The sequence below is a fragment of the Lapidilactobacillus concavus DSM 17758 genome (assembly GCF_001435835.1).
Classification (GTDB): domain Bacteria; phylum Bacillota; class Bacilli; order Lactobacillales; family Lactobacillaceae; genus Lapidilactobacillus; species Lapidilactobacillus concavus.
This window is the reverse complement of sequence record NZ_AZFX01000038.1, coordinates 37,372-131,199: the sequence shown is the minus strand read 5'-3', so window position 1 is coordinate 131,199 and position 93,828 is coordinate 37,372. Positions and strand designations below refer to the sequence as shown.

Below are 93,828 nucleotides of genomic sequence, written 5' to 3'. Positions count from 1 at the left end.
CTATTGGCCCGATCCATATTCGCCTGAACAGCGTGGAACAAATGAGAATACAAATGGATTAATCCGGGAATATTTTCCCAAGCGAACAGATATTGATAATTATACAGAACAGGACGTTGAACACTGCCAAAAGCAGTTAAATCAACGTCCTCGCAAAGTGTTAAACTATGAAACCCCATATGAAGTATTTTTTGACAAACCGTTGCACTTAGTTTGACAATTCGCCTGACATAAAAACCTAATGTAATTTTCGAAATTGCTTAGGTGTTATTTTCTTGGCAGCTTTGAATTGGGCAATGAAGTAACTTGAAGAATTATAGCCGACGCGTTCTGCAATCTCGTCAATGTTTAATTGCGGTTGGCTGATTAGCAGGGCCTGTGCGTTTCTTAAGCGTAGATCGTTTAAATATTGCATGGGTGTTACTTGAAAGATTGTTTTAAATTGGCGAATGAGATGCTGAACTGAGAATCCAGCAATGGATGCTAATGCTTCGTTGGTTATTGTCTGGCTGTAGTGCGCTTCTAAATATTGACGAACTGTAACCAAGGTCGCGTTGTTCTGATTATTGAGGTGAACTGTCGTTGTACTGTGGTCGTTGAGCAGTAGAAGAAATCGGTAAATGAGAACGGAAAGTTCAATTGGCTCAGTGACTGAGGTAATCGTGCGACTTTGGCCAAGAATAAAATCTGAAGGTAGTTGGTTAAAAATCTGATAGTTGAGGGGTTTATTATTTAATATATTGAGTACAGCGGCGCCGCCAAAAGTTAGGTACTGAGTTTTCCATGTTGGCGTATCAAGTCGATGATATTGATGTGCAATATGAGGAGATAACAAAATACCGGTGTGAGTTGGCAATAATAGATTCTGTCCAGCAACACTGATCATTCCTTGCCCTTCAGTTGTTTGAAGCCAATGATAGTAAGGATAGCCCTGAGGACGTTGAACAGCTTCTTGGTCCCAATCATCACCGAGGCTTTCTAGATAAAGTGGCAGGTGCTTGTTCATTCGAGTAAAGACAACGCGCATTTTAGGGCCTCATGTTCAAATTGTATTATTTATTCTTCAAATGATACCACATTTCGCTTGATTTGTCAGTTAGACTTGTAGTGTGATCAAGATGAAATGGAGGTTGATTTTTTGGAAACAACTCAATTCAAACGTATTCTTTTCGGTGGCGATTATAATCCCGATCAGTGGCCAAAAGAGGTCTGGTATAAGGATATGCAATTATTGACCAAAGCCGATATCAATGAGGCGACAATCAATGTTTTTTCGTGGGCTTTGTTGCAGCCAGCGGAGGATAAATATGATTTTTCGATGCTAGATGATATTATTCAATTACTGACAGAAAATCATTTTGAAATCGTTCTGGCAACTTCGACAGCCGCTTTGCCTGCTTGGATGGTTAAAAATTACCCGGATGTGGCACGAACGGATTTTGAAGGTCGCCATCATCGCTTTGGCGGTCGTCATAATGCTTGCCCAAATAGTCCAACATTTCAGAAATATAGTCGCCGTTTGGCAGCTAAATTAGCAGAAAGATATGGTCAGCTGACGAATGTCGTTTGTTGGCATGTATCAAACGAGTATGGCGGGCAGTGTTATTGCGATAATTGCGCGAGTGCATTTAGAGTTTGGCTACGCGATCGCTATAATGACGACATTAAACAACTCAATGAAGCTTGGAATGCCAATTTTTGGAGTCATACTTTTTATAACTGGGATGAGATTTTTCCTCCTAATGACCTGAGCGATGCGATTGGACCTGATAATGCAACGCTCGCAGGTTTGGCAATTGATTATCGACGATTTATGTCTGACAGTATTTTGCATAACTTTACAGATGAGCGAGATGCTATTCGTGATTATGACGCTACAACGCCAATTACGACCAATTTGATGGGAACATTCAAAGACTTAGATTACTTTAAGTGGGCGAAGGAAATGGATCTCGTTTCCTGGGATAATTATCCGGCATACAACACACCAGCGAGTTATACCGCGATGTGCCATGACCTGATGCGTGGGTTGAAAAACGGTGCGCCTTTCATGTTGATGGAACAAACACCATCGCAACAGAATTGGCAACCTTATAATTCACTCAAACGGCCGGGGCAGATGCGGTCAATGAGCTATCAAGCAATGGCACATGGCGCAGATACGATTCAATATTTTCAGTTGCGTCAATCACGTGGTGCAACCGAAAAGTTTCATGGGGCGGTAATTGGGCACGCCGATACAGATCAAACGCGCGTTTTTCGCGAAACGGCAACATTAGGCAAAGAACTAGCTAAACTTGGGACACAGACACTGGGTGCGCGAACACCAGCTAAAGTCGCCATTATTTTTGATTGGGAAAATTATTGGGCGCTCGAATACTCAAGTGGTCCCAATGTTTTGCTGAAGTATGTGGACCAGATTCATCGTTATTACGCTGCTTTTTATCGTCAGAATGTGTCCGTTGATTTTATTCCAACTGATTTAACGGCTGATGAGATGGCAACGTACGATTTGATTGTTGCGCCGGTTTTATACATGGTTAAACCAGGTGTTGCGGACGCTTTGAAGACTTATGTAAAAAATGGTGGTCATTTTGTGACGACGTTTATGAGCGGTATTGTGGATGAACATGATAACGTATATATCGGTGGTTATCCGGGGCCTCTTCGTGATTTATTGGGTGTCTGGGTGGAGGAATTTGATGCGCTGCCACCTGAACAAAGTAATCAGGTCATTTTTAATGATGGTGAAACAAGTCAATGCAATCTCCTATGCGATGTGATTCATTTAGAAGGTGCTGAGGAACTTGCTAAGTATGGTTCAGGTGAGTTTTACGCTAATTCACCGGTTGTCACGACCCATCAATTCGGTCAAGGTACTGCGGTGTATGTAGGTACGCAATTGGTCGATGCCGGATTAGATCATGTTGTTGAGAAATTAATTGATCAACTCCAATTGACACATTATCAGACGCCAAATGATGTGGAGCTTACACGGCGTCAGGTGGCTGGAAGCACATTTTATTTCTTGGTGAACAATACTGGGCATTCAACGACGGTTGATTTACCAATTGAAGGCGTTGATTTACTTTCCCAGAAGTTGATTCCATCTGGCAACCTGGCAGTTGAGCCATTTGACGTTAAGATTATTAAGGCATCAACGGCTGTTTAACATGAATTTAAGAAGATTGAATTAAAACACCCCACAATCGTGTAGTAACCCATACGTTAGATTTTTGGTCTAACATTTTGCGGTCGGCTCACGTTTGTGGGGTGTTTTGGTTATTAAATTATTTTTTTACTAGTAGGTATTAGTCGCCAGGATGATAATCCTCATCGATAATCAAAATAGGCTTGATTGCTTTACCAGGACGAGAATCGGCATTGGCTTCGTTAATTTGTTTGAACTTATAAAACTTTTCGGTCTTGTCGAAGTCAAATAATCCCTGACGATAGAATTTGATTAAACGAGGAATATCGATTTGTGGAATTGAATCACCCATATTAACACCTGTAACAGTGCGATCATCGACGCACAGATCATTCCAAGTGTCTAGGTCGATATGATTCGGTGTAACGGCGATACATGCGGAGATACCACCCTGTGCAAGTGCCTTGATAGAATCCTCCATTACTTTAGTTACACCTGTTGTGTCAACAGCAAAGTCAACACCGTAACCATCAGTTAGACGTTTAATGGCTTCAACCGCATCTTCATTGCGACTATTAATAACGTCAGTTGCACCAAGCTCTTTTGCTAATTGCAATCGTGAATCTACAATATCGACTGCAATGACCGTGGTACAACCAGAAATACGTCCTGCCATCATGGCTGCGAGGCCAACAGCACCTGTCCCAAATACGGCAATAGTTTGGCCTGGACGAGGTTTTAGCGTGTTGAGTACAGTTCCCACTACCGGTGACGTAACCATAGCCCAGAGGACCTAATTTACGTAAATCAAGGTCTTTTGGTACTTTCACACAATTGCGTTCGCGAACGACAGTTGTTGTTGTAAAAGAGGATTGGTCGAACATATCGGCGATATGCTTTCCGTCTCGCATAAAATGATCGGTACCATCAGGACGAACACCAGATAGGTTATTCGCACCATAATTACGGCATCGCGTTGGCATTCCTTTCAAGCAATTATCACAGTTGCCACAGGCATAAAACGAGAGAACCACGTGATCGCCAGGTTTGAAGTTTTGAACGTGTGAACCAACCTTTTCAACTATTCCAGAGCCTTCGTGACCAAGAACGATTGGATAGTCAATCACTGCGTCACCAATTCTTAAGGCTTCATCAGAATGACAAATCCCACTTGCAACCATGTGGACCTGAACGTCATCAGGCTACATTTCGGCGAGCTCAATATCATCGCGGATTGTAAATGGATCGCCTTGTTTTTCAACGACTGCTGCTTTAATCTTCATTAGTTAAACGCCTCTTTCATCATTTTTAGAAAACGATTTCACAGCTATATTATTTCACTTTTATGTCCAATTATCAATCACTTCACAAAAGAAACAATCGTTTTTTTAATTGATAACTTATCAACTGTTAAAGTTTTCAACAAAACATTGTCAAGTTATTCGTTGACATCCTTACTATTACCAAGTATGATAAACGTGAATTGAAAATTGGAGGCGGACAAAATGGCAATTCAAAAACAAAACATGTGCATGTGTATGATGCCTAGCTGTTGTGTAATGACAAACAGTTTGTTTTTGTGTGCTATGGGTCCCACTTCTAATTTTCCGAAGCGATGTTGAAGTGACATTAATCGCAGAGAATTGAACATAGGCTAGAGGACCATGCATACAGATGATGTGCATGGTCTTTTTTTACACCGGGAAAGAGGAAGTTAGAGATGAAGAAGCGACATATTGTTACAACATTACTTGGCGTCGTCACGGTTCTTGGAATCACGGCGGTGTTATCGGGTTGCAATTCAAAATCCGCGAATCAAAATAGTGGTGAAACCAAGCAAGTCTTGAAATTACCCACAGCCTCACAACTGAATACGATTGATATTTCTGCTTCATCAGGTTATGGCCAAACCGGCAATGTTTTTGAGAGCTTTTACCGTTTGGGTAAGAATGGTCAAGTTTCTCCCGGGCTAGCAAAGTCATTAAATGTTAGCGACGATGGGTTAACTTACACCTTTAAGTTACGTCATGCAAAATGGAGCAACGGTGATAAAATTACGGCTCAAGATTTTGTATACTCTTGGCGTCGGACAATTACGCCAGCAACGAAATCGGAATATGCTTATCTGTTTGATGGCATCAAGAATGCGAATGCGATTAATGCGGGTAAAATGGATCCTAAAACTTTAGGGATCAGTGCACCTGATAGCCAAACGGTGGTCATCACACTTGAAAAGCCAATTCCATACTTTAAAGTTTTAATGGCTTATCCATTATTTGGACCCCAGAGTGAAAAAATCGTGAATAAGTACGGTAAGAAATATGGGACGTCTTCGCAATATATGGTTTATAGCGGTCCATTCAAGATGACGGGATGGAAGGGAACTAATAATTCTTGGAAGTACGTCAAGAATAATCAGTACTGGGATGCTAAAGTCGTTAAGCTAGATGAAATTGATTATACGGTTGTGAGTGATGCGCAGACGAGTTTGGATCTCTATCAGAACAATCAATTGGATTTGAGCCAATTGTCCCAAACACAAGTGCCTAACTATCAGAATGATAAAGAATATATTCAATATCCGTATTCTTATGTTAGTTATTTGAGCTACAATTTTGCCAATAGCAATGCAACAAAGAAGAAGTTACTATCAAATCAAAACGCACGCCTCGCAATTTCGTTGTCTTTGAATCGTTCACAATTGACGAAAAAGGTCCTAGGAAATGGTTCGCTTGTGCCAACAGGGTTTGTTTCGACTGATCTTGCCAAGAACCCTTCGACACATGAGGACTTCTCTAAAGATCAGAAGACTTCGAATACGATGGATTATAATATTAAATTAGCTAAAGAAAAATGGGCAGCAGCACAGCAAGAGACTGGTATTCATAAAATCACATTGACTCTGTTGGCAGGGAATGACAACGGTGATGATCCGTCAACAAACATTGTCATTCAATATTTGAAGGGTCAATTAGAAAAAGTATTGCCGGGATTGACCATTAAGATTCGCGCAGTACCTACACAAGTTGCTTCTTCTGAACGTCGCGAAGGCAACTTTGACATTGCCTTGGCAGGTTGGGGAGCGGATTTCAATGATCCGATTTCTTTCTTACAGATTCCACAATCAAATACTGCATATAATTATGGAAAGTACCACAATCCACAATATGATGCATTGGTTGAAAAGGCTAGCAATGCGGATGCTGCAAATCCGGACAAGCGCTGGGAAGATATGGTTGCCGCGAGCCAGTTACTCAGTAAAGATCAAGGAATAACGCCGTTATATCAGAGCGTGTATTCATTCATGCAAAAATCTGGTGTCAAAGGAATTATTCATAACACCGCGGGTACGCAGTGGAACTATAAGTATGCTTACATCAAGTAGTCTATTGTCGAGCTTCTAAATCAACAAAATTAAGTTCGAAAAAAACTTCTTTTGGCTGCATCAATGGCCAAAAGAAGTTTTTTGTTGTTTATAGGTAATGAATCGGCTAAAAGGCTAATTTTCGAAACGTTGAACCAAGTCCGCGAAGGTTGTCATGCCACTCTTCAAGAATTTGAGTGTTCCTTCGTTGGTGATCTTAAGCTGGTCATCCAAAAGATTTGTCACATTACCGATATAGAGTTCAGGTTGTTGAACAACTGGCATATTCAAGAAAGTTAATGATTGACGTAAATGATGATTTGCGCCAAAACCACTAATTGCACCGGTTGAAACACTTAAGATAACTGCTGGTTTGCCATCCCAAACACTTTGACCATAAGGACGTGAACCAACATCAATTGCATTTTTCAAAACGGCCGGTACAGAGCGATTATATTCGGGTGTTGCAAAAATGATACCATCGAGTGGCTTGATCTCATCTCGGAATTTTTGCCAAATTTCGGGCACCTGATTCTTGTCATCGAAGTCCTGATTGTAGAATGGTAAATTCCCGATTTCAATTTGTTTGACTTCATAACCTTCTGGAAGTTGGGCAGCCATTTGTTCAGCGACTGCACGGGTATAAGAACCCTCACGTAAACTTCCGATGAGTAATCCAATTTTCTTTGTCATTATAATGTCCCTCGCTTCTTACTATTTATAAGTAAAGCTTACCCAAATTAGGTTCGAAAAGCAATGAATAAGACTTATTCACGATAAAAAAATTATTTATATTTGTGATATAGTTTTAAAGACTAGATTATAATTATTTTACTATCTTTTTTAATCTTTTTGAATTATGATATAGATAGTTAAATATTAGGAGAAAAAATATGACAATCAAACAATTATTTGTTCCATCTGCGCATCCCACAAAACATTACCGTATTTTAAATGAAGTTTATTCGGCGATTACGCATGGGATTGGTTTTTTCTTAGCTGTTGCCGGGTTAGTTCTACTAGTCATTAAGGCAAGTGCAACTCATGAACCCATTCGGATTGTTACCTTTGCAATATATGGCTCATGCTTAGTCCTGCTTTATTTGTTTTCAACACTTTACCACAGTTTAATTTTTACAAAAGCACGTGGTGTTTTTCAAATTTTTGATCATAGTTCAATTTTTATATTGATCGCAGGTAGCTATACGCCCTATACCTTAGTCGCTATTGGTGGCTGGCGTGGCTGGACGATGTTTGGAATCATCTGGGCGCTAGCAATTGCCGGAATTCTATACAAGATTCTTGCAAAAAACCAGCGCCAAGTTTTTGAAACCTTGCTCTATATTTTCATGGGGTGGATGGTGATTACGGCTTCCCAGCCTTTAGCTGCGACGATGGGACCCGTTGGTTTATGGTTACTGATTTCTGGAGGCATCGCGTATACATTTGGCGCATTATTATATAGCATGCGTGGTATTAAGTATATTCATGTTATCTGGCACGTTTTCGTCATGATAGGTTCGATATTGATGTTTTTCTCAGTTTATCTATATGTCTAAATGATTGCGTTTTTTTAGCGTTATTTTTGGTAGAATAGGGGTTGAAAGTTCCTAATTTATCAAAATTCGGAGGCAATGATGGTTAAACGATTAATCAGTGCGAATACGAGTGAAGTTTTAAAGATGAAAGCTGCTGAACTCAAGCAGAGTATTAAGGCGAGCGAAGGCCGTGTCGTCTTAAGTGAAGAGGTCGTCACTGCAGAACCAGTTGGCGAAGACATTACCAATGCAGAGGTTGCTGCAGCATTTGGTGCCGATTTGATCTTATTGAATGGGATGGATGTTCTCAATCCAATGATTATGGGATTATATCCTGGTGAAGAGACTTTAGCTTCGGCCAAGCCACGTCATGATGGTAAAATTATTACAGATTTACAGCATTTAGTCGGCAGACCCGTTGGCGTGAACCTTGAACCTATCGATACAGACGCAGATATGTTAGAAGATCGTTTGCAGATTCCAGAAGGCCGCACAGCGTCTCGTAAAACGTTAGCTGAGTTAGAGCGGTTAGGATTTAATTTTGTCGTGTTAACAGGTAATCCTGGTACGGGAGTGACTAATGACCAAATCGTTAAAAATATTATCCTTGCTAAAGAAGTTTTTTCTGGTTTAGTCATCGCTGGCAAGATGCATGCTGCAGGTGTGAACGAGCCGCTAGTTTCGCCGGAGATCGTTAAAGAATTTATTCATGCAGGTGCAGATGTGATTTTGGTACCGGCTGTTGGGACAGTTCCTGAATTTACGGATGCGGAATTGACCGAAATTGTCAAAATTGCTCATCAGGCTGGTGCATTAGTCATGTCGACAATCGGAACAAGTCAAGAGAGTGGTTCAACGTCTTATATCGAAAATGTTGCCATTCGTAATAAGGTTTGTGGTGTCGATATCCAGCATATTGGGGACGCAGGTTATGGTGGGTTGGCACCTGTCGAAAATATCTTTACAATAAGCAAGACGATTCGTGGCCAACGTCACGCAATTAGTCGCATGGCACGCTCAATTAATCGATAAGAGGTTTGCTGAGAGTCACATTATTTTAGTCGTTTTAAAAGTTGTTGCTAGAAAATAGCGACAGCTTTTTTTGTTAGTTTAAATGTTGATGTTCCATTATTGACGAACCCAAAAAAACGAGGCCAGCTTTGCTGGTCTCGTGAGAGTTTGTGGTTGTATTGAATTACTTCTTCAAATTCTTTTCAACATAATCTCGAACCTGATCGTCGGTCATGTCTAGGAAGGGTTTCATGGCTTCTTCGGTCTTGATTGTGTCACGATTATTTGCTTCCATAATGTGATTCCAAATCGCATCACGAACGATATCTTTATCGTCGCTCCAATCGAACTCTTCACTCATCCGTAAATTCAACAGTTCAGGTTCTGTTTGAATATTTACAGCCATATCAATTACCTCCATCATTAGATTCAACTTTATTATAGGTCTACTCAATAAAAGTGGCGTCGAAAAAGACTTGGAGATTATTTTCGAAACTTGACGAGGGTCAATTTATTAAATGCGTAAACTGGATAAACTAGAATCATCAAGTCGAAGAGGAGTGCACACGATGAAATTTCAAATATATATTCAAAAGCACACGACACAAATTACTTGGACCACTGCAGCATTGATCGTTGCAGGATTTCTCAGCAAATATTTGATTAACAGTACCGTGTTCTATCAGATCTTTTTGGCAGTTGCTTCCATTATCGCGGTGATCCCAATTGCGATTCATGCCTACCAGGCGATTCGCGCAAAAGTCATTAGCATTGAATTCTTAGTGACAGTTGCCGTTGTCGGCGCATTTATTATCGGTGAGTACAATGAATCGGCGATTGTGACTTTCTTATTCTTGTTCGGGAATTTTCTTGAACAGAAAACTTTGTCTAAAACACGCGAATCAATCAAGTCACTGACTGAAATGGCGCCGACGACTGCAGAGATTGTTCAATCAGATGGTTCAATTGAAGAAGTTGATATTGACGATGTAGATGAAGGTGACATTGTCCTCGTTAAAACTGGTGCAGCGATTCCTGTTGATGGTGTCGTTGTTGAAGGTAATGGTTATGCGGATGAGGCGGCTGTTACCGGTGAATCACGAGAAGTTAACAAGTCGTTAGACGACGAAGTTTTCTCAGGTACTATGTTGAGCGATGGCTTCCTAAAAATTAAAGCGACTAAAGTTGGTGACGATACGACTTTTGCGAAAATCGTTGAACTTGTTGAGGATGCACAGGATACAAAGTCACACGCAGAAAAATTCATTGATCGTTTTTCACAGTTTTACACACCTGCCGTATTGTTAATTGCCTTGGCTGTCTTTATTTTCTCTCGTGATTTCAAACTTGCGATTACGGTTCTAGTACTTGGATGCCCGGGTGCCTTAGTCATCGGTGCTCCGGTTTCCAACGTTGCTGGTATTGGTAATGGTGCTAAGCGAGGTATTTTGATTAAGGGTGGCGAAGTGATGGACACCTTCGCAAAAATTGATACGTTTGTTTTTGATAAGACGGGTACTTTAACTAAGGGATCAACTTCTGTTTCAGCAACCAAGCGTTATAACGACGATTTTAAACAAACGCTGGCATTAACAGCTAAAGTTGAGACGCTATCTGATCACCCACTTGGACGTGCTATCATGCAGTATGCAGATGATCAAAAAATTGACTATCGAAATTTAGCAATTCGTGATAATCAAACGGTCAAGGGGCAAGGAATCATTGCTAAAATTGAAGATCATCAAGTTTTAGTTGGAAATATGAAACTGATGACGGCTCATCAAGTGATGATCTCAGAACAACAACGTGCTGACTTGACGGAGCTTCAGGGTACGGGAAGTTCAGTTGTGATTGTTGCTATCGATGACCAAATTGCCGCAACGTTTGGTGTTTCAGATGTGATTCGCCCAGAAGTTGCCGAAGAATTAGCTGCATTAAAGGCAGGCGGCGCGAAACACCTTGTGATGCTAACTGGTGACAATCAGGTAACTGCTAATTATGTCGCGCAGCAATTAGGGATCGATGAAGTTCACGCTGAACTATTACCTGATCAAAAAGTTGAGTATGTTAAACAATTCCAAGATCAAGGACGCCATGTCGCATTTGTTGGTGATGGCATCAATGATAGTCCCTCACTGGCAACGGCAGATATTGGAATCGCAATGGGAAGTGGAACGGATGTTGCGATTGAAACGTCAGATGTCGTATTGATGCAGTCTAGTTTTGCTGCATTAGTTCATGCCTACAAACTCGCGAAGAAGACTGTGCTTAATACTCGCGAAAACGTCACAATTGCGATTGCGGTTGTTGCCTTCTTACTCATTGGACTTATTGCCGGATTCATCTATATGGCAAGCGGTATGTTTGTTCATGAGGCAAGTATTCTCGTGGTCATTTTTAACGCCATGCGCTTGATTAACTTTGGCAAAAAGAATGACGCTAAGCTGGCGCCAGAAGTCGTTCACGGTTAAGCCACGCAATAAAACTCAAAATAATTTTACAAACTTGACACACGTCAATTTTTTAAACAGATCGATTCACTATACTAGAATTATCAATCAAAGAGAGGTCATTAAAATGAATAAAAAAGTAATTTTACAACTCGATGCGTTAACTTGCCCGTCTTGCTTGACTAAAATTGAAACGGCCGTTAAAGCAGAACCTGGCGTTGGTGAAGTCAAAGTTTTATTCAATGCCGGAAAGGTGAAGGCTGATATTGATGATCAAGTGACAAGTGCTGAGAAATTAAGCGATGTCGTCACGAAATTAGGTTATGAAGTTGAAAAAGTTAAAGTTAAAGATTTATAAGTCGTTTTGGCTGGATTGAGTATCGCAAATGACTGACTTGATGTCGTTGTAGATAACATTTAATCACATAGGAGGAAATTTCATGTCAAATCAAGAACAGATTGAAGCTAAATATCAGGCCGAACTTAAACAGGCTGATATCGATCACCACAAACCAACAGCGGGTGCCATGAGCGGGCATATTGTTGCTAACCTCTGGTATTTCGATGTAAAGCTGCACCAAGCGCTCTGGTATCTTAAGGGTGAACAAACATTGCAGTTGCAAGAATTCTACACGAAGTTAATTGAGCAGAATCGCCGTCAACTCGATGAATTAGCAGCAGTACTTTTGGATGAAAATGAATTGCCACCTTCAACCGTCGCTGAATACACGAAATACACGAAGTTATCTGAGGATGCACGTTTTAAATATATGGCTGCTTCAGAAATCGTTGCGACAACCGCACAAGACTTTGTGACCGCAGATATGTTTATCGATCGTGCGATTATTCTGGCACAACGCGAACATCGTCCTGCTTTAGCTGCTTATCTCACTGAGATGCGTGGTTATAACAATCGTCAAACACGCCAACTTCAAGCATTATTAGGTAAAACCGCTTGGGAAGGTCTAGTTGAAGTTGACGATGATGACGATGACGACTAGATAAATTCTTTTTAAATTGCCCCCCAATGAAATACGTTGAACAGTTCGTTTATTCAACGTATTTTTTATGTGCAGTTCTCATTATTTGCAACAAATTATACAACGATCAATTGTTTTTAACGAAATGAGTTGCTTTTTGGGGTCATCTCGCGATAGTCTAGGTAGAGAAGCAAATTGAGGGGTGTATGAAAAGTTGCGGCAAGATCCGATTAAGTTAAGGTGGCTTTTTATTGGTTCATTAATTATTAACACGGGGATCAGCTTTATTTGGCCACTGACGACAATTTATATGCATGAGTATTTACACGAAACATTGACGGTTGCGGGAATTGTTTTATTGTTCAACTCCGGTTTTACAATGATCGGCAACTATTTAGGCGGCTGGTTATTTGACCATTGGTGGCCGTATTTGACGATTCTAGGTGGAATTGCGATTGCGACGATTTCCACGGGACTCTTGATTTTTTGGCATGGTTGGCCGACATATGCCATTTTGTTAGTGACGCTTGGCTTGGGGAATGGCATTGTTGCAACTGGGATTAATTCAATTGCCACGTTAGTAAAAAGTCGCCAGCCCAGTTACGTTTTTAATGTCCTTTATTTTACGAGTAACCTCGGATTAGTATTCGGATCGTTGATTGTTGGATATATTTTACCCCTGGGAATCCAGTATATTTTCACGATTGCGTTTGTCTTATTCGTGCTCTTTTTTGTGATGGCACTGATTACTTTTCGTCAACTCGATCAGAGTAAGCAAGCTGCTAAACAACATGCCGCAGTGGTTTCTGATCGACTAGAACGCACCCGCGAAAAGTTACCGATTATTCTGTTGCTCTTGACGTTATTCGTTTCATGGGTAGCTTACGAACAGTGGCAGAGCAATATTTCTGCTTATATGATTCACTTGGGAATGGACGTGAAATTATATAGTCACCTTTGGACGGTCAATGCTGTTTTGATTGTCGTGCTGCAGCCACTGTTAACCCACTTTGATGATTTTCTGCTTAAACATTTGCGTGGACGCTTGTATACCGGCTTTTTCTTGTTTTGCACGTCATTTTTGATTTTACTTTTTGCAAAACAATTTGCTTGGTTTGTGCTGGCGATGTCTGTGCTAACGATTGGTGAAATTATCGCGTTCCCAGCTGTTTCAACTTTTGTCAACGAACGCGCTTCGTTTGCAGAAAAGGGGCGTTATCAAGGCTTAGTGGCACTATCTGCGTCAGCAGGACGTGCGGTGGGACCGTTGATCGGTGCGTTGATTATCGAATCCTTTACGTATCCAATTTTATTTATTTTCTCAGCTGTGTTGATAGCCGTCTTCACGGTTGTATTCATGACTTCTGGTATTAAACGACAGACAAATCGTCGTCAATCGTAGTCGAATCAATCAAAAGCCAAGTGATTTGGCTGTGTTATATGTGAAGCGCCCCGTAACCGTGAGACTAATATCTCATGATTACGGGGCGCTTTTTATGGTCCTCACTTAGTTTCTAGTGACTGTTTCAATTTGCATGTAACAGGCGGTCGATATAAGTCAGAACGCCTTGTTCATTATTCGTTCCTGTAAGGTCATTAGCGGCTTTTTGAATATTAAGTGGAGCATTAGCCATAGCCACGCCCAAACCGACTTCCTGGAGCATTTCAAGATCATTACCGCCATCACCAAAAGCGACCATCTCGGATAAATCGAGCGTCAGTAATTCACCAACATGTTTCAGGCCGTTGGCTTTATGAATACCAGGCTGAATGATGTCGATATCGCCATGACCACTAGAAGTTGGAGTGCCAAGGCTGCCTAAGGCATCGTGGAATCTTTGCACGAATTCTTCAGTTCGGTCAAGCGGACAACTAATTCCGAATTTAAAAACATCATCGTTGATTTCATCATACTGGTCGATCACGGTGAGTTGGTGATAATAGAGCTGTGAAATGTCGATGAAACTAGGTGTAGCGCTTTTTAGAACATAGGCGCTCTTCTTGCCAGCCACGAGTAAATCAATTTCGGAAATTCGAGTTAAGATAGCGAGAATCGCCTTAACTCGCGATGGCGTGAAACTTGAATAGTTAAAAACTTGCTGCGTGGTTCGTAGATAGGCACCATTCTCTGCAACATAAATAATATCTGGATAGTCGCCGAAGAAAGAAGCGAGTTGCTCATACTGGTTACCACTTGCGACAACGAATTGAATGTGTTGTCGTAGCATCTCTGTGTATAATCGATCGAAGTAATCGTGATCGTATTGTTTTTGATCATCTAAGAACGTGCCATCCATGTCTGTAGCAATTAGTTTGACTGTCATTGGTATTTACCCTATCAACTGATGATATTCTTGTGCTTGCCGTTCCCAGATTTCGCGATCCTGATCGGAAATTTCTCTTAAAATATGGCAAGGATTTCCAACAGCAATTGTATTTGCTGGAATATCTTTCGTAATGACCGATCCAGAACCAATAACGCTGTTATCGCCGATGGTGACGCCGGGGTTGACGACGACATTGCCGCCAATCCAGACGTTGTTACCAATCGTGATTGGATGACCATATTCAATTCCAGAATTACGGATGTCGACGGGTGTTGGGTGCCCCGCTGTGAGCAGACTAACACGAGGGCCAATCATGACATTGTCACCAATGGTAACGGCGGCAGTATCAAGGATAATCAGTTCATAATTTCCATAGAAGTTTTTACCAAGATGAACATTGAAGCCGTAGTCAAGGTGAAGTGGTGTCTCAATGTAGGCATCATTAGAGGGAACATCAAGGTATTCAGCTAGTAATTTTTTACGTTCGACGGTATTCAATTCTGTCGTGGCGTTATAACGACGGGTGAATCCTTGGGCACGTTGTCTTAACTGTGCAATTTCTGCGTCACCCGATCGATATAATTTACCTGCAAGCATTAAATCTTGTTCAGTTGTCATGAGTTAAACTCCTTTGTCATCTATCATTAAAGCGTTTGATTTACTACCAGGTCATTATAACAAAGTTACACGTTGTTCACGAGGATGTTTTGAGGTAACTTGGAAAGGGATACAGGCATAATTAGGTGGTCGGTTCGGAGTATGTTACAATAACCCCTGTATGGTCATCATTCACAAAAAACGTGAGTCAGATTTAGCGTTAAAAATGTGAACATTGAGGAGAGATATTTTGGAAGCAATTAATTTAAAAGCTGGTATGACGTTTATCAAAGATGGTAAGTTGATTAAAGTTTTGGAAAGCAATCATCATAAACCCGGCAAGGGCAATACTGTGATGCAGATGAAACTCTATGATGTTCGAGCTGGGTCAACAGTCCAAACAACGATGCGTCCAAGTGAGAAGATCGAACCTGCAACTTTGGACATGAAAGAAGTGCAATACTTGTATACTCAAGACGAAATTGCCTATTTCATGGATACCACGACTTACGAGCAGTATGAAGTTGGCGTTGATAGTATCGAAAACGAACTTAAATACTTATTGGAAAATACCATCGTGCAGATTCAATTCTATGGTACAGAAGTTATTGGGATCACTTTGCCAAGTACGGTTGATTTAACCGTGACTGAAACGCAACCCTCAATTAAAGGTGGTAGTGTCACAGGTGGTGGTAAGCCTGCAACGCTTGAGACAGGTTTGATTGTTAACGTGCCAGATTTCATCAAGAGCGGTGAAAAAATTACTATTAATACCACGAGCGGTGAATACAAAGGCCGCGCAGCAAACTAGATTAATGATTGTTAAATTTTTTTTGAATTAAAAGGGCTTTGAAACGTATCACGCGTTTCAAAGCCCTTTTTCTGATCGGATTTGTTATCAGTTGGATTAGTTGGTGAATATTTGAATCTTATTGAGTGGCCAATAACGGAATCGAACCACGCCTTTGATGGCTGATTTTTTGATGAAGCCAATTTTTCGACTATCCTTAGAAATGGGACGATTATCTCCAAGAACGAAATAACTATCTTCAGGCACTGTTGATTGATTGAATAGTGATTGTAGCGAAAAATCTGCCGTAAAATTACCGCTTACGGCGTATTTCGTCAGGTATGACTCCTTCAAGGCTTTGCCATTGATGTAGACTTGATCGTTCTTGGCCTCCACCTTGTCACCAGGTAAACCAATGACACGTTTAATATAGAGTGTTCCAGGATTATTCGGTGCATCCAAAATAACGACAGAACCACGTTTGATTTTGCCGAGGCGATAAGTAATCAGACGATCGCCATCGTTGAAGTTTGTTTCCATGGATGGTCCAGAAACGACATCTTTTGCCAAGACATAGTGAAAGATGAGCTGAACACCTGCAAATAGAACAACCGCGAGTGCGATCATTTCAATTAACCACCGGCCAAAACTGGTTTCTTCTTGTTTTGTTTGCTGTTTATTCATCTGTTTTCAACCTCAAGAATCATACTTAGTTTCATTTTCTATTTTTCTGCGCGAAAAAGCAATGTTAATGAATTATTTTAGTTAAATACTAAGAATTGGTCGAAAATCGTTGAAAAATAGAGGAGAATAACTTTTTTGTGGTCAGTTCGATGATTTTCAACTATAATAAGCACTAATAAGGGTTTGTCCTTTGCAGGAATTAAATAGACGAAACTTTTGGAGGAACGCATGGCAACGAGATGTAATAATAGTCATCCAATGAAATTAATCGCATTAAATGGGAACTTCGATTTGGCCGAGGCTGTGGCAAAACACGTGGAAATGCCATTATTATCGACTTCTGTAAAGCATTTTGCTGACGGAGAAATTCAGATTAACATTGATGAAACGGTTCGCGGTGACGATGTATTCGTCATTCAATCAATCAATGATCCGGTCAACGAGAACTTTATGGAATTGATGATCATGTTAGACGCTTTGCGACGCGCTAGCGCACACACGATTAACGTGGTTTTACCATACTTTGCCTATTCACGTGCCGATCGTAAAACACGCTCACGTGAACCAATCACAGCAAAACTCGTTTCGAACTTAATTGAGATTGGTGGCGCTGATCGTGTGGTTGCTTTAGATTTGCATGCTGACCAAATTCAAGGGTTCTTCGATATTCCTGTCGATCATTTACAGGCGCTTCCGATTCTAGCGGATTATTTTGTGAAGAAGAACTTGGGTACCTCAGACGAAATCGTCGTTGTAGCACCTGATCACAGTTCAACTAAACGCGCTCGTGCTATGGCTGAATATTTTGATTGTCCAATTGCAATCGTTGACAAGCGTGACAACAATCCAAGTGTTGATCCATTAGATATCATTGGCGATGTTGATGGTAAGATTTGTTTAATTGCGGATGACTTGATCGATACAGCAAGCCGAATGGTTTGGTCCGCTAACTCATTACATGCAGCAGGTGCAAAAGCCGTTTATGGTTGTGCAACGCACGCGATTTTTTCAAGCGGCGCAACTGAGAAATTACAGAAGTCATACTTACAGGAAGTTGTTGTGACAAATTCGATTCGCATCCCTGAAGAGAAACGATTTGATAAGCTCGTGACCCTGTCTGTAAGTGACTTATTAGCAAATGCGATTCAGAAGATCTACAATAATCAGTCCATTCACGCACTATTTGATTCGAAAAATTAGACTTCAATTTTTTTGATTCCGAGATCAGTTAGTGTCATCTTAGAACTATTTCGTCAAAAAAGAGACTGCACTCATTATGAGTGCAGTCTCTTTTAGTCTGATTAAAAGCACTTTTCGTATGGAAAGAGATGTTCGAGACAAGCGTGTTGATCAGCTGAGTGTCGTAATTACGGCGCCTCCAACAATCACTGCGAGTCCGAGTAAAGTTAGCGCTAGTTCTCGCGTCGTCTTGTGTTCCTTCAAGATGAATAAGCTACCAACAGTTGAAAGAACAACGGATAATTGACCGACAACAAAGGCAGTATTAACACCGTTATAACGCACCGAATTAATATAAGCAATTGCGGCAATTGAGAAGATTAATCCAGCCAGGATATGTTGCCAACTCTTAATTTCCTTGACAGCACTTAAGTTTCTTGTCACAGCAAGATAGAGCAATACAGCGATGACCATTCCGACAGATTCTGGGAAGAAGATGGCCAAACCAGAAGCTGACATCGCCTTAGGTAGGGTGTTGTAGATTAAATAGCCAACAGTCGTTAAAACTAAAACGGTGTAAGTTTGTTTGGTGTGATGGCCGATATTTTCTGATTTATTTTCAGTGTATGACGTCAGAAAAACACCCAGAACGAGCATAGCAATGCCAATAAATCCAAGGATTCTTGCGGTTGTTGAAGACCACTCACCAAAGATGATCACCCCAATTAATGAGGTTCCGATAAGTTGCAGGCCAGTTGAAACGGGCATCGTTCGAGAAACACCAATGTTTTTGTAAGCGGTGTATTGACCGAGCTGACCAGATATCCAGAAGGCACCAGCTAAGGCGGCGAGAATGAAGTTACGTGGTGAAATATCAATACCACGGAATGCGATTACAAAAAAACCAGCAATTAATGTACCAACGGCAGTTCCAAAGATTTGATTCTTGGTTGTGCCACCAACGAACTCGATTGCAAATGGTAAAAGTCCCCACATGAGTGCTGGTAGCAGAAGCCAAATGATCGTCATAAAAAAATACCCCCAAAAAAATAAGTTATAAATAACAGGATAACTTATTTTGCGAGAAAAAAGGGGAATTTTGCTCAAAAAAGACGAAAAAAATTGAAAAATTATGTTTTTTATCCTGAAAACATAACACATTTATACATCAATTATTAGTAAATCCTTGATATTTCGTGAGATAGCGCTTACTAGAAAACTGAAAACAAACCACCCAAAAATGAAAAATTAGGTGGTCTGTTCGATGATGATTTTTAGTCAGTTTTTAATACCAACCATTGGTATTCCAGAATGCGAGTGCTTTGGTCCATGACCCATATCGTGAGGCGACATATTGATTAGCGACGCGTTCTTGATTTACCGGTGAATAATCACCATTCAGATAACTAGCCGTTAATTGATATTTACCGATATAACGACCATTACGGGCAGTGTAGCTGCCACCAGATTCACGTTGCGCAATAATAGCTTTCGCAGCCGCTTCGGATCCGCCAACAACGGCTGTCGAATTAGTTGACGATTTTGATACACTTTGTGTCGTTGTAGCGGTGTTTTGCTCTACTGCCACGCTTGTTGTCGAGGTAACTTTTTTTGTTGCGGCCGGTGTTGCTGCCGGAGTAGACGTTGTCGCCACTACTGATGGATTGGTTGTTGTTGGAATCGCGATAACTTGGCCGACTAGAATTAAATGACCCACGATGTGATTGGCCGATTCGATTGCACGGATGCTTGAATGATATTTATCAGCTAGTCCGCTGACCGTGTCACCTGCTTGAACTGTCACCCGTTGTGAGGTAGTAGTCGAAGGTCCAATCGTCAACTGTTGGCCGACTAGAATAAGATGGTTAGCGCCAATCCCGTTTTCTTTTTCAATCGTGGCAATGGTTGAGTGGTACGTCTTCGCCAATTCAGAGACTGTGTCACCAGATTTGACGGTCACTGTTGCAGCGTTGATCTGGCTTGTTCCTAATAAGGCAAGGCTTGTCGCCATTACCGTTGCACCAAATCCGAGTGTCAATTTCTTCTTGAGTGTCTGTGTTAATTGCATAAAAAAATAACCTACCTTTTTAGATTTTTTGGAAGTGTGAAGCCATCCTCCAATTTCTCGATGACTATAGCTTATCATCTGAGTATTCCTATCTAATTTCAGTAGAATTACATTTTTAGTGTTAACTGTAAGGAATGACATCCTCCTGTCATTCAAATTCATTTTTAAGAGCTAAATCACGGTTAACCATGCATAAAAACTAAAATTATGCACGATACTTTATTCTTTGACTGTCTTAACTCGATCCTGGTAATTTTCGATGATCATTTTGGCAATGGCATCCGCAATATTTTCGTTTCTAAGAATCGGGCCATGAGAATAACTACCTATTGTCTGTTTGTAGTGCAGACCTTCTTGCTTGTCCTCAGGATTGTTACCGTAACCTTCAAGCACTTCACCTAGCGGTTTAAGATTTGAATCTTTATCAAAGTAGGTGCGACCACTATGGTTCTCAAAGGATCTAATTTCGCCCCAAGGCGTTTTAACGTGCGTGTTACCAACCATTCGGCTGTCAGCTTTAAAGACCGTGTGCAGCGGTAAAATGCCCAATCCGTTGATTGTTGTGCCATCACTGGTCATGTAATAGTCACCAAGCAATTGGTAGCCACCACAAATCGCCAACATCGGTTTACCAGCTTCGATATAATCACGCAAGGTCTCATGATGACGTTGTAAGTCTTTCGCGACAATCGTCTGCTCGAAATCTTGACCACCACCGAAGAAAATAAAGTCGTAATCTTTGGCATTGAAATCATCATTCAAGCTGACATTGTCAACGTGTACGTCATAACCTTGATTTTGTAACAAGTAGCGGAGAATTTTAACATCGCCACTATCGCCATATGTATTCATCAGATCTTCATATAGATAAGCCATTTTGATTGGTTCTGTCATGATTGTATCCTCCTATTTACGTTCAAGCTAACCTATTAATACTACTCTGGTTGAAACTATTCAACGATATTTGCTTAAGCTCAAGATCAAGATCATCTGCTGGGAACTCCTGCATAAAATCGAGTAAGTTGTAGAGCCCAAAGTTATAAAACTGACGGCCATGACGTGTGATGATCGGGCCGATGAAATCACGTCGCAAGGTCCGACTTGTTGCCAAATAATGCTGGCCCTTAAAATAGAATGGGAAAACAGTATAGGCGTTGTGATCTGCAATCGTCGAAAGATCACGATTGATAAAAATAACATCTTTTGAATGACGATGTTTCTGAGCAAATTCGTGATTGAAACTAATATAAAATTCATGCGGCTTCAGTGTGCCACGAAAAATAGCGTCTTCGCCGATGATAGCGATACTGCGATAGGTGGAAAGATCGATCTCACCTTGAAAAAGCGAGTTTTGAAACTGACTTGGTGTGATTTGATGAACCCAACGAGGTAAGCGGGGGTGGCTTTTCGCAAACTTATAAATGCGTTTAACGATTTCTGGATCGATCCAACGATAATCAATTCTAGACACATTGCGCTTCAACAATTCGTTTAAATTAACTTCCTGTGTAAAATCAATGCAGATGACTTCGTAGTGAAAAGTTTTGGCATATTCTTGGTAAGGTGCAAACGCATTGGGATAAAGGTGTGTCCCGTCCACGATAATGGTTTCGCCACGCGCCATTTTATTGCGAATGAGTTGATCCAGCAGGTTGAATGTCTGCTTGTTGTATTCTTGAGGAATCACTTGTCGCAAACGGTCCTGCTTCTCGTCATAGATCGTTTTGAGGTTACTATAGAGCAAGCGTAAGTTGTCGGTGGAAATCGTGTAAGGTTCGAGGTGAAAATGACGGATGAACGTCGATTTGCCACAACCTGGAACGCCGCGTAAGACATAAATTTTTTTCAAAGTAAAAACTCCTAATGTGTAGTTGCAGGAAGTTAACAACCTCGCTACAAATAAGTGACAATAATTCTCATTTATATTTTACACAAGTTGACGTCGAGAATATAGGGTTAATCCTCGATGAATACAATTAAGGGGTTACATAGTGGACGATTGGAAAAAACAGCCTGAGGGAACTGGCTGCTGGGGAAAAAGCTTATCAAAAATTATTTTATTTCCGTAGACTCAATTCTGTGAAGCTGCGTTTATCATACCGATTGCGGCTGTGTGAGTATTCAAAAGGTTGACCGTTTTTCAAATAGACCATCTGTGCAACTTCGAGTACTGGATCATCGGGTTTACAGTTCAGATATTGCAGGTCTAAGGCATCGGGTTTCACGGCTTGAATGTTTCGATACGCGCCAGCAATCTGAAGTCCGAGCTCATCTTGAAGATAGGCATAAATTGAATGATGCAAGATTTCATCAGTCAAGTTGGGAATCAAGTCTACCGGCATGATCGTGTGCTCCAGGATGTAGGGCTCTTTATTGACGAGACGCAAGCGAATGATTCTGTAGATTGGTTGTTGCGCAGTTAGGCTGAGGTGAGCCTGCTCGTCACTGTCAGGGAATGCCACATCAAAGTTGATAATTTTACTCTCAACATCACGGTGATATCGTGCCATTTCGGAGGTTAAGCCATTATATTGGTCGACGGGTGAAACGTCGTTGTTCCAGAACGGTCGATTCAAAATTTTTGTTCCAAAGCCGCGTTGTGGCGAGACGAAACCTTCCATCGTTAAAATGTTGATGGCTTTATTGATCGTCATACGGCTGACATCGAACTCTGAAGCCAACTCAGACTGGCTGGGAAGGAAAGAGCCGACCGGATAAAGATTTTGGCGAATGCGCTGTTTAAGTAAGTCTGCGATAGTTTCGTACTTGTTCATGAGCTAAGATTCCACGTCCATCAATTTTTTATGACGACAATGATCGAAATGAGTTGTTGTCTGTAAGTTAATGTTACTGGTTCTTCAAATAAAAGTCTAGGCTTTTAAATTTAAAACATTGATTTTATTTGTGAAGCCTGATAGGCTATATCTTGTAAGACTTAACAGTCGGGAAAACTTGATTCAATTGGAGGCTAGTATGACAAAAACAGCTTTAAAGAAAGGCTTTTTGTGGGGTAATTCTGTTTCTAGTATGCAAACTGAAGGCGCCTACAATGAGGGCGGCAGGGGGCCGTCTGTTTACGATATTCGCGAAGCCGGCGAATATGTTTCAGATTGGAAAGTCGCAACGGATGATTACCATCGTTATCCAGAAGACTTCGATTTAATGCAGGACTTAGGCATGAATTGTTATCGGTTCCAAATCTCATGGAGCCGAGTACAACCTGACGGTGAAGGCGACTTTAATGAAGAAGGCATTCAATTCTATAGCGATTTCATTGATGCGCTGATTGCACGTGGAATCGAGCCCATGATTTGCCTGTATCATTTCGATATGCCATTGAATCTCGCGAAGAAGTATCAGGGATTCATGAGTCGCGAAGTAGTCGATAATTTCGTCCGTTATGGTAAAAAAATGGTTGATGTTTTCGGTGATCGCGTCAAATACTGGCTCACTTTTAACGAACAGAATCTGTATTCAATGCCTGGTTGTGCCAAAATTGCCGGAGCACTCGAAACGCCTGAAACGTTGGAAAATATTTTAAAAATTACGCACCACGTGATGCTGGCACATGCACAAGTTGCGAAGTACTTGCATGAAACGACCGACGATCAAATCGGAGGGATGTTAGCCTACACTGAGCTTTATCCTGCAACATCAAAACCTAAGGATAATTTTTACACGGAACAGATTAATCAGTTCTACAACTATAATCTGTTGGATGCATTCAACGGCAAAGGATATATTCCTGCTTATCTCAATCTAGTGGCGCAGAACGATTTTGACTTTATTCAACCCGGTGATTTGACGATTGTTCAAGATCAGTACAGCGATTTTCTACCGTTCAGTTATTACCGTTCAACGACACTCAGTGCAGATGAAATTTCCGACTTAAGCGATCTTTTGCAACATTCTAGTAACTTCTATCAGGATAATCCCAATCTGAAAACAACCGAGTGGAATTGGCAGATTGATCCACTTGGCTTCCGAAATATTATCGTCAAGATGTGGAATCATTATCGGAAACCAATTTTTCCAATTGAAAACGGCATTGGCGTGATCGAAGAGTGGGATGGTCAAAATGAAATTCAGGATGATTACCGAATTGCTTACCATCGTGATCATTTACAAGCGATGAAAGATGCCATTGAAATTGATGGTGTTGATGTTGTTGGTTATCTCGGCTGGGGTTTGATCGACATTTTAAGTTCACAGGGCGATATGCGCAAGCGTTATGGTGTTGTTTACGTGAACCGTACCAATCATGACCTGCGTGATCTCAAACGTTTTCCCAAGAAGAGTTATCATTGGTTGAAACGTGTGATTCAAAGTAATGGGGCAGATTTATCTGAATGACACGCGTTGCCACTTTAAATAAAAAACTGTCGAAGTGAAAGGGAGTTACAATTTTGGAACCATTATTTCTCAATCCATATTTTCAAGAAAAAATCTGGGGCGGCCGTAAACTAGCAACGGACTGGGGCTATCAATTGCCGGAAGGTAAAATCGGCGAATTCTGGGCAATTTCAGCGCACCCACATGGTCCTAGCACGGTAAAAAATGGCCCTTACAAAGGCTTGAATGTTGCTGAACTCTGGGATCAACATCGCGAGCTTTTCGGGAACGTCAAGGGCGATGTTTTTCCACTTTTGACTAAGATTCTCGATGCTGAAGCTAGTCTTTCTGTTCAGGTTCATCCAGATGACGCTTATGCTGAAGAACATGAACATGAGTTAGGAAAGACAGAATGCTGGTATGTCTTAAGTGCAGAGCCCGATTCTTATTTGATCTATGGTCATCATGCTCAAACCCGTGATGAGTTGAAAGAAATGATCGACAATGGCGATTGGAAGCACTTATTGCGCCACTATCCTGTTAAAAAAGGTGATTTCGTCTACGTGCCAAGTGGAACGATCCATGCCTTGAACAAAGGAATCGTTGTCTTGGAAACACAGCAAAGTAGCGACACGACTTATCGTCTGTACGATTACGATCGCGTTGATGAGAAAACAGGCAAAAAGCGCGACTTACATCTTAAACAGTCGATTGATGTCACCACCGTTCCTCATGTCGATCCCCAATTAGATATCAAAGAGAAAAAATATGGCGACTCTTACGTGAAGACTTTCGTGACTGCACCTCTGTCACCCTTCTTCAGTGTTTACGAATGGTCGGTCAATGGCGAGTTAGCTCTCGAACGTGGAACAGCGCCTTACACGTTGGTTTCTGTCGTTGATGGCAAAGGTTCAATCACTTGTGATGGCCAGACCTATGAAATCAGCAAGGGTGATCATTTCATCTTGCCATTCGCAATTAAGTCATGGCAGTTAAACGGTAAGTTACAAATTATTGCTAGCGAAGCTGGCGCAATTGCTTAACGTGTTGTGGCAAGTTGCTTGATTTAAAAGTATGACAAAAGCGCACCTCATTGAACTCGTGTAATCAGGAGATAATGAGATGCGCTTTTCTTGTAGTGTTGTAACGGTAAGCTTTGATTACCAGTTTAAATGAGCTTTAATTTGAGCAAGTGTGACGTCTTTCGTGCTAGGGAAATTAATTTTAGCGGCATGCAATTGTAATGCATCACCGATACCGACAGAAATTTCGCCGGCATCATTGATACTGGTGATTCCGGCTTCAGAGTCTTCCAAACCAACGACTTGTTCTGGCGGCAAGTTAAGAATCTTTGCGGCCTCAGCAAAAATATCTGGTGCAGGTTTACCTTGTTTAACTTTACTTGGATCAACAACACCAACAAAGTAATCCGAAATTTGTAATTTATCAAGAATGAACGGCGCATTCTTCGAAGCAGAAGCAATGCTCATCTTGAGGTCGTTAGCTTTTAAGTCGGCTAAGAATTCGTGCATCCCAGGTAAAACATCATCGGGTGTCAAGGTACTGATTAATTCCTTGTAGTGGTCATTCTTACGCTTAGCCAAAGCTTCCTTCTCTTCATCGCTGTAATTATCTGCGACACCTTTGGAATTAAGGATCAGCATCAAACTACTCATGCGATCGATACCTTTGATGCCAGACTCAAGTGCTTCGGTCCAGGGAATATCTAATTCATCGGCGATTTGACGCCAAGCTTGAGAATGAAATCTCGCAGTGTCAGCAAGAACGCCGTCAAGGTCGAATGCGAAGCCTTTAATTGTATCGAAATTTGCCATTAAAATAATTCCTCCTAGTATGATTTAATTTTTAGTAAAACTTGGTTGGTTAAAATTACCAAGCTCACTCAAATAATTACTCAGCTTAGGTGACTAAATTGAGATCGATTTTGAGATGCCTGCCTGTAAATTAACCTCGTGTCCTAAAACGAGCACGCTGGTATCATGGTCTGCTTCAATCATAACGTTTTGCTGAGTGAATTCAAAGTTTAAAAGGACATTTCTGAAACGTTGACTGAATTTAAGATGCTCCCAATTTGCAGGTAATTTTGGATCAACTGTCACTTGTTCGCCTTGTAGGTTTACACCGGCAAAATCGTTTTGAATGACTGCAAGTGTTTCACCCATAACGCCGATATGAATACCTTCAGCAGTGGTTCCGCCTTGAATATCATCATAGTCGGATTTGATTGCTGTTTCTAAGAATTCAGCTGCGCGTTTCGTCTCATTCAAGGCAACATCGATGCCTGCAAAAACAGGACGAGAAGTCGTGGAACCGTGAACTGTCCGAGCTAGATAATAGTCGCGGTTAATCGATAGCCAATTTTTAGGCAATGCATAACCTAATTGCTTCGTAATCAAATCATGGGTCAACTTAGCATCAAAGTTGTACATCAGCATTAAGAAATCAGCTTGTTTGTTTGCCTGATAGTCATTTGAATCTTTGCTTTCAGCCTTCAGCAAACGGTCAACACGATGAATATCGCCATACTTCTCAGCATAGGCTGCAAAGTCTAATTCTTTGAGTTGGAAATAACCGTCATATTGTTCCACGATCCCATCATCGTTGATGGAAAGTGCCAGATGGTGTGCGACTTGCTTTGCTTTTTCGAGTAACGAAGCATCAAAATCATTAGAGGACGCTGCTTTATCGAAATCAACTTGTTGACTGTGCTCCAAGTCCAATAACCAATTTAATGCCCAAGCTAACATAATATTCGTGTAGGCATTATCTTTAATTCCGGCTTCATTGCTGTTTGGATAAGCTTCATGGAATTCATCTGGGCCCATCACGCCAGCCAAATGATATTGACCGTCTTGTTCAGTGACCTTGTTCAACCAAAACTTGCTGGTTTGTAGAAGCACGTCCAAGCCACCATTATTCAATAAACGATAGTCATTGGTAAGATGTGTGTAGATCCACATATCATAGGCAACTGCCAATGAAACGTGGCGCTGCAATCTGGAATTATCGGGAATCCAGGAATTATCGACTGGATTAAGATGAATAATTTGTGCCTGTTCATCGCCGTACATCCCAGATTGCCATGGATACATCGCACCGGCTTCATTTTCGGAAGCAGCGTTTTTCTCTGCAGCTTTAAGACGCTTCAAACGATATTGCAGGATGTCGTACGCTGTTTCAGGCTCGTTGGCTGCATAGTAAGGAACAACGAATAGTTCATCCCAGAAGATGTGTCCGCGATAACCTTCTCCAGTAAGCGCGCGTGACCCGACTGAGGCGTCTAAATCCTTATTTGCAAGATGTTGTGCGGCTTGGTGTAGATGGAAAATATTCATCCGGACTAGCATTTGTAAGTCTTTAGTCGAACTCTTCAGCACAATATCATTGGTTGCCCAAACTTGTTTCCAGTATAAACGACTCGCGTTTAACACTTTCGTAAATGTCGTCGTTGACAAAGCATTCTCGACAATTTCTAAAGGTGTTTTGCTCTCATAACTGGTTGCAACTGCCATGACACGTTCAAACTGTTGTGGTTCATTGGCCTTTAAGTTCACGTCGAGGTGATCGGTCACTTGTTGAGCCTGATAATTCGTGGCTGCGACTGAATCTTGGTGAGTCAGATTTGCACCGACAATCAAATCAATTTTAGAGGCTAAGGTTTTTGCATGCAGATAATGATCTTGCGTTTTGAGAACTTCAAATTCTTGCGAGTTAAAATCGCGATAACGTTTGACGTTTTGGTTCGTAACTGTGCCATCAATCAATCCAGAAACAGTTAGTTTTGCATCGAAGTCTGCAGTAATTGTTAGTTGCTCTGCGAATTGATGATAATTGACTGGGTCTAAGACTTTTACACTCTCTAAGGTAAATGAGCCTTGAGCAAGCTTGAACTCAAGCTGTTCCGTCAGTTTACCTGTTTGCATGTCTAGAATAGCTCGACGTGCACTTGGGTTGAAATCGATCGGCTGACCATCAACAGCCAAACGGATTAATTGCGGATTAGGCAAGTTAACCATATCTTCGTTGATGACATCTTTGCCGGCAACGGGAGTAGAGGTTTGGTTGAAGACGCCCGCAACGTATAAGCCGGGATAGTTGTCATCTGTGAATGTTGCCATCACGGGTGCACCACGCCACCCAAGATAACCATTGCTTAAAGTCAGTAGCGATTCTTGCCCGTAAGATTCCACACCTTTCGGCAGGTTCGTGTAAACAATCTGCCAATCATTCGTTGTCATGAAATTCCTCCTTAGCTGTTCAAGCGTTTTATTTTGGCTTGACGTGAGAAAATCTGAATGATCAAGGTGCGATCATTCAGATTTTCGAGTTTTTTTTGATCCTTTTTATTAAAGCAGATTAGCTATTAACGGCATCTTTGAAGACGTTCTTCTTCTGAGCATCTTTAGCGCGATCGATATCGCTGTCTTTGAATCCCCAGAGGTAAACACAGACAAAGGAAACAACAATCGTGATCACACTAGCAATGACAAATGCCCAAATATTGTTAGGGTTTGTCTTCGAGAAGAATGATGGAAATCCGATCAGTGAACCTGTGAATCCAAACATATCGATATTCATTAAACCGGCGACTAAACCACCAATGGCACCACCGATATTGGACATCCAGAAGACTTTACCGTATTTCAAGTTAATCCCATACATTGCAGGTTCTGTAACACCGGCGAATGCAGAAAGTGCACCAGCAAATGCCAAGCCTTTGATGTTTGCACGTTTTGATTTTACCCAAACAGCAAGTGCACCGGCACCTTGAGCAATCATCGTAAAGTTAACTAAGGCGTTCAAGACGGAGTGACCAGTTGAAGCAATATCGTTTGAAATCAGAGGGACAACCATCCAGTGTAAGCCAAAGATAACTAAGCACTGATAGAAACCACCGATAATGAAACCGGCAATTGCTTCATTAGTTGTGACTAAGAAGTTGATGACTGCAGCAAGACCTGCGGAAACCAAAGAAATCAGTGGCCCGAAGATAACTAAAACGGCTGCAGAAACGATGAACACTGTGAATAGCGGTTGGAAGATTGAGCGCAAACTAATTGGCAAGACTTTCTTGAACCAATTACCAACAGGACGTGCCAACCAAGCTGCAAAGATAATTGGGAAAATTGAATAAGTGTACTGTGGGATGTGAATTGGGAGACCAAAGAAATTAGCATTCATTGGAATTCCGAATAGCGTTGACATTCCTTTGGTTGGTGCTGCCCACAAAGCGGCAACTGTCGGGTGAATTAACACACCGGCAATTGCAGCAACGATGATTGGGTCAGACTTCAATTGCTTAGCAGCAGTATATCCAACTAAGATTGGCAAGAAGTAGAATGCTGAATCACCCATGGCATTGATAATAATATATGTGGTCGATTTTGCATCGATCCAGTTTAAGTTAAATGTGAATAAGGTCAAGAATCCTTTTAAAATACCTGATGCGGCAAGTAAACCAATGATTGGAATCATTGATCCAGTAATCGTTCCAATCAATAGCTGAAAACCACGAGTGATCCAACCCCAGAGTGTTTTGGGACGTTCTTGCTTAGCATTTGCAGCTTCAGTTGCAGCAATTGCTTCTGAAGTTGCTTTTTCGTCGACAACACTGTTACCTAATTGTGCAACAACAGCATCGTAAACGTCAGGAACTGCAGGCCCAATAACGACTTGATATTGGCCAAGACCAGCGTTGTATAATGCGCCCGCAACGCCGTCAAGTTGTGAAATCTCATCTGTCTTAGCTTTCTTCTCGTCCTTCAAATAAAAGCGTAAACGTGAAATACAGTGAATGACTTTATCCACGTTGTCTGCACCACCAACATCTTTAATGATGTCAGCTGCGAGCTCTTTGTAATCTTTGTTCGCCATAGTTATTTCCTCCTAAATGTTCGTGAAACTATTTCGCAGTGGCTTTACCAATAACTGCGCCACTTTGATTAGCACCATAATTGACATCCAAATTTGCGAGGGCATCGTTCGTGTTGGTGATTAAGACCAGAACAACATCGTCGAGCCCGGCTGCTTTGATCTGTGCCCAATCGACGTTAACGAGTGGATCACCACCTTTAACGACCTTGCCAACCTTCGTTAACATTTCAAACGGTGCGCCCTTGAGTGAGACTGTATCGATACCTAAGTGAATTAGAACTTCTAGACCATCGGCACGCTTCAAACCAACGGCGTGTCCTTGGACCAGAGTAACTTCGCCAGCCACCGGTGAGACGATGGTACCAACAGAAACATCTGGGTTAACACCGAAGCCTTCCCCCATCATTTTTTGTGCAAAGACAGGATCAGAAACTGTTTCGAGCTTAACAACTTCTCCTGTAATTGGTGCATACAACTGATCATCATCAGCTGGTTTTTTACCAAAATGGAACATAGCAATTATCATTCCCTTCATTCGTGACGGCGAGCAAATTCAACGCTACTGAATTTATCCGCACGGTGACGCGATTCTGTATAAGATAAAATACGGTTATCTGAGAGGCGTGTTTCGCTGCGGACGACCAAGATCGGCACGTACTTTTCGATACCGAGGTATTTCAAATCGTCGTAATCGGCCGATTCGACTGTGATGTGCTTAATGGCGTAATTGATCTTCAATCCCAAATCATGTTCGAAATAATGAAATAAAGAATTAAGGGCGGCTTGCTTGGGAATATCGGCTGCAACCTGCTCATTAATGTAATCATAGTCGACGATGGTAGGCACTTGGTCGACTATTCGACGACGCACGATCAATTGAGATTTAAGTGATGGCGCTCCGAACAATAAATTTTTCGGAACATCCACGTGATCGGTCATCTGCAAAATGTCGTTTTCTGAATGCAGATGGTTATTGGCAACAAGCTCCTTGTAACTTTCAATCCTTGAAAAGGGGAACGTCACACGATTGGAATTTAGCACGATGCTGCCTTTACCACGGATTGTCTGGATATAACCTTCATCGAAAAGTAATTTGACGGCACGACGCACGGTCTCACGAGATACTTGGTATTGCATAACTAGTTTAGTATCGCTAGGTAATAAGGCCCCCTCTTGATATTTTTTCGATCGAATATCACTTAGTAGATCACGATAGATTTTTAGATATTTTTTCATCGATACGCTCCCCAACATTCATATTAGCACAATGTGATAAGGCTTACATATGATAACGTCTCGTATCCTTGGAAAAAAATAGACAAGTTGGACGCCACCATAATAGTCAAGGCAATCAAAACTAGACAAGTTTTTTTTAAAAAGAAAGTAAAAAATCGCGTCGATTATAGACGTCTCAAAATTAAAGCGCTAGCTAAATTTGAGACGTCTATATCGACGCGATTTAAAATTTTTCATTGCAATGAAAATACAGTGGCTCTAACTGAACAGCCGTTGATAAAGTTCAGTGATAGGACTCTGATTGTTCGTTGCATCTAGAACTAAATTGGCGGCCTGTTTAATTTCATTGACGCTATTTTGGACACAGACGCCCATTCCTGCAGCATTGATCATGGAGAGGTCATTACTATTGTCACCGAGCGAAATGATCTCAGAAGGGGCAATACCGAGCTTTTTACCTAACTCTAGTGAGGCAATCCCCTTATCAATTGCGGGCGGATTGAATTCAACATAACGAGAAGATGAATAGGCAATGGTCATTGGTGCAGAAATTTGTTCGGTGGCAAGTTGACGGAAATCAGCTAATCTTTGCTGATCGAGATTTTTCATGATGACTTTAACAATCGGTGTATTCACGAATTGGTCCAGATTAGGATCATCAAGTTCACGAGGAATAACTTTGCGTGAACGGATGTATTCACGTTCTTCTTCATCAATGTTGCTGACGTAAACATCATTCAGCGTGTAGACGTGGATACCTAGATTAGGTTGTTTCCGCGCCAGTTGGTAAAGTCGATCGGCAATCTGATGATCTAGGTAATGACTCGCTAACACATTGTTGTGCTCATTGTCGACAATGACGCCACCGTTGTAAGAAATCACATATTGGTTGGGCTGACCATAAGTTCCAATTTGCTTGAGTAGACCAGTCATGGACGTGAAACCACGACCACTATTAGGCACGAACTTAATTCCAGCAGCAGTTAATTGTTGAATTGTTTCAACGTCTTGCGGTGAAATTTCACCTTGATCATTTAACAGACTTTCATCTAAGTCACTGACGATTAATTTATACATGATGACCTCACAGAAAATTTATAGTTGTGCTGTAAAACTTTGTGTTTTGGTTTGGAAGAGCCAATCGATGAGTTGTTGGCTGACAATCGGTGTTTTATCCACGATAAATTGTGCAACAGAGGAGCTAATATATTGTGAGGTAAACCAAGTGGGTTCAATCACGTTCAGAATTGATAAGGCAAGAAAGATTCCTAAATACATCATCAGCGCAGCTAGAATTGCACCAGCCAAACCGTTTGCTTGTTTAATAACAGGTAGCCAAGTGACGGCGTGTGATAGACGGCCAAGCCAACGAATGGTGAGATGGCCGACAAACATGATTAACCAAAAGGCAATTGTTTGTGCGATAAAATGGGCGAGAGGGTCAGACGGATCACCCTGCTTCGTGAGTCGCAATAAGACATCGCCTAATTTTGCATCGTAGAATAATCCAAGTAGGAAGACGAATATGGTACCAATTGTATAAAGCAGCTCTTTGACCAGACCACGCTGATAACCACGGTGAAGCGCAATAATCAGCAAAATAACAATGATAATCGATAAAATCATGGCATGTCCACTTTCTATAGTTAATAAGCCTAGTTTAACAAGTTCAATTGAATTTGCAATCAAGCTTGAGACTTATTTTTCAGGAAAAATGGGAAAAAAACGAAAAGTGACTTTAAAGTCATTGACTTTTAGGTCACACGCATCTATAATCACTCTGTTATTAAATTTAATGGCTTTAAATCTGGTTAATTAAGGAAAGCGGCTAGTATGGCTGATCAAGTAATTTTAAATGTTAAACATTTGCAAAAGAAATTCGGGAAGTTTCAAGCTTTAAGTGACATTAATTTACAAGTTCATCAAGGTGAGGTCGTTGGTTTTATTGGACCAAATGGTGCGGGGAAATCGACGACGATCAGAACAATTTTGGGCATGTTGAAGGCTGATCGAGGCGTCGTTGAAGTTTTTGGTGAGGATGCTTGGTCAAAGGCCGTTCAAATTCATCAACGGTTGGCCTATGTTCCCGGGGATGTTTACTTATGGCCTAATTTTACGGGCGGTCAAACGATTGATCTCTTACTCAGAATGAATCGCCAGCGCCATAACGCTAAAACGGATGAATTGATTAAGAAATTTGAATTGGATCCAACTAAGAAAAATCAATCTTATTCAAAGGGGAACCGTCAGAAAATTGCGTTAATTGCAGCACTTTCTGCGGATGTTGATTTTTATATCTTTGATGAACCAACGTCTGGGCTGGATCCTTTAAACGAAGTAATCTTTCAAGAAGAAATTGAACGTCTTAAAAATGAGGGCAAGGCAATTCTGCTGTCGAGTCACATTCTCTCCGAAGTTGAAAAAATGGGAGATACAATTGCCATCATTCGTCAGGGGAAAATAATTGAATCTGGTTCTTTGACGGAGATGCGCCACTTGACGCGTACAAATGTTAGCGTAGTAGCTAAAAAAGAGTTATTGATCTTGAAACAGCTGTCTAGCGTGCATCAATTGACTTTGGCAGGCGACTTACAAAACCAAGCTGAATTTTCAGTCGATACGGATGATTTGCAGTCCGTGATGCAAACATTGATGTCTGCAGAGATTGTTAATTTACAGATTGCACCACCAACGTTAGAAGATTTGTTCATGCGTTATTACGGCGATACGGATGCTAACAAGGGAGTGAAGACGCATGCTTGATAATTTGTTTGCCCAATCTGGCCGTTTATTGTTGATTAACTTGAAGCGGGATCGCTACAAGATTTTAATTTGGTTGTTAGTTCTTGTTGGCCTAATGGTAGGCTATGCTTCAAAAATTAGTGTGATTTATGCGAGTCAGAATTCGGTAAACGCATTGATGGAGACATTGCGTTCACCAGCGATGATTGCCGTTTTAGGTGTGACACCTGCGCATGTAAAAGTGACTGAGGCGATTTTATTTGCAAGCGAGATGCTTGTTTTCATAGGCCTGTTTTATGGCTTGGCAAGTTTGTTGTTAGCCGTTAATTTGACACATGGTGATGAGGAACAGGGTCTCACAGAATTAATTCGTGCGAAGCATGTTGGACGTCAATCGACGTTGGTCGCAGCATTTTTGGAATCGGTCGTCTTTAATTTCTTATTGTTTATCCTTGTTGGTGCTGGCTTGCAGGTTGCAAATATGGCTGGGAGTCAAACAAACGGGAACTGGCTGGCTGCCGCACTCCTATCGGGGTTTGGACTCTTGTTTGGTGTCGTAGGTATTTTGATGGCACAGATTGCTAGTGAAACGAGAACAGCACTCACATACTCGGTTAGTTTATTAGGATTAACTTATTTAGTTCGAATGGTGATCGATGTTAAAAATCCTGATAACAATTGGTGGTCACCACTAGGCTGGCTTGAGCATGGATCGGTTTACCATGAAAATAATTGGTGGCCAGTTGTACTGCTTGTTTTGGCCACGGCAGTTGTGTTATTCATTTCGTTAGTGGCAAGTGCACATCGCGATATTGGTGCCGGCTTAATTGCCGGGCGAGCCGGGAAAGCAACGAGTCGTTTCTTGCGCGGTCCTTTGACAACACTTATTAAAGTTGATGGGAAGAGCTTTTGGTCTTGGTTGTTCGGCGCATTTATTATGGGATTGATGTACGGCTCTATTTTTAACAGTATTACCGATGTTCTGAAATCTAACCAGTTCATGTCTAAGATGTTTAGCGATGCGATGAAAAGTAGAGCCAGTGATGCGTTGCTCTTGCAATTTTTAGCAACGTTAGCGGTGGTGTTTGTCGTCGTTGGATCGATTCGCGGTGTGATGCTAGTTAATAAACTAGATAGTGACGCTAAGAGTGGCTATCTCGAACCGCTTTTGGCCCGTTCAATCAGTCGGCTACGTTTATTTAGTATTTATGTAGGTTATGCGTTGATCAACGGCTTGGTCACATTTATTGCCGGGGTTGGCGGTCTCTATGCCGGTAATTTAGCGGTGATGAGTAAACATCCACTTGCCTTTAAATATTTCTTGCGATTAGTTGATGGTTATAGCGTTACAATCGTCGTTATGATTGCACTTTCAGCAGTAGTCATTGCTTTCCAACCACGGTTAAAAGGCCTACCACTTGTTTATGCAGGCATTGGGTTTGTCATGATGTATTTCCGAAGTATCTTCAAGCTGAAGGATTGGGTGATTCAACTTGTTCCTTTCGGTTGGATGCGTAAAATTCCGGTGAAGCCAGTTGACCAAGCAACTTTTCTGGGTTTATTGATTGTGGCCGTTGTATTATTATTAATTGCAGGCATTAGATTTAGACAACGCGATCAAATCATGAATTAGGATGAGCAAATGAAAAAAGTCGGAAGATTGGCACGAGACCCCGAAAAAGAAAAACGTATTATTGATGAATCAATGGCAGAATTCGCGGCTCATGGTTATCATCAAACACGAATTGAAGACATCGCGGAGAAAGCGGCCGTGTCGAAAGGTCTGGTGTTTAAATATTACCAGAGTAAGGCACACCTTTATTTCGTTGTGCTAAAAGAAGCTGCGGCGCGTGTGATGGCGGTGGCAGATCTCCATGTCTGGCAAGACTCAGAAGATTTAGTGGCGATGGTCGTTAACGCAACGCAGTACAAAATTAAACTCCAACTAACTTATCAAGTGGAGTTCAAAGTGCTTCTAGATGCCTATGTTCGTATCAAGCAACTGCCTGAAGAAGCCCGCGAATTTATGCAAAAGGGACTGATGAATAATTTAGATTTGCGCAATCAGTTGTCAATGCCTGTTTTAGATCGACTAAAATTAAAACCGGGTGTCCGCAAAGAAGATGTCTACGAAATGTTGACGATGCTCGAAGATAGTTATGCGACGAAGATTCAACAATATTTGCTGGCGCATCCAAAGATGGATCGTGTTGAAGAGATGGATGAACTAATTGAAACACTTGCTCGTTATCTAAGAATTTTCGAACATGGATTTATGGCAGAGTAACCAATCAAAAGAAGTCATTGCAAAAATTCTTTGCGATGACTTCTTTTTGGATTTTTGAGGTGGAATAAATCAGCATTCAAGGGATTTGCTATTGTTTTGCGTATCTTTTAATCGTGGAAAGACTGATAGTTTGTTGGTATTCTGTAGTTAGTTTTGCTTGGATTTCGCGATTTGTAAGATGGTAACTCGTGGCCAACAAGTGAATGTAGATTCTTGCTTCGGTTGTTAACGGGCTCTTAGTTGCCGTTGATTTGCGGAACATTGATTCAAAATCTGGTATCCCCTGCGCGGGAGTTGACCAATAATCTGATGGTTTGTGAGTTGAACGCATGCCCATAATAATGGCCTCCGAAGTTTTTCAATGAGTCATTCAATGACATAAGTAAACGATCATCGAATCATGTAGATGCCTTTTTATCATAACATTAATTGCCTATCTTCAGAATATTTTATGTATCGGGTAAACCTTAGATTAAGGGCTGTCATGGATGAGTACTTGTCAGAAACACAAGTTCATGGTATCTTAAAGTAACTTGGCACCAAACAAAATGTAGAAAGAAGGGAAATTTATGACGAAGCGAACATTTTTAGCACAACAATTCACTTTTTCACATCGCATTTTTAAGGCATGGATTTCCCCTCTTACCACGAATTAACCTTGACAATAATTGTCGGGCTAACGGATTAAATGATGAGAGAAGACTAGCCTTAATTCTGGCTAGTCTTTTTTTGTGGCGTGTGTGCAGAAATAAGTCACAAAAAGAGAACTGGTCAATCATAGATCATAGATTGGAAGATAAAATGGAAGATATAAAAAAATACCAAAATTGGCAACACTGGATTACTTTGTTATTAACGAGTCAGACGATTTCAATGTTTGGATCAATGGTCAGTGGCTTTGCGGTGGTTTGGTACATCACACTTCGAACGGGGTCGGGAATTTGGGTCACTTATGCAACGTTAGCGAATACGATTCCATCGGTCATCATTTCTTTGTGGGCTGGCGTTTGGGCAGATCGTTATAGTCGTAAATATTTGGCAATGGCGGCAGACTTCGGTATTGCGCTGGTTACCTTACTGATGGCGGTTTTGTTTGCAATGGGAATTCGCAACCTCTGGCTCTTGCTCATTCTGTTGGCTGTCCGATCTGCCGGTAATGGGATTCAGTCGCCTTCAGTGAACGCGATGGTCGCGGATATTGTTCCGCAAAATAATCTGAGTCGCATCAACGGTATCTACAATACCTTGGGTTCGTTCTCACAACTGATGGCGCCCGCAATGGGAGGTGTGATTTTAGCAAATTTTGATTTGCGGTTTGCCTTTGGACTAGATGTCGTCACCGCAATCATTGGTATTTCAATGACCGGATTGATCAAACTCGCACCACGTCAACGGCGCGTCGCACAAACGGGTGTGCTGCAAGAGATGGCAGCAGGCTTGAAATACGTTCGTGCTCGTCCGCTGATTCTTGGGCTGATGATTGCCTATGGCGCGTTCTTTATCCTCCTCGCACCGGCGAGCGTCTTGTCACCCGTATTTGTTGAACGTGCTTATGGCAACAACGTGGCATTTTTGACCTGGTCTGAGGTTGCCTGGTCACTTGGTTCAGTTGTTGGTGGCATGCTCGTTGCCATGCGCAAGGTGATCAAGGATAAAGTGGGCGCAATTTCGTTAGTCATGGTGGCCTGTGGCTTGATTTTTGGGATCATCGGATTTGCACCAACGATTTGGTGGTACTGTATTATCATGGCGCTTGGTGGCCTGATTTTTCCCTTGTTACCAACTGCAGATACCACGTTGATCCAAGAAAATGTGGAGAATGATTACATGGGCCGTGTTTTTTCCGTGTTTGGCATTTTTGTTGGCGCGACTACCCCAATTGGTACTTTAATGTTTGGGCCATTAGCAGATGTTATTAATATTAAATGGATTTTTTTAGGCACAGGTCTATTAAATATCGTAGTGGGATTTGCGTTTGTGTTGTCGATGGCGAAATATCGACGAGCAGAATTGCAGAAGTATCAAAAATAAGCATGACACATTTTCAACGCAACGTTGAAGTTAAAAGACAGCCGAATTTTGGTTGTCTTTTTATCATTCAAGAATAAAAAATCCACTGAAATTTTTGTCGGAAATAACGGGTTATGAGGTTGCAAAACGACTAAAATTTCGTTAAAGTAAAAGCAGTGCGTGAAACAAATGGTTGTTTCACGAAGAACGTGAGGTTTGAAATGTCACCAGATCAATTTTATCAACAGTTAGCAAGTCAAGGAATCTCGCTGACTGAAATGCAAAAAAAGCAGTTTATGACTTATTATGAATTGCTCGTTGAAACGAATAAAGTTGTTAATTTAACCGCCATTACAGCCAAAGATGACGTTTATTTGAAACACTTTTATGATTCATTGACTTTAGCATTCGCATTGCCTGAGCTGCAAACGGAAGCTTGGTCACTTTTAGATGTTGGCGCAGGGGCCGGATTTCCTTCGATTCCGAATAAAATCGTCTTTCCGCAACTGCAGGTCAGTATCGTTGACTCATTAAATAAGCGCATCAAATTTTTGCAAGAATTAGCAACGCAGCTCGATTTAGAAGGTGTTGCGTTTTATCATGCTCGTGCAGAAGACTTTGGGAATAAGCGCTCCGAACATCGCCAGAGCTATAACGTCGTTACAGCACGGGCAGTGGCTAGTTTACCAGTCCTAGCGGAACTTTGTTTACCTCTCGTTGAAAAGGGCGGCTATTTTGTTGCAATGAAGGGTAGCAAAGGCAGCGAGGAGCTGGCACAGTCTGCGCATGCGCTCAATATTTTGGGCGGGAAGCTTGTTCGTACTGTGGAACTAACGCTCCCACAGACGAATGATCAGCGTGTGATTATTATCGTCAAAAAAACTAAAGAAACACCTAAAACATATCCACGCAAACCAGGAACAATCACCAAGTCACCATTACTTGGTGAGCTATTGAAGTAAGGGAGGATTCAAAATGGCTTTCTTCAATCAAAATGAGATAACTGATGGCGAAATGCAGCCTGAAAAAAAAAGTCTGCAGCTGAATCTGTGCAAAAGGATATTCGACAGATTCCTATTCTACAAATTGTGCCAAATCGTTTCCAGCCACGTCGTCAGTTCGCAGAATCATCAATCAACGAACTTGCGCAGACAATTGCCGCTCACGGATTATTACAGCCAATCGTATTACGCGAGTATGAGCCCAATCATTATGAGATTATTGCGGGTGAACGGCGGTATCGAGCAGTTCAATCGCTAGGTTGGGCGGAAATCTCCGCAATTGTTGAGCAGATGACGAATCGTGAGTCTGCCGAAATGGCAGTGATTGAAAACTTACAACGAGAGGATTTAAATCCGATTGATGAAGCGACGGCTTACCAAAATTTATTACGGTCAACACCAGTTACCCAGGCGCAGTTAGCACAGCGATTAGGTAAGAGTCAATCCTATTTGGCGAATCAATTACGTTTACTGAAGCTGCCTCAAGAAGCACAGGAAGCAATCGTTGATGGGAAAATAACGGCTAGACATGGTCGAGCTCTTTTAGCACTCGACGAAATTACGCAGGCAATCGTCTTCAAACGAATTTTGTCAGATCACTTAACGGTCAGTCAGACAGATCATCTGATTGCCCAACTCAGTGAATCGGATGGCGATACGCCGGCTCCGGCAGAAGAAACGCCAGCAGCAACACCTCAAAAAAAGAAGAATGCCGCCAAGAAGCGTCGGAAAAATTCAGAGCGAACGGTTTCGTTGGCTCTGGCAGCGAACCAAATTAAACAATCACTTAAAAAAATCGAATCCGCAGGTCATCAGGTTCATTACACCGAACAAAAAACAGCAGATCATTATACGATTATGATCGATGTTGCGATTGGTGACGCGACATCAGAAAGCAAAGAGGAGAACTAATGGTCAAGGTAATATCGATTGCGAATCAAAAAGGTGGCGTTGGTAAAACAACGACAACAATCAATCTTGCAGCTTGCTTGAACGAAGCTGGTAAACGCGTTTTGATTGTTGATAGCGACCCACAGGGCAACGCAACCAGTGGCTTTGGAATTAAAAAGTCAGATGTTTCTAAAGATATTTATGACGTATTGATCAATGAACTGCCAATGAAGGCAGCAATCTATCACACTAAGCGCGTTCATCTCGACATCGTTCCAGCGACGATTCAATTAGCGGGTGCTGAAATTGAGCTGACCACCCAGACTGCTCGCGAGCAACGTTTGTTAAATGGGCTTGCAGGCGTCAAGGCACAATATGATTATGTTTTAATCGATTGCCCGCCATCATTGGGTCAATTATCAATCAATGCATTTACTGCAAGTGATTCGATAATCATTCCTGTTCAGAGTGAGTACTATGCACTTGAGGGGCTCAGCCAATTGTTGAACACTGTTCGTTTAGTGCAGAAACATTTTAACGCTGAACTAAGTATTGAAGGTGTGCTTTTGACGATGTATGATGCTCGAACTAATCTCGGTGCTGAAGTCATTGAAGAAGTACGCAAAACTTTCCGTGATCGTGTTTATGAGACGGTCATTCCACGAATTACAAGATTGGCAGAGGCACCAAGTTATGGCTTGCCAATCATCGACTATGATCGTAAGTCACGTGGTGCTGAAGTGTATGAGTCTTTGGCAAAGGAGGTTATGAAGGCTAATGGCGATAAATAAAAATTCAAAAGGACTTGGTCGTGGCATTGACGCTATCTTTTCCGATTTTGAATCCGCAAATAATGATCAAGAAGTCGTTGAAGAGCTAGCACTCACCGATATTCGTCCTAATCCTTATCAACCACGCAAGACATTCGATGAAACCGCACTGCAAGAATTGGCGGATTCTATTCGTCAGAGTGGTGTTTTTCAACCAATTATTGTTCGTAAGAGCTTGAATGGCTACGAAATCATTGCTGGTGAACGTCGCTTCCGCGCAAGTAAAATTGCGGGTAAGGAGACCATCCCCGCAATCGTCAGAGAAATCGACGAACAAAGAATGATGGAAATTGCTGTTCTTGAAAATTTACAGCGTGAAGATTTGACACCACTTGAGGAAGCTGAAGCTTATCAGACACTAATTCAAAAATTGAGTTTGACTCAGGCAGAAGTTTCTGAACGAATCGGCAAGAGTCGACCTTATATTGCCAATTATCTCAGATTGTTGACCTTGCCGGATGTCACGAAGAAATATTTGCAAACGGGTAAACTTTCGATGGCACAAGCGAGAACTTTGTTGAGCCTGAAAAACAAAGAAGAAATCGATACCGTGGCCGAAAAGGCAATTAGTGATGGCATGACGGTTCGTCAATTGGAACAATATGTGTTGCAATTGAACGCTGATAAACCAAAGACAAAGACTAAGCAGCCTGTTAAATCAGCTTATCTAACTGCGACAGAAAATGCGTTGATTGACAAGTTAGCGACCAAGGTAAAGGTTAGTGCGAATAAGCGTGGCGCAGGTAAAATTGAAATCAAATACACTTCAGTTCGGGACTTGAATCGTTTACTCGACGTTCTAAATATTGAAATTGATTAATTGAAGTTGACGAGTCAAGGCAACGAGATTAATTAGCTCGTTGCGCTTAGAGGTAGAGGAGGTAGCCATGTTTGAGCTTGGTGATTTAGTGCAAATGAAAAAGCCGCATGCATGCGGCGAGAATCGCTGGGAAGTGGTTCGTCTGGGTGCTGATATTAAAATTAGATGCATGGGTTGTGGGCACTTGGTCATGCTGACACGACGTGATTTTACTAAGAAAATGAAGAAGCTACTGAAGTCTGCTGCTGAAGTTGATCCGGCTGAAGAAAAAGAATATTTGACCGTCGATGAAATTAAACGACCGAGATAATCACGGTTGAGAATGACTAACCGGAATTAATCAGGATGATTGAGCATAAAATAAATAAAAAGGAAGTTTATCATGTCATTAACAGCTGGTATTGTTGGTTTACCAAACGTTGGTAAGTCCACTTTATTTAACGCAATCACTAAAGCAGGTGCCGAAATGGCGAATTATCCTTTCGCAACGATCGACCCTAATGTGGGAATGGTCGAGGTACCTGATTCACGATTAGCAAGAATTGATGAAATCATTCCCGCTAAAAAAATCGTTCATACGACTTTTGAATTTACGGATATCGCTGGCATCGTTAAGGGCGCAAGTAAAGGCGAAGGCCTTGGTAACAAGTTTCTAGAGAATATTCGTCAAGTTGATGCAATCGTTCATGTTGTTCGCGCTTTTGACGACGATAACATCACAACAGTTACGGGCAAGGTTGATCCACTTGATGACATTGAAACAATCAATCTGGAATTAGTATTGGCCGATTTAGATAGTGTGAATAAACGTTATGAGCGTGTTGAAAAAATTGCTCGTACTAAAGATAAAGAGGCGCTTGCTGAATTTGAAGTCTTGAAGAAAATCAAACCAGTACTGGAAAATGGTGATCCGGTTCGCTCGATTGAATTTGACGAGGACGAGCAAAAAATTGTGAAGGGTCTGTTCTTGCTAACGGCTAAACCAGTCTTATACGTTGCTAATATCGCTGAAGACGCCATGGCAGATCCAGATTCAGATCCATATTATCAAGTTGTTCGAGACTACGCTGCAAAGGAAAACGCAGAAGCTATTGGAATTTCTGCTAAGACCGAAGAAGAAATTGCTGAGCTAGATGATGATGATAAAGCAGACTTTTTAGCTGCTGAGGGTGTCGCTGAGTCAGGCCTGGATCGTTTAATTAAGGCTTCATATTCACTCTTAGGGCTTGCAACGTTCTTCACTTCAGGCGGTCCCGAAACGCGTGCATGGACGTTTAAGAAGGGCATGAAAGCACCACAGGTTGCAGGTGTTATTCATTCTGATTTTGAACGTGGTTTTATCCGTGCAGAAACAGTGTCATTCTCAGATCTCGATCAATATGGCAGTATGCAAGCTGTTCGTGAGGCTGGGCGCTTACGTTCAGAGGGTAAAGAGTATCAAGTGCAAGATGGCGATATTATCGAGTTTAGATTCAACGTGTAAGTTTAATCGAAAGGGAGCGAAGGACTATTGGCATCAACTGAAGAAAGAAATCAAGAAGCAAGTGAACAACAAGCTCAGAAGATTGCTGAGCAAGAACAGAATCAAGCAGAAATTGCGACGATGTCTGCAGCTGAATTGCGAACAGAATTAAGTCATAAAAATAACGACTACATCTTCAAACTCCACAAATTATTAGTTGAAGGTGGTTATGCAGACGCCGATGCAAATACAAAAATCGATGCGTTATTGCCTGAGATTATTCAAAACCAGCGCATTGGTAAACCTGCAACACAACTCTATGGATCGGCTAGTTTCAAATATGACCAAATGATTCATGCAAAGGCCAAGCCTAAAAAGGTGAAGTACTGGATGCGTTCACTGGACATGAGTTTCTTATACCTCGTTATTTTATCCGTCCTGTTTGGTGTGATGGGATTAATTCCAGGTAAGAAAAACACGACCTCACAATCATCTGGTATTGTCACATTGATCATCATGGCGATTGCCTTTGGATTCTTATTGACTTGGTTTACGGATACGATGGAAGCTTCACGTAACCGCAAAAAAGAAGAAAAACATAGATTTAATTGGGGAACGATTGGTAAGGTTTCACTGGCTACGATTGGTGTGCTCTTATTAATTTCATTAACTGCACTAGTTAACCCTGCAATTAATCCAGTTTTACCCGCATGGGGCTATCTTATTTTAGCTGCAGCTTCTTACGGCGCACGTTATTTATTCCGCCTGCATTACCATATTACTGGACGAACAATTTAGGCTTAGTGGGAACGGTCGATTGAGATCGTTCTTTTTTTATTTTATTTCTGTTAAACCCATGATTAACTGATATAATGAAACACAATTATAAACATCATCATAAATAAATGGAGGTAATTATCGATGAGTAATTGGGATCATAAATTTGTAAAAGAAGGATTGACATTCGATGACGTGTTATTAATTCCAGCGGAGAGTCACGTACTGCCACACGATGTCGATCTTTCAGTAGATTTAGCGGCCAATTTACATTTAAATGTTCCCATTTTAAGTGCCAGCATGGATACGGTAACCGAAGCAAAAATGGCAATTGCCATGGCGCGTCAAGGCGGATTAGGTGTGATCCACAAAAATATGAGTGTTGAGCAACAGGCAGATGAGGTGCGCAAGGTTAAACGTTCTGAGAGTGGTGTTATCACCGATCCATTCTATATCACACCAGATCGTCCAGTTAAGGAAGCTGAACAACTGATGCAACGCTATCGCATTAGTGGTGTTCCTGTCGTCACTGACGCAACCAGCTTGAAACTAATTGGTATCGTCACTAATCGAGATTTACGTTTTGTGACGGATTGGCAAGCACCAGTCAAAGATGTGATGACTAGCGAAGATTTAGTCACTGCCAAAGCAGGCACTTCATTGCAAGATGCTGAAAAAATTTTGCAGCGTTATCGCATCGAAAAATTACCATTAGTGGATGATCAAGGGCGTTTGAGTGGCTTGATCACGATTAAAGATATTGAAAATGTCAAGCAATATCCTAATTCTGCTAAAGATGATCGTGGGCGTTTGTTGGTTGCGGCAGCGGTCGGCGTAACTTCGGACACTTTTGAACGTGCGCAGGCGCTTTTTGATGCAGGTGTGGATGCAATCGTCATCGATACGGCACATGGTCACTCGGCTGGCGTCCTTCGTAAGATTTCTGAAATTCGTGCGTCATTCCCAGATCGAACATTGATTGCAGGTAACGTCGCAACGGCTTCTGGGACCGCCGCTTTATTTGATGCAGGCGTTGATATTGTTAAAGTTGGGATTGGTCCTGGCTCAATTTGTACCACGCGAATTGTTGCCGGCGTTGGTGTCCCACAAATCACTGCTGTTTATGATGCCGCAAGCGAGGCCCGTAAACGTGGAAAAGCAATCATTGCAGATGGTGGGATCAAATTCTCTGGTGATATTGTGAAGGCTTTGGCAGCAGGTGGAACAGCAGTCATGTTAGGTGGCATGCTGGCTGGAACAGATGAAGCGCCTGGTGAATTCGAGATTTTCCAAGGTCGCCGATTCAAGACTTATCGTGGCATGGGCTCGTTAGCAGCAATGTCGCATGGTTCTTCTGATCGTTATTTCCAATCAGGTGTGAATGAAGCTAATAAATTAGTGCCTGAAGGAATCGAAGGTCGCGTTGCTTATCGTGGTGCACTAGCTGATGTCATCTATCAAATGGAAGGTGGTCTTCGCTCCGGCATGGGGTATGTTGGTGCTGCCAATATAGCGGCGTTACAAGACAATGCACAGTTTGTTAAAATTACAGGTGCTGGGTTAAAAGAATCACATCCACATGATATTCAGATTACAAAAGAAGCACCAAACTATAGTATCGGTAATTAAGAAGTATCGCTAATTAGAAGAGCTTTATTGATCATCAGTCTCTACATTGAGGTCGCATGTTGTATTCGACAATCTCATGTAGAGATTTTTTGATACTCATGGGAATTTGTTCAGTGAAAATTAGTCGATTAGGCGTTTTAATTGTGTTAAAGCTGACGGTTGTGTTAGCATCAAGGCAGGGCTTGATACGAGATATAATCTGATTGACATTCGATTTTTGAGAGGATGAAGACTCATGGGTAGAGATACAAATCATGTTTATTTCAAACGAATTCTTGTTGCACTCGATGATTCTGAAGATAGTCTTAAAGCTTTTAAATATGCGATTCATCGCGCCATTAAGGACGACGTCGACTTGGTGTTGGTATCGATTCTTGAGGAAAAGAACATGAATGTTTATCAGGCACTAAGTAAAGATTATATCCATGGACAGCGCGATGCGTTAGAGCAACACCTTCAAGATTATCGTCAACAGGCGCTGGATGCTGGAGTTAAAAAAGTTGCCACGGTTATCGGTGCAGGTGAACCCGGCGAGGAAATTGTGAAGCATGTTATTCCGCATGCGCAAGCAGATTTATTAGTCATTGGCGCTAAAGCAAAAAAAGGAATCACCAAGTTATTTGGAAGTCAGGCAGCATACATGGCAAAAAACGCGCCGATTTCTGTTTTAGTGATCCGTTAAATTTAACGCAGTAGATGATTGGTCGAGAATAATAATTGCATTTAACAGTGAGCAAAGTTTAATTTTGTTTACTGTTTTTTTAGTGAAGTGGAAATTTTAAAGAAATTTAAGTCAGCCTTTGATACAATTAAGCCAGATAGACATTTTCTGAATAAGGTGGTACTTTTGAGAGAGTCTATCTGAATCATAGCGTATAATAAATAACGTTCGATTGGCTTGTTAGATTAGAATAACGAGATGTCATTAGTCTCAAATTCAGAAGGTGATTGAAATGAAAATACTAATCGTTGATGATGACAAAGAAATTGTAGAGTTATTAAGTATTTACGCAAAGAACGAAGGCTATGAGCCTATTACCGCGTTGACTGGACGCGAAGCACTGACAAAATTAGCAACTAATCCTGAAATCGCGTTGATGATTCTTGATATCATGATGCCTAACATGTCTGGCATCGATGTCATCAAAGAAGTCCGCAAAGAATCTGATATTCCTATTATTGTTGTTTCTGCCAAGACGACGGATATGGATAAGATCCAAGGCTTGATCACTGGAGCGGATGACTATGTTTCAAAACCATTCAATCCACTTGAAGTCATGGCGCGGGTCAAATCTTTATTGCGTCGTGCCAATGCACAAATGACCTCGAATGAACCTGATCGTCTGGAAGTTGGTCCATTAATTATTGATAAGGACTCTCATGAAGTGACGACATTAACCAATGTTGGGATTCAACTGACAGCATTAGAGTTTGGCATACTCTACCTTTTGGCGAGCCATCCCAATCGCGTTTTCTCAGCAGATGAGATTTTCGAGCGTGTTTGGCAGCAGGAAAGTATTGTTTCGGCAAAGACTGTCATGGTTCACGTGAGTCATTTACGGGATAAAATTGAAGAAGCAACAGGCGGCGAAAAAGTCATCGAAACTGTTTGGGGCGTTGGTTACAAGGTGGAAGCATAATGAGTGATGAACCACAGACCATCGTTTTAAAAACACGAGAAAAATGGGAACTATTTCTTGAAGGCTTGGTGACCGTTGGCTTATTACTCTTGCTTAACTTTGCCGTTGTGATTTTAATCGATCAAGCGATACATTCAAATCAAGGTTTGGTGGATGGTATCTATCAAATCAAACGTGCGGTTACCATCGGTCCTTGGCATTTATGGAGTTGGCAACGGATTTTCTTTATCCTGTTGATTATTTTTGATGCAATTGTAGTCTACTGGCGCCTAATTCGGCGTTACCATCAAATGCAGATGCGCCACATTATCGAGGAGCTTCACTTTATTGCTAATGGTCATTTAGACCACCGCGTCAATTTAAAGGTGAGTGGTTATCTCAACCAAGTGATCGATAGCATTAATGCTTTGGTCGATAGCACTGTAAATTCGATGATCGAAGAGCGCAAGATAGAAGCCAGCAAAGATGAGCTGATCACAAATGTGAGTCATGATATTCGAACGCCACTGACGTCGATCATGGGATATCTCGGGCTAATCGAAAATGGACAGTATGAGAACGAGGACGATCTACTTCGTTATATCCACATTGCTTTTGAAAAAACGAAGCAAATGAAATCACTCGTTGAAGATCTGTTTGAATTTACAAAAGTTCAACAAACCCATACGCAATTGGAAGTGACAACTTTTGATTTGGTCTCAATGCTGGAGCAACTGACGGCGGATTTTGAGCTTGAGGCGCAGAAGCATCATATTCTAATTGAGGTGGATGTGACTCAACGGCCAATTATGATGTCTGCTGATGCGGGTAAATTAGTCCGGGTCTTTAGTAATCTAATCGTGAACGCCCTGAAGTATGGCGATGAAGCGACGAAGATCACACTAAGTGCACATCAAGAAAATAACGATGTTGTGATCAGTGTTGCTAATGATGGTCGTCAGATTCCACAAGAAGATCTTGAGAATATCTTTGAACGGTTCTATCGGGTGGAAGGCTCGCGCTCTGCTGAAACTGGGGGATCAGGCTTAGGCTTAGCGATTGCCCAAAGTATCGTCAAATTGCATGGCGGCGAAATTTACGCCACTTCAACTGAACAAGAAACAGCTTTTAATACCATTTTGCCATTGAATAGGCACCAACAAGAAGAGAATTAGTGGAGGAACAATTGTGAAAGCCAAGGGACAACATTTATTATTTGCGCTTGTTTTAATGATCAGCGCACTGAATTTTTCGGGATTTTTTGTGGCGAGTCAAACGGCTCACGCGGCATCGACGATTGACGTTCCTCAAGTGACGATTCCAGCTAAGGCGGGGTTAGCAATTGACGTGAAGTCTGGTCAGATTTTGGCAGATAAAGACAGCCAACAAGTCTTACCAATCGCTTCATTGACGAAAATGTTATCGATGTACCTTGTGTTGCAGGCTGTTAAAAAAGGTCAGCTCACATGGACGCAAGAGGTCACACCAACGACGGATATTGTGCAACTCAGCCACAACATGGAATTATCTAATATTCCATTCGAGACGGCGAAGTCATATACAGTCAAGGAACTATATGATGTTAGCTTAATTTATTCGGCAAATGCGGCTGCGATGGCATTAGCGGATGTTGTGAGTGGTAGTCAAGCTAAATTTATTGATGCGATGAAAGCACAACTAGCTGAATGGCAGATTAAAGACGCGAAACTGGTTAACGTGAGTGGGATGAGTAATTCCTACGTTCCTGCTGCAGATCGTTATCCAGGCACGACAGAAACTGACGAGAACGAAATGAGCGCGCGTGACATTGCGGTTGTAGCGCAACACTTATTAAAAGATTTTCCCGAAGTTTTGAATGTCACGAGCCAGACTAAAATTGCTTTTCATGGCACAACTTATCCAACCTGGAATCTAATGCTGAAGGGTGAATCGGCCGCAACAAGCGAATTTGACGTTGACGGATTAAAGACGGGTACCTCCGAGCGTGCTGGTGATAGTTTTGTCGGTACTGTTAAGAAAAATGGGTTCCGAATCATTACGGTGATTCTTCATGCAGATGGTCGCTCTGTCGATCAGCAGAAACGGTTCGCTGCCGCTAAGACGTTGATGGAGGGTGTCTACCAAAATTGGCACCAAGTCACTGTTTTAAAACGAGGTCAATTCAGCAAACAGTTACCAGCGGTTAAGGTAACGAACAGCAAACAGACGAAAGTTGCTAGTGTTGCTGGTAAGACAGTCAAGGTACTTTTACCAAAATCTGTCAAAGCTTCACAGCTCACTTATAAGTTGAACAATAACGATATTAGTCGCATCGCACCCATCAAAAAAGGGGCACATCTTGGTAGTGTGGAAATGCCAACCATTGGCTCCGGTTATTTGACGACTGAACAGAAACAATCCGTTCCAATTTTAGCAAAAACAGCTGTTAAAGGCTTAACGTGGTGGCAAAAAGCTTGGCAAAAGATTACGGGGCTGTTTTAAGTTTTAAGAATCATCTCAGCCACTGATAAGAAATGGTTGAAATGATTCTGGGGTAGACTTATCATCGCCAAATGATCGACAAACGTTGGTTTGAACTAAGCTTTATAAAGGGGTTTAATGATGGCAATAACTTTAGAGGCATGTCTTTTAATTCTAAAAGAACATCATATTTTAAAAAGTAGTGCAATTCAGGACAATTTAACGCAGCGCTTCGAAAACGTTGCTTACAATGCAAATGACGTCTCAGAGAAGACGTTATTCTTCTGTAAGAGCAACGAATTTCGACCGATTTATTTACAGAACGCGAAGGATAATGGTGCGATTGCTTACGTTGCTGAGCAGCCTTATGCAGAAGGCAATGGCATGCATGCATTAATTGTTCGCAACATTCATAAGGCAATGGCGTTGTTAGCACAGGCGTTTTATGGCTATCCACAAGACGAATTATTTGTGATTGCTTATACGGGAACCAAGGGTAAAACGACGTCGACTTATTTCACACGTGGTATCTTAAATCAAGCAACGCAAGGTAAGACCGCCATGTTTTCGACGGTGGACACGATTATCGGACCGAATCCAGACGATAGTTTCAAATCTAAGTTAACAACGGCTGAGTCACTCGATTTATTCCGTGATATGCGTCGTGCGGTCGATCGAGGAATGACACATTTAGTCATGGAAGTTTCTTCTCAAGCGTATAAGCAATTTCGTGTCTTTGGCTTAACTTATGACGTTGGCTTTTTCTTGAATATTTCGCCAGATCATATTGGCCCCAATGAACATCCCAATTTTGCTGATTACTTGCATTGCAAGTTGCAATTACTTGTTAATTCGCGGAAAACCGTTATTAATGCACAGACTGATTATTTCCAGGATGTTTATGCTGCGGCAACAACCACCACGGATCCAGATAGTATTTTTCTATTTGCCGAAGATGGTTTCGAGGCTCCAGAAGGCATTGATATTGACTTTCGCTATCAGCAAGAAGAGGCAGATCTCGCGCAGAGTCGATTTAAATTGACGACGCACACTTTGAAAGCCGAGCAGTTAAAAATTTCAGGTGAATATTCGTTGGACTTAATTGGCGATTATAACTTGAGTAATGCCACTGCCGCAATTATCGGTGCAGGTTTAGCTGGTGCGGTTTATCCAGAAACTGCTTTAGGCATCGCACACGTTGAGATTCCTGGCCGAATGGAACGGTTAGATGTGCCAGGACACGGCCGAGTTTACGTGGATTACGCTCATAATTATGCGAGCATGATGGCGCTGCTCACTTTCTTGAAGAAGGAATATCAAGATCCAAAGCTGATTGTTGTCGTGGGTAGTCCCGGGGATAAAGGAATCTCTCGGCGTGAGGGCTTCGCCAAAGCAATCAACCAATTGGTTCAACATGCTTATATTACCAACGATGACCCAGGCTTTGAAGATCCTAAAGAGATTGCGGATCAGATCATCGAGGGCATCAATCAAACACAAGTTGATGTTACTGTTGAATTAGATCGTGCCAAGGCCATTGAGGCTGCAATCAAGGAGAGTCAGCCTGGAGATGTCGTTGTCTTAGCGGGAAAAGGAACCGATCCTTATCAAAAGGTCCGTGGTGTTGACACGCCCTGGCCGACTGATATGGTCGTTGCAAAGTCCGTTTTGGCACAACTCAATTCCGAAACGACACGCAAAAATAGTTAAATATAGTTTTTGATGATGAAGAGGCGATACCAAGGATTAATTTTTGGTAATGACCTCTTTTTTCTAAGCTAAATTCGGATAACAAACTCGAAAAAAAATGATCAATCTGGATTAATTCACAAGAATCTATACATGAACCTATGCGCATTTGACGATATTTTTTTAATTCGTTAGACTGGTGATTGTGACAATTTCAAGGAATAACGACGATTGGATTTGCATTTCTGCAAGATCCAATGATTAGTGAGAGTGACAATTTGGGGAGGTTGCTAGAATGTTCAAAAAGATAAGGACTGGATTTTTGCTCATACTCGGTGTCATGGTACTTGCTGCTTGTTCTACACAGAAGCAAACAACCGGTAAACAGTTGACGACTGATCAAATTCGCGTGGTGAGTTCTCTTGATTTTTATGCAGAGATGGCCCAACAGATCCTGGGAGATCAGGGCAAAGTTGTGAGTATCATTAATTCGAGCGGGATAGATCCGCACGATTACACTCCGACGACAGCGGATGCAAAGACAGTTGCAAACGCGGATGTCGCCATTATGAACGGCGCCGGCTACGATGCCTGGTTGCAAAAGTTAGTTACTAGTAATGATCGCAAAGTCTCAACGGTTGACATTGCCACCGATGTTCGCCACTTGCCAGAAGGCGAAAATGAACATTTATGGTATGATTTTGCCACGATGATCAAGCTCAACCAAGCGTTGGTCAAGAGATTCAGTACACTTCGTCCAAAAGAGCGTCAACTTTTTGAGAAGAATGGTCGTAAAAATATGCGGCAGTTCCAACAGCTTCAACAACAAGTTCAACAATTAAAGGCCTCGTTTTCTGAGAAACAGGTGATGATCACCGAGCCGGTTTTCAATGACGTCTTGTCAGCACTGGATGTTAAAGTTGTGAATCCGGATTTTGCGCAGGATATTGAAGAAGGGGCGGATCCGAAGCCAGCTGAACTGCAAACGATGTTATCCCAGCTGAAACAACGCAAAGTCGCGTTTCTAGTGGTTAATCGACAAGTTGAAAGTCCGTTGATCGACGAACTGATCCAAACGGCAAAAAAGGCTGGCGTGCCAATCGTCACTGTGACGGAAACCATGCCACCGCATCGAACATATCTAACGTGGATGACTGAACAACTCGCACAACTTACTAAGATTGCCAAGGGGGCATAACGCAATGAACGGCATTATAACGGCTAAGGATCTATCGATGCATTTTGGTGAGAAGGATGTTTTTGATCGATTGAATTTTGAGATTCATGCCGGCGAAAAGGTCAGTCTGATTGGACACAATGGTGTGGGCAAATCAACGCTTGTTAAGTTGATCATGGGTCTATTGACGCCTACTTCAGGCGAGATTACGCGGCGATCGGTTGTTGGACAACGACCATTGAAGATTGGTTACGTGCCTCAATTTAGAAATATCGATGCAGACGCGCCGCTTTCTATTCAGAGTTTTGTGGCGTTAAACATTGGTCAAAGTTGGCATCCTTGGCTGACAAGCTCCGAAAAAAAACGAGTTGAACGAGTTTTGGAACAGACAAATTTAACGTCGATCAAAAATCGATCATTAGCGTTGGCATCTGGGGGCGAACGACAACGTGCTTATTTAGCCCAAGCGTTGCTTGCAGACCCCGATTTATTGATTATGGATGAATCAACAGCAAGTATGGATGTCGATGCCAAACAGGCTATTATGGACCTTGTCGATCAAGTGGTGACCGACAAGCAGATGGCGTTGCTTTTTGTGAGTCATGACTTGGAATTAACAATCAAATATACTGATCGCTATTTATTATTGAGAGATCATCAAATGATGACTGGACCGAGTGATCAAATTCGTCCGGATAGTTTAAAGGGAGCTGAGTAAATGTTTGCCTTCGATTTTATGCGTCATGCGTTTATCGCGAGTACTTTTATCGCATTAACCTGCGGAATTGTTGGGGTGTTCGTTGTGGCACGTCAGCTCTCGTTTTTAACCCATATGTTGTCAGAAATAGGGTTTGCAGGTGCGGCTTTTGGTGCTTTTATTGGGATTTCACCGCTGATTGGAATGCTGTTATTCACGCTGACGAGCAGTGCGTTGATCAGTGGTTTGTCGGTTGAGAAAGCCCGACGTGAATCGACAATTAGCGCGGTGTCATCGCTGTTTATCGGCTCCGGTATTTTGTTTTTGGCGCTTGCTAATCAAAGCTCTAATTATGCCACGCAAATTTTATTTGGGAGCATTGTCGGGATAAGTTTAAGCGGCGTTTGGCAATTAGTGCTGCTGTCTTTAGTCGTTCTGATAACGATCTGGCTTGTCTTTCGACCATTGCTGTTCGATTCGTTCGATCCAGTCGGCGCACAAGCGAATGGCGTACGCGCCAAATTCGTGGGGATCGTTTTCTTAATTCTTTTAGCGGTTAGTGTGAGTGTTGGCGCGCAGATTGTTGGCTCAATGCTGGTCTTTATTCTGATGACGATTCCCGCGGCCACGGCAAAGACGTTGGGGCGTAATATTCATCAATTGCTGCTGATTTCAGTGGTTACGGCATCAGTTGGTGTTTGGCTTGGTCTTTGGTTGGCATACGTTACAAACTGGCCAGCGACATTCTTCATCGCCTTAATTGAAGTTATCTTTTATTTAGGTGCCTGGTTATTTCGTCAGCGGGCTTGAATTGAAGTCTTCAATGAATTAGTTAGTCGTTAAAAAATAATTTTAATCACACACCATTCAAAAAAGGACCCGGATAGGATTTTTCCTATCTGGATCCTCTTTGTTTTACGAATAAGGCTTGGATTACAAAAGTGATTCTAATTCGTTAAGTCGGGTTTCGAAGACGTTGAAGGCTGCTTCGAGATAGTCTGGCTTAGTCATGTCGACGCCGGCCTTCTTCATAATCTCGATTGCGTAATCAGAACTACCTGACTTCAAGTAGTCCAAATAATGTGCCGTCGCATTTGGTTGGTTGGTGGTAATAAGTTGCGATAAGGATGAAGCTGCTGCAAAACCAGTCGAATACTGATAAACGTAGTAGTCGTAGTAGAAGTGCGGAATTCGCGACCATTCTAACGCGATTTCTGGATCTTTTTCGACCGCAGGGCCATAGTAGTGCGAGTTCAAATTGCCATAGAAGTCGCTCAAAGATTCTGCTGTCAGCGGTTCGCCATTAGCATCTGCGGTGTGAATATGATGCTCGAATTCAGCGAATTGTGTTTGACGATAAACCGTGCCTTTGAAGCCGTCCAAATAATAGTTCAAAATATAGGCACGAACTTTTGGATCGGTTTGTGTTTTGAGCAGGTATTCAGTGAGTAAGTTCTCGTTTGTGGTTGAAGCGATTTCTGCCAAGAAGATTGGATATTCACCGTATTGGTAAGGTTGGTTGTGACGCGTGTACCAACTATGAACACTGTGACCAGTTTCGTGTACTAAGGTATAGAGACTGTTGACGCTATCTTGCCAGTTCAATAATTCGTAGGGTGCTGTATCATAAGCACCACCAGAATAGGCACCGCTGCGCTTGCCTTTGTTCTCCACAACGTCGATATAACGGTTGTTGAAAATTTCGTCGACATGGCTCAAATAATCATCACCCAAAATTGCGAGCGCTTTTTTAGCTTCAGATTTGGCTTCTTCGAAGGTGTAGTTCAGAGGTGGTTCGCCAGTCAAAGGAACATACATATCATACATGTGTAAGTCATCGACGCCTAAAATCTTTTTGCGCAAGCTAACATAACGGTGTAATAACGGCAGATGTTGATTGACTTGTTCGACTAAGGTGTCATAAACCTGCTCAGGAATATTGTTCTTCGCCATTGCGGCAGCGCGTGCACTTGGATAATGATGAACTTTAGCTAAAAAATTATGACGTTTCGTTTCACCAGAGAGCGTTTGCGCCAGGGTGTTCTGAAATTGGTCATAGACACTATATAGGGCTGTAAAGGCATCTTCTCGAACTTCACGATTCGTTGATTCGATCAAAGCACCATAAAGACCGTTTGATAACTGGACGGTTTGTCCGTTCTCGTCTTGAACATAAGGGAATTCTAAATCAGAATTAGTCAAAACGCCGAAGGTTAAACTTGAAGACTCAAAAACTTCTTCCGCGCCGTTTAACAAGGCTTCAGAGTCAGCACTCAAGACGTGATTCTTTGTGAGGCGTAGACTCTCTAAATAATGAGCGTAATTTGCTAAACGTGGTTCTTCTTCAAGAAAGGTTTTAAGCTGATCATCACGAATAGCAATAATTTCTGGCTCAACAAAAGCAAGATCTGCTGAAACGTTGGCGACTAATGAGCTAACACGTGAATTCAAACCTTGAAAGTGATTATTGTTGGTATCTTGGTCACTCTTCATTGAAGCGTAGACGTAAGTTTTTTCTAACTTGCGAAAAGTTTCATGCGAGCGTTCGAGAACGTTGAATAATTGTGTGGCAGATTCACCAACCTTGTTCTTGGACTTGACGACTTCAGTCGCGAGTTGTTTAACTTGTTGAAAGTCAGCTTCCCAAGCTTGTTCTGTGGGATAGATCAATTCGAGGTTCCAAGTGAGTGCTTCTGGAACTTCTGCACGTGTGGGTAACGTTTTAATGTCAGTCATAGATTGGGCTCCTTATTCTTATAGATATGACTCATATTATATGCTTTATCAGGACTAACACCAATAGTCATTGCGGACTTTTTGGGTGAATAATTTGCTTAAAAGAATTATAAATTAGTATTGGAAAGATGCCGATCCTGCAAAAGTGTATTAGGCTAAAGGAAATGAGGGGGAATCCTGAACGGTGATGGATTCTTAGAATGGTCGAGTGTTAGCCATTCGAATGAACGGGAGTAGATTACATGGAGCGACAAAAACGTCGTCAACTCAAACGTAACGAATTATTGGCGGTCACGATTGATAAAGAACCACATCATACGATTGGCCGAAGTCTTTTAGTTTGCTTATTCGCCGTCATCTTTGTCGTTGGCGCATACGCGTTACGATTGTACGGTCAAACAAAATCAGCGTTGGAATCAACCTATCAGTCAGCCGGTGCAATTCAATCCGCGACGGTCTTTAAAAACAAAAAGCCATTCTCAATCTTGTTACTTGGTGCAGACACGGGTGCCCTTGGTCGAACCTATCAAGGGAATTCAGATACAATGATCGTTGTTACGGTCAATCCTCAAACCGAAAAAGTCGTGTTAACAAGCGTTCCGCGAGATACCATGGCGCAAATTATTGGGACGAAGGAATTCACCGTTCAAAAAATCAATGCGGCATACATGCATGGTGGATCGGAGATGGCGATGGACACCGTTAATAGCTTACTAAATATGACAATTGATTATTACCTAACCATCAACATGGGTGGTTTGCAAAAAGTGGTCGATGCGTTAGGCGGCGTTGATGTCGACGTGCCATTCGATTTTAGTTATGCGGGTTCGACTTTCAAGAAGGGTCAACAGCACTTGAATGGGACTGAGGCGTTATCCTATGCGCGGATGCGTTATGACGATCCTAATAATGATTACGGTCGGCAAATGCGCCAGCGTCAGATCATCACGTCTGTTATCAAGTCGGCGATGTCAACTGGCACACTAGCAAATTTCAAAGAGGTTCTGAATTCTGTTTCTAAAAACATGAAGACGAATTTGACGTTCAACGACATGATTACGATTTTTCAGAATTATCGTTCGGCCGGGCGTACGATCAAGAGCGACTATATTCATGGCGTTAACGCAACGATTGATCATTCTTCCTATCAAATCGCATCAACGGAAGAATTGCAACGCGTCTCTGACAACCTACGGACCGAAGTAGGCTTATCCAAAGAAACACTTGATAATGAAGAGACACGACAAAATGAATTGAACGCAAACAAAAATGGGTTTGTTTTCAATGATCCAAGCCATAACCAAGTCTTTAACGTCTATGAACAAGATAGTGACGATCAAGTTATTTCTTACTAGCTAATTTGACCATGTGTTTGTTAAATTAAAGCTGTGAAAGAACGCCTGATCAATTTAATCGAAGCCATTGTCTCGTCAAAAAATAGGGTGGCGCACTCAAAAATGTCGGTGTTTGACTTTGCGTTAGCGTACTGATTATCATCAAACTTTGTGCTTTGAGATGAAAGTTAGTATAATAAGGATAGCGTTTCTAAGGAGGAACCATGTAGATGGCGAAGAAAATCTTAGTTGTTGATGACGAGAAACCTATTTCCGACATTGTTAAGTTTTCGCTAACGAAAGAAGGATACGATGTTTACGTCGCATTCGATGGCGAGGAAGCACTCAAGAAAGTTGAAGAAGTTGATCCGGATTTAATTTTATTAGATTTAATGTTACCAAAAGTCGATGGCTTGGAAGTTGCGCGTGAAGTCCGGAAGACGCACGACATGCCAATTATTATGGTCACGGCCAAAGACTCTGAGATCGATAAAGTCATCGGGCTTGAATTAGGTGCTGATGATTACGTGACCAAGCCATTTTCGAATCGTGAACTAGTGGCACGTGTGAAGGCTAATTTACGTCGACAAGCCACAGCGGTTGCAGATGCTGATGAAAGCTCACATCATGAGATTGACGTCGGTGATCTGACGATCTATCCAGATGCTTATGACGTTGCTAAGCGTGGCGAAAAAATTGAGTTGACTCATCGCGAGTTCGAATTATTGCACTATCTGGCGAAACATCTTGGCCAAGTGATGACGCGTGAACATTTATTGCAAACTGTTTGGGGTTATGACTATTTCGGTGATGTGCGTACAGTTGATGTCACGATTCGCCGACTTCGTGAAAAAATCGAAGATGATCCAAGCTATCCCAAGTGGATCGTTACGCGACGTGGTGTAGGTTACTTCTTGAAAAATCCAGACAACGAATAATTGTGTCGTTTTTTTGAGTGTCAACTAAATTGCGTGAACATGTTGGTAAAGGGGTAAAACGGGCAGATTAAGGGTAATACAGGCGAGAGACTGGAAGCAGTTGTTGGCCGATTGTCTTGAGACCGTTTTAGCTCTTTTTTGATTTTTAAATGACGGTCTTTATAAATCAGTGCTGTTTCATGACAGAATTCGAGTCAGCCTGAAAAAAAGCGTGATCGTTCAGCATATATCGTCATCAATGGCGACGGACACATTAGAAGGAAGTGAATGTGCGCTTTTAGCGTGACATCCCGAATGAATGGAAAAATTCGACTTTTTCAATCGATTCATTTTAAAATTGCGATTGTTTTCGTGCTGTTACTCTTAGCTACCATTGAAATCATTGGGGCTTATTTCGTGAAGCAATTGGAACAACAGAATGTTGATAATTTCGAAAGTATGGTGACAATTCAGCCATATATTTCGACACAGTTGGTGACGGAACTCTCAACGGATGATACGGAAACGGCTAATCGTAGCGTTAAGAACATTGTCGCTGATATTGATAACTCATCGATTTCGGAAGTCTTGGTTGTCGATAATAAGGGCGTGATTCGAGGCACGAGCAATGCGAATGATCAAGCTAGCATTGGGCAGCGGACGCCGAAGTCGGATATCAAGAGTGTCATCTATGCTAATCGCAAAAAAACCGAGATTACGTCAACTCGAGATGGCAGTTATTATACGTCGATCACACCACTGACGAATCAGAGTACCGACGCGAATCAAGTTGTCGGTGCCATTTATGTGCGCGCAAGCATGGATACCGTTTATCGCAATATTAATCAAGTGACGGTGATTTTTCTGACGGCGTCATTAGTTGCAGGATTGCTGGGTATGATTATCGCGATTTTTATTGCACGGGCAATTACACAGCCTATTGATGAAATGAAAAAACAAGCGATTCAAATTGCGGACGGTGATTATTCTGGTCAGGTTCGTATTTACGGTCACGATGAATTGGGACAATTAGCATTTGCCGTAAACAACCTATCGATTCGTGTTGAAGAAGCACAGGAAGTTTCTGACGCGGAACGGCGTCGATTGGATTCTGTGTTGAGTCACATGACGGACGGCGTTATAGCGACAGATCGACGCGGGAATGTGACCATCATCAATGAAGCGGCTCAAGGCTTTTTGAATACAACGGGTGACGACACGATCGGTGAATCAATTTTAACCGTGCTGGGTATTGAAAAAGAATATTCTTTCCGTGATTTGCTGGAGAATAAACGCGATATGGTCATTGAACCCGACACACAAAATGACGAAGACGAGCAAACTGTGTCGCCAGATCATGCACGTCATTTGATTTTACACGTCGACTTTTCATTGATTCAGCGCGAGACTGGTTTCATCAGCGGACTTGTCTGCGTGTTACATGACGTTACGGAGCAAGAGAAGAATGAGCGTGAACGCCGTGAATTCGTCTCCAATGTGTCTCACGAGTTGCGGACGCCACTGACGAGTGTTCGCAGTTATATTGAAGCGTTGAGTGATGGTGCTTGGCAGGATGAGAAATTGGCGCCACAATTCCTAACGGTCACACAAGAAGAGACCGATCGGATGATTCGAATGATCAATGAGTTGTTGGCACTCTCACGCTTGGACCAAGGAACTGCGAAGATGGAATTAGAATACGTCAACTTCAACGAGTTCTTTAATTACATCCTTGATCGATTCGATATGATGTTAAAGACTGATCCTAAACAAAAACGTTATCGAATTGAACGTGAATTCACCAAACATGATTTGTGGGTCGAAATAGATACCGATAAAATGATGCAAGTGATTGATAACATTATGAATAATGCGATTAAGTATTCTCCAGATGGTGGTGTCATCACGACACGCTTGATTGAGAGCCACAACAATCTAGTGGTCAGCATCAGCGATCAAGGCTTAGGAATTCCGCGTAAAGATATTTCTAAGGTCTTTGATCGTTTCTATCGTGTCGATAAGGCACGCTCTCGCAAACAAGGTGGGACCGGATTAGGGCTGGCAATTTCGAAAGAAGTTGTTGAGGCACATCATGGCCGCATCTGGGTCGATAGTGCAGAGGGCCGCGGCTCCACATTTTATATTTCATTGCCATATGAACCTTATGAAGATGGAGGTGAGTGGAGTGAGGAGAACTAGCCTGTTAGTCCGAATCAGTTTGATTATCGTTGTCTTATTGAGCTTAGTCTTGAGTTTCTTGATCTGGACAAACAATCAACGTTACGAAAAGAGAACGGATACTCAAACCGCAACTAAGCGTGATGTGACCAATAGCAATAATACGCAACAAAATTTGGAACAAGTTTACTTACCGGTCGAGGTTTTGACGATCGATAGCCAGAAGCAGCCACGAATCGTTTATAATCATAAAGAGAGTTTAACTTCCGAAATTCGCGAAGCGATGCAAAAGTGGCATATTCGTAAGGCACGTGTAAGCCCAGCAAAGTACTCAGAATTAACGACGCGGATGAATACGGTCCAACTGGTTTATCATGATCAAATTTCATTACAACTCTTCGGTAAACTGATTGGTCAGACGGCCTTGAAGGGTGCTGTTCGCGACCATACTTTTAACCGAGTTATTTTTTCGACCGAAGGCAATATCAACAAGGTCTTTTTCGTCAACGATCAAACGAACAACATCTGGCAGAGTCAAGTCACTCACGCTAATGTCAGCCAGATATTGTCCTTGCTACGGACAGCTGATTTTTCAGCAAAGGTGTCGTTGCAGAACATGCAGGGGCAGTTGCGGACGTTCTATCCAGAAGGGCTCTCGCTGCGACCTTATAGTTATTTGATCACTCGCCGCAACGAGAACACCTATATTTCTGCGCTTTTAAGTGATAGCGCCAATTCATCCGTCGATACACATGAATCTGGACATGAAACGACTTACTCGGCGGGTAACTACAATGATTATCAACTCACTGTGGATCATTCGACGGATCAATTGAAATACTTGGATAATACAGAAACAGATATTCCAGCGACGTTGCAGTTATTGCTAGAACAAAGTTTAAAGGCCATCATTTCGATCGATAATCCTTTGACAGATGTCCGGTTTTTCAGTACCGAAACAGGCAACGACATGGTTTCATTCAGAAGCTATGTTGAAGGCTTTCCAATTTTTCAGAAGAGTGATTTTGGTGCCTTTAAGGTGACGTATACAAACTCCGGGAGTCGAGTCGATTTTTCAAGTCGAATCTTGCAAGTTCCTGTGCCAGCAACGAATGGTCGAGTTAAACTTCCTGCAACCACAACTATCTTGAGTCAACTGAACGAAGCCGGTTATGCGCAAACTGAAATTCAAGATATTGCGGTGGGTTATCGCTGGATCCCGGATAAGGAATCTACAGATATTATTGACCTGAATCCCACCTATTATGTTCAGATCGGTAACAAGTGGCGCGATTATCACGACTGGCTCACAGATAAGTCGGGGGTGAACTAAATGGATTTTCGACGAATTGAATGGATATTTCTCGTGGTATTTATTGCGTTGGATATTTTTTTAGCGACTTCTTATTTACAAAATAATAGCAATATTGTTATTTCCGATGACCAGAGCACTTCGACGAGCGACACAATTCTGCAGGATATGCGTGATGATAATATTACGGTTGGTAGCTTGTCGACGAAGCAAGGTGAGGGCTATTATTTGTCCAGCCAAAATGAAGATGAATTACGCGCGCATATGGATCATCTAGTAGGCCAGTCTTATTCATACAATGCCATGACGCATCTAGTAGGCCAGTCTTATTCATACAATGCCATGACGCATACACTGACGAGTCAATTTACCACGGTTTTAAGCTATGACCAAAAAGAAATGGTCAGCAAGTTAAAATCGTTTATTAAAGATAGTAACAATGTTATTTTTGGGACTGAATATACTTATGAAGCCGCCTTATCTGACCCTAAAAAAAATATTGTCTTCGTTCAAAAGTCGAAACATGGGGTACTGTTAGACACACAAGCCGAGCTGATTTTTAAAGTTTCGGGGACCTCCGTGACTGGCTACACGCAGACTTACATTTCGGATCTCACGGTTCTACGTGAGAAACAAACAACGATCAGTGCATTTGATGCGGTGCAACTTTTATACATTTCGAGTGAAATTCCAGAAAATTCAAAGGTTGTGTGGTATAAACTTGGCTATTCTGAACTCATTGATGTCCGTGGCAGTGTGATTTACGTGCCAGTTTGGAATATCCTTATTCAGCATAAAGGAACTAAAAATGAATCGCTGAAGAAAGTCAACGCGTTTTCTAGTACGGTCATTAAAAACTCAACAACATCGATCAGCGGAAGTTCGTCGAGTACGAAGCAATCTTCTAGCTCGACTTCGACGAAGAGTAGCACCAACGCTGCTATCCTGAATGATTAGGGCGTCGGTGCGAAGTTGATTGGTTATTTAGTTGGAATCAGTTTATTTATTGAAGGGGAGCTTTAACAGATGGCTTTGGAAGAAAGCCAAGGCATGGCTGTTAGTGTCTTAGCTAGCAGCAGTTCTGGCAACGTGACGTACATTGAGACACCTCATCAGAAAATTCTGATAGATGCAGGATTATCTGGTAAAAAAATCGCTGCACTAATGGCCAGCATCGGTCGTGATTTAAACGATGTTGACGCATTATTTGTGACCCATGAACATTCAGATCATATTCGCGGTGTGGGAGTCTTAGCACGAAAATATCATCTCGATGTTTATGCGAATGAAGGCACTTGGCAAGCGATGGCGCCGAAGATCGGTAAAATTGACGTCAGTCAACAACATCTTATTAAAACGGGTGGCTTTGTCACTTTAGGTGATATGGATATTGAAAGCTTCGGTGTTTCGCATGATGCCGCTGAACCACAGTTCTATCAGGTTCACCATGATAACAAGGCCTTTGCGATTCTAACTGACACAGGCTATGTCTCTGATCGTGTCATGGGGACGATCAAAAACGCAGATGGTTACCTGATGGAATGTAATCATGATCTAAATATGTTGCGTAATGGTGCCTATCCGTGGTCATTGAAACAACGAATTTTGAGTGATCGTGGTCATTTATCGAATGAAGATGGTGCGGAGACATTAATGGATGTTTTAGGCAACCACACGAAACAAATTTTCCTTGGACATCTGAGTCAAGAGAATAATTTTAAAGACTTAGCACACGCGACGGTTACTGGATTCTTGAAGAATCATGACTTTGCAGTTGGACATGATTTCAAGATCATGGATACCGATCCTGAGGTCGCGGATCCGTTGACGTTGATTTAAGTCAATTAATTATGAGCGTCATTACGGGCTTCGCCTTCATTTTTTGAGCATTAAATTACCAAAAAACGCACGATTAGTTTACGATTTATCAGTGGTTACTTCATAGTTTTTTCATATTTTAACAGTAACATGATAGATGAATGATCAGCAAAAAGACTGTGATTTATGGGAGATGTGAATAATGGATAAACGTAAAAATACCAAAGGAATTTCATTATGGCAAATTGCGATTGTGGCCGTTATTTCTGCATTGATTGGTGGCGCAATTGCTTATTCAGGGTTCACGATGTTAAATCAGAACACGGCAACGAATAGTGCTGATTCAACCAGCACGTCGAAATCGGCAGGGACAACTAAAGTAAGCAACGTTTCGGTGAAGACAAGTAGTGCAATGACAAAGGCGTTTAGCAAGGTTGAAGGTGCCGTTGTTTCGGTCATTAATCAACAACGCCAAAGCGATAACGAAGATGATCTTTTCTCTGGCCTTTTCGGTGACAGTAGTCGTGATTCTGATAGCTCTAGTTCCAGCTCTTCTGAGTTGGAAACAGTCAGTGAAGGTTCCGGTTTGATCTATAAAAAAGCAGACGAGAAAGCTTATATCGTCACGAATAATCATGTGGTTTCCGGTTCAGACAAAATTGAAGTTATTTTGGCAGATGGTACCAAATTAACGGCTAAAACGGTAGGTACCGATGCAACAACTGACCTAGCTGTTTTGTCCATTGATGGGGCAAAAGTGTCGACAGTCGCTAGCTTTGGTGATTCTGCAGCTATCACCGCCGGAGAACCCGTCATTGCAATTGGGTCGCCTTTAGGTAGTCAATATGCAACTTCAGTGACGCAAGGTATCGTCTCTGCGAAAACGCGGACGATTGATGTGACTGATGAAGATTCTCGTCAAGTTACTGGACAAGCAACGGTTATCCAAACGGATGCCGCAATTAATCCTGGTAATTCAGGTGGCCCATTGGTTAATAGTGAAGGCCAAGTAATTGGGATCAATTCAAGTAAACTTGCGTCGAGTTCTGATGGGACGTCAGTTGAAGGGATGGGATTTGCGATTCCAAGCAACGAAGTCGTTCAGATTGCTAATCAATTAGTCACAAATGGTAAAGTTTCTCGTCCAGCTTTGGGTGTTTCAGTTGTCGATTTGACGAACGTTTCTGCTGATCAACAAAAATCGACATTGAAGTTACCATCGAGTGTGACAGGTGGTGTCGTGATTGCCTCTATTGATTCAGATTCACCAGCTAAAACTGCCGGCTTGAAGAAATACGATACGATCGTTGAAATCGATGGCAAGAAGATTGACAGCATCGCTAAGATCCACACCGTTTTATACAGCCATGCAATTGGTGATACGGTGACGGTGAAATATTATCGTGATGGCAAACTACAATCTGCTAAGGTCACGCTTAACAAGGAAGCCTCAAGCACGACTTCATCAAGCTCAAGTAGCAGCAGATAATCTTTCAAGGCTAATAAATTAAGCATTAGGACTGAAATAATCTTATTTCGAGGTTTCATCTCGGCGTAAGGTTATTTTTTTGCCTTTTTTTGACGGACGGGTCAGCGCGTTGATCTGTGAAACTCGTCTAAAATTATATGGGTGAGAGGTTGTGAAAGGCGACATAGATAGCGTATGATGTGAATAGATTTAAGCCACACGCGGGTGTTTTCGACGGGCCGATTGAGAGACTCGTCAAATATTTACCGCATGCGATAGGAGCGTTCAATTCAGATGACGGAAGAAATTACGGTGCTACCACTTAAAACTGATTTAGTGATCGATACTTGTTTACTGGCGGGACGAATCATGATTGAAAGTGGCTCCGAAATGTATCGAGTGGAGGACACAATCGCCCGAATCGCGCGCAATGCGGGTGTGATGAACAGTGTGGTCTATACGACACCCACCGGGTTGTTTTTCGGGATCAAGGGTGAAACTGTTTCGGAGTTGCGGCAAGTCACACAACGAACGATCAACCTGGAAAAAGTTCAACAGGTCAACACGTTATCGCGTCAATTTGCGGAACGAAAAATTACACTTGAAGCACTTCATCAAGCCCTGGAAGAACTCGATCAAAGCCAAATCTTTTTCCCATTCTGGTTGCAAGTAATCTCGGCGATGGTTGTCAGCAGCACGTTGATGATCTTGTTCTCGGGTGTCTATGATTGGGATGACTTAGCGATTACAGGCCTGATCGGCGGCTTCGGTTATGTGGCCAACTATTATGTGAATAAATGGACGCGCGTCAAATTTTTAAGTGAGTTTGTGGCGGCATTCGTGATTGGTGTGCTGGCTTATATTGCAACGCATGTTGGCTTGGGACGTAGCATGGATCATATCTTGATTGGTGCGATCATGCCACTGGTTCCAGGTGTACCATTGACGAATTCGATTCGCGATATGTTTGCCGGCCATTTATTAACGGGGACGATTCGTGGAATCGAAGCAATTTTAACCGCGGCGGCAATTGGTGTTGGCATTGGCATCGTCTTCCGCTTCTTCTATTAGGTGAAAAAATGACATTATTAACGAAATTGATCATACAAACAATCTTTAGCTACTTAGCAACGACAGCATTTGCCATCTGTATTAATCTTCCTCGGCGTGCATTGAACGCCTGTGGGATTTGTGGGACGGCAGGTTGGTTGACCTACTGGTGCCTTTTTGAATTGGGGAGCGGCCGAATGGTGGCCAATCTGATGGGATCGTTAGTTCTGGGGATTATGGGCCTTTATTTTGCTCGAATCAAAAAAATGCCGGCCATTCTTTTTAACATTCCTGGAATCGTCCCGCTCGTTCCAGGCGCAACCGCGTATCAGGCGGTTTACGAAATGGTGTTGGGGAGTGTAGATAAGGCGATTATCTATACTTTTCGAGTGGTTCTTGTGGCCGGCGCCATTGCCGTTGGGTTTATGTTGACGTCGTTATTGAGCGAAATCTTAACACATTTCCGTCAACACCGATCGACTAGTAAATCTTAGACAGCTGTGTTATACTGACTTCATGCGATGAGTCGTATACCCCGTAATAGGGGATGAGTGGCATATCTTCTGCTTTAAGCAGCCCGCCGGATTTGTGGGATAGATATGTTTAGGCCTAGTTGTGGAGCGAAACCTAGTTGCTTAGAAATAAGTACCACGGAGGAGTTCCAATTCAGTCATCTGACTGGGTTGGAACTTTTTTTAATGCAGCTGTTCGCCAGTGATTGCTGGATGAATCATGACATTAAAAAGGATTTTTGAATGGACACAAGTTTATCATGAAAAATGTTACAATATGGGCAGAGAGATTGGAGTGTGGATCATGTTTCATAATGTTGATCTAAAGAGTCTGAGTAGTCTAGAATTGGACGTTTATAATTACATCATTAGTCATCCTAAGCAAGTCCAAAGTTTGACGATTCGCGAATTAGCACAGGCTGCACACGTTTCGACGACAACCATTAGCCGGTTTTGCGCGAAGTTAAATTTGTCAGGCTTTTCGGAATTGAAGTATGTGATTCGTGATGAACTTCATGCCGAACAACGTGTTTATCCGAGTTATGATTTAAACACGCCACTGACAGAATTCTTTACCAAGGTTTCGCGCGATGAATTTGATCAGAAAATTAATGATTGGCTCGAATTAGTCTTCGATGCGCAATTGGTGATTTTGCTGGGGATCGGCACGAGTGGTAGTCTTGCAAATTACGGGGCGCGCTTCTTGAACAATGCTGGTGCACTTGCGTTTGCATTGACAGATCCATTCCAGCCAGATGCTCACCACATTCATGATTTATCAGATTGTCTAGTGGTTGTTTTATCTGTATCGGGTTCGACGGAACAAGTTTTGAAACAAGCCTCTGAGTTTAAGCAACACCATGCCAAGATCGTTGCCATCACGAATCAAGAGTATTCTCCATTAGCTCGTTTGGCTGATTTGACGGTTTCTTATTACATGCCGGAACGTAATGTGGGTGATAATATCAATATGACGACACAAGTTCCAGTTGTTTATTTGCTGGAGACAATTGCTAATCGTTACGCTGACAAGGTCTACAAGGAATAAGAAACATGTTACATGAACGGAACAATTTCTTTTTGTAACACCCGTACCAATTTACCGAAAAAGCCTTTTCATGTTCGGGATTAATTGCTAGAATGGTTTTGTAAGCAAGTAGTAAACGCTTACCTAAATTATTCTAGTTTTTTAATTAATTAAGGAGTGTGGGTTTAATGCAAAAATGGATCAACGAGCATGTTTTGCCCCCAATTATGAAATTCGTCACGACAAGGCCAATCAACGCCTTGAAGAATGGTATGTTGTACGTCATGCCATTCACGATTGTCGGATCAATTTTCCTATTGTTGGCAAACTTACCAGTTGCCGCATGGTCAAACTGGATGAATTCAACGGGGATGGTTCCTTATTGGAACATTGCTTATAATTCGTCATTCGCAATCATGGCATTGTTTGCGGTTGTTGGTATCGCCTATTCATGGGTACATGATGAAGGCTACGAACCACTTCCAGCCGGCTTGATTGCAGCAACCTGTTTCTTCATCGTGATGCGTCCATCTAATGGCGTCACGATCAACAACAAGGTGATTGCAACACCTGCTCAAATGGCACAAACAACGTTTATCGACCGTGACTGGTTAGGCGGTAAAGGTATGATCGCCGCAATTCTGATCGGTTTGGTTGTCGGCATTGTTTATTCATGGTTCTTGAAGAAGAACATTACAATCAAGTTACCATCTGCAGTGCCACCAAACGTAGCTGCATCATTTACAGCGTTGATTCCTGCAACTGCTCTGATCACTGGTTTCATGTTGATTTACTTATTCTTCGACAAAGTAACGAAATCAACGATGACAGAATGGATCTATTCAACGATCCAAACGCCGTTACAAGGATTGACTGATTCCTTCGGTGGTATGTTGGCCATTGCCTTCTTAGTCCCATTCTTATGGTTCTTCGGTGTTCATGGTGCAACCATTGTTGGTGGTATTATGGGGCCTTTGCTACAAGCCAATGCCCTTGATAACCAAAAGATTCTCGATGCTGGTAAAGCTTTAACTGTTGCAAATGGCGGACACATCGTTACGCAACAATTAATGGATCAATTCATGACTGTTACTGGTTCAGGGATGACAATTGGACTTGTTGTCTTCATGGTGTTCTTTGCAAAATCAGCACAATGGAAGACGTTAGGACGCTTATCAATCGTTCCAGGTGTCTTCAATATTAACGAACCAATTCTCTTTGCTGCGCCAATTGTGGCTAACCCAATCATGGCAATTCCATTCTTCGCAGCCCCAATGGCTTCTGCCATCTTGACTTGGGTTGCCATCCGTCTTGGCTGGATCCCAATGTTTGGTGGAACCATGGTACCTTGGACGATGCCACCAATCTTCTCCGGTTTCTTAATCGGTGGTGTTAAAACAGCGATTTGGCAAGCACTGATGTTGCTCTTGACCTTCTTCATCTATCTCCCATTTGCGCGTAAACAAGATCAGATCTTGCTTGCTCAAGAAAATGGTGAAAGTGCAGAAGATTTCTTAAAAGAAGAACCCGCAGCGGCAACTAAAGATTAAGCATGTTAATCTGAAGCGTGTGACCGAGTCGTAGCGACTTTGGTGACACGCTTTCTATATCTTGACCGCAAATTTAGTAAATATGTTATGATAAAATTGTTGAAAACGATTTTACAAATAGAAAGAGGTTTTTGATCAATGGCAAAATTACGTAAAGATTTCTTGTGGGGTGGCGCGGTTGCTGCTCATCAACTCGAGGGTGGCTGGCAAGAAGGTCATAAAGGAATTAGTGTGGCTGATATTATGACAGCTGGCGCTAATGGCGTGCCTCGCCGGATTACGGATGGTGTTTTGCCCGGTGAGAATTATCCTAATCATGAAGCAATTGACTTTTACCACCGTTACAAGGAAGATGTTAAACTTTTCGCGGAAATGGGCTTCAAATGTTTCCGGACATCGATTGCCTGGACACGTATTTTTCCTAATGGCGACGAAGATGAGCCTAATGAAGAAGGCTTGCAGTTCTACGATGACTTATTCGATGAATGTCACAAATATGGCATCGAACCTGTGATTACGCTCTCACACTTTGAGATTCCTTATCATCTGGTCACAGAATATGGTGGTTGGTCGAACCGTAAATTAATTGATTTCTTTGTCAAATTTGCGACAACTTGTTTCAAGCGTTATAAGGGCAAGGTTAAGTACTGGATGACTTTCAATGAAATCAATAACCAAACTAACTATCAGAGTGATTTTGCCTTAATGACGAATTCTGGCTTGGCAAAACATGAAGGCGAAGACATGGAACGCACGATGTATCAAGCGGGCCATTACGAGTTAGTTGCCAGTGCGATTGCTGTTCAAAAAGGACATGAAATTGACCCCACCAGCCAAATTGGATGCATGATCGCTATGGTGCCAATCTATCCGTTAACCGCAAAACCGGCTGATATTATGGCTGCTGAAAAAGCAATGCAAGCACGTTATTGGTTCGCAGATGTTCATGCTAATGGTCGTTACCCAAGTTGGTTGCCAATTTTCTTCGAGAATCACAATTATAACTTAGATATTACCGATGAAGATTTGGAGAACCTGAAGAAAGGTATCGTTGATTACATCGGCTTCAGTTACTACATGTCGAATTGTATCGAAGATCATGATGGCGCGCCTGAATACCACTATGACGAAGAGAACAATCATACGAAGAATCCATACGTTAAGGCATCTGAATGGGGTTGGCCAGTCGATCCCGAAGGTTTGCGCTATGCAATGAACTGGTTCAATGATCGTTATCATTTACCACAGTTCATCGTTGAAAACGGCTTTGGCGCAATCGACAAAGTTGGTGAAGATGGCAAGGTTCATGATGATTATCGGATTGACTATCTGCGTCGTCATATCGAACAGATGAAACTCGCCGTTGAGTATGATGGTGTTGACTTGATGGGTTACACACCATGGGGCTGTATCGATTTGGTTTCAGCTGGAACAGGCCAGATGGACAAACGTTATGGCTTCATCTACGTCGACAAAAACGATGCTGGCGAAGGCACGTTAGCTCGTTCTCGCAAGGACTCCTTCGACTGGTATAAAGAAGTTATCGCCACAAATGGCGAAGACCTTGGTTAAGTTGAACCTATTTATGAGCACGATTTGAAAATTGTCTTGCGATGATTGTCAAATCTATGATTGAAATAAATGATTAGAGAAAGCACACTGTATGAAATTGATGGCTCGATATTAGATCATAAGTCTAATGTGAGCGTTCAGAATGAGCAGCGTGCTTTTCTTTTGGCCATTTTATGGGGCAAGAGGTGACTCAACAAGGCGCTAGCTTTTGTGAGTGCCCCTTGGTAAAATAATCCTGAGTAAAGAGATAGTTGGTGGTAGCATGACGGCGTTACTCTTAGTGGTTATCTATATTGCGTTTATTGGCCTTGGCGTGCCGGATTCGCTGTTTGGAACGGCGTGGCCGGCAATGTATCGAGAATTTAATTTGACGCTGTCTGCGGCGAGTTATGTGACGATTCTGACATCGCTTGGTACAGTCATTGCGAGTTTATTTAGCGCCCGCTTGATTAATCGATTCAAAACGGGTCTTGTTACGGCGTTAAGTACCGTTTTGACGGCAGTGTCGTTATTAGGATTCTCGTTATCAGCGAATTTCTATTGGCTGTGTCTATTTGCAGTACCACTGGGATTGGGTGCAGGCGCGGTTGATTCTGCGTTGAATAACTATGTGGCAATCCATTATCGCGCGACCCATATGAGCTTCTTGCATTGTTTTTATGGATTGGGTGTTTCGATCAGTCCATATCTCATGAGTCGGACGCTAGGAGATGCCGGTAATTGGCGAGGTGGCTATCATTTGGCCTTCGTTATTCAGGCGTTAATCGCATTAGTCACCATCATTTCTCTACCGTTATGGCGCCATATCGGTCAAAAACACGAACGTCGACACCAAGAGATCTCACAACATACGAAGACGTTAAGCTTTCACCAAATTGCAAAATTACCAGGTATACCGGCTGTTTGGCTTGCATTTGTGGCTTCCTGCGCAGCTGAGATCACTTGTGGGACGTGGGGCAGCACTTATCTTGTCAATTCGCGAGGCATGGCAATCAGCGAGGCTGCTGGGGCTTTGACTTTTTATTATGTGGGGATGACAGTTGGTCGTTTTCTTTCTGGACTATTGGCCACCCGATTGTCGAGCTGGCGTCTGATTCGGTTGGGACAGCTCGTGTTTGCGATTGCAATTGTGTTGATTCTTCAACCTTGGCAGACGACGGTTGCTGTCATTGGGTTATTTATGGTCGGTCTAGGGAATGGGCCGATTTATCCCAATCTTGTCCACCTAACGCCAACTAATTTTGGCCAGGACGTCTCACAATCGGTGATGGGTTCACAGATGGCTGCGGCCTCCTTGAGTATCATGATTGTGCCACCGATCTTTGGCGGCTTGGCCCAATTATTAAGCCCGACGATTTTTCCATATTTCATTACGCTAATGTTTCTGCTGATGGTTATTGCGATTAATCGGCTTCAAAAAACAGTTGCCATTGAAAATCCAATTGAATGACAACAGAATAGTTAAGCTGTATGAGAAGAAACGGCGAGGCAAGAAAAATGCCGAGTCGTTTTTTTTATGGCGCTATGGGGAAAGCTATATTCTCTCTGGATCGGGAAGGTTAATGAGATCAAACATTAAAGTTAAAACATCATGGTAATAGCGACAAATTAACCCGGATTAACTTAAGGAAGATTAACAATCTTTCTTAAGGTTCAGATGCTGAATAAATGAGTCCCATACTAATCATTACTTTTTATAAATTCTGTATCGGTTTCAAGTACAATCTGTTGCATTTATTTCCTGAATAAGCTATTTTAGAGACATGGGTTTGTAACCGATTTCAATCATAACGACTGTTCTTTTCGTTTGAGAATTAGGCTCAACCATATAAATAACTAAAGAGGTGCGAGTAATGTCTAATCAAGCTACTGTTCCTGCAAGTGTTGCAATGTTGCGTGTGATTGAATCTTGGGGGGTCGATCATGTTTTCGGTTATCCAGGTGGTTCATTCAACTCTACAATGTCAGCGCTTGAATTAGAAAAAGAAAGATTGCAGTATATTCAGATTCGTCATGAACAAGTTGGTGCGCTCGCTGCAAGCGCAGATGCGAAGTTAACTGGGAAGATTGGTGTTGCGTTTGGATCAGCTGGTCCTGGTGCAACCAATTTATTGACCGGTCTTTATGATGCTCGTGAAGATCACGCCCCAGTTCTTGCCTTGATTGGCCAAGTGCCAAGCACGAATATGAATTATAATTATTTCCAAGAATTCGTTGAAAATCCAATGTTCGCAGACGTCGCAGTCTACAACAGATTAGTGATGACGCCAGAAAGCTTGCCATATGTTGTGGACAAAGCGATTCGTGAAGCCTACAAACATCAAGGCGTTGCTGTTGTGGTGATTCCAAATGACTTTGGCTATGTCCAAATTCCAGACGAGCCATATAGTAGTGTCTCGCCAAGTGATCAAAAGGTGCGTCCGTTGCCAGAAGCAACCGATGAAGAAGTCGATCATGTTTTGGCAATGATTGCTGAAGCAAAACGGCCAGTCATTCATGTTGGCCGTGGTATTGGTGCTGGTGGCGATCGGCTCGTTGAACTTTCGAAGAAATTACAGATTCCACTGATTTTAACAGGCTTAACTAAAGGGCTAGTTCCTGATGATTATGAAGGTAACTTGGGTTATGCTAATCGCGCGGCGATGAAAGCAGCCGATGAAATTTTTGGCGTTGCAGACTTAGTGATTGCGATTGGGGCAGACTTTCCGTTTGCTAACCTTGTTTATCGGACACATCCATTTAAATTCGTGCAGGTTGATACCGACGAAGCGCAGTTTGGCCGTCATCATTTCTTAGACTATGGCGTTTGGAGCGATGCAACGAGCTTCGTGGAGCGCGCCTTAGCTCGCAGCGAACAAGCCGCACCTTCACCATTTTTCAAGGCGGCTGTTGCTGACAATCTGAATTGGCGTGAGTACTTGAATAAACTTTCGAATCGTGCGAGTGATCCACTCGAGTTCGAGGCGGTATATAAGGAAATTAACCGCATTGCTGAAGATGACGCTGTCTTTTCAATCGATGTTGGCGATAATATCATTAATTCCTTCCGTTATTTAAATCTGACACCGAAGAATAAATGGACGATCTCAGCACTTTTTGCCACGATGGGTTATGGGCTTCCCGGCGCGATTGCGGGTAAATTGAGTTTTCCTAATCGCCAGGTATTCAATATTTCTGGTGACGGTGCTTTCTCAATGGTGATGCAGGACTTGATTACCGAGAAGAAATATAAGTTGCCGGTCATCAACATTATTACTAGCAATACCACGTTGAACTTCATTAAATCCGAGCAAGATGATATCGATATGGTGCGTCATAGCGGTATCGATATTGAGGACCAAGACTTCGCAATGATCGCTCAGGCAATGGGTGTTGAATCGATCACGGTGCACAATAGTGAGGAGTTGCCAGCTGCGTTCGATCAAGCAGTTGCGGTTACTAAAGCTGGACGTCCATTCTTGATTGATGCTAAAATCACCGCAAAACGCGGTTTACCAGTTGAAGTTCTGCAAATGAAGATTGAAGATGGTCAATTAAGTGAGACAATTTCACCTGCTTATAACGCTAACCACACGCTTGATCAGCCTCAAAGCTTACAAGAATTTTTCTCTTCTTATGATGGTGATGAATTACGCCCACTTGCCGATTTCTTTAACGAGGCTGGGGTGGAACTTTAGGCGTACATCTTTCTAAGATGATCACCTTCGTAAACGAGATAATTTCACCGTTAATGTGAAAAACCTATATTTACTTCATAAACTTTTTATGATATTCTAATTTCAACCTTTCCAAGTCTCGTTTGTCTCGTTAAACGCGTTGGATCGTAATTTGTTAGGATATCCTGATGAACGAAAAGGCTGGTTTCTCTAGTAACATTAGGGAAACTGGCCTTCGTTTGTATTCAGGTGTTCAGTGATGAAGAGGAGTGTCGAAATGGCAACGCAAGATATTCAATTACGGAATTCTGAAGATGCACGCGACAATGAGATCCTGGCGACATTGACGAAACACATTCAACAAAAGTTAGTCGGCAACGAAAAGGCGATTCAGTTGTTACTGGTTGCGTTGATTGCAGGCGGTCACGTGTTATTAGAGGATGATCCTGGTAGTGGTAAGACGGCGTTGAGTCGCGCTTTTTCAGAATCATTGGCCTTACAATTCAAGCGAGTACAATGTACGCCGGATTTATTGCCTAGTGACTTAACTGGCCTCGATATTTATCAACCGGATACCAAAACTTTCAAGTTTATTGAAGGTCCGCTGTTCACACAAATTTTACTGACGGATGAATTAAACCGAGCGACACCACGAACACAATCGGCCTTACTCGAGTCAATGGCCGAAAAGCAGGTGACGGTTGATGGCAATACTCATCAGTTATCCGAATTCTTTTTTGTCATCGCAACGCAGAACCCATTGGAAACTGCGGGCACTTTTACGTTGCCTGAAGCCCAATTGGATCGTTTCTTATTCCAATTCTCGTTGAGCCAATTGACGGTTGAACAGAAGGATCAAATGTTACAGCAATCCTTAACAGGCAGCACCCAACCAGCTTTAGCACCGATTTTTAAACAGGATCAATTGAAAAAAATGCGGGAACAAATGGCAACTGTCACGATTCACGCCGAGCTACGTCAATATTTAATTGCATTGTGTCGAGGTGTCATCAACATTCCCGGCGTGATCGCTGGCATCAGCAATCGTGGACTGCTTGACTTTGCACACGCGAGTCAGGCGTTGGCTTATCTGAAAGGCCGTCGCTACGTCACGCCGGAAGATATTCAGGCTTTAGCTATCCCACTCCTTGCCCATCGCCTGTTCTACCGCCAACCGATGATTACCACGCAACAGAAAGAAGCTGCAATTCAAACGCTGTTGACTCAGGTAAAGGTTCCAACTGAAAATTGGAAAGAAGGATAATTCATGATTATTATCCTGATCATCGTTTTATTCAGCATCTGGGGTATGATGTGGTTTTGGTGGCGGTGGCACTGGCAAGATGGTTTGTTCGTGACGGTCACTTTTTCGACAAAGCGTATCTTTCAAGGCGAAAAGTTGGTCCTAACCCAACATATTTATAATCACAAAAGATTGCCGCTGCATTTCGTGCAAGTTATGCTGCCAGTTCCGCGCACTTTTCGACTCGTCGTGGGTCAAGGCGATGGTGATTATCTCGGCAACTTGAATCAAGTTTATTCGTTGAATGGCTATGAGAATCGCGAGCGGACGCTGAACGTGCAGATGGCCAAGCGAGGTATCTATACGCTATCGGAAATCGAACTTGAGAGTCGTGAATTAGTTACGGGTCAGGTTCAACAACATAAATATCCGATTCAGCAAGAAATTATCGTCTATCCGCACTGGCTAGACGTCAATCCGATACAACAGCATTGGGAATCTTCGTTGGGGGAAACGTTAACGCGTTTTTCGTTATTCGAGGATCCATTGTTGTTTCGTGGCGTTCGAGAGATGCAGCCGCAAGACGCTTTGAAACAAGTCAACTGGAAAAAAACGGCGACCACTGGAACTTTTTACGTCAACCAATATGAGCCGGTTTCTCAGCGACAACTCACGCTAGTGTTAGCACTTCCCGATGAAGCGAGTTGGCGAACGGAAAAATATGCGGAAGCGACGATTTCACTATTTGCCACGATTGCACATGAATGTTTAGCGGCTGGCTGGCAATTAAAAGTGTTGAGTAATGCTTGTAATCGGCAAGGCGAGCCCTTCATGATGACACAACTTACTTCAATGGCAGTCGTGCTAGATGCGTGTGCCGCTATCGACTTGGAGCAAACGACGAACAGCGAATCCTTGTTCACCAACTTACTGGCTAGTTCCGAACAACATGTTGTCGTCTGTGCTTCAGCTGCCGCGCGTCAACTTCCTTTTTTGCCACAGTTGCAAGCGGCCTTAGGGGATCAGTTACTTTGGCTCAATATGGTTGACCATTTTCGCGCGGATACCACCACATTAGCCACTGCGGTTAAGGAGGTGCTGTTGCCATGAAGCTTCAAAAACCACGCGCAACTAATCAAGCAACGAGCCTTCCTCAAAAAATAAATCTTGAAAATTTACTCGAGCGCCAAAGTTTGTTCATCGATGCCGCGACACGCAGCAGTTTATTTATTGTCTTGTTTATCTTTGTTTTGAATCAGAGTCGTGAACTATCTGCAACTGGCAGTCGTCTCGCTAGTAGTTTCGGCTTGTGTGTGATCGTGACATTTCTAGCGATGTTACTGAATCGTCGTATCACTTTAATTCCTTACCTGTTAGTTTTACTTGTGGGTGTTTTTGTTGTGACGATATTGCCATTACCATCGATTTTCTTTCAAATCATCACCGTCGCTGGGCTTTTAATGGCTGTTTTAAAACCCATCCGACATTTTGAGTGGCTCTTTTATGTGATTCCATTCAGCTTGTATCTCATTAGTTTTGGGATGAATATTCTGGAAGGACAGCTTTGGAGCTTGATTGCCTTCAGCTTTTTCTTCATCCTTCAACAATTATTGGATTTTCGCCAACATTATCGGCAGAATCAAGAAATTGGCGGTGCAACACAGAATTTTTCTCAGCGTGAATTGATGAGGGTAGGTGTTCGTCAATTTGAGCGTCGATTCCTATTGATTCTTGTCGGCGCGGCTCTAGTCGCAGGCATTGCTGCAGCGCGTCCTAGTTGGCTGAGCTCGCAGTTTTTGCGGGAACAAACAGCAGGAACGATGAATCGACCACGCCGAGATCAACAGCGATCAACTAAGACACTCAAGATGGATAATATGCTCCAATCGAACGATGGCAATCCAGCATCAGAAAAAATTATCAAAAAAACCGCTCATAAGTTTCCGATGGGAGTCTTCGTGGCCTTCATCGTTGTCGCGGGCGGTTTAGTGATCTTTTTGTTTTATGACGGGGTTAGGAGATTGTTTCAACAGTTACATGCTCAAAAAGTGATTCCAGAATTACCGAGCGACAACCACGACATTATCATTGGGCAGTCAAAGAAAAGACAGGTTAAAGCCGACGGTGAAACTAGTTGGACCCGAAAGATTCGGCGTAAATATCAGCGTTCGATTCAAAAAAAATACGCGCCACAAAAATCGGACACGCCAGCGGTGCAAGTTACCAAGTTGACATCGGAAGTTGCCACCCAAGAGCAGCTACAAAATATTTATGAATCGGTGAGATACAGCCAAAGTGAACCTACTAAGGATGATTACCGTCGATTTAATGACTTATTGAAGAAGTGATGCATTCGATCCAAAGGTACGCTATTGGATGACCCACCAGCCGAAGAGGCTAAAAATAACGAGTGTCACTAAATTAATACACGTGAAGTCAATTAAGAAACGGGTACTGTTAGAGCTACCATAGCGCGTGTACTGCTTGAAGGCGAGTAAGTTAGCCATAGACCCGACGAGTGTTCCTAAACCGCCGATATTAGCACCGTATAATAATGCAGCGGCATGTTTTGTAAATTTAGCAAACAACACGGTTGTTGGCACGTTTGAAATGAATTGACTCATGCCAATACTACCGAAGTAGACGGATAAAGGCGAACTAATATGTGTCGATAAAGTTTCTTTGATGATTGCATTTTGACTGAGATCGCTGACAATGATGAAGAAACCAACGAACGTTAGAATTGTTGCGTAATCAACGTGTGTCATAATTTTTGGTTGGAGTGCAATCGCTAAGATGATCGTGACGATAGCACCAACCCATGCGGGGATGAAATCGAGGACACCTGCGAACACAAATAACGCTGCAATGATGGCTAAAATCATTGGACGTCTTGGAATGTAGATCTGTTGAGTAGGAATGTTGGCAATCGGCGTCGGCTTGATAACAAACGTGTAGGCCGCAATGATTAGGACGCTGAATAATGCAAGTGGTAATGACCATTTGAAGAATTGTGTCACGCTAATATTAAATTTAGCGAGTAAAAAAATGTTATGTGGATTGCCAAATGGCGTGGTTGCACTGCCAAGGTTTGCGGTCATACTAATTAACGTCACCGGTAAGATTTCAGGCAGGTGATACTGTTTAGCGACATATAAATAGAGTGGCACTAACGTCAAAACCGTGACATCGTTGGTCAGAAACATCGCGCTCGCAAATGCCAGCGCAAGAAACAACCAAACGAGTTGGCGCACATTATGGGCGTGGCCAGTCAGGCGATACGCACAATAGTCGAGAATATGTAGATGATTGAAAATCTGAATGAGCGTCATCATGGCCGTAATTGACCACAACGTCGAAAAATTAATGTCAGCCAAACGCGGTCTGGCAAGAAATAGACTAAGGACAGCAAGTACTGCTGAGATCTGGAGTAGTCGGTCTTTCAAGATTGATTTAAGCATCGCGGTAAATGGATCCTTTCCAATTCAGTCCAACCCTTTTATTTTGCGCTTTTATCGTGATATCGGCAAGTTTTATTTTGTCATTTTGACATATTGCTCATTTAGACGTTCGATGTTAATCTTAAAATAATCCCAAGTTTAACCGAATAATTATGTCAGAAAATAAATAATTTCGGACGAAAATCATATCAATGTATTATAATAGAGATTGTAACGGTTAGACTTGGAGGGCTTTGTACGTGGCTGTAGACGAAACATTGATTTCGAAATATTTTAACTGGTCAGATGCAAAGATCGTCGCGTTTCAAAAAGCACTTTTAGAGTGGTATGATCGTGAAGGACGTCAGCTACCTTGGCGTGTCGATCACGATCCGTATCATGTTTTTGTGAGTGAAATTATGCTTCAACAGACTCAAGTGCAGACCGTGATTCCCTATTATCTCGATTTTATTGCTAGTTTTCCAACTGTTGGAGAATTAGCGAGTGCGCCTGAATCGAAGCTGTTGAAAGCGTGGGAGGGTTTAGGTTACTATTCACGGGTTCGCAACATGCAAAAAGCAGCACAGCAAATTATGCGCGACTATGCGGGTCAATGGCCAACCACTGCCGCAAAATTACAAACGCTTACTGGAATTGGCCCGTACACGGCTGCGGCAATCGCAAGTATCGCTTTCAATCAGCCAATTGCGGCAATTGATGGTAATGCCTTTCGTGTCTTTGCCCGGCTATTAAAAATCGATTTGGACATTTCAAAGTCACAAACGCGTCCTGTTTTTCAGGCGATTGGGGATCGGTTGATCTCAGTTGCCCGCCCTGGCGATTTTAATCAAGCTATCATGGATCTTGGCACGAGTTATTTAACGGCCAAGCAGCCAGATGCTGAACATTCGCCGGTTCGTGACTTTGATGAGAGTTTAGCAGATGGAACAACTTTAGCCTATCCGGTCAAAACGAAAAAGGCTAAGCCAATCGATTTTTATTATTATGCATTAGCGATACAAAGTCCTGAAGGTTGGCTGTTTGAACAGCGTCCAACTAAAGGCATGTTGGCGCGATTATGGATGTTGCCACTCATCGATCGCGACGACTTAACCACCAGTGATCCTAAGGAGGTTTTGGCAGAACTTTCGACACTTTTCCAACAAGAAACAGAGATTCACGCTGAATTTCATGAAGTCGAAATGAAGCCGGTTATTCACACGTTTACACATCAGAAATGGCACATACAGATTGTCCAAGCCAAATTAACATCGACGCCGAATTTAAGCCTATTCTCAGGAAAATGGTTAAGTTTAGCAGCAATCGCTGAGGCGCCCTTACCAACTGTCCAATTAAAGTTAAATCAGCAATTATTCGTGTAACTAAGTATGATTACTGGCGATGCCATCAATCATATTTAGACAAAGTGCGGGGAAGATTAAATGCAGAAAAAATGATCGTTGTTGTCAGTTCGCGCGGTGCGGTCTTAAGGCTTGCACCGGTGATCAAAGCAATTCGGCAAGCCGAGTTATTTGAAGTCGTCATCGTCATGATAACGACACATGCAGATTTAGTTGAAGATGCCTTACGATCCGTCTCACTTGAGGCTGACATTGCCATCGCCATTACAGAAACAGATCCAACTGAGTTAGCCAGTCGAAAATTGACACAGTTGAATCACATTATTGAGAATGAGAATCCAGATGTTCTATTAGTCCAAGGCGCTAAACAGCCTTCCTTCTTAGCGAGCTTAGCTGCCCATTACCATGATTTTCCGGTGGTATCCATGGAAGCTGCAAGTAATTGCAAGAGCGGTTTTAACCGACGTTTGATCAATCAAATTGCGGACCTGATATTAGTCCGCGATGAATCACAGAAAGCTGAATTATCACGGCAAGAAGTTGCAGGGGAAATTACAGCAATTGGTAATTTATCACCGGTTGCTTTTGGACAACTTGGGGTTGAACAACCTACCGTTGAACCGCATCAAGTATTATTAACCTTGCATCGCTCAAATCTAGCAGGACAAGGTATGCGCCAGATTTTGCGAACCGTCCGCAACGTTTTTGAAGCTTATCCAGAGTACCAGATTGTTTTACCGAGTGCAGATGATTATTCGATGCGAATCTCCGCCTAAGAAATTTTCGCGGATGATCCTAATGTTACCATCCTGAATCCACAACCCGTGCTTGCGTTTCACGAGCTATTGTTGGCAAGCAAGCTAGTGATCACTGATTCGTTAGGTGTTGAGGAAGAAGCCAAGACCGCGGGCAAACCCGTTTTGTTTGTTTCGACTGACCCACAAATCGAATCGCCAGAATTATTCCGCTGTCTGACCGATCTCGTAGAGAAACCTGAGCAGTTTGTCACAACCATGCCAACTTCAGAACATGTTGTCGATAATGCAGTCAATGCTATCGTCGAATTGGTCTCAAGTGACGCACCTGAGGAATGATGAACTCATTTATAGCAAACACCCCTTTGACGTCCAATGTGGATGTCAAAGGGGTGTTTGCTATAAACCAAGAAGTGATACAAAAACTATGGTTGCGATATGATATAATTTGAAGAAATGATTAATTTGAAGGTGATTAAATGGCAACGATGAAAGATGTTGCGAAGCTCGCCAAAGTTGGAGTGGGTTCTGTTTCAAGAGTTCTCAATGATGCACCGGGAGTAAAACCGGCAACTAAAAAGCGAGTTGAAGCGGCAATAAAAAAACTTGGCTACGTGCGTGATGACTATGCTCGAGGGTTAAAAACTAATCGAAGTCAAACTATTGCATTAATCTTACCAACAGTCTGGCATCCCTTCTTTTCTGAATTTGCCTATTATATTGAGCAATCATTATATAGACGACAATATAAGTTGCTTTTATGTAATTCATCCGAAGATGCAGAAAAGGAATTACAGTATATCAAAATGGTGACGCAGAATAAGGTCGACGGTATCGTGGGAATTACGTATAGTGCAATTGATCAATATGTCTCATCAAATTTACCGTTTGTCAGCATAGATCGATACTTCACCGAAGATATTTCTTATGTCACCTCGGATAATTTTATAGGTGGAAAGATTGCGGCTAAAGAATTACTTGTTCGAGGTGTAAAACATCCTGCTTTTATCAGTGGATATTCAAAATTTCCAAATGAAACCACAAAACGCCGAGATGGATTTAAGTCGGTAATTGCTGAGTCAGGATTGGAAATGGATGAGATTTATGTACCAGAGCCCATCGAAAATTTAGAACAACTTGTTGATGGCTTATTTAAACGACAGCCCTCAATAGATGGCATTTTTTGTATTAACGACTTAATGGTATTGCAAATTGAACCAATTCTAAAGGCAAAAGGAATCAGAGTCCCAGAAGATGTACAAATAATTGGTTATGATGGGTTCAATCTTACCTCTGAACAACCTTTAGGTATCTCAACGATTGTTCAACCTGTTGAATTAATGGCAGAAACAGCCATTCAAATCTTGATGAATAAAATTTATGATCATTACCGTCCTTCTGAAATAGAAGTGTTACCAGTTAAATATCGAAATGGAAATACCACTAGACCAATTATCTAGTGGTATTTTTGAATCGTTTCAAAAATATATTGACAAATGCGCTTACAAAGATTAAACTTTGTTTGTTAATTGAAACGTTTCCAAAATAGTCAGGAGGATAAAATAATGAAATTATCTAAGTTTGGTATTGTTGCTGTTTTGTTTGCATCTGCAGTTGGGCTCAGTGCTTGTACAGCAAAAAATGATGCAAGCGGTAGTGGTAAAGATACGGTTAATATGTGGGTTCATTATTCTAAAGAAGATCCAGAAGGCAAAGCAATGAAACAGAATATAAATGCCTTCAATAAGGAAAATAAACAGGGATATACCGCTAAGGTGCAATACATTCCTCGCAGTGGTTCTGGTGGTGGCTATGAAGATAAAATCAACGCCGCACTCAATTCTAACACGTTGCCCGATGTACTAACTCTAGATGGTCCGAATACCGCAGCATATGCGAATTCAAAAATTATTCAGCCAGTAGGTAAATATATTAAAAATAAAGATGACATTCTACAAAGTATTCGCGATCAAGGCACATTTAATAATAAATTATATGCAATTGGTTATTCTGAATCCGGTGTAGGTATCTATTACAATAAAAAAATGTTTTCAGCAGCGGGCATTCAAGAATCAGAGCTGCCAACGCTCGAAAAACCATGGACATGGGACGAGTTTATGGACATTAGTAAACGATTGAAGCAGAAATATAATGCACCAGCAATAGATATGCAGCTCTCGGATCATTCAGAAATGTCAATTTATTCTCTTGCACCATTTATGTGGTCAGCAGGTGGTAATGTGACGAATTCAAAAGGGACTAAGGCAGTAGGTTACTTTAATTCCGATGAGACTAACAGTGCATTTCAATTTATTCAGAATATGGTTAAGAATGGATACACCACGATCAGTCCAAAACAAAAGGGATTTCAAACTGGGAAATATGCAATGATGTTGTCGGGTTCATGGACGATTCAAGAGCTTGATAATCAGTATAAAGATATTGATTATGGTATTTTACCTTATCCAGTTTCGCCAAAAACCAAAAAATTAGTTTCACCAACAGGAAGTTGGCAATATGCGATGAGCTCAAGCACAAAAGCTCCCAAAGCTGCTGGTGCGCTGATTAACTTTTTAGTCGCCAAGAAACAAATGTATCGCACAGATATGAGCAACACAGTTTTACCTGCACGTAAATCAGTGTCAGAACTGATGAAGAAAAAAGTTAATGCCCCAATGCAATTCTTGATTGATCAAAATCAGAAGAGTGGCCATGCGCGTCCTGTCCTTGTCAACTATCCGCAAGTATCACGTACGTTTGCCGAGACAGTTACAAAGGCAACTTATTACAAAGAAAATCCAGATATTGCAAAATTGATGAAAAAACAAGCACAGGATATTCAACAATATCTCAAATAACGTCAAAGAAAAAAATTAATCGATATTGTTAACGATTAAAGGGGAAGGCAGTATGAAAAGCATAACCTCAGCAAAGAGTAATCAGGCTTGGATTTATCTTTTTCCAGCGTTATTATTACTAACTTTGTTTCTATTTATACCTGCATTGATGTCAATTTATTATTCATTGACCGATTATAATATGTTGGCTCCGCAAGCACGTTTGTTTATTGGATTAAAGAACTATTTAACGCTATTTAAAGATCCTATATTTTTGAAGAGTGTCCGAAACGTTGCACAGTTTGTTATTTTTGTCATGCCACTTCAAGTTGGTGTTGCGTTGGGATTAGCGTTAATCGTTAACAAAAAGCGCCCTGGAAATACATTTTTTAAAATATCTTTCTTCGCGCCAGTTGTTGTTTCACTCGTTGTTACATCAGTCTTATGGCTTTATATCCTGAATCCAGAACAAGGTTTATTAAATGGCGTTCTCAACCAATTAGGCTTGCCTTCACAACCGTTATTAACAAGCCCTAAACAAGCAATGTTCGCGATTATCGGATTATCTGCTTGGCAAGGTGCTGGCTATCAAATGCTGATTTTTCTGGCTGGCTTACAAAATATTCCAAATGAGATTTATGAGGCCGCAACTTTAGATGGTGCTGGTAAATGGGAAAAGTTTCGACATATTACTTTGCCTATGCTTAAACCGACTTCATTGATGATCTTAACAACAACATTTATAGACGCATTTAAATTGATCGTTCAGCCAATGGTTATGACGCAGGGAGGTCCAATGGATTCGACAATTACACCTGTTTATTACATTTACCGTACTGGTTTTACCGATCGACAACTTGGTTATGCAAGCGCGATGACAATAGTTTATGGCGTCGCAATCATTCTTTTCACTGTGATCCAAAGAAAGGTGACAGGAGCAGGGGGCGACAATGATGACAGGTAGTCAGAAAGCAAGATTTGCTAAAACATTGATTAGTACAATTTTAATTACACTATTGGCATTTCTTTTCTTGTTTCCACTAATCTGGATGATTGTATCTTCACTCAAACCCGAGGCACAGATATACCGTGACATTGGGAGCTTTAAGTCCTTCCTACCATCGCTAGATGTTGGGCAGTGGGGAAATGCATATAGCTCTTTGTTAAAGAGATTTAACGTATTTCTATATATGTTAAATTCACTATTATACGGACTCGGCGTTACAGCTGGTTCTATTATCGTGAATTCACTAGCAGGATATGCATTTTCAAAGTTTCGATTCCGAGGAAGAAAACTTCTGTTTAACATTATGATTGCATTGCTAGTTATACCCGGCGAAACAATTATTATTCAAAAATTTCAAATTACACGTAGTTTGGGCTTATTGAACACACCATTCGCAGTTGTCTTTCCAGCGATGGCAGCACCATTCTATATTTATATGTTTAAGAATTTCTTTGATGCGATTTCAAATGATGTGATCGAATCAGCAGAACTAGAAGGTGCCGGTATGTTCCGCATCTACTGGCGTATAATGTTGCCGATGGCGAAACCTGCAATTGCAACCGTTGGTACACTTTCATTTATTGGCAGTTGGAACGATTATATTTGGCCGTTAATGGTTTTAACGGATACTGACAAGTTTCCTTTACAAGTTGCAATAACAAATATTAATAACACACAACCAGTTTATATGAATCAGGTAATGGCCATTTTGACATTATCAACGATTCCATTAATTTTAATCTATGTCTTTTTCCAGAAGTATCTGGTTCAAGGTATTGGTGCTTCGGGAACGGGGGAAAAATAATGACATTTACAACAACAGCGGCAAATCGATACATTCACGACAACTTATCGAAAACAAAGCAACAATATCGACCACAGGCTCACTTTGCAGCGCCGTTAGGATGGATTAACGATCCAAATGGCTTGATTTATTTCAAAGGTAAGTATCATTTATTTTACCAATATAATCCATACAGCGCGGTGTGGGATACAATGCACTGGGGTCACGCAACAAGCACAAACCTAGTTGATTGGGAAAATCAGCCCGTTGCATTAGCTCCAGACCGTCCATATGACCGAAATGGTGTGTTCTCGGGATCTGCAATTGTACACGATGGGATGCTGTACCTCATGTATACGGGTCACATTATCAATAATGATGGCACAATAATTGAAAACCAAAATATTGCATTCTCGGAAGACGGTATTCACTTTGAAAAATATATCGATAATCCAGTAATTGATACAATTGATTTGCCTGTTGGTGCTTCTGCAAAAGATTTTAGAGATCCAAAGATTATTAAGCATGATAACAAATATTACGTGGTAATTGCGTCATCGATGAAAAACATCGCTGGACAAATTTTGATGTATGAATCTGAGGACCTTATTCATTGGACATATAAATCTGTTGTACTCACCGGTATTCCGGAGCTTGGACAAATTGCAGAGTGCCCGGACTTATTCTCACTTGGTAATCGAGATGGGCTTGTCTTCAGTGCAATCGGCGTCAAAAATGATGTTCACAATGTCTTTATTGCATTGGGAAAGTTTGATTGGGAGAGTGGCCAGTTTGAGGTTGAAGAAATTCAACCACTAGATATTAGCAATGATTTTTATGCACCACAGTCATTTGAATACAAGGGCCATCGAATTATGATTCCGTGGTTGCGTTCAGCAGAAGATACTGATTTTCTCGCCAATCATAAGCAATTTTGGAATGGTCAAATGGGATCACCTCGCATTTTACAGCTTGATGAGCATAATCATTTAATTCAGATTCCATATGTTCCAGCTGGAGCTATCCAGCATACTGTCATCGATAACACACCGGTACAAGTAGATACCGCAACCTCCTTTGTTCTAACTGAAGGATTTAGAACAGGTCAATCTCTGTCATTTACCAGTGAAAGTGGTGCGATTTTGGTTGCTCAGACCGATGACCAGTTACATCTCGTCATCGATCATAATGGGCAGAAGCGTCAATTCGTGTTTACTAGTGAACCCCAAGAAATGGTTCATATTATCTTAGATCGCTCTTCGTTTGAAATCTTCGTAAATAGTAAATGTGTCGCAAGCGTTATCTATTTCTTTGAAGAACCAATTCACTCAGTCCATAGTACGAATGGGACTGTCCAAGTAATTAATCGTGTTTTTAGTTAGGAGATGCCGTGATGATTGGCGCAATTGAAGCCGGTGGAACCAAGTTTGTATTAGCAGTTGCTGATGATAAAAGACAGATTGTGGCCCGTGAAAAAATTCCAACGACTAGTCCAGAACATGTTTTGGAAGAAACAATTGATTTTTTTAAGCAGTATGAAATTGAATCGTTAGGGATTGGCTCTTTTGGCCCGATTGGAGTTGATCCAGCGCGTTCTGATTATGGTTATATTAAGAAGACACCAAAAGTTGGCTGGTCTAATTTCCCGTTACTTCTGAAACTCAAAAATGCTTTCAACATTCCAATTTATTGGACGACAGACGTTAACGTCGCTGCATATGGTGAGTTGCAAGAAGGTAGGGGGATCGGCAAGAAAAATCTTGTCTACTTTACTATCGGAACGGGTGTTGGTGCTGGACTAATTCTGAATAAGCAAATTTACACGGGTTATAATCACCCGGAGGTTGGTCATTTGATCATGAAGCCTGTAGTGGGTGATCATTTTACCGGAATTTGCCCATACCACGAAAGTTGTTTGGAGGGAATGGCATCTGGTCCAGCTATCGAGAAAAGAATAGGGCACTCTGCAAAGGAATTAACTACAGCGGATAATGAGTGGCAAACAGAGGCTTTTTATCTGGCACAAGCATGTGTGGATGTGACAGTGATGTTTGCACCAGATATCATTATTTTTGGCGGTGGTGTTTCTAACCAAGAACAGTTATTCCCTAAGATCAGATCTTCTTTTCTTCAGCAATTGGGAGGTTATGTTGATACACCTCCGGTTGAAGACTATATTGTTCATGCAGCATTAGGCGATGATGCCGGAATTGTGGGTGCCTTGTTGCTGGCAGATAAGGCTAGAGATAGTTCAGTTTCGTTGTCGTATACAGAATAAATAAATTTGTTTTGTCCAGACCATGTAAAAAGTCTCCCGGGGAAATTTATCCCGAGAGACTTTTTGTTCTTAAGCTGCAAATTTTGAAAGCTAATAGGAATTTCAATTAATTAGTAATGATGTCTCGTAGTTCGTTGATGAGTTCGTGTGGGCGTCTTGTGGCTTCGGCAACGGTTTTGATGTTCAGTAAATCCATGTCAGTCAAGTTGTGAGAAATGGAGTTGTTCCCGTATGATCCTGTTCCCAAGGTTAAGGATGGGGTGAGCTTGTTGAAGAGTCCACCGATACCGCCTAGTGATCCTGGTGTGTTGACCAGAATACGGCAAGCAGGCATTTGTTGACCGAATGCTTCAATGATTTCACGGTTAGTTGTGTGCAAGACGGCAGTATGTCCCAAGCCGCCATAGTTGAGTAGGCCTAGGCAAATGTTGAAGGCAGCTTTCGTATCATTTGCAACGTACATTGATAAGACGGGTGAAAGCTTCTCGCCGGAAAGCGGGAAGTTAACGCCAATGCCGTTGATTCCGGCAATCAACAATTTTGTCCCCGCTGGAACTTTGATGCCGGCGATTTCGGCAATCTTTTCTGCAGATTGGCCGGCAATTGGACCACGAACGGTGTGACGTTGTGGATCAATTACAGTTTCGCTCAGTTTGGCCACTTCATCGGGTTTAACGAAGTAAGCATGTTGACTCTCGAAGGTGTGCTTAACTTCTGCGTAAATTTCGCGGTCAATCACGATGCTGTTTTCAGAGGCGCAGATCATCCCATTGTCGAATGTTTTCGACATCATGATATCATCGACCGCATCCTTGATGTTAGCTGTTTTTTCGATGTAGGCTGGGGCATTACCGGGGCCAACACCCATCGCAGGTTTACCGGTTGAATAAGCAGCTTTGACCATGCCAGGACCACCCGTTGCTAAAACTAAGTTAACTTGTGGATGATTCATAAGTGCAGAGGTTGCTTCAATACTTGGTTGGTGAATCCATTGAATAAGATTCTTTGGTGCGCCGGCTTTTTCGATTGCATCTGCGAGCAAACGACATGTTGCACTACCACATTCTTGTGCCTGTGGATGCAAGCCAAAAATAATCGCATTGCGTGTCTTTAACGCTAATAAAATTTTAAAAATAACGGTGGATGTTGGATTGGTGACAGGGGTGACACCAGCAATCACGCCAAGAGGTTCTGCAATTTTTTCAAGACGATTCATACGATCGCGTTCAATCACACCAACGGTCTTATGATCCTTAATTTCGTTCCAGATGTACTGGCTGGCATAAATATTCTTGATCGCCTTGTCTTCAGAATTGCCACGACCGGTTTCTTTATGCGCAAGAATTGCCAGTTCCTTTGCATGACTGGTTGCGGTGTGGACGACGGCCTCACAAATCTCATCGACTTGTTCTTGGCTGAAATGTTGATACTGTTTGAAGGCTGCGACGGCACGACTCACTAAATCATTGATCGTTTCGTTGACATCTACAGGCGCTGTTTTTGTACTTGTCGCTGTTGTCATAGAGGACATCTCATTTCATTAGTATTTTCACTTATACTGTAAATCTAATGAAAACAGATGTAAAGTGCTTAAATTTAATGATAACAGCAATTTTAGCTATAAAAATAACCGCTTGTTCAAAAAAATTAGCGGTTAAAAAGGGCTTGTTATTGAAAAGTTTCAGAAAACATCACAAACTATTTTTGAAGCTAAAATAAATTTATTGATACAGATTTGGAAACAGTTAAAATAATACAGTTTCAAATTTCTGGACGGTCTCGTTTAAACTTGAATGTGAGTTTCGTCAACAGGTTTTCGGAGTGTGACAGTTTGTGTGGCTACTTTTTCAATAAAGGATTGATCGTGTTCAACAATTAGCATCGTCGGCGTTACGGAAAGAATCAGTTTTTCTAGCTGTTCCTGATTGAAGATATCGAGATAGTTGAGGGGTTCGTCCCAAATATAAAGTTCGGCAGGTTGGGACAGTGATTTTGCCAATTCAATTTTTTTACGTTGTCCCATACTCATTGTTTCGATTTTATTATTGAAGACAGATCGTTCCATCCCCAATTTATGAAGGTTATTCAGAAACTCCTCGCGATCGAGATGATGCGCAGCCGTAAATTCGTCGATTGTCCCGCGATTGTCCTCGTAGTTCTGGCGAACATAACTGATGGCTAAGTTTTGAGGATGGTCGATCAATCCCGTCATATCACCAGCGAACTGCGCCAGGATAAACTGAATGATTGAAGACTTTCCTGCACCATTGGGACCCATTAGTGCCAATCGTTGTTTCTGTTTGAGCTCAAAAGTGACAGGATTAAATAAGGGGCGCTGATCGTAACTTAGTTGTAAATCTTTCACAGTTAACAAAGTTTGGCGATGCGTTGGTTGAAAATTCATTGAAAGTGGATCAATATATTCGATGTTTTTCAATAATTGTTCTTTACTCTCAATATCATTAGTCATGCGGTGTTCCAAACTTTTCGATCGTTTCATGACACGCGCAGCTCTCGCACCAATTGCACCCGTATCTCCGATTGCACCGCTGCCTTTTTTGTGAGGATCACCGTATTTATCACCCTCGCGAGACAACGACCACTTCAACTTTTCAGACGCGCTCTGTTTCAATCGGTGGATATCTTTCTTGAGCTTTTCATTCTGTTCTCGTTCAAAGTTGTCACTTAATTGCTTCTCGTTTTTATAGGTGGAGAAGTTACCTTGATAGAGCAGAATGGTTTGCTTTTCGATTGACATGACGTGATCGCTGATTTGGTCGATGAAATGACGATCATGACTTACAACGATGAACCCTTGACGTTTCTTTTGAAGATAACTGGCGACTTGTTGGCGGCCGTTGATGTCGAGATGATTGGTTGGTTCGTCAATCAGTGGGAAGTGGGTGTCATCGACAAACAAGAGTGCGAGTAAAATCTTTGTTTGTTCGCCGCCGGAAAGACTGGCAAAGGAACGCCATAGGATATCCGGATCGACGGCGAGCAAATTCAATTCACGTTCGATTTGCCATTGTTCAACATCTGCAACTTCTTGAAGTGCGTAAATAGCTAGCTGTTGATCATCTGAAATATATTGAGGGAAATAATTGAAACTTAACCGGTGAGTAATTTCACCATGATAGTCTAATTGATTCTGCAAAAGTTTTAGTAGGGTCGTTTTTCCACGGCCATTACGACCGATCAAACCAAGTTTCCACGTCTCATCAATGTTTAGATTGGCATGGTCAAATAGCAGGGTACCTTGGTTGGCGTAACCAAAAGTTAGATTCTTAATTTCAATGTTAGACATCAAAAAACCTCTTTTCTAGGTGGAAGTGAGATAGTTTTCAGAATCAGTTAGTGGGAGCCACTTAGATTTTTTGCCATAAAAAAGAGACCCATCCCGTGAGTAATCCAAACTGATTCTGAAAATGAGTCGTGGTAAACGAAAAGACAGATCAACTGACAGTCGATCGTGCATCAATGGTTTGCAGAACTCATTCAAAGAATTAATTTAGATTCTCAACGGAAGGATCCCTCGTTTCTCATTGTTATTTTAAAGTTAAAAAGTTATTAGTTGTGAAGTCACAACTAAGCTGGTGTTATTATATCATCAATCAAATCACTTGTCAGCTGCTTGTGATTTTTAACTGCGACGTTAGTACCAAGCCGGCTTATCACCATCAGTATTTGGTTTATTGACCCCGATAGAGCGGCCAATCTGCTCGTGGGGATGGTTGATCAAGTGGACGATATAGGTAGCAACACTCTTACGCGAAACCTCCGTGCCTTTGAATGGCTCGCCTTTTTGAGTCGTCTCGTAATCGACCTCATCTTTATTATCAAGCCAAGCTGGACGAATAATAGTGTATTCAAGATTGGACTCTTCGATCACTTTGGCCGCCGCCGCATAGGTTGGTAAGTAGCCGTCATCTAGCATCTGGTGGTTCCACTGGCCAAAAGCACCTGGCACTTCATCATAAATTCCCAGCGTAGAAACCCAGATCAACCGTTTAACACCAACTTGATCCATCGCGTGAACCACATTTGCTGCCTGTGCTTCGATATTTGCGCCAGCAAGATTAGCATAAACAACATCGACATTAGATAAAGCCCTTGTCAAATCAGCCGAGTTTGCGGCGTCGCCCTCGATTATTTCGGCAGCACCGTTTTCGACGTTAGCTAAACGTGCAGCACGTCTCAGAAATAGTTTTAATTGCACATCTGGTTGCGCAATTAATTGCGTCGTTGCAAGGCGAGCAATTTGCCCGTGAGCACCTAAAATTAGAACATTTGTCATGATAACAACCTCCTAGGATTTCTCCCCTACACTGACTAATGTAAAGTAAGCAAAGTAGGAATGCAAACATTAACCATTGGTTCTTGTGTGGTGCATGGGTGCTAATTGTTGAACCGAAGTTGCTATGGAACGTGCAACCCGAAGTTGCTACAGACAATGGGCATGCTTGCATGTGGGGCCGGCTGCAGCTCTTTTTGAAACGCATTACGCAAGGCAGCAGTCTGCGCTTAACAACAATTTCTAAACGATCCGCAAGCGAATCATTCAGAAATTATCGTTAATGCTCAACTTCAAACCGCCTTGTTCCACGCTCTACTTCAAAAAGGAGCTTACGCCTAAAAATGAAGCCTTTGTGTTTCAAAGTCTTCATTTTTGCCCGTGTTATAAGCTCGAAACATGTTTCGAGCTTATAACACTATCACTGCAATCATGCCCATTGTCTTTCGCAACTTCTGATTTAGTCGGCAACTCAAAATAACTGGGTGTGATTTGCTGGCAGCCTATTTCTTCGAATATTAAATCATGATCACGTTTAAAAATCGTGATTGCGTCAAATGGCGAAATTTAGATACGATAAATATTCAAATTCACGCCAAATTACTTGCACATTTCGATCGAAAATGACAAGTATTTTGGCGTGAACATTTGTATTCTTCGTGTGTCCAGAATGACAAATTGAGAAAATCGAGTTTTTTTATTGCTATTCACCGAAGTTGCTACGGAAAACGGTTGTTCTTGCTGTGGGGCCGGCCTCCGCCTTTTTGCCACGCGCTTCGCTTGCTGTAAAAATGGCTTCAGCCTAAAATTGGAGCCTTCGCAAACGTGTTCCACACGCTATGCAAAGTCTCCAATTTACCCGTTTTGTAAGTCTGCAAAAAGCGTGCAGCCTAACAAAACTTTCACAGCATCACAACCATTTTCCTCCGCAACTTCTGATTTAGTCTTAACAATTGAATAACTGGTTCAGTGATAATTGTTAGTTTCTGCTCCTTAATCTCAAATCA

The 93,828-nt window shown here is 42.0% G+C and carries 80 protein-coding genes and 3 pseudogenes; 58 read left to right on the top strand and 25 right to left on the bottom strand.

Translation table 11 applies throughout. The annotated features are described in order from the left end of the window. Nucleotides 1-217 (top strand): IS30 family transposase (locus FC15_RS04395; protein WP_162258401.1); only part of this gene is annotated, 217 nt, incomplete at its 5' end. A 21-nt stretch (nt 218-238) separates the two neighbouring features. Here the strand turns inward: FC15_RS04395 and FC15_RS04390 are convergent. Next, nucleotides 239-1,027, bottom strand: coding sequence for a helix-turn-helix transcriptional regulator (locus FC15_RS04390; RefSeq protein ID WP_057824336.1), 789 nt, complete (start codon nt 1,025-1,027; stop codon nt 239-241). Nucleotides 1,028-1,138: 111 nt separating this feature from the next. On the opposite strand from FC15_RS04390, the gene FC15_RS04385 reads away from it, so the two are divergent. Then, complete coding sequence (locus tag FC15_RS04385; protein ID WP_235803328.1) at nt 1,139-3,172, top strand: beta-galactosidase; 2,034 nt, start codon at nt 1,139-1,141, stop codon at nt 3,170-3,172. A gap of 139 nt (nt 3,173-3,311) precedes the next feature. Here the strand turns inward: FC15_RS04385 and FC15_RS04380 are convergent. Next, nucleotides 3,312-4,434: pseudogene (locus FC15_RS04380) on the bottom strand (NAD(P)-dependent alcohol dehydrogenase). A gap of 437 nt (nt 4,435-4,871) precedes the next feature. On the opposite strand from FC15_RS04380, the gene FC15_RS04375 reads away from it, so the two are divergent. Next, nucleotides 4,872-6,536 carry a peptide ABC transporter substrate-binding protein gene (locus tag FC15_RS04375; protein ID WP_057824332.1) on the top strand — a complete coding sequence of 555 codons (1,665 nt, stop codon included), beginning with the start codon at nt 4,872-4,874 and terminating at the stop codon, nt 6,534-6,536. 114 nt (nt 6,537-6,650) lie between these two features. Here FC15_RS04375 and FC15_RS04370 read toward each other — a convergent pair whose 3' ends face one another. Further along, nucleotides 6,651-7,208 carry an NADPH-dependent FMN reductase gene (locus FC15_RS04370; protein ID WP_057824331.1) on the bottom strand — a complete coding sequence of 186 codons (558 nt, stop codon included), beginning with the start codon at nt 7,206-7,208 and terminating at the stop codon, nt 6,651-6,653. A gap of 200 nt (nt 7,209-7,408) precedes the next feature. Here FC15_RS04370 and trhA point away from each other — a divergent pair, with 200 nt between their 5' ends. Beyond that, the gene (gene trhA / locus FC15_RS04365) at nt 7,409-8,074 is read left to right on the top strand and encodes a PAQR family membrane homeostasis protein TrhA (RefSeq protein ID WP_057824329.1); all 666 of its coding nucleotides are present in this window, start codon (nt 7,409-7,411) and stop codon (nt 8,072-8,074) included. Between the two features lie 78 nt (nt 8,075-8,152). After that, on the top strand, nt 8,153-9,085 hold the full coding sequence (locus tag FC15_RS04360) for a DUF7916 family protein (RefSeq protein WP_057824327.1): 933 nt from the start codon (nt 8,153-8,155) through the stop codon (nt 9,083-9,085). Nucleotides 9,086-9,248: 163 nt separating this feature from the next. Here FC15_RS04360 and FC15_RS04355 read toward each other — a convergent pair whose 3' ends face one another. Then, complete coding sequence (locus FC15_RS04355; protein ID WP_057824325.1) at nt 9,249-9,470, bottom strand: P8 family protein; 222 nt, start codon at nt 9,468-9,470, stop codon at nt 9,249-9,251. A 163-nt stretch (nt 9,471-9,633) separates the two neighbouring features. Here FC15_RS04355 and FC15_RS04350 point away from each other — a divergent pair, with 163 nt between their 5' ends. The 4 genes from FC15_RS04350 (at nt 9,634) to FC15_RS04335 (ending at nt 13,896) form a co-directional block, all read left to right on the top strand. Continuing rightward, complete coding sequence (locus FC15_RS04350; RefSeq protein ID WP_057824323.1) at nt 9,634-11,535, top strand: heavy metal translocating P-type ATPase; 1,902 nt, start codon at nt 9,634-9,636, stop codon at nt 11,533-11,535. 106 nt (nt 11,536-11,641) lie between these two features. After that, on the top strand, nt 11,642-11,872 hold the full coding sequence (locus FC15_RS04345; RefSeq protein ID WP_057824321.1) for a heavy-metal-associated domain-containing protein: 231 nt from the start codon (nt 11,642-11,644) through the stop codon (nt 11,870-11,872). 82 nt (nt 11,873-11,954) lie between these two features. Beyond that, entirely contained in the window at nt 11,955-12,515 is a 561-nt protein-coding gene (locus tag FC15_RS04340; RefSeq protein ID WP_057824319.1) for a ferritin-like domain-containing protein, read from the top strand. A gap of 181 nt (nt 12,516-12,696) precedes the next feature. Beyond that, nucleotides 12,697-13,896, top strand: a complete 1,200-nt coding sequence (locus tag FC15_RS04335; RefSeq protein ID WP_057824318.1) for an MDR family MFS transporter — start codon at nt 12,697-12,699, stop codon at nt 13,894-13,896. 124 nt (nt 13,897-14,020) lie between these two features. Here the strand turns inward: FC15_RS04335 and FC15_RS04330 are convergent, their stop codons facing one another. Beyond that, a complete protein-coding gene (locus FC15_RS04330; RefSeq protein ID WP_057824316.1) occupies nt 14,021-14,818 on the bottom strand; it encodes a Cof-type HAD-IIB family hydrolase in 798 nt (265 codons plus the stop codon). 6 nt (nt 14,819-14,824) lie between these two features. After that, nucleotides 14,825-15,439: a sugar O-acetyltransferase gene (locus FC15_RS04325; RefSeq protein WP_057824314.1), complete on the bottom strand. Its 615-nt coding sequence runs from the start codon at nt 15,437-15,439 to the stop codon at nt 14,825-14,827. A gap of 226 nt (nt 15,440-15,665) precedes the next feature. Between FC15_RS04325 and efp the strand changes: the two genes are divergently transcribed. After that, nucleotides 15,666-16,229 (top strand): elongation factor P, encoded by a 564-nt coding sequence (efp, locus tag FC15_RS04320; RefSeq protein ID WP_057824354.1) that lies wholly within the window; start codon nt 15,666-15,668, stop codon nt 16,227-16,229. Nucleotides 16,230-16,325: 96 nt separating this feature from the next. Here the strand turns inward: efp and lepB are convergent, their stop codons facing one another. Further along, nucleotides 16,326-16,892, bottom strand: coding sequence for a signal peptidase I (lepB, locus tag FC15_RS04315; protein ID WP_057824311.1), 567 nt, complete (start codon nt 16,890-16,892; stop codon nt 16,326-16,328). Nucleotides 16,893-17,120: 228 nt separating this feature from the next. Here lepB and FC15_RS04310 point away from each other — a divergent pair, with 228 nt between their 5' ends. Continuing rightward, nucleotides 17,121-18,092 (top strand): ribose-phosphate diphosphokinase, encoded by a 972-nt coding sequence (locus tag FC15_RS04310; RefSeq protein WP_057824310.1) that lies wholly within the window; start codon nt 17,121-17,123, stop codon nt 18,090-18,092. Nucleotides 18,093-18,242: 150 nt separating this feature from the next. Here FC15_RS04310 and FC15_RS04305 read toward each other — a convergent pair whose 3' ends face one another. The 5 genes from FC15_RS04305 to FC15_RS04285 form a co-directional block, all read right to left on the bottom strand. Continuing rightward, a complete protein-coding gene (locus tag FC15_RS04305) occupies nt 18,243-19,100 on the bottom strand; it encodes a GRP family sugar transporter (RefSeq protein WP_057824308.1) in 858 nt (285 codons plus the stop codon). 256 nt (nt 19,101-19,356) lie between these two features. Next, on the bottom strand, nt 19,357-20,139 hold the full coding sequence (gene apf / locus FC15_RS04300) for an aggregation-promoting factor (RefSeq protein ID WP_083479090.1): 783 nt from the start codon (nt 20,137-20,139) through the stop codon (nt 19,357-19,359). A gap of 219 nt (nt 20,140-20,358) precedes the next feature. Continuing rightward, nucleotides 20,359-21,033: a type 1 glutamine amidotransferase gene (locus FC15_RS04295; RefSeq protein WP_057824306.1), complete on the bottom strand. Its 675-nt coding sequence runs from the start codon at nt 21,031-21,033 to the stop codon at nt 20,359-20,361. Between the two features lie 22 nt (nt 21,034-21,055). After that, a complete protein-coding gene (locus tag FC15_RS04290; RefSeq protein ID WP_057824304.1) occupies nt 21,056-21,988 on the bottom strand; it encodes an AAA family ATPase in 933 nt (310 codons plus the stop codon). Nucleotides 21,989-22,196: 208 nt separating this feature from the next. After that, nucleotides 22,197-22,913 carry a GntR family transcriptional regulator gene (locus FC15_RS04285; RefSeq protein WP_057824302.1) on the bottom strand — a complete coding sequence of 239 codons (717 nt, stop codon included), beginning with the start codon at nt 22,911-22,913 and terminating at the stop codon, nt 22,197-22,199. A 199-nt stretch (nt 22,914-23,112) separates the two neighbouring features. Between FC15_RS04285 and FC15_RS04280 the strand changes: the two genes are divergently transcribed. Together FC15_RS04280 and manA are read left to right on the top strand one after the other, a co-directional pair. After that, entirely contained in the window at nt 23,113-24,492 is a 1,380-nt protein-coding gene (locus FC15_RS04280; RefSeq protein ID WP_057824300.1) for a glycoside hydrolase family 1 protein, read from the top strand. A 50-nt stretch (nt 24,493-24,542) separates the two neighbouring features. Beyond that, a complete protein-coding gene (gene manA / locus FC15_RS04275; protein WP_057824298.1) occupies nt 24,543-25,514 on the top strand; it encodes a mannose-6-phosphate isomerase, class I in 972 nt (323 codons plus the stop codon). A 117-nt stretch (nt 25,515-25,631) separates the two neighbouring features. On the opposite strand, the gene pgmB is transcribed toward manA, so the two are convergent. From pgmB to FC15_RS04240, 7 genes are all read right to left on the bottom strand, one after another. Continuing rightward, nucleotides 25,632-26,306, bottom strand: coding sequence for a beta-phosphoglucomutase (gene pgmB / locus FC15_RS04270; RefSeq protein WP_057824296.1), 675 nt, complete (start codon nt 26,304-26,306; stop codon nt 25,632-25,634). A 93-nt stretch (nt 26,307-26,399) separates the two neighbouring features. Further along, nucleotides 26,400-28,730 (bottom strand): glycosyl hydrolase family 65 domain-containing protein, encoded by a 2,331-nt coding sequence (locus FC15_RS04265; RefSeq protein ID WP_057824294.1) that lies wholly within the window; start codon nt 28,728-28,730, stop codon nt 26,400-26,402. Between the two features lie 118 nt (nt 28,731-28,848). Beyond that, nucleotides 28,849-30,366: a PTS transporter subunit EIIC gene (locus FC15_RS04260; RefSeq protein ID WP_057824292.1), complete on the bottom strand. Its 1,518-nt coding sequence runs from the start codon at nt 30,364-30,366 to the stop codon at nt 28,849-28,851. 28 nt (nt 30,367-30,394) lie between these two features. Further along, a complete protein-coding gene (locus tag FC15_RS04255; protein WP_057824291.1) occupies nt 30,395-30,880 on the bottom strand; it encodes a PTS sugar transporter subunit IIA in 486 nt (161 codons plus the stop codon). Between the two features lie 17 nt (nt 30,881-30,897). After that, a complete protein-coding gene (treR, locus tag FC15_RS04250; protein WP_057824289.1) occupies nt 30,898-31,602 on the bottom strand; it encodes a trehalose operon repressor in 705 nt (234 codons plus the stop codon). Nucleotides 31,603-31,860: 258 nt separating this feature from the next. Further along, nucleotides 31,861-32,679, bottom strand: coding sequence for a Cof-type HAD-IIB family hydrolase (locus FC15_RS04245; protein WP_057824287.1), 819 nt, complete (start codon nt 32,677-32,679; stop codon nt 31,861-31,863). A gap of 18 nt (nt 32,680-32,697) precedes the next feature. Then, the gene (locus tag FC15_RS04240; protein WP_057824284.1) at nt 32,698-33,228 is read right to left on the bottom strand and encodes a CvpA family protein; all 531 of its coding nucleotides are present in this window, start codon (nt 33,226-33,228) and stop codon (nt 32,698-32,700) included. A 207-nt stretch (nt 33,229-33,435) separates the two neighbouring features. Between FC15_RS04240 and FC15_RS04235 the strand changes: the two genes are divergently transcribed. From FC15_RS04235 to FC15_RS04225, 3 genes are read left to right on the top strand one after another with little or no spacing between them, the layout of a single operon-like run. Then, nucleotides 33,436-34,365: an ABC transporter ATP-binding protein gene (locus FC15_RS04235; protein ID WP_057824283.1), complete on the top strand. Its 930-nt coding sequence runs from the start codon at nt 33,436-33,438 to the stop codon at nt 34,363-34,365. Further along, a complete protein-coding gene (locus tag FC15_RS04230; protein ID WP_057824280.1) occupies nt 34,358-35,977 on the top strand; it encodes an ABC transporter permease in 1,620 nt (539 codons plus the stop codon). Before FC15_RS04235 ends, FC15_RS04230 begins: the two co-directional genes overlap by 8 nt. 9 nt (nt 35,978-35,986) lie before the next feature. After that, nucleotides 35,987-36,631, top strand: a complete 645-nt coding sequence (locus FC15_RS04225) for a TetR/AcrR family transcriptional regulator (protein WP_057824278.1) — start codon at nt 35,987-35,989, stop codon at nt 36,629-36,631. Between the two features lie 88 nt (nt 36,632-36,719). Here FC15_RS04225 and FC15_RS04220 read toward each other — a convergent pair whose 3' ends face one another. Continuing rightward, nucleotides 36,720-36,968, bottom strand: coding sequence for a hypothetical protein (locus FC15_RS04220; protein WP_057824276.1), 249 nt, complete (start codon nt 36,966-36,968; stop codon nt 36,720-36,722). Between the two features lie 464 nt (nt 36,969-37,432). Here FC15_RS04220 and FC15_RS04215 point away from each other — a divergent pair, with 464 nt between their 5' ends. From FC15_RS04215 to FC15_RS04135, 17 genes are all read left to right on the top strand, one after another. Then, the gene (locus tag FC15_RS04215; protein WP_057824274.1) at nt 37,433-38,662 is read left to right on the top strand and encodes an MFS transporter; all 1,230 of its coding nucleotides are present in this window, start codon (nt 37,433-37,435) and stop codon (nt 38,660-38,662) included. A 200-nt stretch (nt 38,663-38,862) separates the two neighbouring features. Beyond that, complete coding sequence (gene rsmG, locus FC15_RS04210; protein WP_057824272.1) at nt 38,863-39,603, top strand: 16S rRNA (guanine(527)-N(7))-methyltransferase RsmG; 741 nt, start codon at nt 38,863-38,865, stop codon at nt 39,601-39,603. A gap of 87 nt (nt 39,604-39,690) precedes the next feature. Beyond that, nucleotides 39,691-40,554: a ParB/RepB/Spo0J family partition protein gene (locus FC15_RS04205; RefSeq protein WP_057824270.1), complete on the top strand. Its 864-nt coding sequence runs from the start codon at nt 39,691-39,693 to the stop codon at nt 40,552-40,554. Next, nucleotides 40,554-41,324 carry a ParA family protein gene (locus tag FC15_RS04200; RefSeq protein WP_057824268.1) on the top strand — a complete coding sequence of 257 codons (771 nt, stop codon included), beginning with the start codon at nt 40,554-40,556 and terminating at the stop codon, nt 41,322-41,324. Before FC15_RS04205 ends, FC15_RS04200 begins: the two co-directional genes overlap by 1 nt. Then, the gene (locus tag FC15_RS04195) at nt 41,311-42,183 is read left to right on the top strand and encodes a ParB/RepB/Spo0J family partition protein (RefSeq protein ID WP_057824266.1); all 873 of its coding nucleotides are present in this window, start codon (nt 41,311-41,313) and stop codon (nt 42,181-42,183) included. Before FC15_RS04200 ends, FC15_RS04195 begins: the two co-directional genes overlap by 14 nt. 67 nt (nt 42,184-42,250) lie before the next feature. After that, nucleotides 42,251-42,493 (top strand): DUF951 domain-containing protein, encoded by a 243-nt coding sequence (locus tag FC15_RS04190; protein WP_057824264.1) that lies wholly within the window; start codon nt 42,251-42,253, stop codon nt 42,491-42,493. Between the two features lie 72 nt (nt 42,494-42,565). Then, nucleotides 42,566-43,666 carry a redox-regulated ATPase YchF gene (gene ychF, locus FC15_RS04185; RefSeq protein WP_057824262.1) on the top strand — a complete coding sequence of 367 codons (1,101 nt, stop codon included), beginning with the start codon at nt 42,566-42,568 and terminating at the stop codon, nt 43,664-43,666. 27 nt (nt 43,667-43,693) lie between these two features. Beyond that, entirely contained in the window at nt 43,694-44,443 is a 750-nt protein-coding gene (locus tag FC15_RS04180; RefSeq protein WP_057824260.1) for a DUF1129 family protein, read from the top strand. A 123-nt stretch (nt 44,444-44,566) separates the two neighbouring features. Further along, entirely contained in the window at nt 44,567-46,051 is a 1,485-nt protein-coding gene (gene guaB / locus FC15_RS04175) for an IMP dehydrogenase (protein ID WP_057824258.1), read from the top strand. Between the two features lie 235 nt (nt 46,052-46,286). Continuing rightward, on the top strand, nt 46,287-46,733 hold the full coding sequence (locus tag FC15_RS04170; RefSeq protein WP_057824256.1) for a universal stress protein: 447 nt from the start codon (nt 46,287-46,289) through the stop codon (nt 46,731-46,733). 271 nt (nt 46,734-47,004) lie between these two features. Continuing rightward, on the top strand, nt 47,005-47,691 hold the full coding sequence (gene croR / locus FC15_RS04165; RefSeq protein WP_057824254.1) for a response regulator transcription factor CroR: 687 nt from the start codon (nt 47,005-47,007) through the stop codon (nt 47,689-47,691). A gap of 20 nt (nt 47,692-47,711) precedes the next feature. Next, nucleotides 47,712-48,845, top strand: a complete 1,134-nt coding sequence (locus FC15_RS04160; protein WP_057824349.1) for a sensor histidine kinase — start codon at nt 47,712-47,714, stop codon at nt 48,843-48,845. 13 nt (nt 48,846-48,858) lie between these two features. Beyond that, nucleotides 48,859-50,151: a serine hydrolase gene (locus FC15_RS04155; RefSeq protein WP_057824252.1), complete on the top strand. Its 1,293-nt coding sequence runs from the start codon at nt 48,859-48,861 to the stop codon at nt 50,149-50,151. A gap of 120 nt (nt 50,152-50,271) precedes the next feature. After that, nucleotides 50,272-51,840 (top strand): UDP-N-acetylmuramoyl-L-alanyl-D-glutamate--2,6-diaminopimelate ligase, encoded by a 1,569-nt coding sequence (locus FC15_RS04150; protein ID WP_057824250.1) that lies wholly within the window; start codon nt 50,272-50,274, stop codon nt 51,838-51,840. 274 nt (nt 51,841-52,114) lie between these two features. Next, a complete protein-coding gene (locus FC15_RS04145; protein WP_057824248.1) occupies nt 52,115-53,017 on the top strand; it encodes a metal ABC transporter solute-binding protein, Zn/Mn family in 903 nt (300 codons plus the stop codon). Between the two features lie 4 nt (nt 53,018-53,021). Next, on the top strand, nt 53,022-53,714 hold the full coding sequence (locus FC15_RS04140) for a metal ABC transporter ATP-binding protein (RefSeq protein ID WP_057824246.1): 693 nt from the start codon (nt 53,022-53,024) through the stop codon (nt 53,712-53,714). Beyond that, nucleotides 53,715-54,503 carry a metal ABC transporter permease gene (locus FC15_RS04135; protein ID WP_057824244.1) on the top strand — a complete coding sequence of 263 codons (789 nt, stop codon included), beginning with the start codon at nt 53,715-53,717 and terminating at the stop codon, nt 54,501-54,503. A gap of 123 nt (nt 54,504-54,626) precedes the next feature. Here FC15_RS04135 and pepF read toward each other — a convergent pair whose 3' ends face one another. Then, the gene (pepF, locus tag FC15_RS04130; protein ID WP_057824347.1) at nt 54,627-56,420 is read right to left on the bottom strand and encodes an oligoendopeptidase F; all 1,794 of its coding nucleotides are present in this window, start codon (nt 56,418-56,420) and stop codon (nt 54,627-54,629) included. 251 nt (nt 56,421-56,671) lie between these two features. Here pepF and FC15_RS04125 point away from each other — a divergent pair, with 251 nt between their 5' ends. The 17 genes from FC15_RS04125 to FC15_RS04045 all read left to right on the top strand — a co-directional run bounded on the left by FC15_RS04125 (nt 56,672) and on the right by FC15_RS04045 (nt 78,414). Further along, nucleotides 56,672-57,784 (top strand): LCP family protein, encoded by a 1,113-nt coding sequence (locus FC15_RS04125; protein ID WP_057824243.1) that lies wholly within the window; start codon nt 56,672-56,674, stop codon nt 57,782-57,784. Nucleotides 57,785-57,993: 209 nt separating this feature from the next. Next, complete coding sequence (yycF, locus tag FC15_RS04120) at nt 57,994-58,701, top strand: response regulator YycF (RefSeq protein ID WP_057824241.1); 708 nt, start codon at nt 57,994-57,996, stop codon at nt 58,699-58,701. A 294-nt stretch (nt 58,702-58,995) separates the two neighbouring features. Next, the gene (walK, locus tag FC15_RS04115) at nt 58,996-60,879 is read left to right on the top strand and encodes a cell wall metabolism sensor histidine kinase WalK (protein WP_057824239.1); all 1,884 of its coding nucleotides are present in this window, start codon (nt 58,996-58,998) and stop codon (nt 60,877-60,879) included. Next, complete coding sequence (yycH, locus tag FC15_RS04110) at nt 60,866-62,191, top strand: two-component system activity regulator YycH (protein WP_057824237.1); 1,326 nt, start codon at nt 60,866-60,868, stop codon at nt 62,189-62,191. The genes walK and yycH overlap by 14 nt, the downstream gene beginning before the upstream one ends. Beyond that, nucleotides 62,192-63,127, top strand: coding sequence for a two-component system regulatory protein YycI (locus tag FC15_RS04105; RefSeq protein WP_057824235.1), 936 nt, complete (start codon nt 62,192-62,194; stop codon nt 63,125-63,127). Between the two features lie 69 nt (nt 63,128-63,196). Continuing rightward, nucleotides 63,197-64,009 carry an MBL fold metallo-hydrolase gene (locus tag FC15_RS04100; RefSeq protein WP_057824233.1) on the top strand — a complete coding sequence of 271 codons (813 nt, stop codon included), beginning with the start codon at nt 63,197-63,199 and terminating at the stop codon, nt 64,007-64,009. Nucleotides 64,010-64,190: 181 nt separating this feature from the next. Next, nucleotides 64,191-65,477: a S1C family serine protease gene (locus FC15_RS04095; RefSeq protein WP_057824231.1), complete on the top strand. Its 1,287-nt coding sequence runs from the start codon at nt 64,191-64,193 to the stop codon at nt 65,475-65,477. A 273-nt stretch (nt 65,478-65,750) separates the two neighbouring features. Next, nucleotides 65,751-66,527, top strand: coding sequence for a threonine/serine exporter family protein (locus FC15_RS04090; RefSeq protein WP_057824229.1), 777 nt, complete (start codon nt 65,751-65,753; stop codon nt 66,525-66,527). A gap of 8 nt (nt 66,528-66,535) precedes the next feature. Beyond that, nucleotides 66,536-67,000: a threonine/serine exporter family protein gene (locus tag FC15_RS04085; RefSeq protein ID WP_057824227.1), complete on the top strand. Its 465-nt coding sequence runs from the start codon at nt 66,536-66,538 to the stop codon at nt 66,998-67,000. Nucleotides 67,001-67,322: 322 nt separating this feature from the next. Further along, nucleotides 67,323-68,066, top strand: a complete 744-nt coding sequence (locus FC15_RS04080; protein WP_057824225.1) for a MurR/RpiR family transcriptional regulator — start codon at nt 67,323-67,325, stop codon at nt 68,064-68,066. 167 nt (nt 68,067-68,233) lie between these two features. Further along, nucleotides 68,234-69,595, top strand: coding sequence for a PTS sugar transporter subunit IIC (locus FC15_RS04075; RefSeq protein ID WP_057824223.1), 1,362 nt, complete (start codon nt 68,234-68,236; stop codon nt 69,593-69,595). Nucleotides 69,596-69,733: 138 nt separating this feature from the next. Next, entirely contained in the window at nt 69,734-71,167 is a 1,434-nt protein-coding gene (locus FC15_RS04070; RefSeq protein WP_057824221.1) for a 6-phospho-beta-glucosidase, read from the top strand. Between the two features lie 262 nt (nt 71,168-71,429). Then, complete coding sequence (locus tag FC15_RS04065) at nt 71,430-72,617, top strand: MFS transporter (RefSeq protein WP_057824219.1); 1,188 nt, start codon at nt 71,430-71,432, stop codon at nt 72,615-72,617. A 403-nt stretch (nt 72,618-73,020) separates the two neighbouring features. Continuing rightward, on the top strand, nt 73,021-74,844 hold the full coding sequence (gene spxB, locus FC15_RS04060) for a pyruvate oxidase (RefSeq protein WP_057824217.1): 1,824 nt from the start codon (nt 73,021-73,023) through the stop codon (nt 74,842-74,844). A gap of 256 nt (nt 74,845-75,100) precedes the next feature. Next, nucleotides 75,101-76,087: an AAA family ATPase gene (locus FC15_RS04055; protein ID WP_057824215.1), complete on the top strand. Its 987-nt coding sequence runs from the start codon at nt 75,101-75,103 to the stop codon at nt 76,085-76,087. Nucleotides 76,088-76,090: 3 nt separating this feature from the next. Then, a complete protein-coding gene (locus FC15_RS04050) occupies nt 76,091-77,176 on the top strand; it encodes a DUF58 domain-containing protein (RefSeq protein WP_057824212.1) in 1,086 nt (361 codons plus the stop codon). Then, nucleotides 77,173-78,414, top strand: a complete 1,242-nt coding sequence (locus tag FC15_RS04045) for a hypothetical protein (protein WP_057824210.1) — start codon at nt 77,173-77,175, stop codon at nt 78,412-78,414. The genes FC15_RS04050 and FC15_RS04045 overlap by 4 nt, the downstream gene beginning before the upstream one ends. A gap of 21 nt (nt 78,415-78,435) precedes the next feature. On the opposite strand, the gene FC15_RS04040 is transcribed toward FC15_RS04045, so the two are convergent. Continuing rightward, nucleotides 78,436-79,527, bottom strand: a complete 1,092-nt coding sequence (locus tag FC15_RS04040) for an SLC13 family permease (RefSeq protein ID WP_057824208.1) — start codon at nt 79,525-79,527, stop codon at nt 78,436-78,438. A gap of 257 nt (nt 79,528-79,784) precedes the next feature. On the opposite strand from FC15_RS04040, the gene mutY reads away from it, so the two are divergent. From mutY to FC15_RS03995, 8 genes and pseudogenes are all read left to right on the top strand, one after another. Further along, a complete protein-coding gene (gene mutY, locus FC15_RS04035) occupies nt 79,785-80,888 on the top strand; it encodes an A/G-specific adenine glycosylase (protein ID WP_057824345.1) in 1,104 nt (367 codons plus the stop codon). A gap of 71 nt (nt 80,889-80,959) precedes the next feature. Continuing rightward, nucleotides 80,960-81,961 (top strand): annotated as a pseudogene (locus tag FC15_RS09325) (UDP-N-acetylglucosamine 2-epimerase). A gap of 140 nt (nt 81,962-82,101) precedes the next feature. Then, on the top strand, nt 82,102-83,082 hold the full coding sequence (locus tag FC15_RS04020; protein WP_057824202.1) for a LacI family DNA-binding transcriptional regulator: 981 nt from the start codon (nt 82,102-82,104) through the stop codon (nt 83,080-83,082). Between the two features lie 105 nt (nt 83,083-83,187). Next, nucleotides 83,188-84,480 (top strand): ABC transporter substrate-binding protein, encoded by a 1,293-nt coding sequence (locus FC15_RS04015; protein WP_057824200.1) that lies wholly within the window; start codon nt 83,188-83,190, stop codon nt 84,478-84,480. 52 nt (nt 84,481-84,532) lie between these two features. Next, on the top strand, nt 84,533-85,423 hold the full coding sequence (locus FC15_RS04010; RefSeq protein ID WP_057824198.1) for a carbohydrate ABC transporter permease: 891 nt from the start codon (nt 84,533-84,535) through the stop codon (nt 85,421-85,423). Then, a complete protein-coding gene (locus tag FC15_RS04005; protein ID WP_057824196.1) occupies nt 85,413-86,270 on the top strand; it encodes a carbohydrate ABC transporter permease in 858 nt (285 codons plus the stop codon). Before FC15_RS04010 ends, FC15_RS04005 begins: the two co-directional genes overlap by 11 nt. After that, complete coding sequence (locus FC15_RS04000; protein ID WP_057824195.1) at nt 86,270-87,631, top strand: glycoside hydrolase family 32 protein; 1,362 nt, start codon at nt 86,270-86,272, stop codon at nt 87,629-87,631. Before FC15_RS04005 ends, FC15_RS04000 begins: the two co-directional genes overlap by 1 nt. An 11-nt stretch (nt 87,632-87,642) precedes the next feature. Next, complete coding sequence (locus FC15_RS03995) at nt 87,643-88,527, top strand: ROK family protein (protein ID WP_057824193.1); 885 nt, start codon at nt 87,643-87,645, stop codon at nt 88,525-88,527. Nucleotides 88,528-88,690: 163 nt separating this feature from the next. Here the strand turns inward: FC15_RS03995 and FC15_RS03990 are convergent. The 3 genes and pseudogenes from FC15_RS03990 to FC15_RS03980 form a co-directional block, all read right to left on the bottom strand. Beyond that, nucleotides 88,691-90,049, bottom strand: a pseudogene (locus tag FC15_RS03990) (aldehyde dehydrogenase family protein); the annotation flags it as partial. A gap of 261 nt (nt 90,050-90,310) precedes the next feature. Further along, a complete protein-coding gene (gene abc-f, locus FC15_RS03985) occupies nt 90,311-91,834 on the bottom strand; it encodes a ribosomal protection-like ABC-F family protein (protein WP_057824189.1) in 1,524 nt (507 codons plus the stop codon). Between the two features lie 348 nt (nt 91,835-92,182). Then, a complete protein-coding gene (locus tag FC15_RS03980) occupies nt 92,183-92,824 on the bottom strand; it encodes an SDR family oxidoreductase (protein ID WP_057824188.1) in 642 nt (213 codons plus the stop codon). Between the last annotated feature and the right edge of the window lie 1,004 nt (nt 92,825-93,828).

What these genes read in the sequence shown, in the direction of transcription:
- FC15_RS04140 (WP_057824246.1), top strand. Translation starts at nt 53,022, where the DNA reads ATGAACGGCATTATAACGGCTAAGGATCTATCGATGCATTTTGGTGAG.
- FC15_RS04350 (WP_057824323.1), top strand. Translation starts at nt 9,634, where the DNA reads ATGAAATTTCAAATATATATTCAAAAGCACACGACACAAATTACTTGG.
- FC15_RS04080 (WP_057824225.1), top strand. Translation starts at nt 67,323, where the DNA reads ATGTTTCATAATGTTGATCTAAAGAGTCTGAGTAGTCTAGAATTGGAC.
- FC15_RS04195 (WP_057824266.1), top strand. Translation starts at nt 41,311, where the DNA reads ATGGCGATAAATAAAAATTCAAAAGGACTTGGTCGTGGCATTGACGCT.
- FC15_RS04330 (WP_057824316.1), bottom strand. Translation starts at nt 14,818, where the DNA reads ATGACAGTCAAACTAATTGCTACAGACATGGATGGCACGTTCTTAGAT.
- FC15_RS04355 (WP_057824325.1), bottom strand. Translation starts at nt 9,470, where the DNA reads ATGGCTGTAAATATTCAAACAGAACCTGAACTGTTGAATTTACGGATG.
- FC15_RS04285 (WP_057824302.1), bottom strand. Translation starts at nt 22,913, where the DNA reads ATGAACAAGTACGAAACTATCGCAGACTTACTTAAACAGCGCATTCGC.
- FC15_RS04310 (WP_057824310.1), top strand. Translation starts at nt 17,121, where the DNA reads ATGGCAACGAGATGTAATAATAGTCATCCAATGAAATTAATCGCATTA.
- croR (WP_057824254.1), top strand. Translation starts at nt 47,005, where the DNA reads ATGAAAATACTAATCGTTGATGATGACAAAGAAATTGTAGAGTTATTA.
- FC15_RS04020 (WP_057824202.1), top strand. Translation starts at nt 82,102, where the DNA reads ATGGCAACGATGAAAGATGTTGCGAAGCTCGCCAAAGTTGGAGTGGGT.
- FC15_RS04085 (WP_057824227.1), top strand. Translation starts at nt 66,536, where the DNA reads ATGACATTATTAACGAAATTGATCATACAAACAATCTTTAGCTACTTA.
- FC15_RS04095 (WP_057824231.1), top strand. Translation starts at nt 64,191, where the DNA reads ATGGATAAACGTAAAAATACCAAAGGAATTTCATTATGGCAAATTGCG.
- FC15_RS04045 (WP_057824210.1), top strand. Translation starts at nt 77,173, where the DNA reads ATGAAGCTTCAAAAACCACGCGCAACTAATCAAGCAACGAGCCTTCCT.
- FC15_RS04015 (WP_057824200.1), top strand. Translation starts at nt 83,188, where the DNA reads ATGAAATTATCTAAGTTTGGTATTGTTGCTGTTTTGTTTGCATCTGCA.
- FC15_RS04235 (WP_057824283.1), top strand. Translation starts at nt 33,436, where the DNA reads ATGGCTGATCAAGTAATTTTAAATGTTAAACATTTGCAAAAGAAATTC.
- FC15_RS04010 (WP_057824198.1), top strand. Translation starts at nt 84,533, where the DNA reads ATGAAAAGCATAACCTCAGCAAAGAGTAATCAGGCTTGGATTTATCTT.
- FC15_RS04215 (WP_057824274.1), top strand. Translation starts at nt 37,433, where the DNA reads ATGGAAGATATAAAAAAATACCAAAATTGGCAACACTGGATTACTTTG.
- FC15_RS04150 (WP_057824250.1), top strand. Translation starts at nt 50,272, where the DNA reads ATGGCAATAACTTTAGAGGCATGTCTTTTAATTCTAAAAGAACATCAT.
- walK (WP_057824239.1), top strand. Translation starts at nt 58,996, where the DNA reads ATGAATGGAAAAATTCGACTTTTTCAATCGATTCATTTTAAAATTGCG.
- FC15_RS04225 (WP_057824278.1), top strand. Translation starts at nt 35,987, where the DNA reads ATGAAAAAAGTCGGAAGATTGGCACGAGACCCCGAAAAAGAAAAACGT.
- FC15_RS04170 (WP_057824256.1), top strand. Translation starts at nt 46,287, where the DNA reads ATGGGTAGAGATACAAATCATGTTTATTTCAAACGAATTCTTGTTGCA.
- abc-f (WP_057824189.1), bottom strand. Translation starts at nt 91,834, where the DNA reads ATGTCTAACATTGAAATTAAGAATCTAACTTTTGGTTACGCCAACCAA.
- FC15_RS04265 (WP_057824294.1), bottom strand. Translation starts at nt 28,730, where the DNA reads ATGACAACGAATGATTGGCAGATTGTTTACACGAACCTGCCGAAAGGT.
- FC15_RS04295 (WP_057824306.1), bottom strand. Translation starts at nt 21,033, where the DNA reads ATGACAGAACCAATCAAAATGGCTTATCTATATGAAGATCTGATGAAT.
- FC15_RS04325 (WP_057824314.1), bottom strand. Translation starts at nt 15,439, where the DNA reads ATGACAACTGAACAAGATTTAATGCTTGCAGGTAAATTATATCGATCG.
- FC15_RS04200 (WP_057824268.1), top strand. Translation starts at nt 40,554, where the DNA reads ATGGTCAAGGTAATATCGATTGCGAATCAAAAAGGTGGCGTTGGTAAA.
- FC15_RS04070 (WP_057824221.1), top strand. Translation starts at nt 69,734, where the DNA reads ATGGCAAAATTACGTAAAGATTTCTTGTGGGGTGGCGCGGTTGCTGCT.
- spxB (WP_057824217.1), top strand. Translation starts at nt 73,021, where the DNA reads ATGTCTAATCAAGCTACTGTTCCTGCAAGTGTTGCAATGTTGCGTGTG.
- FC15_RS04125 (WP_057824243.1), top strand. Translation starts at nt 56,672, where the DNA reads ATGGAGCGACAAAAACGTCGTCAACTCAAACGTAACGAATTATTGGCG.
- FC15_RS04340 (WP_057824319.1), top strand. Translation starts at nt 11,955, where the DNA reads ATGTCAAATCAAGAACAGATTGAAGCTAAATATCAGGCCGAACTTAAA.
- FC15_RS04100 (WP_057824233.1), top strand. Translation starts at nt 63,197, where the DNA reads ATGGCTTTGGAAGAAAGCCAAGGCATGGCTGTTAGTGTCTTAGCTAGC.
- FC15_RS04260 (WP_057824292.1), bottom strand. Translation starts at nt 30,366, where the DNA reads ATGGCGAACAAAGATTACAAAGAGCTCGCAGCTGACATCATTAAAGAT.
- FC15_RS04240 (WP_057824284.1), bottom strand. Translation starts at nt 33,228, where the DNA reads ATGATTTTATCGATTATCATTGTTATTTTGCTGATTATTGCGCTTCAC.
- FC15_RS04005 (WP_057824196.1), top strand. Translation starts at nt 85,413, where the DNA reads ATGACAGGTAGTCAGAAAGCAAGATTTGCTAAAACATTGATTAGTACA.
- FC15_RS04065 (WP_057824219.1), top strand. Translation starts at nt 71,430, where the DNA reads ATGACGGCGTTACTCTTAGTGGTTATCTATATTGCGTTTATTGGCCTT.
- FC15_RS03980 (WP_057824188.1), bottom strand. Translation starts at nt 92,824, where the DNA reads ATGACAAATGTTCTAATTTTAGGTGCTCACGGGCAAATTGCTCGCCTT.
- FC15_RS04135 (WP_057824244.1), top strand. Translation starts at nt 53,715, where the DNA reads ATGTTTGCCTTCGATTTTATGCGTCATGCGTTTATCGCGAGTACTTTT.
- yycF (WP_057824241.1), top strand. Translation starts at nt 57,994, where the DNA reads ATGGCGAAGAAAATCTTAGTTGTTGATGACGAGAAACCTATTTCCGAC.
- FC15_RS04255 (WP_057824291.1), bottom strand. Translation starts at nt 30,880, where the DNA reads ATGTTCCATTTTGGTAAAAAACCAGCTGATGATGATCAGTTGTATGCA.
- FC15_RS04230 (WP_057824280.1), top strand. Translation starts at nt 34,358, where the DNA reads ATGCTTGATAATTTGTTTGCCCAATCTGGCCGTTTATTGTTGATTAAC.
- ychF (WP_057824262.1), top strand. Translation starts at nt 42,566, where the DNA reads ATGTCATTAACAGCTGGTATTGTTGGTTTACCAAACGTTGGTAAGTCC.
- FC15_RS04105 (WP_057824235.1), top strand. Translation starts at nt 62,192, where the DNA reads ATGGATTTTCGACGAATTGAATGGATATTTCTCGTGGTATTTATTGCG.
- FC15_RS04220 (WP_057824276.1), bottom strand. Translation starts at nt 36,968, where the DNA reads ATGGGCATGCGTTCAACTCACAAACCATCAGATTATTGGTCAACTCCC.
- FC15_RS04055 (WP_057824215.1), top strand. Translation starts at nt 75,101, where the DNA reads ATGGCAACGCAAGATATTCAATTACGGAATTCTGAAGATGCACGCGAC.
- FC15_RS03995 (WP_057824193.1), top strand. Translation starts at nt 87,643, where the DNA reads ATGATTGGCGCAATTGAAGCCGGTGGAACCAAGTTTGTATTAGCAGTT.
- FC15_RS04305 (WP_057824308.1), bottom strand. Translation starts at nt 19,100, where the DNA reads ATGACGATCATTTGGCTTCTGCTACCAGCACTCATGTGGGGACTTTTA.
- apf (WP_083479090.1), bottom strand. Translation starts at nt 20,139, where the DNA reads ATGCAATTAACACAGACACTCAAGAAGAAATTGACACTCGGATTTGGT.
- FC15_RS04050 (WP_057824212.1), top strand. Translation starts at nt 76,091, where the DNA reads ATGATTATTATCCTGATCATCGTTTTATTCAGCATCTGGGGTATGATG.
- FC15_RS04075 (WP_057824223.1), top strand. Translation starts at nt 68,234, where the DNA reads ATGCAAAAATGGATCAACGAGCATGTTTTGCCCCCAATTATGAAATTC.
- rsmG (WP_057824272.1), top strand. Translation starts at nt 38,863, where the DNA reads ATGTCACCAGATCAATTTTATCAACAGTTAGCAAGTCAAGGAATCTCG.
- FC15_RS04090 (WP_057824229.1), top strand. Translation starts at nt 65,751, where the DNA reads ATGACGGAAGAAATTACGGTGCTACCACTTAAAACTGATTTAGTGATC.
- FC15_RS04040 (WP_057824208.1), bottom strand. Translation starts at nt 79,527, where the DNA reads ATGCTTAAATCAATCTTGAAAGACCGACTACTCCAGATCTCAGCAGTA.
- trhA (WP_057824329.1), top strand. Translation starts at nt 7,409, where the DNA reads ATGACAATCAAACAATTATTTGTTCCATCTGCGCATCCCACAAAACAT.
- FC15_RS04245 (WP_057824287.1), bottom strand. Translation starts at nt 32,679, where the DNA reads ATGTATAAATTAATCGTCAGTGACTTAGATGAAAGTCTGTTAAATGAT.
- FC15_RS04280 (WP_057824300.1), top strand. Translation starts at nt 23,113, where the DNA reads ATGACAAAAACAGCTTTAAAGAAAGGCTTTTTGTGGGGTAATTCTGTT.
- FC15_RS04190 (WP_057824264.1), top strand. Translation starts at nt 42,251, where the DNA reads ATGTTTGAGCTTGGTGATTTAGTGCAAATGAAAAAGCCGCATGCATGC.
- lepB (WP_057824311.1), bottom strand. Translation starts at nt 16,892, where the DNA reads ATGAATAAACAGCAAACAAAACAAGAAGAAACCAGTTTTGGCCGGTGG.
- FC15_RS04370 (WP_057824331.1), bottom strand. Translation starts at nt 7,208, where the DNA reads ATGACAAAGAAAATTGGATTACTCATCGGAAGTTTACGTGAGGGTTCT.
- treR (WP_057824289.1), bottom strand. Translation starts at nt 31,602, where the DNA reads ATGAAAAAATATCTAAAAATCTATCGTGATCTACTAAGTGATATTCGA.
- FC15_RS04145 (WP_057824248.1), top strand. Translation starts at nt 52,115, where the DNA reads ATGTTCAAAAAGATAAGGACTGGATTTTTGCTCATACTCGGTGTCATG.
- FC15_RS04375 (WP_057824332.1), top strand. Translation starts at nt 4,872, where the DNA reads ATGAAGAAGCGACATATTGTTACAACATTACTTGGCGTCGTCACGGTT.
- FC15_RS04390 (WP_057824336.1), bottom strand. Translation starts at nt 1,027, where the DNA reads ATGCGCGTTGTCTTTACTCGAATGAACAAGCACCTGCCACTTTATCTA.
- guaB (WP_057824258.1), top strand. Translation starts at nt 44,567, where the DNA reads ATGAGTAATTGGGATCATAAATTTGTAAAAGAAGGATTGACATTCGAT.
- pgmB (WP_057824296.1), bottom strand. Translation starts at nt 26,306, where the DNA reads ATGGCAAATTTCGATACAATTAAAGGCTTCGCATTCGACCTTGACGGC.
- FC15_RS04345 (WP_057824321.1), top strand. Translation starts at nt 11,642, where the DNA reads ATGAATAAAAAAGTAATTTTACAACTCGATGCGTTAACTTGCCCGTCT.
- FC15_RS04000 (WP_057824195.1), top strand. Translation starts at nt 86,270, where the DNA reads ATGACATTTACAACAACAGCGGCAAATCGATACATTCACGACAACTTA.
- FC15_RS04360 (WP_057824327.1), top strand. Translation starts at nt 8,153, where the DNA reads ATGGTTAAACGATTAATCAGTGCGAATACGAGTGAAGTTTTAAAGATG.